Source organism: Streptomyces sp. NPDC004051, assembly GCF_053604275.1.
The window spans coordinates 57672-149965 of the sequence record NZ_JBSGHG010000014.1 but is presented as its reverse complement, the minus strand read 5'-3'; the positions used below and the strand labels follow the sequence as shown (position 1 = coordinate 149965).

At 71.3% G+C, this 92294-nt stretch carries 78 protein-coding genes, 2 tRNA genes, 1 pseudogene and 1 riboswitch (1 of these 82 only partly in view); of the genes and pseudogenes, 51 read left to right on the top strand and 30 right to left on the bottom strand.

The window, feature by feature from the left end; genetic code table 11:
* The first annotated feature begins 221 nt into the window (after positions 1 to 221).
* Genes galT through galK form a run of 3 tightly spaced genes read left to right on the top strand, consistent with a single transcriptional unit; the run spans position 222 to position 3472 of the window.
* Positions 222 to 1286 carry a galactose-1-phosphate uridylyltransferase gene (galT, locus tag ACWEQO_RS17615; protein ID WP_452984006.1) on the top strand — a complete coding sequence of 355 codons (1065 nt, stop codon included), beginning with the start codon at positions 222 to 224 and terminating at the stop codon, positions 1284 to 1286.
* Positions 1283 to 2254, top strand: a complete 972-nt coding sequence (gene galE / locus ACWEQO_RS17610; RefSeq protein WP_452984004.1) for a UDP-glucose 4-epimerase GalE — start codon at positions 1283 to 1285, stop codon at positions 2252 to 2254. The genes galT and galE overlap by 4 nt, the downstream gene beginning before the upstream one ends.
* 39 nt (positions 2255 to 2293) lie before the next feature.
* Positions 2294 to 3472, top strand: coding sequence for a galactokinase (galK, locus tag ACWEQO_RS17605; protein WP_452984002.1), 1179 nt, complete (start codon positions 2294 to 2296; stop codon positions 3470 to 3472).
* Positions 3473 to 3553: 81 nt separating this feature from the next.
* On the opposite strand, the gene ACWEQO_RS17600 is transcribed toward galK, so the two are convergent.
* A complete protein-coding gene (locus ACWEQO_RS17600) occupies positions 3554 to 4072 on the bottom strand; it encodes a GNAT family N-acetyltransferase (RefSeq protein ID WP_452984000.1) in 519 nt (172 codons plus the stop codon).
* 308 nt (positions 4073 to 4380) lie between these two features.
* On the opposite strand from ACWEQO_RS17600, the gene ACWEQO_RS17595 reads away from it, so the two are divergent.
* Positions 4381 to 5160, top strand: a complete 780-nt coding sequence (locus ACWEQO_RS17595; RefSeq protein WP_361454882.1) for a response regulator transcription factor — start codon at positions 4381 to 4383, stop codon at positions 5158 to 5160.
* Here the strand turns inward: ACWEQO_RS17595 and ACWEQO_RS17590 are convergent.
* Positions 5119 to 5616, bottom strand: a complete 498-nt coding sequence (locus tag ACWEQO_RS17590) for a MarR family winged helix-turn-helix transcriptional regulator (protein WP_361454885.1) — start codon at positions 5614 to 5616, stop codon at positions 5119 to 5121. The two genes, ACWEQO_RS17595 and ACWEQO_RS17590, sit on opposite strands and share 42 nt — an antisense overlap.
* Before the next feature lie 113 nt (positions 5617 to 5729).
* Here ACWEQO_RS17590 and ACWEQO_RS17585 point away from each other — a divergent pair, with 113 nt between their 5' ends.
* Positions 5730 to 6551, top strand: a complete 822-nt coding sequence (locus ACWEQO_RS17585; RefSeq protein WP_452983997.1) for a trans-aconitate 2-methyltransferase — start codon at positions 5730 to 5732, stop codon at positions 6549 to 6551.
* Positions 6552 to 6575: 24 nt separating this feature from the next.
* Positions 6576 to 6674, top strand: a pseudogene (locus tag ACWEQO_RS17580) (glyoxalase); the annotation flags it as partial.
* Between the two features lie 88 nt (positions 6675 to 6762).
* On the opposite strand, the gene ACWEQO_RS17575 reads toward ACWEQO_RS17580, so the two are convergent.
* Positions 6763 to 7452, bottom strand: coding sequence for a TetR/AcrR family transcriptional regulator (locus ACWEQO_RS17575; protein ID WP_361454891.1), 690 nt, complete (start codon positions 7450 to 7452; stop codon positions 6763 to 6765).
* Complete coding sequence (locus ACWEQO_RS17570) at positions 7449 to 8498, bottom strand: acyl-CoA desaturase (RefSeq protein ID WP_361454894.1); 1050 nt, start codon at positions 8496 to 8498, stop codon at positions 7449 to 7451. The genes ACWEQO_RS17575 and ACWEQO_RS17570 overlap by 4 nt, the downstream gene beginning before the upstream one ends.
* Positions 8499 to 8787: 289 nt before the next feature.
* Between ACWEQO_RS17570 and ppc the strand changes: the two genes are divergently transcribed.
* Entirely contained in the window at positions 8788 to 11529 is a 2742-nt protein-coding gene (gene ppc, locus ACWEQO_RS17565; protein WP_452983995.1) for a phosphoenolpyruvate carboxylase, read from the top strand.
* A gap of 90 nt (positions 11530 to 11619) precedes the next feature.
* On the opposite strand, the gene ACWEQO_RS17560 is transcribed toward ppc, so the two are convergent.
* The 7 genes from ACWEQO_RS17560 to ACWEQO_RS17530 all read right to left on the bottom strand — a co-directional run bounded on the left by ACWEQO_RS17560 (position 11620) and on the right by ACWEQO_RS17530 (position 17468).
* Positions 11620 to 12162 carry a hypothetical protein gene (locus ACWEQO_RS17560; RefSeq protein ID WP_452983993.1) on the bottom strand — a complete coding sequence of 181 codons (543 nt, stop codon included), beginning with the start codon at positions 12160 to 12162 and terminating at the stop codon, positions 11620 to 11622.
* Positions 12163 to 12230: 68 nt separating this feature from the next.
* The gene (gene pth / locus ACWEQO_RS17555; RefSeq protein WP_361454903.1) at positions 12231 to 12830 is read right to left on the bottom strand and encodes an aminoacyl-tRNA hydrolase; all 600 of its coding nucleotides are present in this window, start codon (positions 12828 to 12830) and stop codon (positions 12231 to 12233) included.
* 173 nt (positions 12831 to 13003) lie between these two features.
* A complete protein-coding gene (locus ACWEQO_RS17550; protein WP_361454906.1) occupies positions 13004 to 13585 on the bottom strand; it encodes a 50S ribosomal protein L25/general stress protein Ctc in 582 nt (193 codons plus the stop codon).
* Between the two features lie 210 nt (positions 13586 to 13795).
* A complete protein-coding gene (locus ACWEQO_RS17545; protein ID WP_361454909.1) occupies positions 13796 to 14776 on the bottom strand; it encodes a ribose-phosphate diphosphokinase in 981 nt (326 codons plus the stop codon).
* Between the two features lie 172 nt (positions 14777 to 14948).
* Complete coding sequence (gene glmU, locus ACWEQO_RS17540) at positions 14949 to 16394, bottom strand: bifunctional UDP-N-acetylglucosamine diphosphorylase/glucosamine-1-phosphate N-acetyltransferase GlmU (protein WP_452983991.1); 1446 nt, start codon at positions 16392 to 16394, stop codon at positions 14949 to 14951.
* A 124-nt stretch (positions 16395 to 16518) separates the two neighbouring features.
* Positions 16519 to 16589: transfer RNA gene (locus ACWEQO_RS17535), tRNA-Gln, on the bottom strand.
* Between the two features lie 6 nt (positions 16590 to 16595).
* The gene (locus ACWEQO_RS17530; RefSeq protein WP_452983989.1) at positions 16596 to 17468 is read right to left on the bottom strand and encodes a hypothetical protein; all 873 of its coding nucleotides are present in this window, start codon (positions 17466 to 17468) and stop codon (positions 16596 to 16598) included.
* Between the two features lie 168 nt (positions 17469 to 17636).
* Here ACWEQO_RS17530 and ACWEQO_RS17525 point away from each other — a divergent pair, with 168 nt between their 5' ends.
* Entirely contained in the window at positions 17637 to 18956 is a 1320-nt protein-coding gene (locus ACWEQO_RS17525; RefSeq protein ID WP_452983987.1) for a sensor histidine kinase, read from the top strand.
* A gap of 53 nt (positions 18957 to 19009) precedes the next feature.
* Here the strand turns inward: ACWEQO_RS17525 and ACWEQO_RS17520 are convergent, their stop codons facing one another.
* Positions 19010 to 19543, bottom strand: a complete 534-nt coding sequence (locus ACWEQO_RS17520) for an SUKH-3 domain-containing protein (RefSeq protein WP_452983985.1) — start codon at positions 19541 to 19543, stop codon at positions 19010 to 19012.
* 109 nt (positions 19544 to 19652) lie between these two features.
* Positions 19653 to 20183, bottom strand: coding sequence for a YwqJ-related putative deaminase (locus ACWEQO_RS17515; RefSeq protein WP_361454924.1), 531 nt, complete (start codon positions 20181 to 20183; stop codon positions 19653 to 19655).
* A 353-nt stretch (positions 20184 to 20536) separates the two neighbouring features.
* Between ACWEQO_RS17515 and ACWEQO_RS17510 the strand changes: the two genes are divergently transcribed.
* Complete coding sequence (locus ACWEQO_RS17510; RefSeq protein ID WP_452983983.1) at positions 20537 to 21556, top strand: SMI1/KNR4 family protein; 1020 nt, start codon at positions 20537 to 20539, stop codon at positions 21554 to 21556.
* 9 nt (positions 21557 to 21565) lie between these two features.
* A complete protein-coding gene (locus ACWEQO_RS17505; protein ID WP_452983981.1) occupies positions 21566 to 24001 on the top strand; it encodes an SUKH-4 family immunity protein in 2436 nt (811 codons plus the stop codon).
* A 151-nt stretch (positions 24002 to 24152) separates the two neighbouring features.
* On the opposite strand, the gene ACWEQO_RS17500 is transcribed toward ACWEQO_RS17505, so the two are convergent.
* Positions 24153 to 24659 carry a GNAT family N-acetyltransferase gene (locus ACWEQO_RS17500; RefSeq protein WP_452983979.1) on the bottom strand — a complete coding sequence of 169 codons (507 nt, stop codon included), beginning with the start codon at positions 24657 to 24659 and terminating at the stop codon, positions 24153 to 24155.
* Between the two features lie 428 nt (positions 24660 to 25087).
* Here ACWEQO_RS17500 and ACWEQO_RS17495 point away from each other — a divergent pair, with 428 nt between their 5' ends.
* From ACWEQO_RS17495 to mfd, 3 genes are all read left to right on the top strand, one after another.
* Positions 25088 to 25876, top strand: coding sequence for an ABC transporter ATP-binding protein (locus tag ACWEQO_RS17495; protein WP_361454936.1), 789 nt, complete (start codon positions 25088 to 25090; stop codon positions 25874 to 25876).
* Positions 25873 to 28452: an ABC transporter permease gene (locus ACWEQO_RS17490; RefSeq protein WP_452983977.1), complete on the top strand. Its 2580-nt coding sequence runs from the start codon at positions 25873 to 25875 to the stop codon at positions 28450 to 28452. The genes ACWEQO_RS17495 and ACWEQO_RS17490 overlap by 4 nt, the downstream gene beginning before the upstream one ends.
* A 398-nt stretch (positions 28453 to 28850) precedes the next feature.
* A complete protein-coding gene (mfd, locus tag ACWEQO_RS17485; RefSeq protein WP_452983975.1) occupies positions 28851 to 32384 on the top strand; it encodes a transcription-repair coupling factor in 3534 nt (1177 codons plus the stop codon).
* A gap of 95 nt (positions 32385 to 32479) precedes the next feature.
* Here the strand turns inward: mfd and ACWEQO_RS17480 are convergent, their stop codons facing one another.
* The gene (locus ACWEQO_RS17480) at positions 32480 to 32665 is read right to left on the bottom strand and encodes an antitoxin (RefSeq protein WP_361454945.1); all 186 of its coding nucleotides are present in this window, start codon (positions 32663 to 32665) and stop codon (positions 32480 to 32482) included.
* Positions 32666 to 32897: 232 nt separating this feature from the next.
* Here ACWEQO_RS17480 and ACWEQO_RS17475 point away from each other — a divergent pair, with 232 nt between their 5' ends.
* From ACWEQO_RS17475 to ACWEQO_RS17455, 5 genes are all read left to right on the top strand, one after another.
* Entirely contained in the window at positions 32898 to 33674 is a 777-nt protein-coding gene (locus ACWEQO_RS17475; RefSeq protein ID WP_452984016.1) for an HNH endonuclease family protein, read from the top strand.
* A 164-nt stretch (positions 33675 to 33838) separates the two neighbouring features.
* Positions 33839 to 34534 (top strand): hypothetical protein, encoded by a 696-nt coding sequence (locus tag ACWEQO_RS17470; protein WP_452983972.1) that lies wholly within the window; start codon positions 33839 to 33841, stop codon positions 34532 to 34534.
* 38 nt (positions 34535 to 34572) lie between these two features.
* On the top strand, positions 34573 to 36069 hold the full coding sequence (locus tag ACWEQO_RS17465) for a protein kinase domain-containing protein (protein WP_452984014.1): 1497 nt from the start codon (positions 34573 to 34575) through the stop codon (positions 36067 to 36069).
* Positions 36070 to 36761: 692 nt separating this feature from the next.
* Positions 36762 to 42947, top strand: a complete 6186-nt coding sequence (locus tag ACWEQO_RS17460) for a DNRLRE domain-containing protein (protein ID WP_452983970.1) — start codon at positions 36762 to 36764, stop codon at positions 42945 to 42947.
* A gap of 912 nt (positions 42948 to 43859) precedes the next feature.
* A complete protein-coding gene (locus ACWEQO_RS17455) occupies positions 43860 to 44246 on the top strand; it encodes a hypothetical protein (RefSeq protein WP_452983967.1) in 387 nt (128 codons plus the stop codon).
* A 179-nt stretch (positions 44247 to 44425) separates the two neighbouring features.
* Here the strand turns inward: ACWEQO_RS17455 and ACWEQO_RS17450 are convergent, their stop codons facing one another.
* On the bottom strand, positions 44426 to 44632 hold the full coding sequence (locus tag ACWEQO_RS17450; RefSeq protein WP_452983964.1) for a DUF397 domain-containing protein: 207 nt from the start codon (positions 44630 to 44632) through the stop codon (positions 44426 to 44428).
* An 8-nt stretch (positions 44633 to 44640) separates the two neighbouring features.
* The gene (locus ACWEQO_RS17445; protein WP_452983961.1) at positions 44641 to 45477 is read right to left on the bottom strand and encodes a helix-turn-helix domain-containing protein; all 837 of its coding nucleotides are present in this window, start codon (positions 45475 to 45477) and stop codon (positions 44641 to 44643) included.
* Between the two features lie 230 nt (positions 45478 to 45707).
* Between ACWEQO_RS17445 and ACWEQO_RS17440 the strand changes: the two genes are divergently transcribed.
* From ACWEQO_RS17440 to ACWEQO_RS17395, 10 genes are all read left to right on the top strand, one after another.
* On the top strand, positions 45708 to 46127 hold the full coding sequence (locus ACWEQO_RS17440; RefSeq protein ID WP_361454966.1) for an ATP-binding protein: 420 nt from the start codon (positions 45708 to 45710) through the stop codon (positions 46125 to 46127).
* A 191-nt stretch (positions 46128 to 46318) separates the two neighbouring features.
* The gene (locus ACWEQO_RS17435) at positions 46319 to 46963 is read left to right on the top strand and encodes a SurA N-terminal domain-containing protein (protein WP_361454969.1); all 645 of its coding nucleotides are present in this window, start codon (positions 46319 to 46321) and stop codon (positions 46961 to 46963) included.
* Between the two features lie 84 nt (positions 46964 to 47047).
* The gene (locus ACWEQO_RS17430; protein WP_452983957.1) at positions 47048 to 48052 is read left to right on the top strand and encodes a nucleoside triphosphate pyrophosphohydrolase; all 1005 of its coding nucleotides are present in this window, start codon (positions 47048 to 47050) and stop codon (positions 48050 to 48052) included.
* A 62-nt stretch (positions 48053 to 48114) separates the two neighbouring features.
* The gene (locus tag ACWEQO_RS17425) at positions 48115 to 49395 is read left to right on the top strand and encodes a cytochrome P450 family protein (RefSeq protein ID WP_452983954.1); all 1281 of its coding nucleotides are present in this window, start codon (positions 48115 to 48117) and stop codon (positions 49393 to 49395) included.
* A gap of 335 nt (positions 49396 to 49730) precedes the next feature.
* Complete coding sequence (locus ACWEQO_RS17420) at positions 49731 to 50723, top strand: transglycosylase family protein (protein WP_452983951.1); 993 nt, start codon at positions 49731 to 49733, stop codon at positions 50721 to 50723.
* Between the two features lie 205 nt (positions 50724 to 50928).
* A riboswitch (cyclic di-AMP (ydaO/yuaA leader) is annotated at positions 50929 to 51096 on the top strand.
* Between the two features lie 3 nt (positions 51097 to 51099).
* Positions 51100 to 51897 carry a transglycosylase family protein gene (locus ACWEQO_RS17415; protein WP_452983948.1) on the top strand — a complete coding sequence of 266 codons (798 nt, stop codon included), beginning with the start codon at positions 51100 to 51102 and terminating at the stop codon, positions 51895 to 51897.
* 363 nt (positions 51898 to 52260) lie between these two features.
* Entirely contained in the window at positions 52261 to 53544 is a 1284-nt protein-coding gene (gene eno / locus ACWEQO_RS17410) for a phosphopyruvate hydratase (RefSeq protein ID WP_361454984.1), read from the top strand.
* Between the two features lie 98 nt (positions 53545 to 53642).
* A complete protein-coding gene (locus ACWEQO_RS17405) occupies positions 53643 to 54119 on the top strand; it encodes an FtsB family cell division protein (RefSeq protein ID WP_361454987.1) in 477 nt (158 codons plus the stop codon).
* 128 nt (positions 54120 to 54247) lie between these two features.
* Positions 54248 to 54799 (top strand): DUF501 domain-containing protein, encoded by a 552-nt coding sequence (locus ACWEQO_RS17400; protein ID WP_361454990.1) that lies wholly within the window; start codon positions 54248 to 54250, stop codon positions 54797 to 54799.
* Positions 54796 to 55749, top strand: a complete 954-nt coding sequence (locus ACWEQO_RS17395) for a Ppx/GppA phosphatase family protein (protein ID WP_452983943.1) — start codon at positions 54796 to 54798, stop codon at positions 55747 to 55749. Before ACWEQO_RS17400 ends, ACWEQO_RS17395 begins: the two co-directional genes overlap by 4 nt.
* A 19-nt stretch (positions 55750 to 55768) precedes the next feature.
* Here the strand turns inward: ACWEQO_RS17395 and ACWEQO_RS17390 are convergent, their stop codons facing one another.
* Both ACWEQO_RS17390 and ACWEQO_RS17385 read right to left on the bottom strand, forming a co-directional pair.
* The gene (locus ACWEQO_RS17390) at positions 55769 to 56038 is read right to left on the bottom strand and encodes a type II toxin-antitoxin system RelE family toxin (protein WP_452983940.1); all 270 of its coding nucleotides are present in this window, start codon (positions 56036 to 56038) and stop codon (positions 55769 to 55771) included.
* A complete protein-coding gene (locus tag ACWEQO_RS17385) occupies positions 56035 to 56307 on the bottom strand; it encodes a type II toxin-antitoxin system Phd/YefM family antitoxin (protein ID WP_361454999.1) in 273 nt (90 codons plus the stop codon). Before ACWEQO_RS17385 ends, ACWEQO_RS17390 begins: the two co-directional genes overlap by 4 nt.
* 523 nt (positions 56308 to 56830) lie before the next feature.
* On the opposite strand from ACWEQO_RS17385, the gene ACWEQO_RS17380 reads away from it, so the two are divergent.
* Both ACWEQO_RS17380 and ACWEQO_RS17375 read left to right on the top strand, forming a co-directional pair.
* Entirely contained in the window at positions 56831 to 58243 is a 1413-nt protein-coding gene (locus tag ACWEQO_RS17380; protein WP_361455002.1) for an NAD(P)/FAD-dependent oxidoreductase, read from the top strand.
* A 232-nt stretch (positions 58244 to 58475) separates the two neighbouring features.
* Positions 58476 to 59774 (top strand): class I SAM-dependent methyltransferase, encoded by a 1299-nt coding sequence (locus tag ACWEQO_RS17375; protein WP_452983936.1) that lies wholly within the window; start codon positions 58476 to 58478, stop codon positions 59772 to 59774.
* 122 nt (positions 59775 to 59896) lie between these two features.
* Here ACWEQO_RS17375 and ACWEQO_RS17370 read toward each other — a convergent pair whose 3' ends face one another.
* Together ACWEQO_RS17370 and ACWEQO_RS17365 are read right to left on the bottom strand one after the other, a co-directional pair.
* Positions 59897 to 62425, bottom strand: coding sequence for an ABC transporter permease (locus tag ACWEQO_RS17370; RefSeq protein WP_361455008.1), 2529 nt, complete (start codon positions 62423 to 62425; stop codon positions 59897 to 59899).
* Positions 62426 to 62522: 97 nt separating this feature from the next.
* Entirely contained in the window at positions 62523 to 63362 is an 840-nt protein-coding gene (locus ACWEQO_RS17365; protein WP_452983932.1) for an ABC transporter ATP-binding protein, read from the bottom strand.
* Between the two features lie 470 nt (positions 63363 to 63832).
* Here ACWEQO_RS17365 and ACWEQO_RS17360 point away from each other — a divergent pair.
* Positions 63833 to 63917 (top strand) — tRNA-Leu (locus ACWEQO_RS17360).
* A gap of 282 nt (positions 63918 to 64199) precedes the next feature.
* Positions 64200 to 64526 (top strand): divalent-cation tolerance protein CutA, encoded by a 327-nt coding sequence (cutA, locus tag ACWEQO_RS17355; protein ID WP_452983929.1) that lies wholly within the window; start codon positions 64200 to 64202, stop codon positions 64524 to 64526.
* Here the strand turns inward: cutA and ACWEQO_RS17350 are convergent.
* On the bottom strand, positions 64523 to 65824 hold the full coding sequence (locus ACWEQO_RS17350; protein WP_452983926.1) for a helix-turn-helix domain-containing protein: 1302 nt from the start codon (positions 65822 to 65824) through the stop codon (positions 64523 to 64525). The two genes, cutA and ACWEQO_RS17350, sit on opposite strands and share 4 nt — an antisense overlap.
* Before the next feature lie 171 nt (positions 65825 to 65995).
* On the opposite strand from ACWEQO_RS17350, the gene ACWEQO_RS17345 reads away from it, so the two are divergent.
* From ACWEQO_RS17345 to ACWEQO_RS17310, 8 genes are all read left to right on the top strand, one after another.
* Complete coding sequence (locus ACWEQO_RS17345; protein ID WP_452983923.1) at positions 65996 to 66634, top strand: hypothetical protein; 639 nt, start codon at positions 65996 to 65998, stop codon at positions 66632 to 66634.
* Positions 66635 to 66787: 153 nt separating this feature from the next.
* Positions 66788 to 68008, top strand: coding sequence for a phosphotransferase (locus tag ACWEQO_RS17340; RefSeq protein WP_452983920.1), 1221 nt, complete (start codon positions 66788 to 66790; stop codon positions 68006 to 68008).
* Positions 68005 to 68931, top strand: a complete 927-nt coding sequence (locus ACWEQO_RS17335; protein ID WP_452983917.1) for a lactate/malate family dehydrogenase — start codon at positions 68005 to 68007, stop codon at positions 68929 to 68931. The genes ACWEQO_RS17340 and ACWEQO_RS17335 overlap by 4 nt, the downstream gene beginning before the upstream one ends.
* The gene (locus ACWEQO_RS17330; RefSeq protein ID WP_452983914.1) at positions 68928 to 70058 is read left to right on the top strand and encodes a hypothetical protein; all 1131 of its coding nucleotides are present in this window, start codon (positions 68928 to 68930) and stop codon (positions 70056 to 70058) included. The genes ACWEQO_RS17335 and ACWEQO_RS17330 overlap by 4 nt, the downstream gene beginning before the upstream one ends.
* 22 nt (positions 70059 to 70080) lie before the next feature.
* Positions 70081 to 71205: a radical SAM protein gene (locus ACWEQO_RS17325; protein ID WP_452983911.1), complete on the top strand. Its 1125-nt coding sequence runs from the start codon at positions 70081 to 70083 to the stop codon at positions 71203 to 71205.
* Positions 71202 to 71402: a hypothetical protein gene (locus tag ACWEQO_RS17320; protein ID WP_452983908.1), complete on the top strand. Its 201-nt coding sequence runs from the start codon at positions 71202 to 71204 to the stop codon at positions 71400 to 71402. The genes ACWEQO_RS17325 and ACWEQO_RS17320 overlap by 4 nt, the downstream gene beginning before the upstream one ends.
* 122 nt (positions 71403 to 71524) lie before the next feature.
* Positions 71525 to 72361: a GNAT family N-acetyltransferase gene (locus ACWEQO_RS17315; RefSeq protein ID WP_452983905.1), complete on the top strand. Its 837-nt coding sequence runs from the start codon at positions 71525 to 71527 to the stop codon at positions 72359 to 72361.
* 87 nt (positions 72362 to 72448) lie between these two features.
* Positions 72449 to 72910 carry a hypothetical protein gene (locus ACWEQO_RS17310; protein WP_361455031.1) on the top strand — a complete coding sequence of 154 codons (462 nt, stop codon included), beginning with the start codon at positions 72449 to 72451 and terminating at the stop codon, positions 72908 to 72910.
* Here ACWEQO_RS17310 and ACWEQO_RS17305 read toward each other — a convergent pair.
* Entirely contained in the window at positions 72812 to 73309 is a 498-nt protein-coding gene (locus ACWEQO_RS17305) for a MarR family winged helix-turn-helix transcriptional regulator (RefSeq protein WP_452984012.1), read from the bottom strand. The two genes, ACWEQO_RS17310 and ACWEQO_RS17305, sit on opposite strands and share 99 nt — an antisense overlap.
* A gap of 207 nt (positions 73310 to 73516) precedes the next feature.
* Between ACWEQO_RS17305 and ACWEQO_RS17300 the strand changes: the two genes are divergently transcribed.
* The 3 genes from ACWEQO_RS17300 to ACWEQO_RS17290 all read left to right on the top strand — a co-directional run bounded on the left by ACWEQO_RS17300 (position 73517) and on the right by ACWEQO_RS17290 (position 76420).
* Complete coding sequence (locus ACWEQO_RS17300) at positions 73517 to 74731, top strand: FAD-dependent monooxygenase (protein WP_361455037.1); 1215 nt, start codon at positions 73517 to 73519, stop codon at positions 74729 to 74731.
* A gap of 337 nt (positions 74732 to 75068) precedes the next feature.
* The gene (locus ACWEQO_RS17295) at positions 75069 to 75380 is read left to right on the top strand and encodes a hypothetical protein (RefSeq protein WP_361455040.1); all 312 of its coding nucleotides are present in this window, start codon (positions 75069 to 75071) and stop codon (positions 75378 to 75380) included.
* A 134-nt stretch (positions 75381 to 75514) separates the two neighbouring features.
* On the top strand, positions 75515 to 76420 hold the full coding sequence (locus tag ACWEQO_RS17290; RefSeq protein WP_452983901.1) for a Bax inhibitor-1/YccA family protein: 906 nt from the start codon (positions 75515 to 75517) through the stop codon (positions 76418 to 76420).
* Between the two features lie 89 nt (positions 76421 to 76509).
* Here the strand turns inward: ACWEQO_RS17290 and ACWEQO_RS17285 are convergent, their stop codons facing one another.
* Positions 76510 to 76740 (bottom strand): DUF4287 domain-containing protein, encoded by a 231-nt coding sequence (locus tag ACWEQO_RS17285; RefSeq protein WP_452983898.1) that lies wholly within the window; start codon positions 76738 to 76740, stop codon positions 76510 to 76512.
* Between the two features lie 100 nt (positions 76741 to 76840).
* Between ACWEQO_RS17285 and ACWEQO_RS17280 the strand changes: the two genes are divergently transcribed.
* On the top strand, positions 76841 to 77152 hold the full coding sequence (locus ACWEQO_RS17280; protein ID WP_361455049.1) for a hypothetical protein: 312 nt from the start codon (positions 76841 to 76843) through the stop codon (positions 77150 to 77152).
* Between the two features lie 58 nt (positions 77153 to 77210).
* Here the strand turns inward: ACWEQO_RS17280 and ACWEQO_RS17275 are convergent, their stop codons facing one another.
* From ACWEQO_RS17275 to ACWEQO_RS17260, 4 genes are all read right to left on the bottom strand, one after another.
* The gene (locus tag ACWEQO_RS17275; RefSeq protein WP_452983895.1) at positions 77211 to 78047 is read right to left on the bottom strand and encodes a hypothetical protein; all 837 of its coding nucleotides are present in this window, start codon (positions 78045 to 78047) and stop codon (positions 77211 to 77213) included.
* Between the two features lie 317 nt (positions 78048 to 78364).
* Positions 78365 to 79585, bottom strand: a complete 1221-nt coding sequence (locus ACWEQO_RS17270; RefSeq protein WP_361455055.1) for an acetyl-CoA C-acetyltransferase — start codon at positions 79583 to 79585, stop codon at positions 78365 to 78367.
* Positions 79586 to 79654: 69 nt separating this feature from the next.
* A complete protein-coding gene (locus tag ACWEQO_RS17265) occupies positions 79655 to 80818 on the bottom strand; it encodes an acyltransferase family protein (protein ID WP_452983891.1) in 1164 nt (387 codons plus the stop codon).
* A 150-nt stretch (positions 80819 to 80968) separates the two neighbouring features.
* Positions 80969 to 81997, bottom strand: coding sequence for an SGNH/GDSL hydrolase family protein (locus ACWEQO_RS17260; protein ID WP_361455061.1), 1029 nt, complete (start codon positions 81995 to 81997; stop codon positions 80969 to 80971).
* Positions 81998 to 82174: 177 nt separating this feature from the next.
* On the opposite strand from ACWEQO_RS17260, the gene ACWEQO_RS17255 reads away from it, so the two are divergent.
* Positions 82175 to 83563, top strand: coding sequence for a cystathionine beta-synthase (locus ACWEQO_RS17255; RefSeq protein WP_361455064.1), 1389 nt, complete (start codon positions 82175 to 82177; stop codon positions 83561 to 83563).
* Positions 83564 to 83885: 322 nt separating this feature from the next.
* On the opposite strand, the gene ACWEQO_RS17250 is transcribed toward ACWEQO_RS17255, so the two are convergent.
* Entirely contained in the window at positions 83886 to 84323 is a 438-nt protein-coding gene (locus tag ACWEQO_RS17250) for a hypothetical protein (protein WP_361455067.1), read from the bottom strand.
* 257 nt (positions 84324 to 84580) lie between these two features.
* Between ACWEQO_RS17250 and ACWEQO_RS17245 the strand changes: the two genes are divergently transcribed.
* Both ACWEQO_RS17245 and ACWEQO_RS17240 read left to right on the top strand, forming a co-directional pair.
* The gene (locus ACWEQO_RS17245) at positions 84581 to 85423 is read left to right on the top strand and encodes a MurR/RpiR family transcriptional regulator (RefSeq protein ID WP_361455070.1); all 843 of its coding nucleotides are present in this window, start codon (positions 84581 to 84583) and stop codon (positions 85421 to 85423) included.
* Positions 85424 to 85556: 133 nt separating this feature from the next.
* Positions 85557 to 86138, top strand: a complete 582-nt coding sequence (locus ACWEQO_RS17240; protein WP_361455073.1) for a hypothetical protein — start codon at positions 85557 to 85559, stop codon at positions 86136 to 86138.
* 57 nt (positions 86139 to 86195) lie between these two features.
* On the opposite strand, the gene ACWEQO_RS17235 is transcribed toward ACWEQO_RS17240, so the two are convergent.
* The gene (locus ACWEQO_RS17235) at positions 86196 to 87671 is read right to left on the bottom strand and encodes a diaminopimelate decarboxylase (RefSeq protein ID WP_452983885.1); all 1476 of its coding nucleotides are present in this window, start codon (positions 87669 to 87671) and stop codon (positions 86196 to 86198) included.
* A gap of 126 nt (positions 87672 to 87797) precedes the next feature.
* Here ACWEQO_RS17235 and hutU point away from each other — a divergent pair, with 126 nt between their 5' ends.
* From hutU to hutI, 4 genes are all read left to right on the top strand, one after another.
* Entirely contained in the window at positions 87798 to 89549 is a 1752-nt protein-coding gene (hutU, locus tag ACWEQO_RS17230; protein WP_452983882.1) for a urocanate hydratase, read from the top strand.
* Between the two features lie 68 nt (positions 89550 to 89617).
* On the top strand, positions 89618 to 90820 hold the full coding sequence (locus ACWEQO_RS17225; RefSeq protein ID WP_452984010.1) for an allantoate amidohydrolase: 1203 nt from the start codon (positions 89618 to 89620) through the stop codon (positions 90818 to 90820).
* Positions 90817 to 92178: a formimidoylglutamate deiminase gene (locus ACWEQO_RS17220; protein WP_452983879.1), complete on the top strand. Its 1362-nt coding sequence runs from the start codon at positions 90817 to 90819 to the stop codon at positions 92176 to 92178. The genes ACWEQO_RS17225 and ACWEQO_RS17220 overlap by 4 nt, the downstream gene beginning before the upstream one ends.
* Positions 92179 to 92282: 104 nt before the next feature.
* A protein-coding gene (gene hutI, locus ACWEQO_RS17215) for an imidazolonepropionase (RefSeq protein WP_452983876.1) crosses the window boundary here: on the top strand, positions 92283 to 92294 show its 5' portion. It continues 1158 nt past the right edge of the window; 12 of the gene's 1170 nt are visible here — the first part of the coding sequence; its start codon is at positions 92283 to 92285; its stop codon lies off the right edge, out of view.

Sequence of the window (92294 nt, the reverse complement as noted above, 5' to 3'; positions counted from 1 at the left end):
GGGGTGTCCGCGGCACCGCGGACACCCCCACCTCTGCTCCCTGCTCCTGTCCCTCCCGCAGGACGCCCGCGAGGGCGGCGTTGACGATTGTGGTGTGTTGTGTTTTTGTGTGTTGAGTTCTGTTGGAAGGGCGTGGGAACAGTGCTGTGCAGCAACAGTGCTGCGCAGAAACAGTGCTGTGCGGAAGCAGTGCGGTGAACGGCTCGAATGGAGCGTCCGGAGTGAAGAAGACCTCGACCCGGCTGGCCGACGGTCGCGAACTCATCTACTACGACCTGCGTGACGACACCGTGCGCGACGCGGCCGACCGCCGCCCCCTGGCCGCCACCGTCACGACGTCCGAGATCCGCCACGACCCGCTGCTCGGCGACCGGGTCGCCGTCGCCTCCCACCGTCAGGGCCGCACCTACCACCCCCCGGCCGACGAGTGCCCCCTGTGCCCCTCCGAGGGCGACCGGCTCAGCGAGGTCCCGGACTCCTCGTACGACGTCGTGGTCTTCGAGAACCGCTTCCCCTCACTGGCCGGTGACTCCGGCCGCTGCGAGGTCGTCTGCTTCACCTCCGACCACCACGCCTCCTTCGCCGACCTGAGCGAGCGGCAGGCCCGGCTGGTCCTGGACGCCTGGACGGACAGGACGTCGGAGCTGTCCCATCTGCCCTCCGTCGAGCAGGTGTTCTGCTTCGAGAACCGGGGCGCCGAGATCGGCGTCACCCTCCAGCACCCGCACGGGCAGATCTACGCCTACCCGTTCACCACCCCCCGCACCGCCCTGATGCTGCGCCGAGCGGCCCTGCACAAGGAGGCGACCGGAGGGGGAAACCTGTTCGACGCCGTCCTGGCGGAGGAACGCGCGGGCGAGCGGGTCGTCCTGGAGGGGGAACACTGGGCCGCCTTCGTGCCGTACGCGGCGCACTGGCCCTACGAGGTCCACCTGTACCCGAAGCGCAGGGTGCCCGACCTGCTCGGACTCGACGAGGCGGCACGCGCGGAGTTCCCCCGGCTCTACCTGGAACTGCTGCGGCGGTTCGACCGGATCTTCGACGGGGAGGGCGAGTCCCCGACGCCGTACATCGCGGCCTGGCACCAGGCCCCGTTCGGCACACTGGCGGAGTTCGACGGGGTCACCCGGGACGACTTCGCGCTCCACCTCGAGCTTTTCACCATTCGACGCACCTCCGGCAAGCTGAAGTTCCTCGCGGGTTCCGAGTCCGGTATGAACGTGTTCATCAACGACGTGCCGCCGGAACGGGCGGCCGAGCGACTGCGGGAGGTAGCGAGTCCATGAGCGGGAAATACCTGGTCACCGGTGGCGCGGGCTATGTCGGAAGTGTCGTGGCCCAGCATCTGCTGGAGGCCGGCCACGAGGTCGTCGTCCTCGACGACCTCTCCACCGGAGTGCGCGAGGCCGTCCCGGCCGGTGCGTCCTTCATCGAGGGCGACATCCGCGGTGCCGCCACCTGGCTGGACGCCTCCTTCGACGGCGTCCTGCACTTCGCGGCGTTCTCCCAGGTCGGCGAGTCGGTCGTGCGGCCCGAGAAGTACTGGGAGAACAACGTCGGCGGCACCATGGCGCTGCTGGACGCGATGCGTTCGGCGGGCGTGCGCCGGCTGGTCTTCTCCTCCACCGCGGCGACCTACGGAGAGCCCGACCAGGTCCCGATCCCCGAATCCGCCCCGACCCGGCCCACCAACCCCTACGGGGCATCCAAGCTCGCCGTCGACCACATGATCACCGGTGAGGCGGCGGCGCACGGCCTGGGCGCGGTCTCGCTGCGCTACTTCAACGTGGCCGGCGCCTACGGCCACTTCGGCGAGCGGCACGACCCCGAGTCCCACCTGATCCCGCTCGTCCTCCAGGTCGCCCAGGGCCGGCGCGAGGCGATCAACGTCTACGGCGACGACTACCCGACGCCGGACGGCACCTGCGTCCGCGACTACATCCACGTCGCCGACCTGGCCGAGGCGCACCTGCTGGCGCTGGAGGCGGCGGCCCCGGGCGAGCACCTGATCTGCAACCTCGGCAACGGCAACGGCTTCTCCGTCCGCGAGGTCGTCGAGACGGTCCGTCAGGTCACGGGCCATCCGATCCCCGAGGTCGTGGCCCCCCGCCGGGGCGGCGACCCGGCGGTCCTGGTGGCCTCGGCCGCCACGGCCCGCGAGAGACTGGGCTGGAAGCCGTCCCACGCCGACCTCACGGGCATCGTCGCGGACGCGTGGGAGTTCGCGCAGCGGCACACCGAGCCGGGCGTTTAGCAGTACGCGACGAACGTGACGAAGGGTCAGGGGCAGGGCATGAGCGAGTCCAACGTCGGCGAGGCGGCCGCGGAGACGGTCGGCGAGCGGTTCCGGGAACTGTACGGAGCCGCACCGCACGGCGTCTGGGCGGCGCCGGGCCGGGTCAACCTCATCGGCGAGCACACCGACTACAACGACGGCTTCGTCATGCCGTTCGCCCTGCCGCACACCGCGGTCGCGGCGGTCTCCCGGCGCGACGACGGCGTCCTGCGCCTGCACTCCGCGGACGTGGACGCGCCCGTCGTGGAACTGACGGTGGACTCCCTCACCCCCGGCACGGACAAGAACTGGACCGCCTACCCGGCGGGCGTCGTGTGGGCCCTGCGCGAGGCCGGCCACCCGGTGACCGGCGCGGACGTCCACCTCGCCTCCACGGTCCCGGCCGGCGCCGGCCTGTCCTCCTCGGCGGCCCTGGAGGTCGTCGTCGCCCTGGCCCTGAACGACCTGTACGAACTGGGCCTGCGCGGCTGGCAGTCGGCCCGCCTGTGCCAGCGCGCGGAGAACGTCTACGTCGGCGCCCCCGTCGGCATCATGGACCAGACGGCGTCCGCCTGCTGCGAGAGCGGCCACGCCCTGTTCCTCGACACCCGCGACCTCTCCCAGCGGCAGATCCCCTTCGACCTGGCCGCCGAGGGCATGTGCCTGCTGGTGGTCGACACCCAGGTCAAGCACAGCCACAGCGAGGGCGAGTACGGCAGGCGCCGGGCCGGCTGCGAGAAGGGCGCCGCCCTGCTGGGCGTCGACGCCCTGCGCGACGTGGCCCACGCGGACCTGGACGAGGCCCTGGACCGGCTGGGCGACGAGGAGGAGGTCCGCCGCCTGGTCCGCCACGTGGTGACCGAGAACGAGCGGGTGGAACGGGTGATCGCCCTGCTGGAGTCGGGCGACACCCGCGCCATCGGGCCGGTCCTCACCGCCGGCCACGCCTCCCTCCGGGACGACTTCCGCGTCTCCTGCCCCGAACTCGACCTGGTCGTCGACACGGCCCTCGCCTCCGGCGCCCTCGGCGCCCGCATGACCGGCGGCGGCTTCGGCGGCTCCGCCATCGTCCTGACCGAGGCGACGGAGGCGGCGGCCCTCACCGAGGCGATACGGAAGACCTCCACGACGGCCGGCTTCCAGACCCCCCGCGTCTTCGAGGCGGTCCCTTCGGCGGGGGCGCGACGGCTCCACTGAGCACCGGACGCACCGTCCCGCGCGCCGCGGCAAGCGCTCGGGCGCCGCACGGCGTGCTGCGGCGGCAGGGCGGTGCCGCCTTCAGCCGGGTCGGCCGGTCCGGCCGGTCCGGCCGGTCCGGCGGGTCCGGTGGCTCCCGGCAGCCGGCTCCAGGTGCTTGGTCAGGGTGTACTCCGTGATGCCCGGGGGGTAGTCGGGGATCGTGCAGACCACCTCGTAGCCGTGGCGCCGGTAGAAGTCCGGGGCCTGGAAGTCCCAGGTCTCCACGCGGGAGGAGCGGCAGCCGCGCCGGTCGGCGGCGATGCGTTCGGCCGTGGAGAGGAGGAGGGAGCCGAGGCCCGCTCCCCGGTGGCGTTCGTCGACCCAGAGGTGGGTCACGTGCAGCCAGGTCGCCCAGGTGTGGCCGACCAGCCCGCCCGCCAGAACGCCGGCCGGGTCCGAGGCCCACACATGCAAAGGGGACTCGCGTTCGTCGGGGGTTCCGCGCAGGGCGCGCAGCACCGGTGAGGCGGCCGTGTCGGTCTCCCGCAGCCGCCTGCGGAGCAGATCACGTCGGGCTCTGTCGACTTCTGCCTCGAGACGAAACATGCGGCTCACCATAAACGCGCAAGGACGCCAGTTCTGCAAACAACCTTCCGCCGGCCGCCCCCGCCCTTACTCTGATGAACAGCGCCGGTGGGGGCCGGCGCCGTTCAGGGGGCGAGACACTCGGGTACGGAGCCCGGGGCGGGCGGCGAGGGCGCACGGCGGCGGCCGGGCGGTGCCGAGCGGTCCGCTCCGGGCCCGGCCGCGGCCGGACCGGTGAGTCCGGGACCGGGCTCCGGGTCCGAGCCCGCGCCGGAACGGGTGTCGTCCTTTGACTTCGGGGTAGTCCCCAGCTCTGCAGAGAGCTCGGGGAAGGGGGTTTCGTGCAACGTGTCCGAGTCCTGGTCGTCGACGACCACCGCATCTTCGCCGAGTCGCTCGCCGCGGCCCTGGCCGCGGAGCCCGACGTCGAGGTGTCCGCGGCGGGCAGCGGCCCGGCCGCGCTGCGCTGCCTGGAGCGCGCCGCCGGCGAGGGGCGGCGGTTCGACGTGCTCCTCGTCGACGCCGACCTGGGCGGCGCGATGACGGGCGGCCGGTCCGCCGTACCGGTGCAGGCGGCCGGCGAGGACGGCCTCGTCGACGGCATGTCCCTGGTCACCGGGGTGCGTTCGGTCCACCCGAAGGTCCGGATCGTGGTGCTCGCCGAGAAGGACGACCCGCGCCGTGCCGCGCTCGCGCTGCAGGCCGGCGCCGGCGGCTGGGTGGCCAAGGACTGCTCGCTGAGCCGGCTGCTCACCGTCATCCGGGGCGTGCTGCGCGACGAGACGCACCTGCCGCCCGCCCTGCTCACCGGCGTGCTGCGCGAACTGACCGCCGCGCGCAGGCACCGCACGGAGAGCGAACGGCTCGTGGAGGCCCTGACCCCGCGGGAGCGGGAGGTGCTGCGGTGCATGGTCGCGGGCCTGGGGCGCAAGGCCGTCGCCGAGCGCCTGTACCTGTCCCCGCACACCGTCCGTACGCACATGCAGAACGTGCTCGGCAAGCTGGGCGTGCACTCCACGCTCGCCGCCGTCGCCCTCGCCCGGCGGGCGGGCGTGGGCCCCGCCGACCTCGGGCCGGCCTCAGCCCGGGACGTTGTCGAACGGGGCGGTCAGCCGGCGTAGCAGGCCCGCCAGTTCGCCGCGCTGGGTGCGGGAGAGCTCGGCGAGGATCGCCCGCTCCTGCGCCAGCAGCCCGGCCAGTGCCTGGTCGGCGCGGTCGCGGCCCTCGTCCGTGAGGCGGACCAGGACGCCGCGCCGGTCGTTGGGGTCGGGCAGCCGGGCGACCAGGCCCTTCTTGGTCAGGCGGTCGATGCGGTTGGTCATCGTGCCCGAGGTGACCAGCGTCTGGGTGAGCAGCTGTCCCGGCGAGAGCTGGTAGGGGGTGCCCGCGCGGCGCAGCGCGGTCAGCACGTCGAACTCCCAGGGCTCCAGGCCGTGCTCGGCGAACGCGAGCCTGCGCGCCCGGTCCAGGTGCCGGGCGAGCCTGCTCACCCGGCTGAGGACCTCGAGCGGTTCCACGTCGAGGTCCGGACGCTCCCGGCGCCATGCTGCGACCAGCCGATCGACCTCGTCATCCATGGCGATCAGTGTAGTGGTTGTGTCGATGTGAAGTCTCTTGAGGTCAAGTTTCTCGACAGCGAGGTAATGTGGGTGGAGCGCCCGCCACCCGTCGGCCGGCTCCAGGAGGTTCCATGCCCGCGGTCACCGATCCCGACTGGGACCCCGACCAGTATCTGCGCCACGCGGGCCCGCGCACCCGGCCCTTCCTCGACCTCCTCGCCCGCGTCCCCGAACTTCCCGGCGATCCGCCCCGCATCGCCGACCTCGGCTGCGGCCCCGGGAACGTCACCGCCCTGCTCGCCGACCGCTGGCCGGCCGCCCGCATCACCGGCTACGACAACTCGCCCGAGATGCTCGACCGGGCCCGTGCCGACCACCGGGGCCCGACCCCGGGCGGCGGCCGGCTGGACTTCGCCCACGCCGACCTCCGCACCTGGGCACCCGACCGGCCGTACGACCTGATTGTCAGCAACGCCGCCCTGCAGTGGATCCCCGGACACGCGGACCGGTTCGCCGACTGGATCGCCTCGCTCGCCCCCGGCGGCACCCTCGCCTTCCAGGTGCCCGGCAACTTCGACGCCCCCAGCCACACCCTCCTGCGCGACCTCGCCCGCTCCCCGCACCGGCGGGCCCGCCTCTCCGGCGCCCTGCGCCACGCCGACGCCGTCCTCACCCCCGCCGCCTACCTGGACCGCCTCACCGACGCCGGCTGCACGGCCGACGTGTGGGAGACGACGTACCTCCACCTGCTGCACGGGCCGGACCCCGTCCTGGACTGGGTCAGGGGCACCGGCCTGCGCCCCGTCCTCACCGCCCTCGCCGACGATCCCGAGGCCCGGGACGCCTTCGTCGAGGAGTACCGCGCCGCCCTGCGCACCGCCTACCCCGCGGGCCCGCACGGCACCCCGTTCCCCTTCCGCCGCGTCTTCGCGGTCGCCGTCAAGGAGGCGTGAAGGACGCTCACCGCCGTCGACCATGTGCGGCCGGCCGCACCGCCCGGCTCCGAGGACCGCCTCCGCGCGTACCGCGCCGACGTCCTCGGCAGGACCGAGGTGCCGAAGCCGCCTGCTCTGGCCGGCGGACCGGATCCTCCGGCCGGGAGGCGGCCTCGCCGATCGTCATTTCGGTCATGGGCCCGGGGCGCCACGTGTCCGGGCCGGGGACTCAGTTCTTGCGGTGCCCGATCAGCCGCGGCTTCGGCTCCAGGCCGTCCAGGCCGTGCCAGGCCAGGTTCACCAGGTGCGCGGCCACCTCCGCCTTCTTCGGCTTGCGCACGTCCAGCCACCACTGACCGGTCAGCGCGACCATCCCCACCAGCGCCTGCGCGTACAGCGGAGCCAGCTTGGGATCGAAGCCGCGGCTCTTGAACTCGCGGCCCAGGATGTCCTCCACCTGGGTGGCGATGTCCGAGATGAGGGAGGCGAAGGACCCCGTCGACTGCGGGATCGGGGAGTCGCGGACCAGGATGCGGAAACCGTCCGTGTACTCCTCGATGTAGTCCAGCAGCGCGAACGCCGCCTGCTCGCACAGCTCCCGCGGATGCCCCGCGGTCAGCGAACCCGTCACCATGTCCAGCAGGCGCCGCATCTCGCGGTCCACCACCACCGCGTACAGCCCCTCCTTGCCGCCGAAGTGCTCGTACACCACCGGCTTGGAGACCCCGGCCTTCGCCGCGATCTCCTCCACCGACGTGGCCTCGAACCCCTTCGCGGCGAACAACGTGCGGCCGATCTCCAGCAACTGCTGACGGCGCTCCGCACCGGTCATCCGGGTACGGCGCGTCCGCCGCGGCTTGTCGTTGCCCGAAATGCTGCTGGAGGTGTTGCTGGAGTCGGTGGCCACAGCGACCATCATGCCGCCTCAGCCGTCTCCCGCCCGCGCCGGGAGCCGTCCTCCCCGGTATTACTGCGGTTACGGCGCGAATCGATACGCGAGCGTGACGGCCACCGCACGTCGTACGCCCAGCCCCACCGCTCGAACCAGCGGATCAGCCGGGCCGAGGAGTCCAGCTGCCCCCGCTCCACCCCGTGCCGCGCGGACGTCGGATCGGCGTGGTGCAGGTTGTGCCAGGACTCACCGCAGGACAGGACCGCCAGCCACCACACGTTGCCCGAACGGTCCCGCGACCTGAAGGGCCGCTTGCCCACCGCGTGACAGATCGAGTTGATCGACCACGTCACATGGTGCAACAAAGCCACCCGAACGAGTGACCCCCAGAAGAAGCCGGTGAACGCGCCCCACCACGACATCGTCACCAGACCACCGATCAGCGCCGGCAGCGCCAACGACACCGCCGTCCACAGAATGAACTGACGGGAGACCGCACGCAGCGTCGGATCCTTGATCAGATCCGGTGCGTACTTCTCCTGCGGGGTCTGCTCCTCGTCGAACATCCAGCCGAGATGCGCCCACCACAGCCCCTTCAGCAACGCCGGCACCGACTCCCCGTACCGCCACGGCGAATGCGGGTCGCCCTCCGCGTCCGAGAACCTGTGGTGCTTGCGGTGGTCCGCCACCCAGCGCACCAGCGGCCCCTCCACCGCCATCGAACCCGCCACCGCCAGCGCGATCCTCAACGGCCGCTTCGCCTTGAACGAACCATGCGTGAAGTGACGGTGGAAACCGATGGTGATGCCGTGGCAGCCGAGGAAGTAGAAGAACACCAGCAGCCCGAGATCCAGCCAGCTCACCCCCCAGCCCCACGCCAGCGGCACCGCGGCCAGCAGTGCCAGGAACGGCACGACGATGAAGAGCAGCAGAGTGATCTGCTCGATGGAACGCTTGCGCTCGCCGCCCAGCGTGGCGGACGGGACGGCGGCGGCATCGGCGCCGGCATCGGAGCGGGAGTCGGGCGCGGGCCTCCGGGAGGCTTCGCCGATGACATCCGGGCCTGAAGTCATGCGTGTCCCCTGTGAGGAGTGAGGGTCGAGGGTGACGCCGGGCAGCGGAACCGCGCGACACTTCCTACGGCCCCGTAACCTACGGCAACGTAAGTATGACAGTGCGTGGCCCGGCGGCACGAGCCCACGAGCCTGCGCGTCCCCGCCGACACCTATCCTGGAAGCCGGTCGGACAGCGCGGTCCGCTCTGATTCCTTCCCGGACGCACGGCCCGTATGCGGCACCAGCCGCCCGAGACGCCGTCCGGGTCCCCTCCAGACCAGCTTCCACACTGCAAGGAGCCGCACCTGTGAGCAGTGCCGACGACCAGACCGTCTCCACGGCGACCACGAGCAGCGAACTGCGGGCCGACATCCGCCGATTGGGTGACCTCCTCGGAGAGACCCTCGTCCGCCAGGACGGCCCCGAACTCCTCGACCTCGTCGAAAAGGTCCGCCGCCTCACCCGCGAGGACGGCGAGGCCGCAGCCGAACTGCTGGGCGGCACCGAACTCGAAACCGCCGCCAAGCTGGTCCGCGCCTTCTCCACCTACTTCCACCTGGCCAACGTCACCGAACAGGTCCACCGCGGCCGCGAACTGCGCGCCCGGCGCGCCACCGAGGGCGGACTGCTCGCCCGCACCGCCGACCGCCTCAAGGACGCCGACCCCGAACACCTGCGGGAAACCGTGCGGCACCTCAACGTCCGCCCCGTCTTCACCGCCCACCCCACCGAGGCCGCACGCCGCTCCGTCCTCAACAAGCTGCGCCGCATCGCCGCCCTCCTCGACACCCCCGTCATCCCCTCCGACCGGCGCCGCCTCGACATCCGCCTCGCCGAGAACATCGACCTCGTCTGGCAGACCGACGAACTGCGCGTGGTCCGCCCCGAACCCGCCGACGAGGCCCGCAACGCCATCTACTACCTCGACGAACTCCACGCCGGCGCCGTCGGCGACGTCCTCGAGGACCTCACCGCGGAACTCGAACGCGTCGGCGTCAAGCTCCCCGACGACACCCGCCCCCTCACCTTCGGCACCTGGATCGGCGGCGACCGCGACGGCAACCCCAACGTCACCCCCCAGGTGACCTGGGACGTCCTCATCCTCCAGCACGAACACGGCATCAACGACGCCCTGGAGATGATCGACGAACTCCGCGGATTCCTCTCCAACTCCATCCGCTACGCCGGAGCCACCGAGGAACTGCTGGCCTCCCTGCAGGCCGACCTCGACAACCTCCCCGAGATCAGCCCCCGCTACAAGCGCCTCAACGCCGAGGAGCCCTACCGGCTCAAGGCCACCTGCATCCGGCAGAAGCTCGAGAACACCAAGCAGCGCCTCGCCAAGGACACCCCGCACCAGCCCGGCCACGACTACCTCGGCACCGGCGAACTCCTCACCGACCTGCGTATCATCCAGGCCTCACTGCGCGAACACCGCGGCGGCCTCTTCGCCGACGGCCGGCTCGCCCGCACCATCCGCACCCTCGCCGCCTTCGGCCTCCAGCTCGCCACCATGGACGTACGCGAACACGCCGACGCCCACCACCATGCCCTCGGCCAGCTGTTCGACCGGCTCGGCGAGGAATCCTGGCGCTACGCCGACATGCCCCGCGACTACCGCACCAAGCTCCTCGCCAAGGAACTGCGCTCGCGCCGCCCCCTCGCCCCCGTCCCCGCACCCGTCGACGCGGCCGGCGAGAAGACCCTCGGCGTCTTCCAGACCGTCAAGCGGGCCCTGGAGATCTTCGGCCCCGAGGTCATCGAGTCCTACGTCATCTCCATGTGCCAGGGCGCCGACGACGTCTTCGCCGCCACCGTCCTCGCCCGCGAGGCCGGACTCATCGACCTGCACGCCGGCTGGGCGAAGATCGGCATCGTCCCGCTCCTCGAGACCACCGACGAACTGAAGGCCGCCGACACCATCCTCGAGGACATGCTCGCCGACCCGTCCTACCGGCGCCTGGTCGCGCTCAGGGACGACGTCCAGGAGGTCATGCTCGGCTACTCCGACTCCTCCAAGTTCGGCGGCATCACCACCAGCCAGTGGGAGATCCACCGCGCCCAGCGCCGGCTGCGCGACGTCGCCCACCGCTACGGCGTCCGGCTGCGCCTCTTCCACGGCCGCGGCGGCACCGTCGGCCGCGGCGGCGGCCCCACCCACGACGCCATCCTCGCCCAGCCCTGGGGCACCCTCGAGGGCGAGATCAAGGTCACCGAACAGGGCGAGGTCATCTCCGACAAGTACCTCATCCCCGCCCTCGCCAGGGAGAACCTGGAACTGACCGTCGCCGCCACCCTCCAGGCGTCCGCCCTGCACACCGCGCCCCGCCAGTCCGACGACGCGCTCGCCCGCTGGGACGCCGCCATGGACGTCGTCAGCGACGCCGCCCACGCCGCCTACCGCCGGCTCGTCGAGGACCCCGACCTGCCGGCCTACTTCTTCGCCTCCACACCGGTGGACCAGCTCGCCGACCTGCACCTGGGATCGCGTCCCTCCCGCCGCCCCGACTCGGGCGCCGGACTGGACGGACTGCGCGCCATCCCCTGGGTGTTCGGCTGGACCCAGTCCCGGCAGATCGTCCCCGGCTGGTACGGCGTCGGCTCCGGCCTCAAGGCCCTGCGGGAGGCGGGCCTGGACACCGTGCTCGACGAGATGCACGAACAGTGGCACTTCTTCCGCAACTTCATCTCCAACGTCGAGATGACCCTCGCCAAGACCGACCTGCGCATCGCCCGGCACTACGTCGACACCCTCGTCCCCGACCACCTCAAGCACGTCTTCGACGCCATCCGCGCCGAACACGAACTCACCGTCGCCGAGGTGCTCCGCGTCACCGGCGAGAGCGAGCTCCTGGACGCCGAACCGGTGCTCAAGCAGACCTTCGCCATCCGCGACGCCTACCTCGACCCCATCTCCTACCTCCAGGTGGCCCTGCTCAAGCGCCAGCGCGACGCCGCCACCGCAGGCACGGAGCCCGACCCCCTGCTCGCCCGGGCCCTCCTGCTCACCGTCAACGGAGTCGCCGCCGGCCTGCGCAACACCGGCTGACCCCCACGGCACACGACGGTGCCCCCGAGCCGGTGTGCGGCCCGGGGGCACCGTCGTCCGCCGTACACCGGCCAGCGCACCGGCCCGCCCTCACCTCGCCAGGAACGCCGCCGTCACCAGCGCCACGCCCGACAACCCCATCACCCACGCCGCCCGCGTCCGCAGCAACCCGCCCGCCACCACCAGCGACGCCAGCATCAGCGCCCCGCCCAGCGGAACCCACGCGTAGAGCACCCCCGCCGGACCCGAACGCACCACCTCGGTCCCGCCCGGCTTCACCAGCACCGGGTACGTCCGCCCCTCCGCCACCGCCACCGTCTCCTCCAGCACGACCTCGGCCCGCGGCTGCGACCCCGGCGACAACGGCGTGTAGGCGCCCTTGCAGGTCCCCGCACCGCACGACGTCACGGCGACCGTGCCCCGCTCCCGGCCCTTCGTCAGCATCACGTACTGCGCCGTACCCCACGACGCCCACACACCCGCGATCAGGATCAGCACGGTGACCATGCCCATCGCCGCGATCCGGAACAGCCGCAGCACGGCGGAGGAACGCCGGGAGACGCCCCGGCGGGAGGAGCCCCGGCGGGAGGAGCGCCGGGAAGAACTCCGGGAGGCGGAGACGGCAGAAGGCATGGCCGAGATCCTTGGCCATGCCTGTACGGTCGGTCAACCTCAGCCGGGTGCGAGGCACCGGATCCGGCTCACGAGTTGTACGTGCCCTGCGCCCGCTCCAGCCCCTCGATCACCAGGCACTCCACCGCGTCCGCCGCCCGGTCCACGAAGTAGTCCAGCTCCTTGCGCTCCGCCGACGAGAAGTCCCGCAGCACGTAGTCCGCCACCTGCATCCGCCCCGGCGGACGCCCGATCCCGAACCGCGCCCGGTGGTACTCCCGCCCGAACGCCTTCGTCATCGACTTCAACCCGTTGTGACCGTTGTCCCCGCCACCCAGCTTCAGCCGCAGCGTCCCGTAGTCGATGTCCAGCTCGTCGTGGACCGCCACCACATGGGACACCGGCACCTTGTAGAACTCCCGCAGCGCGTTCACCGGACCGCCCGACAGGTTCATGAACGACATCGGCTTCACCACGATCACCCGCCGGCTCGCCGGACCCGGCGGCCCGATCCGCCCCTCCACCACCTGCGCCTGGGCCTTCCCGGCCCGCTTGAACCGGCCCCCGACCCGCTCCGCCAGCAGGTCCGCCACCATGAACCCCACGTTGTGCCGGTTCATCGCGTACTCCGGCCCCGGATTGCCCAGCCCCGCGACCAGCCAGGGTGCCGCCGCGTCCTCGGTCGTCACGTCCGTGTCTCCCTCATTCACGTACTCACGCGTTCACGCATCCGTGGATCCGCGTCCCGAATGCGCGTCGGCCGCTGCCCCGCACGGGAACAGCGGCCGACGCGCATCGAAGAATACGAAGCCTCCGCGGGCGCCGAGGCCCACGAGGACCGATCAGACCTCCGAGGACCGGATCAGGCCTCGGCGGCCTCCTCGTCCTCCGAGACCTCCTCGGCCTGCGCGGCGAGCACCTGCAGCACGACGGTGTCCTCCTCGACCGCCAGCTTCACGCCCTCCGGCAGCACCAGGTCCTTGGCGAGGACCGCGGCACCGGCCGCCAGGCCCTGAACCGAGGCGGTCAGGCCGTCCGGGATGTTCGTCGCCTCCGCCTCGACCGGCAGCGCGGAAAGGACGTGCTCCAGCAGGTTGCCGCCCGGGGCCAGCTCGCCCTCGGCGTGCACGGGGATCTCGACGGTGACCCGCTCGCCCCGCTTCACCTTCAGCAGGTCCACGTGCACCAGGTCACCGCGCAGCGGGTCACGCTGCACCGCCTTCGGGATCGCCAGCTGGCTGCCCTCACCGTCGATGACCAGATCGATCAGCACGTTCGGCGTACGCAGCGCCAGCAGCAGCTCGTGGCCCGGGAACGTCAGGTGCAGCGGCTCGAGACCGTGCTCGTACACCACGCCCGGGACCTTGTTGTCACGACGGACACGACGCGCGGCACCCTTGCCGAACTCGGTACGGGTCTCGGCGTGCAGCTTCACATCGGCCATGCTCATCACTCCTCGAAGTCAGTTGCGAACGTGGTCACCCGGCCACGAACGGCCTGCTACGAAGAGCACGTCGATTACGGACCGCCGTACCCCGCTCCTCACGAAGCGGTACGGCCTCCCTCGCCGAGCAACTGCAGCAGTCTACTCGGACAGGGAGGCCGTACCCAAAACGATCACCCGGACCGTCATCGGGACCGGGCCGCAGAACCCTTACTGCTCGTCGAACAGGCTCGTCACCGAACCGTCCTCGAACACCTCGCGCACCGCACGCGCGATCGTCGGCGCGATCGACAGCACCTTGATCTTGTCCAGGTCGGCACCCAGCTCGTGCGGAGTCGGCAGCGTGTCCGTGAACACGAACTCGCTCACCCGCGAGTTCTTCAGCCGGTCCGCCGCCGGACCCGACAGCACACCGTGCGTCGCCGTCACGATGACGTCCTCCGCACCGTGCGCGAACAACGCGTCCGCCGCCGCACAGATCGTGCCACCGGTGTCGATCATGTCGTCCACCAGGACGCACACGCGGCCCTTCACCTCACCGACCACCTCGTGGACCGTGACCTGGTTCGCCACGTCCTTGTCCCGCCGCTTGTGCACGATCGCCAGCGGCGCGCCCAGCCGGTCGCACCAGCGGTCCGCCACCCGCACCCGGCCCGCGTCCGGCGAGACCACGGTCAGCTTCTCCCGGTCCACCTTCGCGCCCACGTAGTCCGCGAGCAGCGGCAGCGCGAAGAGGTGGTCGACGGGACCGTCGAAGAAGCCCTGGATCTGGTCCGTGTGCAGATCCACCGTCAGCACCCGGGTCGCGCCCGCCGTCTTCATCATGTCCGCGATCAGGCGCGCCGAGATCGGTTCACGGCCGCGGTGCTTCTTGTCCTGCCGCGCGTAACCGTAGAACGGCACGATGACCGTGATGGACCTCGCCGACGCGCGCTTCAACGCGTCGATCATGATCAACTGCTCCATGATCCACTTGTTGATGGGCGCCGTGTGGCTCTGGATCAGGAAGCAGTCGGCGCCACGGGCCGACTCCTCGTACCGCACATAGATCTCGCCATTGGCGAAGTCGAAGGCCTTCGTCGGGACAACCTCGACCCCCAGCTGGCGGGCGACGTCCTCGGCAAGCTCGGGGTGGGCGCGGCCGGAGAAGAACATCATCTTCTTCTGGCCGGTCGTCTTGATCCCGGTCACAGCACTTTCTCCTCAGAGGTTTCGCAGGTATCGCGGGGCCTCGCGGATGGCGAGGGGGTAAGCGGCTCGTTGGCGAGCGGTCTCTCGGTCCGTACGCGAGAAGCCGTCTCGGCAGATGGGGTGCAGATGTGCATTTATCACGGTACGCCGAATCGGGCGCGCCGCTCCTCGGTCACCCCTCCTCGGCCGCCCCTCCCGAAGCCGCCTCCGCCGCCTTCGCGGAAGCGCTCCCCGGACGCTTGCGAGCCACCCAGCCCTCGATGTTCCGCTGCTGGCCACGGGCCACGGCCAGTGAACCGGGCGGCACATCCTTCGTGATCACGGAGCCGGCGGCCGTGTAGGCGCCGTCCCCGACAGTGACAGGTGCCACAAACATGTTGTCCGACCCCGTCTTGCAGTGCGAGCCGACCGTCGTGTGATGTTTGTCCTGTCCGTCGTAGTTCACGAACACGCTCGCCGCACCGATGTTCGAGAAGTCGCCGATCGTGGCGTCCCCCACGTACGACAGATGCGGAACCTTCGTCCCCTCACCGATCGACGCGTTCTTCGTCTCCACGTACGTGCCGATCTTGCCCTTGCGCCCGAGCCGCGTCCCCGGACGCAGGTACGCGTACGGCCCGACGGTCGCCTCCGGCCCGACCTCGGCACCCGCCGACACGGTGTTGTCCACCCGCGCGCCGGCTCCCACCCGGGTGTCCGTCAACCGCGTGTTCGGACCCACCTCGCAGCCCTCGGCGAGATGCGTCGCACCCTGCAACTGCGTCCCCGGATGCACGAGCACGTCCTGCTCGAACGTCACCGTCACGTCCACCCACGTCGTCGCCGGATCGACCACCGTCACCCCGGCCAGCATGGCCTCCGTCAGCAACCGGTCGTTGAGGATCCGCCGCGCCTCGGCGAGCTGCACCCGGTTGTTGATCCCCGCGATCTCCCGGTGATCACCCGCCACCGACGCACCCACCCGGTGCCCGGCCTCCCGCAGGATGCCCAGCACATCGGTCAGGTACTCCTCACCCTGGCTGTTGTCCGTCCGCACCTTCCCCAGCGCCTCGGCCAGCAGCCGCCCGTCGAACGCGAACACCCCGGAGTTGATCTCCCGGATCGCCCGCTGCGCGTCGGAGGCGTCCTTGTGCTCCACGATCGCCGTCACGGTCCCGGTGTCGTCCCGCACGATCCGGCCGTACCCGGTCGCGTCCGGCACCTCGGCCGTCAGCACGGTCACCGCGTTGCCGTCGGCGGAGTGCGTGGCCGACAGCTGCCGCAGCGTCTCGCCCGTCAGCAGCGGGGTGTCGCCGCAGACGACCACCACGGTCCCCTCCACCGAACCGCCCAGCTCCTCCAGCCCCATCCGCACGGCGTGCCCGGTGCCGTTCTGCTCGGCCTGGACGGCGGTGCGGACGGCGGGGGAGACCTCGGCGAGGTGCGCGGTCACTTGCTCGCGGGCGTGGCCCACGACGACGACCAGGGCCTCCGGCTCCAGCTCGCCGGCGGCGGCGAGCACGTGGCCCACCAGGGAACGGCCGCAGATGTCGTGCAGGACCTTCGGGGTGGCCGACTTCATACGGGTGCCCTCACCCGCTGCGAGAACGACGACGGCTGCCGGGCGGTTGGCGCTCACAAGGATGCCCTTCGGCTGTAAGGGGGCGGGGGTGACAACCGCAGGATACCGGGGCGTTTGTGGGGGCACATGAGTGCGGGTCCTGACCGTAATGTCACCGGTCAGGACCCGAACTCGGCCATTGCTCCCGGGGGAGGACTCGAACCCCCATGATCAGAGCCAAAATCTGACGTCTTGCCCTTAGACGACCCGGGATTACCGCTATGTCCGATTTGTTGGATCGGCTGCGGAGGCAGCACCTACTATGCCGTACCAGGCGCCTTCCACGCGACGATACAAGTCGGCCCCTCCGAGAACGCGGATGACCAGGCAGCCTTTGTAGGTATCTGCGGTGTTCTTCCGATTCGTCTTCGGGTTGTGTCGCTTGATGGTCGCTTTCTGGAAGTCGGCAGCGTCCACGCCTGCGAGGTCGGCCCAGAACTCTTCCGCCCTTGCCGTGTCCGCCGACTCGTGGATGCTCACCCGGAAGCGCAGGCGCTCGCGCTCCACACCCAGTACGTCGAGCCAGCGCAGGTAGAAGCGGATGACGTTCGGGTCACTGTTGACGAACTGCAGTCTCTCGCAGCGCCGGTACGGCTTGTCCTTGGTTCCCTCTGCCCAGTAAAGGGCGACGCCGGCCAGGAGTACCTCCCGGTCGCTCAGGTCGCCGATCTCTGCCATGGCTGTGGCTTTGGTCTGCTGCCGTTGCTCCTCGCGCACCCGCAGTCTCGCCTCCCAGCCCCGCCGTGCGATCGCCGCCGCCTCCGCGGAACTCCGCTTGCGCTCCGGTTTCGGCAGGTCCCTGACCCACAGCGAGATCGAACCCTTGGAACAGCCCAGCTCCACCTGGATCTGGTCGTACGTCCAGCCCTGGAGCCGGAGCTCCCTCGCCTTCTCCCTCAGGCCGTCCTTCGCGTTCGGGCGCTTCGTCCACTCCGGGGCCGGCTCGCCCTTCAGGAGGCGGTTGAGGATGTCGTTGTTGTCGACGTGGAGCCGGTCGCGGATCTGGCGTCGGCTCAGTCCCGCCCGCCGCAGCGCCACCGCCCGCTCCCGCAGGCCCTCGAAGTCGGCGTACTTGCCGGGTGCGTGTCTCATGCGGACACCGTCCGGGCGGAATGCGGGCTTCCGGGGTCGAACGGTGTGCGGTTCAGCAGTTCGAGTGATTTCGGCTCCTGTCGCACCCGAACGGTCACGGATCGTGATGGAGTTCGGTCGGGGAAACTGCCCGGAAAGCCGGCACCGCGCGCCCGTAGGCTGGAGGGCATGACCACGACGGGGGAAGACCACGGGGCGGCCGGCGGAGGGCCGTGGTGGTGGGACAGGCGGCGGAGTGCCGCGCTGGATGTGAGCCTTGCGGCGGTGTCCGCGCTGGAGTGCGGGCTGGAGGGGATCCCGTTCGCGCGGGACGCGGGGATCCCGGTGGCCCTGGGGGTGCTCTTCGGGCTGCTGGTGGGTTCCGTGCTGGTGGTGCGGCGGCACTGGCCGATCGCCGTGGTGCTGGTGGTGATCGCCGTCACGCCGGCCCAGATGGGCTTTTTGATGGGGCTGGTCGGCCTGTACACGCTGGCCGCGTCGGAGCTGCCGCGCCGGATCATCGGGTCGCTGGCGGGGATGTCGCTGGTGGGGACGCTCATCGTGACGTTCGTGCGGGTGCGGCAGGACATGGCGCGCGGAGAGCTGACCCTGGGGGACTGGTTCGTTCCGTTCGCGTCGATCACGACGTCGCTGGGGCTGACCGCGCCGCCGGTGCTGCTGGGGCTGTATGTGGGGGCGCGGCGGCGGTTGATGGAGAGCCTGCGGGAGCGGGCGGACAGTCTGGAGCGGGAGCTCCAGTTGTTGGCGGAGCGGGCCGAGGAGCGGGCCGAGTGGGCGCGTAACGAGGAGCGGACGCGGATCGCGCGGGAGATGCATGACGTGGTCGCGCACCGGGTGAGTCTGATGGTGGTGCATGCGGCGGCGTTGCAGGCGGTGGCGCGGAAGGATCCGGAGAAGGCGGTGAAGAACGCCGCGCTGGTGGGGGACATGGGCCGGCAGGCGTTGACGGAGTTGCGGGAGATGCTCGGGGTGCTGCGGTCCGGCGGGGGCGGCGGGGTCCGGGGTGCGGGGGACGCGGTGCCGTTGGTGGCGGTGGGTGTGGCGGCGGCCGCGGCCGCGTCGCGGGCGGTGGACGAGGCTCGGGGTGCGGGGGGTGAGGGGCCGAGGCTGACGGAGATCGGTGAGTTGGTGGAGCAGTCGGCGGCCGCGGGGGTGGTGGTGGATCTGTCGGTGGAGGGTGAGGGCCGGTCGTATGCGGGGGAGGTGGAGTCGACGGCGTACCGGGTGGTGCAGGAGGCGTTGACGAACGTCCACAAGCATGCGCCGGGGGCGAAGACGTATGTGCGGCTCGCGCACCGGGTGTCGGAGATCGCGATGCAGGTGGAGAACGAGCCGCCGCCGGAGGCGGGGGCGTCGGCGCGGTTGCCGTCGGGTGGGAACGGTCTGGTGGGGATGAAGGAGCGGGTGTCGGCGCTGGGCGGGGTGTTCGTGTCGGGGCCGACGGATGCGGGGGGTTTCCGGGTGTCGGCGGTGATTCCGGCGTCGTAGCCGGGAGTGGGGGCGGGCCCGTGGGCCCGGGGGTGCGGGTCCGGGGGGTGTGGTCAGCCGGCGGTGAGGCGGGCGGGCTGGGCGCCGGTGACGAGGGCGGTGAGGGCCTGGTCGATGTGGTGGCCGAGGTACCAGTCGCCGGTGTGGTCGAGGGCGTAGACGCGGCCCTGGGTGTCGATGGCGATGAGGGTGTGGGTGTCGGTTTCGGCGCCGACGGGGCAGACGTCGGTGTCGAGGGCGCGGCCGAGGTCGCCGAGGGTGCGGGCCATGTGGAGGCCGTGCAGGGGGTCGAGGTGGAGGGTGGCGGGGGCGAGTTGACGGCCGGTGCCGGTGGGGGCGATGTGGAGGCCGCCGAATTCGGCCCAGGCTTCGACGGCGGAGGGGAAGACGGTGTGCCGGTGTCCGGCGGGCGAGGTGTGGTCGCGCAGGGTGTCGGCCCAGATTTCGGCTTGGCTGATGTCCCAGCGGCCCGGTTTCCAGCCGGCGGTGCGCAGGGTGGCGTCGACGGGGGCGGGGAAGCGGGGTGGGGTTCCCCCGGGTTCGGGTGGGGCCGGGTGGTTGGGGGCGGGGGTGCGGTCGGTGTGCATCTGCCGTTCGTCCGTCGTCGGGGTGGTGGTGGCCGGTCGGTACCGGGGTGGTGGGGAAATGGGGGGAGTGGGGGAGTGGGGAAGGTGGGGGCGCGGGGGTTGTCCGGGGTTATCCGGGGTCGACGACGCGGACGCCGAAGTGGGCGGTGAGGGCGGCGCAGGCACGGCAGGGGGCGGCGAAGCTTCCGTGGAGCGGGTCGCCGTCCTCGCGGATGTGACGGGCGGTGAGTTTGCCCTGTTTGAGCGCTTTGCGCGCTTCTCCGTTGGTCATGGGCTTGCGTGCGGCGCGCTTGCTGCGGGCGTTGTCGGCGGCGGTGATGTGCCGGGAGATGAGGATGGTTTCGGCGCAACGGCCGGTGAAGCGGTCGCGTTGGCCGCTGGTGAGGGTGTCGAGGAAGTCCTGGACGAGGGGGTGCAGCTCGGGGGGTGCGTCGCCGCGGGCGGCGGTGCCGGTGAGGGTGGTGCCGCGGATGGAGAGGGCGGCGGCGATGGTGGGCAGGATGCCGTCGCGGCGGTGGTGGAGGAGGGGGGTGTGGGTGGCGTCGGCGGCGCTCCAGCCGACGCGGGGGTCGCCGGTACGGGGGTCGCCGGGTCGACCCGTGTGGGCCCCCTGGTGGGTCCCTGTGTGCGTCATATTCATGATCGTCTTTTCCTCCCGCGCATCCCCCGGAAGGTCACAGAGTGCCAAATGGCGCGGCTGATGGGGAAGCTGGGGCGAGGTGACACGCCCGGGCCGGGGCTGACTGTCACGGGAGGGTGACGGTTGGTCACGGAGGTGGAGGGGTGTGCGGCCGGTGCCCGGTGACCGGTGCCGTCGTACCGCATAGGCTGTCGGCACCGCGATTCTTGCGGTGATCCGTGCGCGGGGCGCGCGGGGCGCCGGTGGGGATGCGGCGGTAAGCAGTCGAAACAGACGTGACAGTCGAATACGTTCCGTAACGGTCCGAGGGCGGCCGGTGTGGGGCGTACAGAGTGCCGCAGGGGGCAACCGCCATGACGACAGGTCGGCTCGGGCTGGGGGCACCTCCCGGCCGCCAGGTTGGGGGAAAAACCGTGCCGCCGAATGCGGCCTATGCCGGGCAGGTCGTGCACTTCCCGGATCCGGTGCGGGCGGCCCGTCACCCGAGAGGGGTAAGGGTGGACGAGCGTGGTTACCCCGATTTCTCGCCGTACGCGCGCGCGGCCGCGGAGATCGCGGAGCCGCCGGAGGGTTTCGGTGTCGACGAGCTGCGGCTGACGGACTACGTGTCGGCGAACGCGGCGCTGGCGGCGACCGGTCATGAGCTGTGGGACACGGTGCCGGCGGTGGCGACGCCGCACGGCTGGACGTGGCATCACGCGGTGGGGTCGCGGCGGCTGGAGCTGGTGCCGGTCGAGGTGAAGGCGTTGCTGCGGCACCACGGTGGTGTGGTGACGTCGGGTGTGGACCAGGGCAAGCGGGGGACGCGGCCGTTGCAGGAGACGCGGCCGGCGCACTTCGGGCTGCCGAAGTCGGGGCTCGCGGTGACCGAGGCGCAGGTGCTGGAGGTCGAGGAGGACCTCGGGTACCGGCTGCCGGGCGCGTACCGGTCGTTCCTGAAGGTGGCGGGTGGTTGCGCCCCGGTGGGGACGGCGCTGGACGCGGAGCTGGGGCTGCTGGTCGACCAGCCGTTCTTCACGGTGCGGGACGAGGCCGCGGTCAACGACCTGGTGTACGTCAACAAGTGTCTGCGTGATCACCTCACCAAGGACTACCTGGGGGTCGCTTTCGTCCAGGGCGGTCTGCTGGCGGTGAAGGTGAAGGGCGACCGGGTGGGTTCGGTGTGGTTCTGCGCGTACGACGACGCGCGGGACGTGGATCCGTCGTGGACGCCGGCGGAGCGGGTGGAGCGGCTGCTGCTGCCGTGCGGGGACGACTTCGACGCGTTTCTGGCACGGTTGGCGGGGTCGCCGCCCGAGTTGGAGACGGTGGCGAATCTGATGGTGGACGGCGGCTTCGCGCAGGTCGTTCCGGTTTCCTCCGCGGGGGAGTGAGGTCTGGCGATGGTGACGTTCGCGCAGGCGCAGGAGCGTGCGGAAGAGTGGGTCAACGGGGATGTGCCGTCGTACCAGCACCGTGAGGTGCGGGTACGGGAGTTCGACCTCGGGTTCGTGGTGTGGGCGGAGGACCGTGCGGACGGGCCGCGTTCGGACGGCGGCGCGCAGCGGCTGGTGATCGCCCGGGACAGTGGTGAGGCGACGTTGTGGCCCGCGCTGGCGGTGGGCGAGGTGATCCGCCGGTACGAGGAGGAGTACGGCGGCCGTGCGGAGGCGGTGCCGGAGCCGGCGCCCGCGGCGCGGGTGGATCTGAACCAGACGTCGTTCCTGTTGAGTCCGCCGGAGTGGTTGCAGGAGGCCGCGGACCGGCTGGGGATCCCGGACCGCCGGGGGGAGACGTCGGGCGGTGCGGCGGGGGCGGCCGGTACCGGCGGTACTGCCGAGACCGCCGGTGGTGCTGCCGCGGCGGCGGGTCCGGGGGCCGGTTCTTCCGGTGCCGTCTGGCCTGCTGCCGGGTCCGCTTCCGGCGCGTCGGGTGAGGCGGCCGGGGCGACGCCGTGGGCCGGTACGGACACGAACGCCGATGCCGGCGAGGACCGTTCCGTGCCGCTGCCGGAGACCGTGTTCGCTCCGCCGCTGAGCCGGTCCGACGAGGACACGCCGCCGCCTGCGGTGGCGCCGGAGGCGCAGACGGCGCTGATGTCGGGCGGCAGCCAGTTGCCGCCGACGGCGGTGGGCCCGGCGCTCCGGGCCCCGGGTGCACAGGTTCCGCCGGGTGCGCCGGCGCCGGGCGCCGGGGACATCGCCGATGCCGCGACCAGCAAGGCGCCGCCGGCGCGCCGTGGTTCGGGCCCGACGACGCCGCCTCCGCCGGGCGCCCCGGGTACGCCGGGCGCGCGGGCGGGGGCCACGCCTCCGCCGCCGTCGGCGCCCCCGTCGGGTCCCGGCGCGCCGGGTGGTCAGGCGGGCGCGTACGTACCGACGCAGGTGATGCCGTCGCTGGGGTCCAACGGGCTCGGCGGCTTCGAGGGCCCGGAGGGTGCGAAGGGCGCCCCGGCCGGTACCCCGACGCCGCCGCCCGGTACTCCGCTGCCGCCCGGGGCGCCGCCCGCGTCCGGTGGTACGCCGCCCGGTGGGGCGCGTCACACCGCGACGGTGTTCGCCGATCCCGGGCGGCCGGGGTCCGGCGGGGGCGCGCCGCCGCCTCCCGGCCCGCCCGGCGCCCCCGGCGTGCCGCAGCCTCCGGGTCCTCCGGGTGCCCCGGGTGCTCCGGGTGCTCCGGGTGGGCGTGGTCCCGTGCACCACGCCGAGACCGTGCTGGGCGGTCCCACGGTCAGCCGCCCCGGCGCCCCTCCGCCGCCGCCCGGTGTCCCCGGGACGCCGCCGCCTCCCGCGCCCCCCGGCGTTCCCGGCGGTGTGCCCGGCGCGGTGCCTCCGGCGTACGGCTATCCGCCGCAGCCCGTCGGACAGCCGACGGTCGGCCCCGGCTATCAGGCGGTGCTGCGCTACCGCGCGCAGGACGGTTCCGAGCAGCAGCTGATCCGGCGTTCGGCGCCGGGCACGCCGCACCCGGAGTGGCAGATCTTCCACGAGCTGCGTGCGATGAACGTGCCGCCGAATCAAGTGCTGGAGCTGCACACGGAGTTGGAGTCGTGTGAGCTGCCGGGTGCGTACTGCGCCCGGATGATCCGGGAGCAGTGGCCGCAGGCGCGGATCACGAACATCGCCCCGTACGGCACGGATCACGCGAGCCGGCAGCAGGGTGTGCAGCAACTGCTGGAGCATCAGGGCGAGTTGCATCAGGTGGCGGACGGTCCCGCCCGGCCGGCGCCGGTGCGTGCGCCGTTGCCGCCGGTTCCGCCCGCGCCGCCGGTTTCGCCGGAGGTCATCGGGCAGGAACTGGCGGGGGCGTTCGGGCCGGGCGTGTTCCGGTTCGAGCAGGCCGCGGTCTCCCGGCAGGGCGTGCCGCCGGTGGTGGCGCACACGCTGGTGATGGCCGGACTGCCGCTGGACATGGGCCCGTTCTTCTGGGCGCAGGCCCAGCCGGGCCGCCCGGTGCCCACGCTGGCGGAGCTGGCCGTGGAGCGGGGTGTGCAGCCGGCCTCGGACGCGGGCTCGTATCTGGTGATGGGCAGCGACTTCGGCAAGGCGATCTGTGTGCAGTACGGCACGGCGAACATCGTCGCGGTGCCGGTGGAGCCGGGGCCGGGCGGTGCGCCCGTGCCGCCGCAGTTCGTGAACACGGGTCTGCCGGAGTTCGCGCGCTGCCTGGCGTTGCTGGGGCGGATGTGGCGGCTGCGGTACGGGCTGAACCAGGAGCAGGCGGGCCGTTGGACCGTCGACTTCCAGATGCAGCTGGCGGCGCTGGACCCGGCGGCCCTCGGTTCGCCGGACAGCTGGTGGTCGGTCCTGCTGGAGCAGATGTGGGACGGACTGCTGTGACCTCTCGCCGCTGAGGGCGGCGAACAGGCGGGAGCCGGGCCCGGTCGGATGCGCCGACCGGGCCCGGCTCCCTGTGTGTCCGCCTGTCCGCCTGTCCGCCCGTCCGCCTGTCAGTCCGTTCATCCCGATCATGCGGTGTCCTCGAGGCGTCTCAGGGCGCGTCCCGGTCTCCGAGGTCCCGGCGGACGTAACTCACCCCGGGGCGGCCGTCGACGGTGATGTCCCGCACGCGCGTGAAGCCGTTGCGGGTGAGGACGGTCATCGACGCGGGATTGTCCGACGTGGTGACCGCGGTGAGCGTCGTGAGGCCGTACGACCGCGCCGCCAGACGGCAGACCCGGGCCACCGCCGCCGTCGCCACGCCGCGGCCCGCCGCGCGTTCCCCCACGCGGTAGCCGAGTTCGGCCGAGCCGTCGGCGACGTCGATCAGGTTCACCCGGCCGACGACCCTCCCGTCCTCCTCCAGGAGGACGTGGAAGTGGCAGGCGCCCGCCTCCTGTTCGGCCAGGAGCGAGGTGTGTCGGGCGGCGAAGCCGGACGGGGTGAAGTACGCGTCCCCCCGGTCCGGTATCGAGCGGGCGAAGTAGGCGCGGTTGTCGCGCTCGAAGGCCAGCAGTGCGGGCGCGTGCTCCGCGCGGAGGCGTTCCAGGGTCGGCATGCCGGAACGGTACGCGGGCGCCGCGACCGGGGCACCGGAGTTTTCGCGGCTTGACCCTGACGCGGCGGAAGGGTGGAGGCTGAGTGGGCCGTCGGGAGGAGGCAACCCTGAGAAGCACTCCGCCTGTCGGGGGAGAGCCCTTAGGGGTACCTCCGTACTACGGCTCGGGGAGGGTTCGTCCCGGCGGATGACGAGGCGGGGCGGGGGCAGTCCTTAACCTGGCTTTACGCCGCTGGGGGGTGGCGGAGCACACCGCCGGGGGTGGGGTTTTCCTCAGGAGAAGACTGCGCCGGGCACCAGGGCGCACGATCCTCCCCGCCGCCAGACTGAACCACGTCGAACGAACACGCACGCAGCGGCCGTCGGGCACGACGGCGGTCGCGCCGTGCACCGCTGTCCCAACTGCTGACCGACATAGGAGAATTACCGTGACATCGGCTGTGACCATTCCCAGGCACGGGGGTACTGGAGGGCGTACGGCCGTTGCCGCGCGGGCGCGGCAGGTCGTGAAAGCGTACGGGGCCGGTGAGACCCGCGTCGTCGCGCTCGACCACGTCGACGTGGACATCGCCCGCGGCCAGTTCACCGCGATCATGGGCCCCTCGGGGTCCGGCAAGTCCACGCTGATGCACTGCCTGGCCGGGCTCGACACCGTGACCAGCGGGCAGATCCACCTGGACGAGACCGAGATCACCGGCCTGAAGGACAAGAAGCTCACGCAGCTGCGCCGGGACCGGATCGGGTTCATCTTCCAGGCGTTCAACCTGCTGCCGACGCTGAACGCGCTCGAGAACATCACGCTGCCCATGGACATCGCCGGCCGCAAGCCCGACCAGGAGTGGCTGGACCGGGTGGTGGAGACCGTGGGGCTCGCCGGGCGGCTGAAGCACCGGCCCACCCAGCTGTCCGGTGGTCAGCAGCAGCGCGTCGCCGTGGCGCGGGCGCTGGCGGCCCGGCCCGAGATCATCTTCGGTGACGAGCCGACCGGAAACCTCGACTCGCGGGCCGGCGCCGAGGTCCTCGGCTTCCTGCGCCGCTCGGTCGACGACCTGGGCCAGACCATCGTGATGGTCACCCACGACCCGGTCGCCGCCTCCTACGCGGACCGCGTGCTGTACCTGGCCGACGGCCGGATCGTCGACGAGATGCTCCAGCCGACGGCCGAGCAGGTCCTGGACCGGATGAAGGACTTCGACGCCCGGGGGCGTACGTCATGACCGTGCTGAAGACCTCGATGCGCAACTTCCTCGCGCACAAGGGGCGGATGGCGCTGTCGGCGGTCGCCGTCCTGCTGTCGGTGGCCTTCGTCTGCGGGACCCTCGTCTTCACGGACACGATGTCCACGACGTTCGACAAACTGTTCGCGGCCACGGCCTCGGACGTCACGGTCAGCGCCAAGGACGCCTCCGACGACGGCGAGACGACCTCCGACAACGGCAAGCCGCCGGTCATCCCGGCCTCCGTGCTCGCCGAGGTGCGGAAGGTGGACGGGGTGGAGTCGGCCGAGGGGGCGCTGCACTCCACCTCGCTGACCGTCGTCGACGGCGACAAGGAGAGCCTCTCGCCCACCAGCGGCGGCCCGACCATCGTCGGCAACTGGACCGCCAACGACGCCCGCACCATGAAGATCACCTCCGGTGCGGCGCCCGAGGGCCCCGACCAGATCCTGGTCGACGCCGACACCGCCGACAAGCACGGCCTGGAGCTCGGTGACGAGATCGGCGTGATCAGCGTGGTCGGCACGCACACCGCGAAGATCTCCGGCATCGCCGACTTCACCGTCACCAACCCCGGTGCCGCGATCTTCTTCCTGGACACGAAGACCGCCCAGCAGGCCCTGCTCGGCGAGAGCGACGTCTTCACCAACGTCAACGCCACGGCCGCCGACGGCGTCAGCCACGCGCAGCTGAAGAAGAACGTCGCCGCCGCGCTGGGCGGCGACTACAAGGTGCTGACCGCCAAGGAGAGCGCGGAGGCGGGCCAGAAGGACGTCGAGGGCTTCATGAGCGTCCTGAAGTACGCGATGCTCGGCTTCGCCGGGATCGCCTTCCTCGTCGGCATCTTCCTGATCATCAACACCTTCTCCATGCTGGTCGCCCAGCGCACCCGGGAGATCGGCCTGATGCGGGCCATCGGCTCCTCCCGCAAGCAGGTCAACCGCTCGGTGCTGGTCGAGGCGCTGCTCCTCGGCGTCGTCGGTTCGCTGCTCGGTGTGGGCGCGGGCGTCGGCCTCGCCGTGGGGCTGATGAAGCTCATGGGCATGGCGGGCATGGAGCTGTCCACGGACGACCTCACCGTCGCCTGGACGACTCCGGCGATCGGACTGCTCCTCGGTGTCGTCGTCACCGTCCTGGCCGCCTATCTGCCGGCCCGGCGGGCCGGCAAGATCTCCCCGATGGCCGCACTGCGTGACGCGGGTGCTCCCGCGGACGCCAGGGCCGGCCGGATCCGGGGCGGGATCGGCACGCTGCTGACCGCGGTCGGCGCGTTCGCCCTGTACCTCGCGGCGGCCGCGGAGAAGGCCGCGGAGGGCTCGATGTGGCTGGGCCTCGGCGTGGTGCTGTCGCTGATCGGCTTCGTCCTCATCGGTCCGCTGCTCGCCGGCGGTGTGGTCCGTGTCCTCGGCGTCGTCGTGCTGCGGGTCTTCGGCCCCGTGGGGCGGATGGCCGAGCGCAACGCCCTGCGCAACCCGCGCCGCACCGGTGCCACGGGCGCCGCGCTGATGATCGGGCTGGCCCTGGTGGCGTGCCTGTCGGTGGTGGGCGCCTCCATGGTGGCCTCGGCCACCGACGAGCTGGACAAGAGCGTCGGCACGGACTTCATCATCCAGTCCGACAGCGGCCAGCTGATCACCCCGCAGGCCGTGGCGGCCGTGAAGAACGCTTCGCAGGTGGAGCGGGTCACCGAGTACAAGTGGACCGAGGCCGACTTCACCACGCCCGACGGCAAGACGCTCAAGAACACGGCGATCACGGCGGCCGACCCGACGTACGCCACCGACCTGCGGGTCGAGACGGTCGAGGGGAAGCTCGAGGACGCCTACCGGCCCGACTCGATGTCCGTCCACGAGAAGTTCGCCGAGGACCACGGCATCGGCCTCGGATCGAAGATCGACGTCGCGTTCAAGGACGGGGAGACCGCCGGCCTGACCGTCCGGGCGATCACCAGCAGTGACGCCGTGGTCGACGCGGGCGCGATGTACACGTCGATCGACACCATGGCCACGTACGTCCCGGCCGACAGGATGCCGCTGGACATGCTGCTCTTCGTCTCGGCGAAGGACGGCCGGCAGGATGCCGCGTACACGGCGCTGAAGGACTCGCTGCACGACTACCCGCAGTACACCGTGCGCGACCAGACCGACTACAAGGAAGCGCTCAAGGACCAGATCGGCCAGCTGCTGAACATGATCTACGGTCTGCTGGCCCTGGCGATCGTCGTCGCGATCCTCGGCGTGGTCAACACCCTGGCCCTGTCGGTGGTCGAGCGGACGAGGGAGATCGGCCTGATGCGGGCCATCGGCCTCTCGCGCCGCCAGCTGCGCCGCATGATCCGCCTGGAGTCGGTCGTCATCGCCCTCTTCGGCGCCCTGCTGGGCCTGGGGCTGGGCATGGGCTGGGGCGCCACCGCCCAGCAACTCCTCGCGCTGGAGGGGCTGAAGGTCCTCGAGATCCCGTGGCCGACGATCATCGGTGTGTTCATCGGCTCGGCGTTCGTGGGTCTGTTCGCGGCCCTGGTCCCGGCGTTCCGGGCGGGCCGGATGAACGTCCTGAACGCGATCGCCACCGAGTAGTCACCGCCCGCCCACCGCGCACGGGGGCAGCGGGGGAGCGCCCGGTGCCGGGAAGTCCTGAGGGGCTTTTCGGCACCGGGCCCGTCGGCGTCCTGAGTCGTGGCAGGCCGGGCGGCTCGGGCGGCGGACCGGCCCCCGGGCCGCGGGCCCCGGACGTTGTCCACGGGTTTCGGCCGTCTTGTCCAGGGGCTTCGGCTGTACTGTCCGCGGGCTTTGGCCGTCTCGTCTACGGGTTTCGGCCGTCTCACCCACAGACTTCGGCCGTGTCGTCCACAGGCTTCGGACGTCGTCCACAGGCTTCCGGCGTCCGAGGGCGCGGCGTCGTACGCTTGGACACCCCCGGCCCGCGGCGCGTGTCGGGCCTGTCGTGATGCACACCCCGGATGGAAGCGCCTCGAATGAGCCTGCACGGTCTGCTGGACGCCCTCGTCAAGGACACCGCCCTCGCGGAAGCGATCTCGGCGGCCGCCGACGGCAACCGGATGCACGTCGACCTGGTCGGCCCCCCGGCCGCCCGCCCCTTCGCGGTCGCGGCCCTGGCCCGGGAGACCGGCCGCACCGTGCTGGCCGTGACGGCGACCGGCCGCGAGGCGGAGGACCTGGCGGCGGCCCTGAGCTCGCTCCTCCCGCCGGAGGGGGTCGTGGAGTACCCGTCCTGGGAGACGCTGCCGCACGAGCGGCTCAGCCCCCGCAGCGACACCGTCGGACGCCGCCTGGCGGTCCTGCGCCGGCTGGCCCACCCCCGGTCGGACGACCCCGAGACCGGCCCCGTCTCCGTCGTCGTCGCGCCCGTGCGTTCCGTGCTCCAGCCGCAGGTCAAAGGCCTGGGCGAGCTGGAGCCCGTCGCCCTGCGGACGGGGCAGACCGCCGACCTGAACGAGACCGTCGAGGCGCTCGCCGCCGCCGCGTACGCGCGCGTGGAGCTGGTCGAGAAGCGCGGCGAGTTCGCGGTGCGCGGCGGCATCCTCGACGTGTTCCCGCCCACCGAGGAACACCCCCTGCGCGTCGAGTTCTGGGGCGACGACGTCGAGGAGATCCGCTACTTCAAGGTCGCCGACCAGCGTTCCCTGGAGATCGCCGACCACGGCCTGTGGGCCCCGCCCTGCCGGGAGCTGCTGCTCACCGACGAGGTACGGGAGCGCGCACGGGTCCTCGCCGAACAGCACCCCGAGCTGGGCGAGCTGCTCGGCAGGATCGCCGAGGGGATCGCGGTCGAGGGCATGGAGTCCCTGGCCCCCGTCCTCGTCGACGACATGGAGCTGCTGCTGGACGTGCTGCCCGAGGGCGCCATGGCCGTCGTCTGCGACCCGGAACGGGTGCGCACGCGGGCCGCCGACCTGGTGGCGACCTCGCAGGAGTTCCTGCAGGCGTCCTGGGCGGCCACCGCCGGAGGCGGGGAGGCCCCCATCGACGTCGGCGCGGCCTCCCTGTGGTCCATCGCGGACGTCCGCGACCGGGCGCGCGAGCTGGACATGATGTGGTGGTCGGTGTCGCCGTTCGCCGCCGACGAACAGCTGGACAACGACACCCTCAAGCTCGGCATGCACGCCCCCGAGACCTACCGCGGGGACACCGCGCGGGCACTCGCCGACACCAAGGGCTGGCTCGCCGACGGCTGGCGCACGGTGTTCGTCACCGAGGGCCACGGCTCGGCCTCCCGCACGGTGGAGGTGCTGGGCGGCGAGGGCATCGCGGCCCGGCTGGAGGCGGACCTCGGCACGATCGCCCCGTCCGTGGTGCACGTCGCCTGCGGCGGTGTCGACCACGGCTTCGTCGACCCGGCGCTCAAGCTCGCCGTGCTCACCGAGACCGACCTGACCGGCCAGAAGGCGTCCGGCCGTGAGGGCGCCCGGATGCCGGCCCGGCGCCGCAAGACCATCGACCCGCTGACCCTGGAGCCGGGCGACCACATCGTCCACGAGCAGCACGGCGTGGGCCGCTACATCGAGATGGTGCAGCGCACCGTGCAGGGCGCGACCCGCGAGTACCTGGTGGTGGAGTACGCCCCCGCCAAGCGCGGCCAGCCCGGCGACCGCCTCTACATCCCCACCGACCAGCTGGAGCAGATCACCAAGTACGTCGGCGGCGAGGCGCCCACCCTGCACCGGCTCGGCGGCGCCGACTGGACCAAGACGAAGGCGCGGGCGAAGAAGGCCGTCAAGGAGATCGCCGCCGACCTGATCAAGCTGTACAGCGCGCGCATGGCGGCCCCCGGGCACCCCTTCGGCGCCGACACCCCCTGGCAGCGGGAGCTGGAGGACGCCTTCCCGTACGCGGAGACGCCCGACCAGCTCACCACGATCGCCGAGGTCAAGGAGGACATGGAGAAGTCGGTCCCCATGGACCGCCTGATCTGCGGCGACGTCGGTTACGGCAAGACCGAGATCGCGGTCCGGGCAGCCTTCAAGGCCGTCCAGGACGGCAAGCAGGTCGCCGTCCTGGTCCCCACCACGCTGCTGGTGCAGCAGCACTTCGGGACGTTCGGCGACCGGTACGCGCAGTTCCCGGTGAACGTGCGGGCACTGTCCCGGTTCCAGACCGACACCGAGGCGAAGGCCGTGCTGGAGGGACTGAGGGACGGCTCGGTCGACGTCGTCATCGGCACCCACCGGCTGTTCTCCTCCGAGACCAAGTTCAAGGACCTGGGCCTGGTCATCGTCGACGAGGAGCAGCGCTTCGGCGTCGAGCACAAGGAGCAGCTGAAGAAGCTGCGCGCCAACGTCGACGTGCTGACCATGTCCGCCACCCCCATCCCGCGCACCCTGGAGATGGCGGTCACCGGCATCCGCGAGATGTCGACGATCACCACGCCGCCGGAGGAGCGCCACCCGGTGCTCACCTTCGTCGGCCCCTACGAGGAGAAGCAGATCGGCGCGGCCGTCCGCCGTGAACTGCTGCGCGAGGGGCAGGTCTTCTACATCCACAACCGGGTGGAGTCGATCGACCGCGCGGCGGCCCGGCTGCGGGACATCGTGCCCGAGGCGCGGATCGCGACCGCGCACGGGCAGATGTCGGAGTCGGCGCTGGAGCAGGTCGTCGTCGACTTCTGGGAGAAGAAGTACGACGTGCTGGTGTCGACGACGATCGTCGAGTCCGGCATCGACATCTCCAACGCCAACACCCTGATCGTGGAGCGCGGCGACAACTTCGGCCTCAGCCAGCTGCACCAGCTGCGCGGCCGCGTCGGCCGGGGCAGGGAGCGCGGATACGCGTACTTCCTGTACCCGCCGGAGAAGCCGCTGACGGAGACCGCGCACGAGCGGCTCGCGACGATCGCCCAGCACACCGAGATGGGCGCGGGCATGTACGTGGCGATGAAGGACCTGGAGATCCGCGGCGCCGGAAACCTGCTCGGCGGGGAGCAGTCCGGCCACATCGCGGGCGTCGGCTTCGACCTGTACATCCGGATGGTCGGCGAGGCCGTCGCGGACTACCGGCGCCAGCTGGAGACCGGCGAGATCCAGGAGGAGCCGCCGCTCGAGGTCAAGATCGAGCTGCCCGTCGACGCGCACGTCCCGCACGACTACGCGCCCGGCGAGCGGCTGCGCCTCCAGGCGTACCGGGCGATCGCCTCCGCCAACTCGGAGGAGGACGTCAAGGCGGTGCGCGAGGAACTCGTCGACCGCTACGGAAAGTTGCCGGAGCCGGTGGAGAACCTGCTGCTGGTGGCGGGCCTGCGCATGCTGGCGCGCGCGTGCGGCGTCGGGGAGATCGTCCTGCAGGGCAACACCATCCGGTTCGCCCCGGTGGAGTTGCGCGAGTCCCAGGAGCTGCGCCTCAAGCGGCTCTACCCCGGCACGGTCCTCAAGCCGGCCGTCCACCAGGCGCTGGTGCCCCGGCCGAAGACGGCGAAGGTGGGCGGGAAGCCGCTGGTCGGGCGGGAGTTGCTGGCGTGGGTCGGGGAGTTCCTGACGTCGGTCCTGGGGTCGTGACCCGGGGCCCCGCCGACCGGACCGGACGCGCGGGGCACGAGCGAAGCCGCCCACGGCAGGGGATTCCGTGGGCGGCTCCCGGTCCGGACCCGCGCCTACGGCTGATCGGGGCGGTCGCGCTTCATGCCGAGCCGCTCCTCGGCCTGCCGCTGCCCGGCGTCGATCTGGTCCTCGTACTTTCCGCCGGTCCGCTCGTTGAGCTTCTTCTCAGCGGCGTCGGAGGCCTTCGCGGCCTTCTCCTGTGCCGACTTGTTGCTCTTGAACCTGTCGAAGATGCCCATCCGGAGCTCCTTCCGAGGGTGACTCAGCACCGACCTTACGCGCGACGTGCGAGTAATGCCCCTTTTGGGGCGATCTGGTCTGGACCTCTCTGGCTACGGTGGACCGGACGCGATACCGCTCCTCCGCGAGCGGGTAAGAAGAACGTGCAGCACGGAACAGCAAGGGAGGGGTGCCGTGACGCGGTACTCGACGTGGGACGGGGCGCGACGTGCGGGGCGGGCCGACGGACGAATACGCCGCGGCGGCGGGCCGGGGCTCTCACGCCGTACGGGGACCGCGGTGTCGGCGCTGGCCGCCGTGGCGCTCCTCGCCGGCTGCGAGGGCGTGGCGGACACCGGTTCCCCCGCCGGGGAGAGCCCGGCGGCAGTGGACGGACGCGCCGTCAGCCCCCTGGACAACCCGGACGGCACCGCGCCGGGCCTCGCACCGCTGACCGGGGAGGCGGACCGGGCGGCGGCCGTCGACCTCATCGAGAAGGTGACCACCAAGGGCCGCGGACCGAAGACGGGTTACGACCGCGACGAGTTCGGCTACGCCTGGAAGGACACCGCCGACGGCGTCCCCCTCGCGCGCAACGGCTGCGACACCCGGAACGACCTCCTCCAGCGCGACGGGCAGGAGGTGCGCTTCCGCTCCGGTTCCAACTGCGTGGTGGTGGCCATGACCCTGGCCGACCCGTACACCGGCAAGACCATCGAGTGGCGCAAGGAGAACGCGTCCGAGGTCCAGATAGACCACGTGGTCCCGCTCTCCTACAGCTGGCAGATGGGCGCCTCCCGCTGGTCGAAGGAGAAACGGGAGCAGCTGGCGAACGACACCCTCAACCTCATCCCGGTCGAGGGCCGCGCCAACTCGGCCAAGAGCGACTCCGGACCCGCCGCCTGGGTGCCGCCGAACAAGGAGATCCGCTGCTCGTACGCGGTCCGCTTCGCGCAGGTCGCCGTCAAGTACGAGATGCCGGTGACCACGGCCGACAAGCGCATGATGCTGGAGCAGTGCGGCGGCTGACCGCCGCCGCGTGAAGGGCCGCGAAGGGATCGGGACGACAACGGTTCGGTACAACCCGGACCAGTTGTCCCCGGGGGCCTATACGCTCGGACTTCCACCCGAGTTCCGCCCTCCCGTGCGGACTCACCACCCGCCCCATCGGCCACACCGGTTCAGGAGCAGTCATGTACGGCCACGGCGTGGCACCGCCCACCCGCAGCACGGCGACGGTCATCACCCTGCGCGTGCTGTTCGTCGCCGCCGGTTTCCTGTCCTGCGGGCTGCTGGCCTGCGCGCCGCTGTTCCGGGTCGCGCTCCTGCGGGGGCGCGCCGCCGACTGGGTGGCGGCCTGGGCGAGCCTGCCCGTGTCCATCTCCCTGCTGATGGTGATCGGTTCGCTGCCGGAGACGGACACCCGTACCGACGTCGCCCTGGCCGGGCTCCTGCTCCTCGGCACCGGCGCTGCCGCGTACTACCTGACCGTGGACATCCGCTTCCACCACGAGCTGCGCCAGTACGGGGTGCACGGCCCGCCGTCGCCCCACGCCACGACGATGCACGCGTCGGGCCCCGGCGCCCCCTCCCCGTACGGCTATCCGCAGCCCGCGTCGCCGTACGCGCCCCCACCCGTACCGCAGCCCCGGGCGCAGATGCCAGGGACACCCGGGCCGTCCGCACCGCACCCCACGCCCGGACCGCACCGTTCCACGCCGTCCGCCCCCGTGCCCCCCGTGCCCCCGGTGCCGCAGCAGCCTCCCGGGCAGCCGGCCCGTATCGACCAGGTGCGCGCCGAACTCGACGAGCTCAGCGACTACTTGCGCAGGAGCGACGGGCACGAGGGCGGCGGCCACGGCCACGGCCACGGCCACGGTGGACGGTGAGTGTGACGGCGAGCCGGGTCATCGCCGGCCGCTACGAGCTGTCCACGCTCATCGGGCAGGGCGGCATGGGCCAGGTCTGGACGGCCTACGACAAGCGGCTGGACCGGCGGGTGGCGGTGAAACTGCTGCGCCCGGACAAGGTGGCCGGACAGGAGGCCGACGAACTGCGCCGCCGTTTCGTGCGCGAGTGCCGGGTGACCGCCCAGGTCGACCACCCGGGCCTGGTCACCGTGCACGACGCGGGCAGCGCGGGCGAGGAACTGTTCCTCGTCATGCAGTACGTCGACGGCGCCGACCTCGGCGACCACCTCGCCGAGCACAACCCGTACCCGTGGCAGTGGGCGGTGGCGGTGGCCGCGCAGCTGTGTGCCGCGCTGAGCGCGGTGCACGCCGTGCCGATCGTCCACCGCGACCTCAAGCCGCGCAACGTGATGGTCAAGCAGGACGGCACGGTCACCGTGCTCGACCTGGGGGTCGCCTCCGTGATGGACAGCGACACCACCCGCCTGACCCACACCGGCTCGCCCATCGGCTCACCCGCCTACATGGCCCCCGAGCAGGCGATGGGCGGAGCGGTCGGCCCGTACACGGACCTGTACGCACTCGGTGTGCTGCTGCACGAACTGCTCAGCGGTGACGTGCCCTTCGCGGGCTCGACCGCGCTCGGCGTGCTGCACCGGCACCTCTACGAGGCGCCGCGGCCGGTGCGCCAGATCCGCCAGGAGGTCCCCGAGGCCCTGGAGGCGCTGGTGCTGCGCCTGCTCGCCAAGGACCCGCAGCACCGCCCTGCCTCCGCCCAGGAGGTCTACGAGCACCTGACGCTGCTGCTGCCGTCGCGGGGCACGCCCACCGGGGCTCCCCTCGACCCCACACGCCCCTTCCTGCGCCCGCACGCCCCCTGGCCGGACCTCGCGCGCACGCCCGCGCCCCAGCCCGCCCCCGCCGTACCGCCCGCACCCGTCGCGGAGAAGGCCGACGTCGCCGCCGCCGTGGACGAGGTCAAGCGGCTGCTCGGCGAGGGCCGGATCACCCAGGCCGTGGACATCCTCGGCAGGATCCTGCCGATCGCCGCGGAACAGCACGGCGAGCGCTCCCCGGTCGTGCGCACCCTGCGCAAGCAGTACGCGGCCACCCTCCTGGACGACGGCCAGTACCGGCGTGCGCTGCCCGAACTGCGCCGCCTCGCCTCCGAACGCGCCGCCGAGGCGGGACAGGCCGACCCGGAGTCCCTGCGCCACCGCTACGAGGCCGCCCAGTGCCTGGAGCAGCTCGGCGACCCGGTGGCGGCGCTCGCCGAGTACCGGGCACTGCTGCCGTACTACGAGAACCGGTACGTGGCCGCGGGCGACCCGCAGCTCGCCCATGACGTCCGCCGCCGCATCGGCCACCTCCTGCTCGCCCTCGGCGACCGCCCCGCCGCGCACGAGACCCTGGCCCGGCTGCTGCACGACGTGGAGCGCGCCCAGGGCCCCGGCCACCCGCTCGCCACCGACATCCGCCGGACGCTGGGCTGGCTGGGGCAGATGCGCGGCTGACCTGATCGCACCGGAGACAAGACACCCGGCCCCAGCTCGCTTGAGGCACTGGCGACGCCCCGGCCCAGCAGGCCACGGACGGCACCGGCGGCATCTGTGCCCGCAGGTCAGCGGCTGTTTCTGCGGCGGGCCGGACGGAATCCTCCCCTTGGCTGTTCCCGGTAGAAGGACGGAGCCGGCGGCCATGCCTGCACCGCTTCCGGGACCCACCACCGGCAGAAGCCCACGAGCCGTCACGTCCACACCACACCAGGCGAAGCGGCTGCCCCGAGACGCCTCGAAGAACCTGAGAAGGACTCGGTCGCACGCGGGGGCGGGTGGCGTGGAGCACATACCGCATGGCTGAAATGCGCCCTGAGTGATTTGTCGGGTTTCGCGAAGTCTCATTCGAGCAGCGAAAGGCCGAATAGCCCCTGTTTCAGCGACGATAGTCGATTTTTACCCCGCGAATGAGCGAAGGGCGCACTGTGGCGAATGGCGAATTGGGGGAACAGTCGGTCAGTCCTGGGGGTCGAGCGGGTTCCGGTCATTCTCGGTGGAGGGGCGTGACAGTCCATGGACCCCATGTGAAGATCCTTTGCTGATACAGAGAGTAATCACCCCAGCGAGGATTGCACATGTCATCTCTCATCCACAGATACGGACGACACAGATCCGCTGACCCCGAGTTGCCGTTTCGGCCACTACCGGCCATGAGGCGCCTGCGCCCCGTGGCCCTGGCCTTGACCCTGCTGATGGCGGTCGAGGCCGCCGTAGTGAGCTCCACGGGCGAAGCCGTTGCACTGACACGTGAAACCGCGGGTGCGAAGGCTCCCGGCAAGCCCAAGAACCTGGGCCCCGCGACCGCCGCCTCGGAAGCGGCCGCGCGGATCAAGGCAAGGATCCAGAAGCGCAGGATCGAGGTCACCGACGCCCGTACGGAGACCTCGACGATCTATGTGAATCCCGATGGCACGGTCACGGAGGAGGCGTATGCCGGGCCGGTCCGTTTCAAGGGTGACGACGGTACGTGGCACGACGTCGATGCTTCGCTGATCCAGGTCGAGGACGGGTCGATCCAGGCGAAGGGGCACCCTCACGGGCTGACCCTCGGAGGCAGGAAGGCCGCCCCGAAGGGCTTGAAGGCGGCGGGAGAGAAGAGTGCGTCGGCGCCGACGCCGCTGGTGAGCATGGAGGACCGTGCGGGCCGGCAGATGCAGCTCGGCTGGTACGGTGCTCTGCCCACGCCCACGATCGAGGGCGCCGAAGACACGGTTGCCCGGTACAAGGACGTGCTGCCGGCGACCGACCTGCTCATCGAGTCCACGCGGACCGGCTACGAGCAGTTCCTGGAACTGAAGAACCGTTCCGCCGTCGATGCCAACGGTCAGGTCGCCTACAGCCTGAAGGCCAAGGGGCTGACTGCGAAGGCGCACGCGGACGGGTCGGTCACCTTCACCGACGCCAAAGGCAAGACCGCCGGGGTCCTGCCGTCGCCGGTGATGTGGGACGCCCGTACCGACAAGAACTCCGGTGAGCACACGCACACCGCGAAGGTCGGGGTGAAGGTCGCGCAGGACGGTGACGCGATCACCATCACGCTGACGCCGGACGCCGAGTTCCTGGCCGACGAGGAGACCCGGTTCCCGGTCACCATCGACCCGACCGTCAACGTCGGTGCCAGCTTCGACACGTTCGTCCAGGAGGGCTACGGCACCGACCAGTCCACCGCCACCGAGCTGAAGATCGGCAACAACGGGTCCGGGCAGAGGGCCCGTTCCTTCCTGTCGTTCCCGATGAAGAACATCACCGGGAAGCAGATCAACGCGGCGAAGCTGAACCTGTACGCGTTCCACTCCTGGTCGTGCACGGCCAAGGGCTGGGACCTGTACAGCACGGGGGCGGCCTCGACGAGCACCCGCTGGACCAGCCAGCCCAGCTGGGGTGCGGCACACGCCACCAGTACCCAGACCAAGGGGTATTCCAGCTCCTGCAACGACGGCTGGGTCAACATCGACGCGACCTCGCTGGTGAAGTCGTGGGCGTCCAACGGAAACGGCACCAATCACCTGGGGCTGCGGGCTTCCGACGAGTCCGACCCGCAGGGCTGGAAGCGGTTCAACTCCGGCAACGCGGCGTCCAAGACCCCCTATCTGTCGGTGACCTACAACTCCATCCCCGCCGTTCCGACCCTGATATCCCCGGCGGCCGCGGCCGCCACCAACGTCACCACGCCGACCCTGTCGGCCAAGGCGCTGGACGGGGACGGCTCGCAGGTCAAGTTCGACTTCGAGGTCTGGACGCCCAACGGCACCTCCGCGCTGCGTTCCGGCGCCAGCGGCTATGTGGCCTCCGGCGCACAAGCGTCCTGGAAGCCCTCGGCGCTGCCGGCGGGCGGTTACAAGTGGCGTGCGCGTGCCTCGGACGGTTCGGCGACCAGTTCCTGGTCCGCCTTCCGCACGCTCACGGTCGACACCACGGCTCCGGCGACGACGAAGGTGTCCTCCACCGACTTCCCGGCCGGCCAGTGGTCCGGGACACCGGACGACAACGGTGACTTCACCGGCACCTTCACCTTCACCCCGCCGGCCAGCGACGTGAAGGAGGTCCAGTGGAACCTGGACGGAGGTGCCTGGCAGTCGGCGGCCACCACCGGTGCGGCCGTCTCCCGCAAGCCGGTCTTCCGCGCGGGCAAGCACACCCTGACCGTGCGCACCAAGGACGCGGCCGGCAACGTCTCGGCCACCACCGGCCACACCTTCTACGCCGGTTCCGGCGCGGCTCTGCTCACCCCCGGTGACGGGGACCGTACCGCTCGCCGCGCCGAGCTGACCGGTCAGGGCAAGACGGGCGACACCGGGGTGCGCTACCAGTACCGCCGCGGTGAGACGGACACCTGGAAGGACATCCCCGCCAAGGACACGCGCCGCAAGGCCGACGGCTCGACCCTGTCCGCCTGGCCGGCGAAGGTCACCGGCGGCGAGGCCGAGGTGCTGACCTGGAACGTCACCGACACCTTCGGCGAAGACGGCCCGGTGGACGTCCGTGCGGTGTTCACCGACGGAAGCACCAGCGACGCGTCCCCGGCCAGCACGATCACGGTGGACCGCAATGCCGGCGAGGCACCCAGCGAGGAGGTCGGCCCGGGCAGCGTGAACACGCTCACCGGTGATTTCGGTCTGTCGGCCACCGATGCCTCCGGGTTCGACCTGACCGCCACACGTTCCTTCTCCTCCCGCCGCCCGGCGAACGGGTCCCAGCAGGAGGGGCAGGTCGCCATCTTCGGTCCCCAGTGGACCGCGGGCACCCTGGCCGAACTCTCCGAGAGCGACTGGGCCTACGTACGCTCGACCTCGTCGACGTCGGTGGCCGTCGTGGACGTGGACGGCGAGGAGATCGGCTTCACCGCGGTCAAGGGCGGTGGCTGGAAGCCGGAAACCGGCGCCGAGGACCTGACCCTGACCGGCACGCTGACGGGCTCCTTCACGCTGAAGGACACGGAGGGCACCACCTCGGTGTTCGCCAAGGTGGACGCGGCGGCCACCACCTGGCAGCTGTCGAGGACCTTCCTGCCCACGGAAAACTCCACGACGACGGTGATCTCGGAGAAGGTCACGGCGGGCGGCAAGACCCTGGCCCGTCCGAAGTACGTGATCGCGCCCTCGTCGGCGGCCTCCGCCGCCACCTGCGCGAGCACGCCGTCGACCAAGGGCTGCAGGATCCTGGAGTACCAGTACGCCACCACGACCACGGCGAGCGGCAGCACGCTCGGTGACGTGGCCGGGCAGGTCACACGGATCCGCCTGTGGACCACTGCCCCGGGTGCGTCGACCTCCACCGCCACGGTCGTCTCCCAATACACCTACGACGGCCAGGGCCGCCTGCGCGAGCAGTGGGACCCGCGCATCTCCCCGGCGCTGAAGACCACCTACACCTACGACAGCGCCGGCCGCGTGGTCACCCTGACCCCACCGGGCGAGCTGCCGTGGACGTTCACGTACGGCAGGGCCGGCTCCGGCACGGTGGCCGGTGACGGCATGCTGCTGGCGGTCTCCCGACCGACGCTGAAGGCCGGCAGCAAGGACGAGCAGGACGGCGGCAAGGCCACCACCTCCATCGTCTACGACGTTCCGCTCGCCGGCGCCAAGGCCCCGAACCAGGTTTCGCTCGCCGAGACCGCGAAGTGGAGCCAGACGGACGCCCCGACGGACGCCACCGCGATCTTCCCCGCCGACCAGGTGCCCGCCTCCCACACCGGTGGCGACCTGGGCGCAGCCGACTACGACAAAGCCACCGTCACCTACACCGACGCCTCCGGCCGCGAGGTCAACACCGGTCTGCCCGGCCGGCACCTGACGGCCAAGCAGTACGACCGGTTCGGCAACGTCATCTTCGAGTTGACGGCCACCAACCTGGAACTCGCCCTGGGCAACGAGGACTATCAGGTCAACACCCAGAGCGAACTCGGTATCCTCGCCGACTCCCCGGCCGAACGCGCCCGCAAGCTCGGCACTGTCTCGGTGTACTCGGACGACGGCAAGCGCATGCTGGAGCAGTCAGGGCCGCTGCACCTGGTCACGCTGACCAAGGCTCTCCGGGGTGACGAGGACAGCCCCGACCTCCCGGCCGACGCCCTGGTCGCCGCACGTGAGCACACCGTCAACCGCTACGACGAGGGCCGACCCACCGACGGCAGCGCCACCGTCTCCGACCAGGCCACCACCACCCTGGTCGGCGCGGCGATCGACGGCTATCCCACCGATGGCGACGTACGTACCTCCACGACCGCCTACGACTGGGTCAAGGGCCTGCCCACCAGCGAGGTCACCGACCCCGGCGGGCTCAAGCTGACCAGGACCACCGACTACGACGCCCAGGGGAGGGTCGTCAAGACCACCCTCCCCAAGTCCAACGGCTCGGACGCGGGCGCCACCGTCACCCGCTACTGGTCCGCCATCGGCACCGGCACCTGTGAGGGACGGCCGGAATGGGCCGACCTGGTCTGCTCCACCGGCCCGGCCGGAAAAATCGCCGGAGGTGGCTCGAACCCGGACGAACTGCCGGTCAGAACCACCGAATATGACCGCTGGGGCAACGAGGCCAAGGTCATCGAGACCGCCAACGGCGTCACCCGCACCACGGAGAACACCTACGACGCAGCCGGACGTCTGACGCAGACCAAGGTGACCGGCGGCATCGGCACCGCGGTGCCGGCCCAGACCACCACCTACGACCCGGGCAACGGCTCCGTGGCGACCACTGCCAACGGCACCGCCACCATCCGCCGCACCACCGACCAGCTCGGCCGGGAGATCACCTACGACGACGGCACCGGCGACGTCACCCGCACCCAGTACGACAACCGCAACCGCAGGATCAGGGTCACCGACTCGGCCCCGTCCACGGTCACCTACGACTACGACAACCCCGCCGGACTGCCCACCAGGATCCATGACTCCGTCATGGGCACGATCGGCGACGTGACCGGCTTCTACGACTCCGACGGCCGCCTCTACAAGCAGAAGTTGCCGTGGAACATGGACGTCGAGTTCAACCTCGACCCCACCGGCGAGGAGACTTCCCGCTACTGGCACTGGGAGTCCGGCTGGACGGTCCAGGGCGAGTCCACGACCCGGTCCATCCACGACCAGATCGTCACCCGCACCACCTACACCGGTGGCGGCGCCTACCAGGAGTACACCTATGACGCGGCAGGCCGCCTGACCCGGGTGGACGACTCCCAGTCCGGCGTCACCACCCACCGCGCCTACACCTTCGACAACAACACCAACCGCACCTCGCTGACCACCACGATCGACGACGTCGACGGTGGTGAACCCCTCACCGACACCGTCAACTCCACCTACGACAGCGCCGACCGGCTGATCTCCACCGGTACCGTCTACGACGCCTTCGGCCGCACCACCGCACAGGCCGGCGGCGCCAAGAACGCCTACTACGCGAACGACCTCGTCCGCCAGATCACCGCCGACTCCAAGCGCACGACCTGGAGCCTGGACGCGGCCGGACGCCTGGCCTCCTGGGCGACCGAGGAACAAGCCGAGGACGGCACCTGGGGCATGGCCGCCACCAGGACCAACCACTACGGTGGCGACGGCGACAGCCCGGACTGGACCGCGGAAGGCAATGGCGCCATCAGCCGCAGCCTCGAAGACCTCTCCGGCAACCTGATCGCCACCACCAGCGCAACCGGCGACGTCACCCTGCAACTTTCCAACCTGCACGGCGACATCGGCACCCAGATCCCGCTCGTCGACGACACCACGCCGATCGTCAACACCCACGACGAGTACGGAAACCTGCTGCCCGGCACCGACCCTGCACGCTACGGCTGGCTCGGCGGTAAGCAACGCTCCAGTGAAACCCCCAACGGCATCACCCTCATGGGCGTCCGCCTCTACGACCCGACCAGCGGACGCTTCCTCTCCGTCGACCCGATTGCGGGAGGCAACGCCAACGCTTACGACTACGTCTACGCCGACCCGCTGAACAAATACGACCTCGACGGACGTTGGTGTCTGCTGGGCAGGCGTAAGGGCGGCGGCTGCCGTGGCGGAAGAACCTGGAAGAAGCACGGCAGTGCCGCCATCGGCGTAGGGGTGGCTGCGGGCTGCAGCTTCTTCACCGGATTCGTCGCGACCGTAGGATGCGTAGCCGCAGGCTCTGCTATTGCGGCATCCGTCAACTATCGACTCAACACTCCTCGGCGCAAGCGTACCCGGGGCGGTTACTACGCGGCATCATGGCAGGCTGGGGCTTGGGCGGCCGGAGGCGGTATCGCTGGGCGAACCGCGCACTGGGTCAGAAGAATCCGACACGTCCGCAGCAGTGGGAGAATGGACCGCTCAGTCAGCCACTGGAGGAGAATCTCACGCTGACAGCGCGGGTGGTCGAATCTTGGTGAGCCACTTGTCGCGGCTCGCAGAAGGCCCTCAGCGGGAACGGCGCCGACGAGTTCGACGAGGTCGGTGTGGAGTCCGCGGCAGGTGGGGACTCACCCAAGAAGATCGATAGCAGGCAGGGTGCGGGGCTTCACTGAAGCCCCGCACCCGTGGAGAGATGACGGTGGATTCGATGAAAAACCTGGGAATCGCACTAGTGATCACGGGGATAGCCGTAGCCGGTATTGCTCGCCTTATGGAATCAAGATTCCAGCGGGAGTCCGAGGTGACAGTAGGAGTGGCGCTCAAATTTGCGGTGACTTACGCCGCGTGCACGATCTCGGTCGTGGTCGGCTTGGTAATCGCTGGGTGACCGGGGCGAGTTGCTTTGTCGGCCGGTTCGGTTGGATCCGAGGAATGATGGTCCGGCCTCGGTTTCGTGAGTCCTGGAAGCCAGGCTTATGTCCTGGCCCGGAGAGGAGTCGCGAGGAGTGTCGGCACCCCCTCGGGCCCGGTACCGACTGCTCCACCGCGCCGGCCTGCGGACGGCTCGGCTGGCGTGGCCTCCGTTCGAGGTCGATCCGCACCGGCTGGAGCAGGCGGTGAGCGCTGTACGCCTGCTCCTTCCGTGCTGTCCCCATTACGGCTTTGGTGGCGACGGCCGACGGTTCGGTATGTAAAGGAAAGGGCAGGTTGGCATAAAGCGCGACCGAAGAGCATTCAAACGGTGGGATTTTGTGTTACATGTGAGGCGGTATTTGGCTTCCGTGCCATTGGTCGTGGCGCACGGCTCGGCTGGATATCAAGATAAATTCAGTGTCCCTGTATATAGGGTTTTCTGGGAGCGTATCGATGTATCGACGTCATCGTGACGAGCTTCACGCCCCTCTGGCGCCAGCCACTTCGAATGTGATTGCAATCACAGCTCGAGAATTAGTCGCCCTCGTTGGAGTTTTTGAACATTCCCATGCTCAGATTTCCGAATTGAGCGACGCGAGTGGAGAGACGATCGCCAATGCCAGCGGGTTGACTCTGGTGCCGTCGCTTTATGCGAGAGTCGGGCTGGCGTCGATCCGAGGTGTTCGTGATATCCCCTTGCTTGTCGATGAGATTGGCCTGCTTGAGGCTGCGGTGATCAACCTGGAGTCGTACGAGGGGAATGAGGTCGTACTGGTAGTCGGCTATGAGCTGTTGGATAACTTTGCGAACCGTGAGAGGAATGCTTGTCCTCTGTGCCGCAAACATGGAGTCTTGGCCTTCGCCGATGAGGCCGGGGATACGACTCAGGTTCCTTGAGGGGTTTCGGGGCGGGCGCGGGGTCCTGGGCGCACCAAGCGGACCTCGTCGCCGTCTTCGGCCGTGCCCGCGCTCTCTCCGTCCTCTGGCTCCGGGAATCGGTCCGCGACTGCGACCCACGGCGTGTGGCGCAACCTGTTGAATAGGTTCATGGGGCCGGCGCGCTCGTCCCTGACTGGTCAGTTGTCGAGTCCGGCCCTCGTCGAACGGCCCTCACTCTTGAGGGCTTCGACGAAGGTGCTGAAGGCGTCGGCCGGGAAGGCGAGGGTGGCCCCGGACGGGGCCTTTGAGTCGCGGACGGCTATGTGGGTGGGGGAGTTCGCTATCTCGACACACTCGTTGCCGTCACCCGGGCCCGAGTAGGACGACTTCCGCCAGGTGTCCATGGGGTTCCTCACAACTCCTTCGCCAGCCTGTGGACGAATTCACGCGACTGTTCGGGTTCGAGTGACGCGGCCTCCACCTTACGGAAACTCGTTCGGTAGGTGTTGAGCTGAGCCTCGGAATCGATGAAGGCCGAGCCGTGCAGCGCGTCGCGGACCACGGTGTCGAGCTTGAGCAGGGGGCCGCCCACGTACGTCATCGTGCTTGAGGCGCTGGCGAAGCCGTCCAGGTCGAAGGGGATGACGCGCACGGTGATGTGGTCCGCTTCGGAGAGTTCGAGGAGCCGGGTGAGCTGGGCCCTTGAGGTGGCACGGTCGCTGACTCTGATCCGGAGTGCCGCCTCATGGATCACCGCTTCGTACGGGATGGTGAACTCCTGGCGCTCCCTCCGGTGCTGGATGCGCAACTCGACTTCCTCGGGGGTCAGTTCCGGCAGTCTGGACGAGAAGACGGCACGCGCGTAGTCCTCCGTCTGCAGCAGGCCCGGTACGTACAGGACCGCCACATGGCGCAGGAACCGCGCGTGGTGCTCCAGTTCGGACAAGTCCAGGAATGGCGTGGGGAGGCGGCCCCGGTACTCCTCCCACCAGCCGCGCGTCCGATCGGTGGCCATCGTCGCCAGGGCGTCGATGAACTCCTTGTCGGTGCAGGCGTAGTGGGAGGCGAGGCGACGGAGGCGCTGCTCGCTCACGCCTGCGAGCGCGGACTCGATGTGGGTGATCTGGGCGGGGCTCACGCCGAGCAGCCCGGCTGCCTGGCGGGAGTTGAGGCCCGCGGTCTCACGGAGTCTGCGCAGTTCGGTTGCCAGTCGCATCTGGCGTGCCGTTGGTTCGCGCCTCTTCACCATGGTCCGGCTCCCTGACGTGCTTGTGGACGCGACTCGTTCGGCGTCAGATTACGCGACCGGCTTGCCGCGTCCCTAAATTTAGATCTACCGTCAGTGACGCGATGCACACGCTGCGGCATTCCGGGGCTCCGGAAGTGCACCGCTCCGTCCTGCCATGACGGCTGCGGCGATGCCACCGCCCGCACACCGCTGCAGAGCACGACCCCTCACCCGACGACAGGAGCTGACCCATGTCCGGAACCGGCACCACGGCCGACCCCTGGGAGTACTGCCTCTACATCCCCAACGATCCCCGCGCCGTCACGATCAGCCGCCGGACCCTCCGGCTGATCCTCACCATGCACGGCCTGATCCGTCTCGTCGACACCGCCGAACTGCTCGCCGCCGAGCTGGTCTCCAACGCCGTGCGGCACACCAAGGGACCCGCCGCCCTGCGGGTGCGGTGGGCGGCGGGGGTGTTGCGGATCGGGGCGTGGGACGCGGACCCCGCGCCGCCGGAGCCGCCGGTGCCGTTGGAACGGGTCGTGGACCTGGAGGAGGGGCGCGGGCTGGCGTTGGTCAAGGCCTACGCCGATCTGTGGGGATGGCAGCCGCTGGCGAGGGAGGGCAACCGGGGCAAGGTCGTCTGGTGCGAGCTGGCCGCCGCCTGACCGGTGGGGCGGTGCGTCACCGGCAGCGCCGCCACGGATCGCGGGCCGCCTCGCCCGGCGAGCGGGGCGGCGGTGCTCGAAGTCGCGGTGAATCGTTGGTCGAATGGGTTGGCCAGAGCCCGGCCGCTGCCTACTATCGATCACCGCAGGACTTTGTGCACCGCCGCACAAGCTCTCCTCAGGAGGTTTCCTTGCATCGCCGTCGTCGCACCGCGCTCCTCCTCACCGCCGCCCTCACGATGGCGGCCCCCCTGCTCACGGCCTGCGGGAACGACGCGCATCCCGGCGCGGCGGCCGTCGTGGGCGGACAGCGGATCACGGTGTCGCAGCTGGAGGACCGGGTCGGAGAGATCCGCGCGGCCCAGCAGGAGGCGGTGCCGGAGGCCCAGTACGAGCAGGCCGTCGCCCGCACCGGCAGCCTCACCCGCGACACCCTGCACAGCATGGTCCTGGACCGTGTGCTGGAGCGTGCCGCGCGCGACGCCGGGGTGAGCGTCACCCCCAAGGAGGTCCAGGGGATGCGGGCCGGCCTGGAGCAGCAGGCCGGCGGAGCCGAGGCGCTGGAGGCGGCCTGGCTGCAGCAGTACGGCATCCCGCCGCGGCGCCTCGACGACAACCTCCGCCTCCAGGTCCAGGCGCAGAAGCTCGCCCGGCAGCTCGGCACCGACACCAGCCGGCCCGAGTTCTGGCAGGCCCTGTCCGAGGCGAGCAGGAAGCTCGACGTCGACCTCAACCCGCGCTACGGCACCTGGGACGACGAGAAGAGCAGCCGCGTCGACGCCAGGACCCCGTGGGTCCGGGACGTCACGGTGGACGGAAGCCAGCCGATCGCCTGAGGCGGCAGGCCTACTGTCACACCGCGCCGGTTCCCCTGTGGACAACTTTCTGGGGCCGGCGAGGCCGTGGGTTAGTTTCGGACCGTGAACGCAACCAGTCCCGCAGCCCCCTCCGCCGCGCCGCCCGGCCGCGTCGTCCTGCTCACCACCAGCCACCGCGTCGCGCCCGGCCTGCTGTCCTGGCCCGCCTGGCAGGCCCTGCACGCGGCCGACCGGGTGCTGTGCGCGGACGGCGCCCATCCTCAGCTGCCGTACCTGCGGGAGGCGGGCATAGCCGTCGAGGAAGCGGCACCGGCCGCCCAGGACCTGGTCGAGGCCTGCGCCGGCGGGCGGACCGTGGTCGTCGTGGCGACGGGCGAGGGCGAGCCCGCTCTGACCGACGGCCTGGCCCGCCTCGCGGGCACCGGCCGCGTCCGGATGCCGGAGCTGGAGCTGCTGCCCGCCTCCTACGACCTGCCGGGCGCCCGCCTGCTCGACCTCGTCCAGGTCATGGACCGCATCCGCGCCGAGTGCCCCTGGTCGTCACTGCAGACCCACAAGGGCCTGGCCAAGTACGGCATCGAGGAGGCGTACGAACTCGTCGAGGCGATCGAGGAGGGCGACCGGGACGAACTGCGCGAGGAACTGGGCGACGTCCTCCTCCAGGTCGTCTTCCACGCCCGGATCGCCGAGGAGCATCCGGAGGAGCCCTTCTCCGTCGACGACGTGGCCGGCGGCATCGTCGCCAAGCTCATCCACCGCCACCCCCATGTCTTCGGCGACGAGACGGCGACCACCCCCGAGGAGGTCAAGGCGCACTGGCTGCGCACCAAGGCCGTCGAGAAGCAGCGCACCTCGGTCACCGAGGGCATCCCCATGGGCCAGCCCGGCCTGGCCCTCGCCGCCAAACTGGCCTCCCGCGTCCGCACCGCGGGCCTGGACGTTTCCCTGCCCCGGGTCGAGGGCATCGGCTACGACCTGCTCGCCCTGGCGGTACGGGCCGAGGCGGAGGGCGTCGACCCGGAGGCGGCCCTGCGCGCGGCGGCCCGCGCGTACCGGGACGCGATACGGGCCGCGGAAGGGACCGGCGGGGAAGCAACGGGGGAGTAGGGGAGTAACCGGAGGAGCAAGGGGAGGGCCTTCGGGGAGAAGGGGGCGGATACCGTCGGGGTGTGACCGACCAGCACCAGCCCCAGCCCGAGAGCACCGCCCCCGAACTCTTCACCTGGGAGTTCGCGAGCAACCCGTACCCCGCCTACGCCTGGCTGCGCGAGCACGCGCCCGTGCACCGGACGCGGCTGCCCAGCGGGGTGGAGGCCTGGCTGGTCACCCGGTACGCCGACGCCCGGCAGACCCTTGCCGACCCCCGTCTCTCCAAGAACCCGGCGCACCACGACGAGCCCGCCCACGCCAAGGGGAAGACCGGCATTCCCGGTGAGCGCAAGGCCGAGCTGATGACGCACCTGCTCAACATCGACCCGCCGGACCACACCCGGCTGCGCAGACTGGTCAGCAAGGCGTTCACACCGCGCCGCGTCGCCGAGTTCGAGTCCCGGGTGCAGGAGCTCACCGACGGGCTCATCGACCGGTTCGCGGAGCGCGGCTCCGCCGACCTCATCCACGAGTTCGCCTTCCCGCTCCCCATCTACGCCATCTGCGACCTGCTCGGCGTCCCCCGGGAGGACCAGGACGACTTCCGGGACTGGGCGGGCATGATGATTCGGCATCAGGGCGGACCCCGGGGAGGGGTCGCCCGGTCGGTGAAGAAGATGCGCGGCTACCTCGCCGACCTCATCCACCGCAAGCGCGAGGCACTGCCCGCCGAACCCGCCCCCGGCGAGGACCTCATCTCCGGCCTGATCCGCGCCTCCGACCACGGTGAGCACCTCACCGAGAACGAGGCCGCCGCCATGGCGTTCATCCTGCTGTTCGCCGGTTTCGAGACCACCGTCAACCTCATCGGCAACGGCACCTACGCCCTGCTCACCCACCCCGAGCAGCGCGAGCGCCTGCAAGCCTCGCTCGCCGCCGGGGAGCGCGGGCTGCTGGAGACCGGCGTGGAGGAACTCCTGCGCTACGACGGGCCCGTGGAGCTGGCCACCTGGCGGTTCGCCACCGAGGCGCTCACCCTCGGCGGGCAGCACATCGCGGCCGGGGACCCGGTCCTCGTCGTCCTGGCCGCCGCGGACCGCGACCCGGAGCGGTTCGCCGATCCCGACGTGCTCGACCTCGCCCGGCGGGACAACCAGCACCTGGGGTACGGCCACGGCATCCACTACTGCCTGGGCGCCCCGCTGGCCCGGCTGGAGGGCCAGACCGCGCTCGCCACGCTGCTGACCCGACTGCCGGACCTCAGGCTCGCGTCGGATCCGGCCGAACTGCGCTGGCGCGGCGGGCTCATCATGCGCGGACTGCGGACCCTGCCGGTGGAATTCAGCCCATGGCCGAAGTGACTTACTGAACGGTCACCGGATGTCTGCCGTAGCAACCCGCCGGACGGACCCGTGAAGGCCACCGGGTTGCCGCAGAAGTGGCTTTTGCGCATCCTCCGTACGCCTCTGAAGTGACGGTCGGGACCCCTTCGGGCACGGTCCGTCGCACCGTCGTCGGGGCAGTGCGGACATGACGTTCGGTCAGCTCTGTGATCTTCATGTGATCTGCGCGGCATGAACTTGTGACAAGCGATTGTCTGCGGCTACGTTCACCCATCAAGCACGGCGCCTCGGTTGCACAGCTGCGCAGTTCGACTCGCCGTGCGGGTAACTGTTGTCCTGCGAAAGGTCTCCGCATGCTCTCCGGGAACGGTCGTCACCGTCGCCCCCGCCAGGCTCCGGCTTTTGTCGTCGCTGCCGGAGTGACCGGCTCAGCCATCGCGATTCCGCTCCTCGGGGCCAGTGGCGCCAGCGCGGCCGAGGGTGTGACCTGGGACCGGGTCGCGGAGTGCGAGTCCGGCGGCTCGTGGAGTCAGAACTCCGGCAACGGCTACTACGGCGGCCTGCAGTTGACCCAGGCGGACTGGGAGAAGTACGGCGGCCTCGACTACGCGTCCAGCGCCGACCAGGCCAGCCGCGGCCAGCAGATAGCCGTGGCCGAGAAGATCCTCGCCGACCAGGGGGTCGGCGCGTGGCAGGCCTGCGGCCTGCTGTCGGGCCTGGGTGGCGACCTGGGCAAGGCCGGCGCCGACACCGGCGCGGGCGGCGGCTCGTCGTACGACTCGTCCGGTACCGGAAGCTCCGCCACCCCGGCGCCCTCGCAGTCCGCCGGTGCTTCTTCGGGCAACAAGGGCAACGGCGGCGACAAGGGCATCGAGGTCGGTAAGGGCCAGAAGGCGGACGAAGCGCCCGAGTCCGACGGTTCGGGCATCGAGCCCGGCGCCTCCCCCTCCGCTTCCGCTTCCCCCTCCGCCAAGGGGGGCGATTCGGGCAAGTCGGGACAGAAGGCGGGCTCTTCGGATGCGTCCGCGAGTGAGGCCCCCACCGGCCGCCACCGTGGCGCCAGTGCCGAGGAAGAGGTGCGTGAGGACCGTGAGTCCGGAAGCTCCGGCCGGCACGCCTCGCGCGGCGGCCTCGGCCTCTCGCGCGGCCTCGACGTCTCCTCCCCGGCCGACAGGGCCCCCGAGGGCACCGGAATCGGTCCCTCGATCGCCGTCGACTCCCTTGCGCTCGGCGGCGGGTGGCTCGCCCAGTACGGCGGGGGCGGCGCGGGGGCGGATGAGGCGGCGCCCAACCTCATCCTTCCCGGTCAGAGCCTTGCGTTCGGATTCGGATCGGACGAAGGCTGACATTCGAAGAGGCGTGTCGATGGCGGCAGTTGAGGTCGGGTTTCGCGCTGAATGTCCGTTATAAAGGCGATGAGAGATAGGTCTCAGAAGCCCTGATCGTCTTTGATTATCCGCCGTGCGCGTGTCTACCGTCAGGACCGCTCGCCACCGCGGGCCCCGGCTGCCGCCACGCCGAATCCTGCCAGTGGCAGCACGGGAACACTCGTCGCGTCATGCGCCGTAGGCAGGAGCGGGGGAACCAAGGTAGGTGCCGCATCCGGTGATTGACGCCGGATCGGCTAGGGGTGAAGCCGTGTCCCGTGAGGGACGCGGCCGGGCAACTCAACCGGCCCGAACCCGACAGCTCACCTCGTAGGCGTCGGTGAGGGGATCTTCCATGCTGTTTTCCGGCAAGGGCAAGCACCGTCGTCCGTCCAAGGCCACCCGGGTCATCGCCGTCGCAGGCGTCACCGGTGCCGCCGTCGCCGCCCCGCTGATGGCGGCCGGCAACGCTTCCGCCGCCACCGCCTCCGAGTGGGACACCGTCGCCCAGTGCGAGTCCGGTGGCAACTGGTCCATCAACACCGGCAACGGCTACTACGGCGGCCTGCAGTTCTCCGCTTCCACCTGGGCCGGCTACGGCGGCACGCAGTACGCCGCCACCGCCGACCGGGCCAGCAAGGCCCAGCAGATCGAGATAGCCGAGAAGGTCCTCGCGGGCCAGGGCAAGGGCGCCTGGCCGGTCTGCGGCAAGGGCCTGTCCAACGCCGCCTACGCCGGCGGCGGCTCCGGCAACCAGAGCGCCGGGAACCAGAACAGCGGTTCCTCGCAGAGCACCCAGCAGCAGAACACCCAGAAGCAGAACACCCAGAAGCAGAGCACCCAGGAACAGAGCACCCGGAAGCAGAGCGCCCAGAAGCAGAGCACCGGCTCCGCCCCCGAGCGCTCCACCGAGCAGAAGGCCTCCCGCTCCGACGAGCGTCCGGCCGCCGCGAAGAAGACCGTCACCACCCCGACCGGCGAGAAGGTCGAGAAGGGCGACGGCGAGTACAAGGTGGTCAAGGGCGACACCCTCAGCTCGATCGCCGCGGAGCACGACGTCAAGGGCGGCTGGAACAAGCTGTTCGAGCTGAACGACGACATCGTCGAGGACGCCGACCTCATCTACCCGGGTCAGCAGCTGCACCTGAAGTAAGGTGCGGCCGCAGGTCCAGGGGGCTCCGTCCCCACGGAGCCCCTCCCCTCCCCGTCCCCACGGGGTCTCCCCCGCCCCGGTGCGTGTTCCCCGTACGCGCCGGGGCGGGGCTTTTCCGTACGCGGCGGGTCCTCGCCGGCGTCCGGTGTCCGGTGTTCGGCGTCTGGTGTCCGGTGCCGGCCGACGGGCACGAGGGGGTTCCGGTTTCCGGGCCCGTCTTTGTTCCGTTCGGAAACAATTTACTCTCGGTTCCGTCCGAGAGGCGGCCGACCGGATGGCCGATCGCCCGGAGCCGGATAGGCTCGGTCCCGCAGGGTCCCCGTGGCCCGGCTGATCCACGTCACATCCATGAAGGAGATGCTCGTGCCGTCCATCGACGTCGTCGTAGCCCGGGAAATCCTGGACTCCCGAGGCAACCCCACCGTCGAGGTCGAGGTCGGCCTCGACGACGGCAGCACGGGTCGTGCCGCCGTTCCGTCCGGTGCCTCCACCGGCGCCTTCGAGGCCATCGAACTCCGTGACGGCGACCCCGACCGTTACCAGGGCAAGGGAGTCGAGAAGGCCGTCCTGGCCGTCATCGAGCAGATCGGCCCGGAGCTGGTCGGCTACGACGCCACCGAGCAGCGCCTGATCGACCAGGCGATGTTCGACCTGGACGCCACCGACAACAAGGGCTCCCTCGGCGCCAACGCCATCCTCGGCGTCTCCCTGGCCGTCGCCCACGCCGCCTCCGAGGCCAGCGACCTGCCCCTCTTCCGCTACCTGGGCGGACCCAACGCGCACCTGCTGCCGGTGCCGATGATGAACATCCTCAACGGCGGCTCGCACGCGGACTCCAATGTGGACATCCAGGAGTTCATGATCGCCCCGATCGGCGCGGAGTCCTTCTCCGAGGCCCTGCGCTGGGGCACCGAGGTCTACCACACCCTGAAGAAGGTGCTGAAGAGCCGCGGCCTGTCCACCGGCCTCGGCGACGAGGGCGGCTTCGCCCCGAACCTCGGCTCCAACCGCGAGGCCCTCGACCTCATCCTCGAGGCCATCAAGGAAGCCGGTTACGCCCCGGGCGAGCAGATCGCCCTCGCGCTCGACGTGGCCGCCTCCGAGTTCTACAAGGACGGCTCGTACGTCTTCGAGGGCAAGGAGCGCTCCGCCGCCGAGATGACGGAGTACTACGCCGAGCTGGTCGAGGCGTACCCGCTGGTCTCCATCGAGGACCCGCTGTTCGAGGACGACTGGGACGGCTGGAAGGCCCTCACCGACAAGCTCGGCGACAAGGTCCAGATCGTCGGCGACGACCTGTTCGTCACCAACCCGGAGCGCCTGGCCCGCGGCATCGAGGAGGGCTCGGCCAACGCCCTGCTGGTGAAGGTGAACCAGATCGGTTCGCTGACCGAGACCCTGGACGCCGTCGAGCTGGCCCAGCGCAACGGCTTCAAGTGCATGATGTCGCACCGTTCCGGCGAGACCGAGGACGTCACCATCGCCGACCTGGCCGTCGCCACCAACTGCGGCCAGATCAAGACCGGCGCCCCGGCCCGCTCCGAGCGCGTGGCCAAGTACAACCAGCTGCTGCGCATCGAGGAGATCCTCGACGACGCCGCGGTGTACGCGGGCCGCAGCGCCTTCCCGCGGTTCCGCAACGCCTGACGACGCGGCTCCGCCAGTCGTCCGTACGTCCCCGGACACGGTCCCGTACCGTGTCCGGGGACGTACGCGCGTATGAAATGTGAACGGGAGACGGGGACATGGCCGTGAAGGACCGGGACCGCTTCTCCACCGCGACCAGGATCCGGCTGATCGGTGAGCAGACCGCGGCCCGGGTCTACCGTTCGCAGACCAGACGCCAGGCCCGCCGTTCCCGGCTGACCGGCCGGGCCGCGCTGCTCGCCCTGGTGGTCTGCTCGCTGATCGTGGCGCTCGCCTACCCCATGCGGCAGTACGTGTCCCAGCGCGCCGAGATCGCCGACCTCCAGCAGGAGCAGGAGGAGGCCCGTCAGCGGGTCGAGGAGCTGCGCGACCTCAAGGCGCGCTGGCAGGACGACGCCTACGCCGAGCAGCGGGCCCGCGAGCGGCTGCACTACGTCAAGCCCGGCGAGACCGGCTACATCGTGATCGACCCGGGCGCGGCCGAGAAGTCGCGCACCGACCTCGGAGCGGCCGACCGCCCCTGGTACGCGAACGTCTGGGACGGGGTCGACAGGTCCGACGCCGCCGCGCGGTGAGCCCCGGGTTTAGCCTTACTACCCTCAGCCGTCGTTCCGGGCCACCGCCTTCCGGAGCCCCTCCCAGAGCGCCTTCCGGAGTCCGGAAGAGCCGCACGCCCCGTACAGAGACCCGCAGGAAGACACGTATGGACACCCCTCCGCCCACGACCCCGCGCACCGAGCCGACCGACGCGGACGTCGAGGCCTTCAAACAGCAGCTCGGGCGGCCCCCGCGCGGGCTGCGCGCCATCGCGCACCGCTGTCCCTGCGGACAGCCCGACGTCGTCGAGACCGCGCCGAGGCTGCCCGACGGCACCCCCTTCCCGACGCTGTACTACCTGACGTGCCCGAAGGCGAACTCCGCGATCGGCACGCTGGAGGCGAACGGCGTGATGAAGGAGATGACGGAGCGGCTGGCGGCGGACCCGGAGCTGGCGGCCGCCTACCGCGCGGCGCACGAGGACTACATCCGGCGCCGTGACGAGATCGAGGAGCTGAAGAACTTCCCGAGCGCCGGCGGGATGCCGGACCGGGTGAAGTGCCTGCACGTCCTGGTCGCCCACTCGCTGGCCGCCGGCCCCGGCGTCAACCCGCTGGGCGACGAGGCGCTCGCGATGCTGCCCCCGTGGTGGCGCAAGGGCCCGTGCGTGACCCTGCCCGGCGAGGAGCCGGCCGCTCCGCAGGAGGACGGCCGATGACCCGGGTCGCCGCCGTCGACTGCGGCACGAACTCCATCCGGCTCCTGGTGGCCGACGCCGACCCGCGGACGGGTGAACTCGTCGACCTGGACCGGCGCATGACGATCGTCCGGCTCGGCCAGGACGTCGACCGCACGGGCCGGCTCGCCCCCGAGGCGCTGGAGCGGACGTTCGCCGCCTGCCGCGCGTACGCGGAGGCCGTCGAGGAGCACGGCGCGCAGCGCCTGCGCTTCGTCGCCACCTCCGCCTCCCGCGACGCCGAGAACCGGGACGAGTTCGTGCGCGGGGTGCTGGACATCCTCGGCGTGGAGCCCGAGGTCATCACCGGCGACCAGGAGGCCGAGTTCTCCTTCACCGGCGCCACCAAGGAACTGACGGGGCGGGCGGACCTGCGCCGCCCGTTCCTGGTCGTGGACATCGGCGGCGGCTCCACCGAGTTCGTCGTCGGCGACGACCGCGTGCGCGGGGCCCGCTCCGTGGACGTGGGCTGTGTGCGGATGACCGAGCGGCACCTGGTGCGGGACGGGGCGGTGGCGGACCCGCCGACCGAGCGGCAGATCGCGGCGATGCGCGCCGACATCGAGGCCGCCCTCGACCGGGCCGAGGAGACGGTCCCGCTGCGCGAGGCGCGCACCCTGGTGGGCCTGGCCGGCTCGGTCACGACGGTCTCGGCGATCGCCCAGGACCTTCCCGCGTACGACTCGGCGGCCATCCACCACTCCCGGGTCTCCCGGGAGCGCGTCCGCGAGATCACCGAGTGGCTGCTGCGCGCCACCCACGCCGAACGCGCGGCGGTCCCGTCCATGCACCCCGGCCGTGTCGACGTGATCGGCGCGGGCGCCCTCGTCCTCCTCTCGATCATGGAACGGATCGACGCGAAGGAGGTCGTGGTCAGCGAACACGACATCCTGGACGGCATCGCGTGGTCCTTGGCGATCGACGAGGGATGAGACGAGGAGAGACGGGACGCTACAGGTTGCGGTAGACGTCCCGTCGGTTGCCCACCTTGACGACGAGGACGACGAGTTCACCGTCGTTGATCTGGTAGGCGACCCGGTAGCTGCCGACCCGCAGCCGGTAGAGCCCTGAGGGGCCGGTGAGCTTCTTGACGTCGGCGTCCTCGCGGTACGGATCATCACCGAGCGCGGTCAGCGCGGTCAGGATGCGCATGGCATCAATTCGGCTGATGGACCGGAGCTGCCGCTGTGCTGCCGTGGTGAACCTGAACGCGTACTTCACGCCGCGCCTTCACCGCGCTCGTCGAACAGATCCGCCAGCAGCTCGGCCATCGAAACGGTGGGCCCGCCGTCGGCCAGGACTGCTTCCGCCTCGCGAGCCAGCATCACGTCGGCGGCCTCCTCCAGTGCCTCGAAGTCGGTGATCGGAACGACCGCGGCCACTGGGGCGCCGTTGCGTGTGATGACGGTCGGAGTTCCTTCCTCGGCCCGGTTGATGTGTTCCGCCAGGTGTGCGCGCGCTTCCCTGACGGTCACGGTGTTGTCGGTCATGGATCGAGTGTACTCACTTTCGTGTACACGTCGCCAGGCGTGGGAGTCGCGTTCGCGGGACATCCTCGACGGCGTCGTGTGGTCCGTCGCCGTCGGTGAGTGGGACTCTGCCGAGCAGGGCGGACACCGTTTGAGCGGTGGACGGAAGGGCCGATGGGCCCCTTCCGGCGGGTGTCGACGGGAAAGTTCGTGAAGTTCTTCACAAGGAATCGGCCCCCGCAAGTCGAGGAAGGGGGCCCGGTTGACCCTTTCGGGCGGCCAAACCCCCTTTGAACACGTTCAGAAGGGGTGGGTGGGCGCCCTCGGGTCGGGTGCCGTGGAAGCCCTGTCCGTGGTCCCGCGACACCCGAAAATTCGAAGAGGTGCAGCTCACGAGGTATTGACAACGGATCCGGCCGGGCACTCGTTCCCGTTGCCCGGCATGGGCTTGATCACAAAAGCCGGGAAGTGTAACACAGGCGCTGACCGAGCTTGTGAAGGGGCGCACGAACCCACCCCTGAGGGCGGGGGGATACTCGATGGCATGAGCACCACGGAGCGTCCCAGGATCCTCGTAGTAGGCGGTGGGTACGTAGGCCTGTACGCAGCTCGGCGCATCCAGAAGAAGATGCGTTACGGCGAGGCGACCGTCACCGTCGTCGACCCGCGGTCGTACATGACCTACCAGCCCTTCCTGCCCGAAGCCGCCGCCGGCAACATCTCCCCGCGGCACGTCGTCGTCCCCCTGCGACGCGTGCTCCCCAAGGCGGAGGTCCTCACCGGCCGGGTCACCACCATCGACCAGGACCGCAAGGTCGCCACGGTCGCGCCGCTGGTCGGCGAGGCCTACGAACTGCCCTTCGACTACCTGGTGATCGCGCTCGGCGCGGTCTCCCGCACCTTCCCGATCCCCGGCCTCGCCGAGCAGGGCATCGGCATGAAGGGCATCGAGGAGGCCATCGGCCTGCGCAACCACGTCCTCGAGCAGCTCGACAAGGCCGACTCCACCACGGACGAGGAGATCCGCCGCAAGGCACTCACCTTCGTCTTCGTCGGCGGCGGCTTCGCGGGCGCGGAGACCATCGGCGAGGTCGAGGACCTGGCCCGGGACGCGGCCAAGTACTACAAGAACGTGTCCCGTGAGGACATGCGCTTCATCCTCGTCGACGCCGCCGACAAGATCCTCCCCGAGGTGGGTCCGAAGCTCGGCCAGTACGGCAAGGAGCACCTCGAGAGCCGCGGCGTCGAGGTCTACCTCTCCACCTCCATGGACTCCTGCGTCGACGGCCACGTCGTGCTGAAGAACGGCCTCGAGGTCGACTCCAACACCATCGTGTGGACCGCGGGCGTCAAGCCCAACCCGGCCCTGGCCCGCTTCGGCCTGCCGCTCGGCCCGCGCGGCCACGTGGACACCCAGCCGACCCTCCAGGTCACCGGCAGCGACTACGTCTGGGCCGCGGGCGACAACGCCCAGGTGCCGGACCTCGTGGGCCGCAAGGCCGGCAACGAGAACGCCTGGTGCCCGCCGAACGCCCAGCACGCGCTGCGCCAGGCCAAGGTGCTCGGCGACAACGTGGTCTCCGCCATGCGGGGCTTCCCGCAGAAGGAGTACAGCCACGCCAACAAGGGCGCGGTGGCGGGCCTCGGCCTGCACAAGGGCGTCGCGATGATCGTCATGGGCAAGATGAAGATCAAGCTCAAGGGCCGTCTCGCCTGGTACATGCACCGGAGCTACCACGGCATGGCGATGCCGACGTGGAACCGCAAGATCCGGGTCTTCGCCGACTGGACGCTCGCCATGTTCCTCAAGCGCGAGGTCGTCTCGCTGGGCGCGATCCAGTCCCCGCGCGAGGAGTTCTACGAGGCCGCGAAGCCGGCCCCGGTACCCGCGGCCGCCGAGCCGGTGAAGACCGAGAAGGCTGCCAAGGCCGACAAGGCCGAGGCCAAGGCTTCCTGACCCACCGGCCTCCGGTCCCGGACCCGTCCGGTCCCAGGCCCGTCGGTCACCCGAAGGGGTCGCCCGCCATCCGTGGTGCGGGCGGCCCCTTCGGTGCTTTTGCCTGCTTCTGACGCGCGCCGGGTACTGTCCGGCGGCCGCAGGTGTTTACGTGGTGAGGACATTCCGGGATCGCCTTCCCCGAGCGCTCGGCCTCGATCGAGCAGGGGACGCACTAGCGGAGGTGTACACCATGAGAGACGCCGCTCCGCGGCTGAAGGGCCTCGTCGAACAGTTGCTGGGCACACCCGTCCCCCTGCGCATCCGCGCCTGGGACGGATCCCAGGCCGGCCCCCCGGGCGCACCGACCCTCGTCGTACGCAACCGCCGGGCCGTGCGCCACCTGCTGTGGAAACCGGGCGAACTCGGCCTCGCCCGCGCCTGGGTGACCGGTGACCTCGGTGTCGAGGGCGACCTCTACACCGCCCTCGACCTGCTCTCCGGCCTCCTCTGGGAGCGCGCCGAGGACGCCCCCGCCCCGGACCGGTCGCTGCGCGACCCCGAGGTCCGCTCCGCCGTCCGCGGCCTCCTCGCGATGGCGGGCCCGCCGCTGCCGCCCGGCCCGCCCCCGGAGGAGGCCCGCGGGCCCCGCCGCGGCCTGCACACCAAGCGCAGCGACCGACGCGCCATCAGCCACCACTACGACGTCGGCAACGACTTCTACGGGATCGTCCTCGGCCCGTCCATGGTGTACTCCTGCGCCTACTGGCCGGCCCCGCCCCCGCGGGGCACCCTCGAGGAGGCCCAGCGCGACAAGCTGGAACTCGTCTGCCGCAAGCTCGACCTGACGCCGGGCCGGCGCCTGCTGGACGTCGGCTGCGGCTGGGGCTCCATGGCGATCCACGCCGCCCGCGAGCACGGTGTGAGCGTCGTCGGCATCACCCTCTCCCAGGAGCAGGCCGCCCACGCCCGTAAACGCGTCGCCGACGAAGGGCTCACCGACCGCGTCGAGATCCGGGTCCAGGACTACCGCGACGTCCCGGACGGCCCCTACGACGCGATCTCCTCGATCGGCATGGCCGAACACGTCGGCGCCCAGCGGTACCTGGAGTACGCCACGGCCCTGCACCGCCTCCTGAAGCCCGGCGGACGGCTGCTGAACCACCAGATCGCGCGCCGCCCGCAGCGGGACGAATCGGCGTACCGCCTGAACCCGTTCATGGACGCCTACGTCTTCCCCGACGGTGAACTCGCCCCCGTGGGCACCACGGTGTCCCTGCTGGAGCGGGCCGGCTTCGAGGCGCGCGACGTCGAGTCGATCCGCGAGCACTACGCCCTCACCCTGCGCCGCTGGGTGGCCAACCTGGAGGCGGGGTGGGACCGGGCGGTCGAGCTCGCCGGCCCGGGACGCGCCCGCGTCTGGCTGCTGTACATGGCCGCCTCCGCGCTCGCCTTCGAACACGGCCGCCTCGGTGTCAACCAGGTGCTGGCCGTGAGGACCCCCGCCTCCGGCGCCTCCGGCCTCCCCCTGCGCGCCCGCACCTGGAACTGACCGGACCGCCCCTGGCCCCGACGCGAAGGAGCGGGCCCCGTCGCGGTGACCGGTCGTCGGTCACCGTGACGGGGCCCGCCCGCGCGTGCTGTCCGGCCGCGCGTGCCGCGCGTGCCGCGCGGCTACTCGGTCTTGATCGCCTGCAGCATGTTCAGCCGTGCCGCCCGCCGGGCCGGCCACAGCGCCGCCAGTACGCCCACGACACCGGCCAGCAGCAGGAAGACCGCCAACCGGCCCCAGGGCAGCACCAGTTCGTACGTCGACATCTTGGTGCCCAGGAGCTGACCGGCCGCCCAGCCGAAGAACACGCCCAGCCCGATGCCGAGCACCCCGCCGAACAGGGAGATCACCAGGGACTCCAGGCGGACCATCCGCTTGACGCCCCCGCGGTCCAGGCCGACCGCGCGGAGCATGCCGATCTCCTGGGACCGCTCGAACACCGACATGGCCAGGGTGTTGATGACCCCGATCACCGCGACGAGCACGGCCATGGCCAGCAGTCCGTAGACCATGTTCAGCACCAGCGTGAACATCTGCGCCAACTCGTCGGAGAGGTCCTGCTTGCCCTGGATCTTGATCGCGGGGTTGGTGCCGAGGGCCTTCGCCAGGTTCTCCTTCGCCGTGTCGGAGGCGCCGTCGGAGGTCTTCACCAGGACCAGCATGTCGTTCGGGTCCGGCTGGTGCGGGGCGAGCGTCGCGGTGTCGAGCATGATGCCGCGGAACATCTCGTTGCCCTCGTAGACACCGGCGACCGTCAGCTTCTGCTTCTTGCCGTCCTCGTAGGCGACGGTGAGGCCGGAACCGGCCTTCCAGCCGCGGCGCTCGGCCGTTTCGTGGTCGACGACGATCCGGGTGCCGCCCACCTCGAAGGAGCCCTCCCGGACCGGGAACCGGGTCAGCTCGCCGATCGCGGCGCCGTCGACACCGGTCAGGTACTCGGTCTTCCCGTCGATGCGGGCCGCCGCGTTGCGCATGGGGCTGGTGGCGGTGACGCCGTCGGCCTCCCGCAGCGTGCTCCCCACGTCCGGCGTCAGCCCGTGGCCGTTCGCCATGGACACCACGTAGTCGGCCTTGATCGAGGAGGCCGCCATCTTGTCGATGGACTTCTGCAGGCTGCCCGCCACCACCGTCATACCGGTGATCAGGGTGAGCCCGATCATCAGCGCGGACGCGGTCGCGGCGGTGCGGCGCGGATTGCGCACCGAGTTCTGCCGGGCCAGCTTCCCGGCCACCCCGAAGACGCGGAGCACCGGAGCCGCGGCGGCGATCAGCGGACGGGACAGCAGGGGCGTCAGGACGAACACGCCGATGATCAGCAGCACCGCGCCGAGCCCCATGGGGGCCTGGCCGTCCGAGGCGTCCATCGTCGTGGCCACGAGGACCACCGCGATGCCGGCCCCCGCGAAGAGCGCGCCGAGCGTGTTGCGCAGCACCAGCGACTTGGCCGTCGCCTGGGCGTGCACCGAGCTCATCGCCGCCACCGGCGGGATCTTCGCGGCCCGGCGACCGGGCAGCCAGGCGGCGAGCATGGTGATCAGGACGCCGACCGCGAACGCGGTGCCGACGGTGCCCGGCGTGACCACCAGGGGGCCGTCGGGCATGGTCGCGCCCAGCGAGCCCACCAGGGAACGCAGTCCGGCGCCGATGCCGACACCGGTGAGCAGCCCGACCACGGCGGCGACCGCGCCCACCAGGAACGCCTCGATCAGCACCGACCGCGTGACCTGCCGGCGGGAGGCGCCGACCGCGCGCATCAGCGCCAGTTCCCTGGTGCGCTGGGCGACCAGCATGGTGAAGGTGTTGGCGATGATGAACGTGCCGACGAACAGCGCGATGCCGGCGAACACCAGCAGGCCCTGCTTCAGCCCGCTCATCGACGAGGCGATCATCTCCGCCTGCGCGTCGGCGAGTTCTCCGCCGGTCCTGGTGCTGACGGCGCCGGCGGGCAGCGCCTTCTCCAGCTGCGACTGCAGAGTGGCCTCGGAGACGCCGTCCTTCGCCTTGACGGCGATCTCGTCGAACGTGCCCGCCTTGCCGAACAGCTTCTGCGCGGTCGCGGTGTCGAACAGGGTGAGGCTCCCGCCGGCCGCGACGTTGCCGTCGTCCGTGGTGAAGACACCGGTGACGACCGGCTCCAGCACGGGGCCGTCGACCGACATCCGTACGGTGTCACCGACCCGGTAACCGGTGCGCTTCGCGGTCTCGGAGTCGATGAGGATCTCGTCGGCGCCCTCGGGCGCGCGTCCCTCGGTCAGCGGGTAGCGGGGGTCGTCGTCGCCCCAGTAGTTGCCGCCCTGCGACTGGAAGCCGTCGCCGACCAGCTTGCCGTCCTTGTCGGCGAGGGCGGTGAACCCCTGGACGATCCCGATGGCCCGCGCGGCGCCGGGCACCCCGGCGCTGTCGTCGACCATGGCCGGGGTCAGCTCGTGATACCCGCCGATCCGGTCGCCCTCGGGCTCCTTCCACTCGGGGGTGACGGCGACGTCGATGTGGTCGAAGCCCTTGGCGGACTGCTTCTGGAGAGCGTCGGAGACGGTGTTGGTGAAGACCAGGGTCCCCGACACGAAGGCCACGCCGAGCATCACGGCGAGCACGGTCATCAGGAGCCGGGCCTTGTGCGCGAGCACATTGCGCAAGGCGGTACGGAACATGGGTGTCTTCTCGAGTTCAGAGGTACGAGGGCGGGGCGGGGCGCCGACCGGTGACGGGGCTTCGATCAGCTTCATCAGCGCTGTCGATGAGACTGATTCAGCTGGTGCGGCCCTTGGCGTCGAACTTCTTCATGCGGTCGAGCACCGAGTCGGCCGTCGGCCCGTGCATCTCGTCCACGATCCTGCCGTCCGCGAGGAACACCACCCGGTCCGCGTAGGCCGCGGCGACCGGGTCGTGGGTCACCATGACCACCGTCTGCCCCAGCTCGCGCACGGAGTTGCGCAGGAAGCCGAGCACCTCGGCGCCGGAACGGGAGTCGAGGTTTCCGGTGGGTTCGTCGCCGAAGATGATGTCGGGCCGGGAGGCCAACGCCCTTGCCACGGCGACCCGTTGCTGCTGACCGCCGGACAGCTGCGCGGGCCGGTGGCTCAGCCGGTCGGACAGGCCGACCATCCGGATCACCGTGTCCAGCCACTCCTTGTCCGGCTTGCGCCCCGCGATGTCCATCGGAAGGGTGATGTTCTCCAGGGCCGTGAGGGTCGGCAGCAGGTTGAACGCCTGGAAGATGAAGCCGATCTTGTCCCGGCGCAGCTTGGTCAGCTGCTTGTCCTTCAGGGAGCCCAGCTCGGTGTCGCCGATGCGCACGGAACCGGACGAGAACGTGTCGAGACCGGCGACGCAGTGCATCAGCGTGGACTTGCCGGACCCCGACGGGCCCATGATCGCGGTGAACTCCGCCTGCCGGAAGCCGACGGAGACCTGGTCGAGGGCGACCACCTGGGTCTCGCCCTGGCCGTAGATCTTCGACAGGTCCGTGGCGCGCGCGGCCACGGCGGTGGCCCGGTCGGCTGAGGGTCCCCCCGGACGGAGTTCGGGGGAAGGTGCGGTGGTCACGGGATGGGCACTCCTGTCGGGACGGCTGCTGCGCGACGACATCTTTCGCGACGACGCGCGGTGCGACGACGTGCGGTGCGACGGCGCGTGGTGCGACGGCGCGTGGTGCGACGGCGCGTGGCTCGGGAACGGGGACGTGGTCCATCGTTTCGCGTTCTCACTGCCGTGTAGTCAGCCGCTGCTCCGGTTGTGGGGGGCGACTCGGGGCTGACCGCCGGGGCGGCGGTCATACCTGGGGATGACGGCCGCCCCGGCCCCCGGGAGGAGACGACCCGAGCGGTGGACATCGTCAGAACGGGTGGAGCGCCCTTGTTCATACGGTGAAATTCCGTCATTCCGCATGCGCGGCCGGCCCTCGCCCGCAAGGCTGGTGGCAAGTGCTGATGGCGTTTTCCATGGCCTGATGCACCCTCAGGCGCCAATAAAATAAGACAACATGGGGCTACCGCCCTGCTGTGGGAGAGAGGGGTCCCGATAGGCTCGGCGGGTGCCCGACGCGGAGCCCATGGCCTGCCCGGATGGTGGAATGCAGACACGGCGAGCTTAAACCTCGCTGCCCCGGCGAGGGGCGTGCCGGTTCAAGTCCGGCTCCGGGCACTTTCCGGTTCAGCGGCGCTGACCAGCGGAAACGACTGGTTGGCGCCGTACCTCTTGCGTGTCGTGGGAACACATCGTCCCCAGCGTGCCCGTACGGCATCTGCGCACCCGCGGGAGAACAAAGAGGGCGAGGCGCGCACCGATACGGGCGCGACGGGAATCCGCTGTGCTCCTACTGCTTCACCGCGCAGTCGGCCAAGTGGGGTTCTGCCGTGAAGCACACGCGACTGCAAGACGCCTTGCCTGTGGCTGGCAGGGGTGCGGGCCGTTAGTCTCCCGGCCATGAGCGACTACGTGCAGGTCTCGACTGCTACGCCCACCCGCGAGCAAGCCGTCGGCCTGGCCCAAGGGGCGGTCAAGGCTCGGCTTGCCGCGGGCTCGCAGATCATCGGCCCCGTCACGTCGGTGTTCTGGCACCTTGGGGAGTTCGGCGAGGGTGAGGAGTGGCGGCTGCTCCTCACGACGACGAGCGAGCGGTACCAGGAGCTGGAGCGGTACCTCCTCGAGGCGCACCCATGGGACAACCCGGAGCTGATCGCCACGCCGATCACGGGGGCGGCCCGCTGCCTGGAGTGGATCAAGGGCAGCGTGGACCCCGCGTCGTCCTAGACGGTGGCGCTCTCCAGCAGGTGGCGGACGGCCGGCACGTCCCGGTGCCGACCCAGCTGCGCCAGTACCGGGGTGAGCCGCCGACGGGGGCGTACGGATGCCACGCCGCTGGACAGCTCCAGCGCTCGGCCGGTCACTGCGGCAGCCTCCTCGATCTCCCCGGCCGTGAGGTAGGCATCCGCGAGCCATGAGAGGTAGAGCGCCTTGTCCCGGGCGTGGGCGTCGTCGTACCGCCCCAGGGCCTTCGTGAGGACGGGGACGGCTCGGAGGGGGCGGCGTAGCTCTGTCCAGCAGCGGCCGGTCATGATGTCCAGCTCTGTCCGGTCGACCCAGGCGGCCCAGTCCGGCTGTTCTTCGCCGTGCTGCTGCTCGTCCAGGGCGGTGTGGGCGGCGGCGAGGGCTCGTTCCGTGTCGGCTGGCCGGTTGGCGACGGCGCATGCCCAGGCCATCCGCTCGTAGAGGAGGGCCCGGACGGTGGCGGGTGCGTTGTCGGTGAGGGAGGCGCAGCTGTGGGCGGCCATCGCGGCGGCTTGGTCGCGGTCGGCGGTCTGGTAGGCGAGGAACGCGAAGCCGTTGCCGAGGAGATCACCGTCGCCGGCCTCGCGGGCTGCCGCCACGCTCTCCTCGTACAGGCTGCCGGCCTCGGCCGGGCGGCCTCCGTCGAAGGCAGCCCACCCGGCTTGCTGGGCTTGTTCGGCGAGGAGGGAGAGGAGGCTGCGGCGGGTGTCGGGGGTGGTGCTGGCGGTGCGGAGCCGACCCTTGGTGTGCTGGTATTCGCTGAGGTAGACGCGGTAGGTGTCGCCTCCGCCGAGGATGTTGTCGAGGCGGCGGAGGCGGGCGGTGCGGGCGCGGAGCTGGGCGACGTCTCCGGGGCCGATGTGGTTGGGGGGCGAGGGCTGGTGGAGGGCGGGCAGGGCGGCGGCCAGGCCGGTGGAGGCGGCGGCCAGGACGGTTCGGCGGCGCATGGGGGGTCCGATCTCTCTGCTGTGCGTGTGTGCAGGAGAATCGCCTGTTTCCCAAGGGCGGGGAGCCAGGCCGACCATGTGCCCCGGGACGCGTAGGGCGTCCGCGATCTGCACGACCTTGTCGAAGGTGGTGATCCGGCCGTTCCCCCGGGCGAGGCTGCCCACCCGTTCCGGCTTGATGTCGCACTCGGCGGCGATCCGCGAGTAGCTGATCCCGGCCCGTTCGCGGGCGAGCCGGAACACCGTTCCGAAGTCATGAGCAGCCAGGGAGCGTTGCGTCTCCTCGTCGTCGAGGAGCCCGGGGGGCAGTGCGGTTGGCGGTTGGTAGATCATGCGGCACTTCCTGCTCGCCTGAGTCTGCGGGACGACTGTCTGAGGTGTGTACCCATCATGGGGATACCCCGCTGCGGGATGCGCGACATCCGCCGGAAAACCACCCTTGCGCGAAAAGCCCCGGGGCCGTGGTGTCGGCCTCCGGGGCGACGACTGCCAAGGAGTCGCCATATGGATGAGCGTACCCAACCCGCAGTAAATCAAGAGGTGTTGGAGAGACTAGCGCAGGCGGATACCGGGCTGCCCGCGCGCCGGGAGCTGGAGACGGACGAGGTACCCAGCAACGACATCCGGACCGTGGAGGGGGCGGCCCTGGTGACCCGAGCGGAGCGGGACCTCGCCGTCTCCCATTGGCTCCTGTCCGCTGCGGAGAACCGCGACCTGGCCCGCGCGCAGTGGAGGGAGCGCGACAGGATCGCCCTCCTGGCCTGCGGCGGCATCCTCTCCGCGATCCGTCTCCCGGCCCGCCTGGTGTGGTGCGCGGCCGGGTCGGAGGAACTGAAGGAGGTGGACGTCTACCTCCGCCAGGCCATCGATGGCCCGGTGTTCATGAGCCTCCACACCCTCCGGTACTACGCCCTGGTCCCGGGGCGTGCCCTCGGGCAGTTCCCGGCCCGGGACTTCCCCGGGGCGGCATGCATCGGCCGGGATCACTACCTGGGTGTGCCGGACGTCGGTTGCACTATCCCGCGCGGACGCTCGTACTGGTGCGTCCCCATGGACTCTCCCGGTGAGCTCTGCCCCGTGGAGGCCGTGGAGGCGATGGCCCGCAGGGGTCGGGCGCGCGATCGCCAGAGAGCGTGCCGGTGACCCCCGTCCTGGCCCCGTAGCCGCCCTTGACTCCCCGTCGGCGCGAGACCTGACCGCGCCGACGGGGCTCCACCTCCGGCCGTCCGCCACCCCCGTCGGGCGGCCGGAGTCGCGCTTTCACGGACAACGAGCAGCCCATAGGGAGGCGTTTTCGTGACCACCGGCGTCTATGCCGCTCCCGCTCAGCACAGCCTCACCCGGCCCACCGTGGCCGAAGTGTTCCTCCACGCCGCCGCCCGGATCCACCAGGCCGCCGCTGACCTCTGGCCCGGCGAGCCCGTTCTCCTGGACCGGCACGTCCCCAGCGTCACCGGCTACGTCCACCGCGTCCGCGTCGGCGACCGCACCGTGTACGCCAAGACGTCCATCCTGGGGGTCTCCCTCGTCTCCCTGCTGCGCGGCACCCGGGGCCCCTGGCCCGCCGTGTGCCAGGCACAGCAGGAGTACGCGCAGCGGCCGGACGCCCTCCTAGCAGGGGAGGCCACGCAGCTGCGGGTCCTCGCCGGCCTGGACGGTCCGCGGGTGTGCAAGGTCGTCGGTATCCGGGACGGGGTCATCTTCACCGAGGCCGTTCCGGGGCCCACCCTTGGGGAACTCCTCCTCGCGCGGCCCGGTGAGGCTCGCGAGCTGCTGGAGCGCCCGCTCGCGGAGCTGCGCCCGCTGTACCGGCCGGGCGCCGCCCGCCGCCTGGGTGCGGCCGGGGTCATCGGGGAGCGCAGCATCGACGGCACGTTCCTCCGCAAGTTCACCGGCCCAGAAGGCGCTGCATACGTCGACCAGCTCGGCGCCGAACGCTGCCCGGGGCAGCGCGAGGAGATCGCGGAGATGGTGCGTGCCAGCGTGCGGCGGCTCCAGGGATTGCGGGCGATGCTGCCCTCGGTCATGGGCACGACCCTCGCGTACGGCGACCTGAAACCCGAGCACATCGCGTTCCCCGACGGCCCGGACGGGCGGCCGGTGTTCCTCGACCCGGGCATGGTGCGGGCGAGCCCGATGGCCGACATGGCGAAGCTGCTGAGCCGCACCGTCCTGGTCCTCATCGCGCGCCGGCCGAATCCGGAGACCGCCGGCCTGGTCGTCGACGGCCTCGCCCTCGTCGCCCGGTCCCGCGCGGGGGGCATGTCGGTGAGAGAGCGGCGGGCATGGCTGTGGCACCTGCTGGTTCTGTGGCTGATGGACACGCTCAACATCCTCACGACGTACCTGTCCGCGCCGGCCGCGCTGCCGCTTCCCGGTCTCGGCCTGGCCCTCGTCGAGCGGGCAGTCCCGGTGTGCCGTCTCGTCGACGCGGTGAGCGCCGACCTCCTCGACCCCCTTCTCTGCCGGGGCAGGGGAGAGCGGACCCTCGACAGGATCGTCGAGGTAGTCGCATGACGGCCGCGGCGCCGACGGTCGGCGTCATCGGTACCGGCGCGGTCGGCCAAGCTGTCGGCGGTGCCCTGGTGGCCTCCGGGCTGTGCGACAGCGTCCTCGTCGCCTCCCGCACGGCCGGGCAGGCCGAGGCCCTGGCGGACGACCTCGACGACATGCGGGCCGCGCTCGGCTCCCCGGTGCGGCCCTTTGAGGCCACCGTCGCCGAGCTGCGCGTGTGCGCCGCCGTGGTGGTCACCGCCCGGGCTCAGTTCACGAACGCCCGCACCACCGACGTCCGGATGGGCGGGGCGCAGGCCAACGCGCCCGTCATCCGGTCCCTCGCCGGGCAGCTCGCCGGATACGGGGGGACGGTCCTGGTGGTGACCAATCCGGTCGACCTGATGACCCGGTTGTTCGCCGAGGAGTCCGGCTGTCAGCGGGTGTTCGGGATCGGCTCCGGCCTGGACTCCGCCCGCTACCGGCTCGCCCTCGCCCGGCTCCTGGCGGTGCCGGCGGATGCGGTGTCCGGGCACGTCATCGGCGAGCACGGGGAGGCCGCCGTCGTGTGCGCCTCGTCGACCACCGTCAACGGGCAGCCCGTGCCTGTCCCCCTTCAACAGGTCCGCGACGAGCTGACCGCGCGCCCCGGCCGGATCAATGCCGGGATCGGCCGCACCCGGTGCGGTCCCGCAGGTGCGGTGATGTCCGCGCTGCGCCTGGCCTGCGGTGTCGAGGACGGAACGACCGAGCTGTGCGCTTCACACAGGGGCGGTTGGGCCGGAATTCCAGTGCGCTTCACCCAGGGCCGGCCCCTACCTTTCCTGCCTCCGCTGGACGCTGCCGAGGCCCGGCAGTGGGAGGCCACCCATGCCAAGCTGCGCGCCGCTTATCCGGCGGTGCGTGGCATCCCGTTGCAACCACTTTCTGGAAGGAATGGATCATGACTGCTCACGCCGTACGCCTGGAGAGCGTCGGCGCGTCCGTGACCGTCGTCTCGCCCGAGCGGGCCGTCACCGACTGGTCGGCCCGGTACTTCGGCCCGTGGTGGAAGGCGGCCGAGGTGCCCGCGGAGGGTGTCTGTGCCGGGTCCCTGGTCACCACGACCGTGGATGACAGCCAGTACGACAGCGCGGCGTTCGCGGTGACGCAGGCCCCTCACACGAGCACCGTCTACGCGCGGGCTCAGCTCCTCGTCGCCCGGGATGTGTCCGCGGGTGTCATCCGGGCCGTCGGGCCGGAGCAGGGTCTTGCCTACCGGTCCGAGCCGGGCACGGGACGGCTGGACGTCATCGGTCGCGACGCTGAGGGCGTCGCGACGGCGACCGCGCGCCTGGCCCGCGAGATGATGCGCGGTCAGCTGCTGCGGGACGGGTGGGCGGTGCTGCACGCCTCGGCGGTCGTCGCCGAGGGTGGGCGTACGGTCCTGACGTTCGGCAGTAAGGGCGCGGGCAAGACGACCACGGCCCTCGCCCTGGCCTCCGGGCGCGGGCTCGGGCTGCTCGCGAACGACCGCGTGTTCGTCCGGCCCAACGACCGCGGCGGGGTGGATGTGCTGCCGTGGCCGGCGGCCGCCGCGGTCGGTCTCGGGCTGCTGGAGGCGCTCGGCTGGTTCGAGATTGCCCGCGGGCGGCTGGAAGGCGGTGACGCGCTCCACCCGACACAGGATGAGCGGGTCACTCAGGCGCTCCTCGCCGGGGACCGCACGCCGTTGTGGGAGAACGGCAAAGAGTTGAAAACGCAGGTGTGTCCGGGCCAGTTCACGAGCTGGTTCGGGGTGCCCCTGGCGACCGAGGGCGAGGCCGCGGCGTTGCTGTTCCCGCGCGTCGAGGCGGGCGCGGCCCCGGCCGAGGAGGAGACCGGCCGCACCCTGGGCGCGGCGGACTTCATGAGCGGGGCCACCGAGGACCGGTACCCGGACGTGCTCGGTCTGGTGGGCGTCGACGGGGGTGGTACCGAGGCGGCGCGTCGGGAGGTCGCCCGACGGCTGGCCGCCCTGCCTCACCACGGCGTGGTCCTCGGCCACGACCTCGGCGCGAATGCCGATCTCCTGGCCAAGACGCTCGGGCTCTGACTCGCTGAAGAGGAGTTCTCTCGTGCATTCCCTGATCGCCAGTCCTTTCCTGGAACAACACGTCCTCGTGCGGCCGGGCCACCGTGGCGGTGCCCTCCTGCCGCCGTCCCGGTATGAGGAGCTTCGCGCCCTGGACCCTGTCGCGTCGGCTCCGGGCTGGCTGGTGGAAGCCGCCCGGGAGCAGTGGGAGGACCTGGACGTGGCTGGCCGTCCGGCGGGTGACGTCCTGCTGGTCCGGGAGCCGTCCGCTTGGGGCTACGGCAAGGCCTCTTGGGAGGTCAACCTCGGCTGTAACTACGACTGCAAGCACTGCTACCTGGGGCTCAAGATGCAGTCCGGGATGCCGTGGGAGGACAAGCGGCGCTGCCTGGACATCATGGCCGAGGCCGGCGTGCTGTTCCTCCAGGTCACTGGTGGTGAGCCGACCATCGACCGGGATTTCATGCGCTCCTACCGGCACGCGTTCGAGCTGGGCATGATGATCACGGTCTCCACGAACGGGTCGCTGCTGTGGCGGGAGAACCTGCTGAGGCTCTTCCGGGAGTGCCCGCCGTACCGCGTCACTGTGTCCATGTACGGCGCGACCAAGGCCAGTTACGACGAGCTGACGCAGCGGGCCGGCGCGTGGGACCAGTTCGTGCAGGGCATGAACGCCGCCCGCCACGCGCGGCTGCCGCTGCGCATGAGCATTGTCGTCACCGAGGACAACGGCCATGAGGAACAGGCCATGGTCGACCTGTGCGAGTCGTGGGGCGTCGAGTACGAGGTCTTCACCAACATGACGCCCACGATCTACGGAGGCGGCGAGGTCCTGACCGCGCAGTCCAAGGAGCACCTGCGCGTGCGGAAACAGTTCACGGGCTGCAACGCCGGACACACCTTCTTCCACATGGACCCGCACGGGCTGGTGTCCATCTGCAAGATCGGCCGCGACGACCAGATCAGTCTGGTCCACGAGGGGATCGACGGCCTCTCCCGGCTCGGCGCCATCGCCGACCGCCTGATGCTTCGCACTGGAGGCTGCTCGGGATGCAGCCTGGCCGGTTCCTGCCGCGTGTGCAGGCCCCTGGCCAAGCACTACCAGGAGGCGAAGGCCCCGCTGGCGGCGTATTGCCAGCACGGAGATAGAAAGCAGGGTGAACGATGACCGCTGTAGCAGTCGAGATCGCGCCGAGGCGCCCGTTGCCGAGTGACGGCCCGCCCCAGACCGGCCAGCCGTACCTGACACGGCCCGTCCTGGCACCGGTGGAGCCGGTGACCCGGATCACCGCGGTGGACGACCTGGACACCGTGATGGACAGCGCGAAGTGCTCGTGCGCCGCCGGCGACGACAACCCGCACTAGCCTGACCTGGTCCGGTCGTGAATGAGCAGGCCCCGGCGTCTTCGGCGTCGGGGCCTGCGGCGTGTGCGCGTCGTGGGTAGCGTGCGGCCATGGATTTCCGCTGGGACTGGATTGAACCTGCGATGCCTGTGCCGTACGTGCCGACCCTCGGCCCCGTCCACCCGGACAGCGCGCTCCCTGACCTCTTCCGCGCGGTGCTGGAGGTCGCCGGTACGGGTGATTTCCTGCCGTACGACAAGGATCGCCGCTGGTCGTTCAGGAAGGAGGAGCGCATCCTGGTCGACGCCGTTGAGCAGGGCCCGGACCGTGTCCTCGTCCCCACGTTGGTGGAGCGCGGCGTCGGCATGGTCAAGGTCCACGTATACGGGGCGGCCCCCGGGAGTCTGTCCGTGGGCGCGGACCTGGCTCAGAAGCTTGCGGCCGCGCACGGCGCCGGGAAGGCCCGGATCGTGTGGTCCCTCGGCACGGATCAGCCGGAGACGTACGCCCGGGGCGGGACCCGCGTCCAGCTCAAGGAGTTCACCCGGCCGGGAGCGGGGCCGGACGCGCCGGTCCAGGAGTACGCGCACCTGCCCGAGGGGGCGGGATTCGCCGCGTTCGCGGAGGAGATGGCCGCGGACGGCTTCCGGTTCCTGTACGGGCACATGCAGGCCGGGACGGCGGGGCCCGTCCTCACCGTGCTTCGTGACGGCCGGGTGGCCGGCGCGATCGGCCCCATGGAGACGATGCTCGACGGCGTCGGGCGGGTGCGGCTGCTGCCGCAGTACTTCGGTGTGCTGCCGGAGCACCGCGGGCGCGGCTACGGGCGGGCCCTGTGGCGCGCGGCGATGCGGTGGGGGCACGAGCGCGGCGCGGCGTACCAGCTCCTCCAGACCGAGGTGGGGGGTGCATCGGACCGGTTGTGTGCGGCGGAGGGCCTGACGTCCCTCGGGTACGTGCAGCAGCGGGACTGCGCCTGACGAGGTGTAGGGAAGGGCCCTGCCCCCAGGGGAAGAATGTCGGGCCCGCCGCGCGATTGTTCTGCGCTCAATGTTTTTGTCGCTCTTATGAGTGACCAGGACGTACGGGGCGCGCTGGGGCGGTCACTATGGGGGCGCACGGCTTTCCAGACCTCGCGTTTCGGCCATTGCGCGGAACGCGGTCGTGGCTCCCGGCTGCTCCTCACCCGGGCCCTGTGGCGCGGGGCCGAACCCGTCTGGGAGGAACAGGCCCGCGCCGCCGGGCTCATCGTGGAGCACGTCGACGAGCGGCCCGACGAGCCCGAGATGTGGGGGCGGCTCTACCGGCAGTGGATCAGCCACGCCGACGAGCTACGGCGCGACCTCGGCGACGTCCAGGCGGAGCGCATGCTCGGCGAGGCCCACCGGATACTGCCCGCGCCCCGGCCGCCGCGCGGTCCTTCCCACTGTTCAGCCCTCGCCGTCCTCGTCGAACCGTGTCAGCCGGGCCGTTACGTCGTCGACGAGCCGGGCGAGGAGCCGGGCGAGGTCGTCCCGGTCCTGTGGTGACCAGTCGGTGAGTGCTTCGGCGAACCAGGCCAACAGGGAGGTCACGTACCGGTTGGCTCCCTCCGCACCTGCCTCGGTCGGTTCGATGAGGCTCGCTCGGCGGTCGTGCGGGTCGGCGACACGTCGTACGAGGCCGCGTTTCTCCAGGGCCTGGACCTGGCGGGTGACGTGCGGGCCCACGACCTGCATGCGGTCGGCGATCTCGCCGATCCGCAGTGGCCTGTCGGCTGTGCGGAGGGAGAGCAGCACGCCCATGGCGGGGCGGTCGAGGGCGAGGCCGGCCGCCTCGGTGGCGTGCTCGATGAGCCGACCCCTGGTGACAGCGGCGCTGAACTGGATGATCCGGGGCAGCACGGCGAGCAGGTCGGTGGGCGGAGGATTCTCCGACACGGGCGACACGGGCGACACAGGGGACTCGGGCGACTCGTGGGTCACGGCACCTCCATTTACATACCTGAGTTAGGTATCTATATTGCAAGGGGGGGTGGTCGACGCCATCGAGGCGCCGCATGACCTCCTTAAGGATACCTAAGTAAGGTATGCGTCTTTGTGCACGCGGCGCGTACCCCTTCGTGCCGGGCATGTCCCGGAGGAAAGGTGAGAGCCATGGACCAGGCGTCCCGACCCGTCCGTCGCGTACTGATCTCCGGAGCGAGCATCGCGGGCCCCGCCCTCGCGTACTGGCTCGACCGGTACGGCTTCGAGGTGACCGTCGTCGAGAAGGCCCCCGCCGTGCGAGGGGGCGGGTACGCGATCGACATACGCGGCACGGCCCGCGAAGTCGTCGACCGGATGGGCATGCTGCCGCGCCTTCGTGAGGCGCACGTGCACAGCCAGCGGATCACCTTCGTGGACCCGGTCGGCGAGACGATCGGCTCGCTGCGGCCCGAGCAGGCGACCGGCGGAGAGGCGGGATTCGACCTCGAAGTCCGGCGCGGCGACCTGGCCGACACGCTCTGCGCGCCGTTACCGGCGCGGATCGAGTTCCTCTTCGACGACTCGATCGCCGCGCTGGACGACGATGGAGAAGCCGTGCACGTCGTCTTCGACAGCGGAACTCGCCGCACCTTCGACCTGGTGATCGGTGCGGACGGACTGCACTCGAACACGCGCCGCCTGGTCTTCGGCCCTGAAGAGCCCTTCCACCACTATCTCGGCCATATCTTCGCCGGCTTCACGCTGCCGAACGAGTTCGGACTGGCACACGAGGCGGCCATCTGGAACGTGCCGGGACGAGGCGCGGTCCTCTACGCCCACGAGCCGTCCGAGCGTGTGCACGGCTTCCTCACCTTCACCCGCGAGGTCCCGCCCTTCGACGCCTTCCGTGATCCGCAGGCCCAGCGTGACCTGGTCGCGGCGCACTTCCCCGAGCGGGTCTGGCACCTGCCGCGCCTGGTGGAGGCGATGCGGGAGGCCGACGACCTCTTCTTCGACGTCGTGAGCCAGATCCACATGCCTACGTGGTCCCGCGGTCGCGTCGCGCTGGCGGGCGACGCCGCGCACGCGACCTCGTTCCTCTCCGGTCAGGGATCGAGCGTCTCGCTGGTCGGTGCGTACGTCCTGGCGGGCGAATTGGCCACGCACGCGGATCACGGGGATGCTTTCGCCGCCTACGAGCGCCGGATGCGGCCTTTCGCGGAACGCAACCAGGCACTGGCCACCGAGGGCGGCACCGTGGTGACGCCGACGACCCAGGAGCAGCTCGACGCCCGCAACGCCGTGGTGCGTGACCCGCAGGCGGGGAGGGTGACGGTGAGCGCCGAAGAAGGGCGTGCGGCGCACTCGGGGCTGGTGCTGCCCGACTATGCGGTGACCGTCTGAGGACGGTGTCCCGCCGGGCGGTGCAGCAGCGATCCCCCTCTCGTGGCCCGTGGGCGCCACGTCGCTGAACAGTGGGGGGCATCATCAGGCGCTGCCGCGCCACTGCGCCGCTCTACGGGGCGAGGGGACGTTCGCGGCCTCTCCGTCGACACGGAACTCGTTGCTCTCGCGGCTGCCGGGGCCGACGACGACCGGGCCGACTGGACGGGGTCCCGTACCAGGGCCGGGTCGTCCGCAGGGGTATGTGCTCGGGTACGGCTGCGTACTCGGGCATGAGTACGACGACTCATCGGAAACGGGTCAGGGGATGTGATGATCCGGGTGTCCGGGGCGGTTCGTGCCTCGGGGCCTTTCCTCCGTTCGGAGTACCGCGGCCTTCCAGTACACCGGCCTCGCCGTCGACACCGACGGCGGACTCCGGGGGTGGGGCTCCGGGCTGGTGCTGGGCGACCACGGCAAGGGCCGGGCCGACGGGACGCCCGTGCGCATCACCGCTCCCGGGCCGGTCCTCGAGGTCCCCGGCCGGCACGTGATCGTCGAGGCGGCCTCCGAGGAGACCGAGGACGGTGCGGGGGCGGCCGACCGGGGGTGGTCTCCGGCCGGTTCCGGACAGGTCCCAGGTCGGTCATGGTTCGAGCCCGTGCGGTGAGGGGAATCACGTGGCCGCGTAGCGTGTTGTGCAGCATGACGAGGGAAAGATCCTCCCGAGGCAGGGGGGTCTTTCCTTTGCCTACCCATTACTGTTGAGCCCAAGGCCACGCCGTGTGGCCATGGAGGAGTGCAATGAGGAGCAGAAACCCGGTCTTCTCGCGACGGGGGTTCAGCCGCGACAACGGCTACGCGGGCTTCAACACCGCGCCGCAGGCCGGGGGTCCCGCTGTCGCCACGCAGGGCAACCCGTACGCGCAGCCCACCGGCAACCCGTACGCGCAGAACCCCTACGCGCAGAACCCTTACGGACAGCAGGATCTGCAGCACGGTGCGCCGCAGGCGCCGGCCACGACCGGCCGGATGACCATCGACGACGTCATCATGCGCACGGCGAGCACGCTCGGCCTGCTCATCGTCGCCGCGGCCCTCTCCTGGGCCCTGCTGCCCGTCGACGAGGCCAACATCAGCCGGTCCTACGGCATCGGCATCGGCGCGGCGCTGCTCGGCATGGTCCTGGCGCTCGTGCAGTCGTTCAAGCGCAAGGCCTCGCCCGCGCTGATCCTGACGTACGCCGCCGTCGAGGGCGTCTTCCTCGGCGTCATCTCCAACATCGTCGACACCCACGTCGCCAACGGTGCGGCCATGCAGGCCGTGCTCGGCACCATGGCGGTCTTCGCCGCCGTGCTGGTGGCGTACAAGGCGGGCTGGATCCGCGTCAACCGCCGTTTCTACGGCTTCGTGATGGCGGCCGCGCTCGGCTTCATCCTGCTGATGGGCGTGAACCTGCTGTTCGCGGTGTTCGGCGGCGGTGACGGCCTCGGCTTCCGCAGCGGTCCGCTCGGCATCGTCTTCGGCATCGTCGGCATCATCCTCGGTGCCTGCTTCCTCGCCCTGGACTTCAAGCAGGTCGAGGACGGGCTCGCCTACGGCGCCCCGCGCGAGGAGGCCTGGTTCGCGGCCTTCGGCCTCACGCTGACGCTGGTGTGGATCTACCTCGAGTTCCTGCGGCTCATCGCGATCTTCAACAGCAGCGACTGACGCCACGCCACGCCGGTGGCACGTGCGGGCGAAGGGCCCCGGGGTCTCCCCGGGGCCCTTCGCCGTGGTGCGGACGGGCGGACGGACACCTAGAGCAGCTCGCGCGCCGCCCTTCTCCGGTCGTACTCGTGGACGATCGCCTTGGCGTGGCCGTACGCCAGGTCGTGTTCGTGGCGGAGCCAGCTGACCTTCTCCTCGAAGCGGAGGAGGGAGGGGCCTTCCTCGACGGTGCGCAGCCAGTCGGAGATCTCACGACCGGTGCAGCGCGGGATGCGGGCGAGCAGGTTGCGATGGGTCTCCTCGGAGAAGACTTGGGACATCGGCGCCTCCAGCGCAGGAATGTGAGCCGGTCCTTCAGGTCACCGTGCCCGAGTGTTCGTCCGTTGGCAACAGCCCTGCCACGCCGCGTACGCTCACCGCGTGCTTGATACGACGCCCCTCACCCGTGCCGTGGACCACTTCGCCGACCGTCTGCGGGCCGCGCCGCAGAGCCGGCTGCAGCGGGGAGCCGCTGCCGAGGCACTCGCTCTGGCCAGGGAGCTGGCGCGGTGGACCCAGCGCGTCGAGGAGCCGGGCACCGAGCCCCGCGAGATGCCCGACGCGGGCATGTTCGCCGCCGCCGACCAGCTCTCCGTCGCCGGCCACGACCTGGCCCTCGTGCTGGAGAACGAGGAGGAGGTCGAGGAGGCGGTACTGCTCGTGGAGGAGGCGCAGAAACGCGCCGGGGTGTAGACGCCCGCGGGGGCGGCGCCCCGGGCCGGCTTTGGGCCGACCCCGGCTCGGCCCCGGGTCACAGGGACGCGATGACGCGGTCCGCCAGGATGTAGACGTTCTCCTCGCCGCAGGCGAAGGTCAGGGTGTACGCGCCCGAGATGCCGGAGCCGCCGAGCAGGAACGGGGTCTTGCCCTCGCGCAGCGCCGCGGCCAGGCGCTCCGCGGTCTCGCGGTGGCCCGGTGTCATGCACAGCGTCGTGCCGTCGGCGAAGACGTAGACGTCCAGCGTGCCCAGCGGGCCGGGACGGACGTCGGTCAGCTCCACCTCGGAGGCGGCCAGCTCCTCCAGCGTGGCCACGGTGCGCTCGTCGTCGGCGACGGCCGGGGCCGGATGGGGCACGAAGTCCGGGTGCGAGGGGTGCCGCCGGCGGGCCGCGGCCAGCTCGGGGGAGTCCGCGGAGCCGCCGCCCTGGGCGAAGTCCTTGGCGTCCGTGACGTCCTTACGGTCCTTGGGCGTGTACGTGTCGGCGTCGGCGCCCGGTTCGGTCACCGGCTCCAGACCGACGAGATCGGTCTGCCGCGGAAGGAACAGCTCGCTGTCGGCCAGCCCCAGCAGGGTCGGCGCGTCGGAGATGTCACGGGCTTCCTGGGCGGCCCAGAACGCCCGCGCCTCGGCGAGCTCCCGTTCCCGCTCCTCCGCGAGTGCCTCGGCCACGGCCGCGCGTATCTCCTCGGCGTGGGCCGAGCGGGCGGCGGGCAGCAGCGCGCTCAGGGCGGCGGCGTTGTTCCTGGCCAGCTCGGTGTGCAGAGCCGCGACCTGTCGGCGCAGCACCCAGATGCTGCGCAGGACGGCGACGCCCACGGCGCCGGTGGCGGCCGTGGTGACCAACAGGGCGATCGGCATGGCGCTCACTGACGTACTCCCGGTTCACAGTCGACCCCGACTTCCTACATCAGCTTGAAGGGTGGACTAACCATCTGTCAGTGCGTAACGTCACGAAACGGACAGAGTGTGGTTTCCAGACCGGGTGGGGTCAGGGCTCTGACCTGCGTGAACCTCCTCGGCGAGGGAGATAGGTCACATCCTGGGGGAGATTGGATCACGGAACGGCCCGGAACCCCGGTGGTGCGGGGGTTCCGGGCCGTCGTCTCACCGACCGTGCCGCTCCGGCTACCGTGCGGCTCGCCGTGAAGGGCGGCCGGGGCGGCCGGGGCGGTCGGTCGGGCCGATCAGCTGAGGCGCTCGATGACCATGGCCATGCCCTGGCCGCCGCCGACGCACATCGTCTCCAGGCCGAACTGCTTGTCGTGGAACTGCAGGGAGTTGATGAGCGTGGCGGTGAGGCGGGCGCCGGTCATGCCGAAGGGGTGACCGACGGCGATGGCGCCGCCGTTGACGTTCAGCTTCTCCAGCGGGATGCCGAGCTCACGGTAGGAGGGGATCACCTGGGCGGCGAACGCCTCATTGATCTCGACCAGGTCGATGTCGTCGATGGTGAGACCGGCGCGGGACAGGGCCTGCCTGCTCGCCTCGACCGGGCCGAGGCCCATGATCTCGGGGGAGAGGCCGGAGACGCCGGTGGAGACGATCCGGGCGAGCGGGGTCAGGCCGAGCTCCCGGGCCTTGGTGTCGCTCATGACGACGAGGGCGGCGGCGCCGTCGTTGAGCGGGCAGCAGTTGCCGGCGGTGACCAGGCCGTCGGGACGGAAGACGGGCTTGAGGCCGGAGACGCCCTCCAGGGTGACCCCGGCGCGCGGGCCGTCGTCCTTGGTGACGACCGTGCCGTCGGGCAGCGTCACCGGGGTGATCTCGCGCTCCCAGAAGCCGTTCTTGATGGCCTCCTCGGCGAGGTTCTGCGAGCGGACGCCGAACTCGTCCATGTCCTGGCGGGTGACGCCCTTGGCGCGCGCCAGGTTCTCGGCGGTCTGGCCCATCGCGATGTAGGCGTCCGGGACGAGACCGTCCTCGCGCGGGTCGTGCCAGGTGGTGCCCTCCTGCTCCGCGACGGCGGCGGTACGGGCCTCGGCCTCGGCGAAGAACGGGTTGCGGGTGTCGGGCAGGCTGTCGGAGTTGCCCTTGGCGAACCGGGAGACCGTCTCGACGCCGGCCGAGATGAAGACGTCGCCCTCCCCGGCCTTGATGGCGTGCAGCGCCATGCGGGAGGTCTGCAGGGACGACGAGCAGTAGCGGGTGACGGTGCAGCCGGGGAGGTGGTCCATCCCCATCTGCACGGCGACGATGCGGCCGAGGTTGTTGCCCTGCTCGCCGCCGGGCAGACCGCAGCCGAGCATCAGGTCGTCGATGTCCTTCGGGTCCAGCTCGGGGACCTTGGCGAGGGCGGCCTGGATGATCGAGGCGGTCAGGTCGTCCGGGCGTACGTCCTTCAGGGAGCCCTTGAAGGCGCGGCCGATGGGGGAGCGGGCGGCTGAGACGATCACGGCTTCGGGCATCACGGCTCCTGACGGAAGGGGCGGGGCTGCTTGGGAAGTTACCCGGACGTAAGCCGTCGGTCACGGCCATCAGCGTGTGATACGGACCTCTTCTCTAAGCGCCTGCTTAGAGTGTATGGCGGCCGGGTCGGACGGGGGCGTCTCCGCGGGCGCCGGGGGTGCCGGGGGTGCCGGGGGTGCTGCGGGCGCCGCGGGTGCCGTCGCGGGCGCCGGGGTCAGCAGCCAGCCCACCGGCGGCCGGGTCAGCGGCTGGACGAGCCTGCGGACGAACGGCGAGGCGAGGACCACGGTGAGCAGCACTCCGAAGGCGACGAGCGCGGCCAGCTCCGGCGGGGTGTCCGCCCGGGCGATCAGGCCCTTCTCCCGCAGCGGCAGGATGACCAGCGGATGCAGCAGGTAGACGGTGAACCCGCCCGCCCCGAGCGCGGAGACCAGCGGCACCCGCCGCCTGGGCGTCAACCGCAGCATGCAGAGCACCAGCGCCGCCGCCGAGGCCAGTACGGCCAGCCGGATCAGCCAGGCGCCCTCCAGGCCGAGCGGGGTGTCGGCCCGGTAGGCGTGGCGCATGGAGAGCCAGTACCCCGGGATGTCCCGGTGCCACAGCGCTGCCACGGTGAGCGAGCCGAGGACTCCGGCCACGGCGACCGGCAGGCTCCACCGGCTCTCGAACCACTCCCGGAGCATGCCCTGGCCCAGCCGCCAGCCGAAGTAGAACAGCGGCAGGTACACCAGCGTCCGGCTGGCCGAGAACTGGAGCCCGAACTCCTCCACGTACCCGAGTCCGAGCGCCACGGCCGTGGTGACCAGCAGCGGATGGCGCAACTGGACCACCAATGGCAGCAGCAGCCGCCAGCAGAACAGCGACATCAGGAACCACAGCGTCCACGGCAGCTGGGCGATGTGCAGATCCAGGGGACCGCCGAGCGCCTTCGTCTCCAGCGAGAACAGCAGGCTGAAGATCAGGGCAGGCAGCACGATGCTCCCCAGCAGGGTGCGCAGGTGGCGCGGGCCGAGCGGCCCCGCACTGCTGAAGACCCCGGCCAGCACGACGAAGGCCGGGACCCGGAAGGCCCAGGCCGCGACGTGGAAGGCGTGCAGCGAGTCGTGCCGGTCCATGATGCTGCCCACGGTGTGCAGGACCACGATCAGTGTGGCGGACACGAACCGGGCGTTGTCCCACCAGGGAGTACGGGTCCGGCTCTGACCGGTGGATCCCGGAAGCGGCTTTTCCATCGCGGGGGCGTGCTCCTGACAGCGGTGCGGCAGTGGAGACACACCATCGCGAAAGGTGAGGGAGATCCGGTGACGCGCCGCCTCTCGAACGGTGAACGGTGCGTGTACGAAAGGCGGCCCGCGTGAAGGGGGCAGGGGCGGGACCCGGCTTCACACACCGGACGGGCTGGCGGGGGACGGTTCCGTCGCGCCGACCCGGCGCCGCCGCCTGCGCTTGAGCAGGGCCCAGGGACCCCGGGAACCGGTCGGCGTCACCGCCGCGACCTCGGTGCCCGCCTCGGACGCGGCCTCCGCCGCGGCCCGGGCGACCGGCAGGAAGCCCTCGCGGCGGGAGGCGTCGGGGCGCTCCTGGTCCGCCGGCCACAGGCCGAGGACCGCGCAGACCGTCGGGAGGACCGCCATCGCCGCCGTGGCGTACCCCTCCGCCGAGGGGTGGTAGTTGTCGGGGCCGAACAGCTCGCGGGGGTTCGCCGCGAACTCGGGGCCCAGCAGATCCCCCAGGGACACCGTGCGCCCGCCCTGTTCGACCGTGCCGATCGTCTGGGCCGCCGCCAGCTGCCGGGAGGCCCGCCGGGCCAGCCAGCGCAGGGGCTGCCACACCGGCTCGATCGTGCCCAGGTCCGGACAGGTGCCGACGACCACCTCCGCTCCGGCCGTCCGCAGCCGGCGCACCGCCGAGGCCAGGTGACGGACGGAGAGGGAGGGCGACAGGCGGTGCGTGACGTCGTTCGCCCCGATCATGATCACGCAGATGTCGGGCGCCCGGGCCGGATCGGCCAGGGCCTGCCTCACCTGCCGGTCCAGGTCGTCGGAGCGGGCCCCGGGCACCGCCACCGTGCTCAGCCCCACGGGCCGTTCCGCGAGCGCCGCGAGGCCCGAGGCCAGCAGCGCGCCCGGGGTCTGCCCGGCCCGGTGCACCCCCTGGCCGGCGGCCGTGGAGTCGCCCAGCATCGTCAGCCGCAGCGCCGGTTCACCGGGCACCGTGTAGGCGGCGCCGTACAGGCCGTCCGCGTTCGGTACGTGAGGAGTCACGCCGTTGCCCACCCGCCACCGCGCCAGCCGGGCCTCGGCCAGCAGCAGCCCGACGGCGGCCGCGCCGGCCAGCCCGACGCCCCCGCCGCCGTACGCCGCGCCCGCCGCGATCCGCCGGGCCGCTCTCGCCCTCGACATGCGTGTCATGTCTCGCCGCCACCTCCTCGAACCCGTACACCCAGTGCTTGCCCCGTACGGACCGTGTTCCAATCTCGACGGTGGGTGAACGATCCGGCCGGGTCGTGGCGGACGGTGAATCGGGGGGCAGGCTCTAGGCTGGCAGCACCACGCCAACCACACCTTTTGCAGTATCCGGAGACAACGGTGCAATTCCACGACTCGATGATCAGCCTCGTCGGCGACACCCCGCTCGTGAGGCTCAACAACGTCACCAAGGGCATCGGGGCGACCGTCCTGGCCAAGGTGGAGTACTTCAACCCCGGCGGATCGGTGAAGGACCGCATCGCCCTGCGCATGATCGAGGCGGCGGAGAAGAGCGGGGAGCTGCAGCCGGGCGGCACCATCGTCGAGCCGACCAGTGGCAACACCGGGGTCGGTCTTGCCATCGTGGCCCAGCAGAAGGGCTACAAGTGCATCTTCGTCTGCCCCGACAAGGTCTCCCTGGACAAGATCAACGTGCTGCGGGCGTACGGGGCGGAGGTGGTCGTCTGCCCGACCGCCGTCGACCCCGAGCACCCCGACTCCTACTACAACGTCTCCGACCGGCTGGTCCGTGAGACGCCCGGGGCCTGGAAGCCGGACCAGTACTCCAACCCCAACAACCCGCTCAGCCACTACGAGTCCACCGGCCCGGAGCTGTGGGAGCAGACCGAGGGGAAGATCACCCACTTCGTGGCCGGAGTCGGCACCGGCGGCACCATCTCCGGGACCGGGCGCTACCTGAAGGAGGCCAGCGACGGCCGCGTCAAGGTCATCGGCGCCGACCCCGAGGGCTCCGTCTACTCGGGCGGCTCCGGGCGGCCGTACCTGGTGGAGGGCGTGGGCGAGGACTTCTGGCCCACCGCCTACGACCGCACCGTCGCGGACGAGATCGTCCCGGTGTCCGACAAGGACTCCTTCCAGATGACCCGGCGCCTGGCCAAGGAGGAGGGCCTGCTCGTCGGCGGCTCGTGCGGCATGGCCGTCGTGGCGGCGCTGCGGGTGGCCGAGCGGCTCGGTGAGGACGACGTCGTGGTGGTGCTGCTCCCGGACAGCGGGCGCGGCTACCTCAGCAAGATCTTCAACGACGAGTGGATGGCCGACTACGGCTTCCTCGAGGACGCCGGCCCGAGCGCCCGCGTCGGTGCCGTCCTCGACCACAAGGAGCACGGGCACATCCCGTCCCTCGTGCACATGCACCCCGAGGAGACGGTCGGGCAGGCCATCGAGGTGCTGCGCGAGTACGGCGTCTCGCAGATGCCGGTCGTCAAGCCGGGCGCCGGCCACCCGGACGTGATGGCCGCCGAGGTCGTCGGCTCGGTGGTGGAACGGGAGCTGCTGGACGCGCTGTTCAGCAAGCACGCCTCGCTCGAGGACCCGCTGGAGAAGCACATGTCCGCCCCGCTGCCGCAGGTCGGCTCCGGTGAGCCCGTCGCGGACCTGATGGCCGTGCTGGGCGAGGCGGACGCGGCGATCGTCCTGGTCGAGGGCAAGCCGACCGGTGTGGTCAGCCGCCAGGACCTGCTGTCCTTCCTCGCCAAGGGAGGCAACTGACAGCCGGGAACGGACAGTCGGGAACCGGCGGCCGGGAACCGGTGGCCGGGCCGGTGGCGGGTCCGTGGCGGCGACTTCGCGGAAGTGGTACGCGGGCGTCATGTGCGCGCAGCACGCGCTTGACACCGGTCCGGCAGGGTGAGGGGTGTCGGCGTCGAGGACTTCCGGAGCGGCTCCCGGACCTCCACGGACGCCAGGACGCGCGGCCCGGCCGCCCCGCGTCCCCGCGCGGGGACCGCCGTCGTCCCGCCCCCCGGTGACGGGGGTGCGGTGGTCCCCGCGTCCAGCCTTCCGCGGTCGCCCTCGGCGGCCGTCCGGCTGCTCACTCCTCCCAGGCGCCGTCCGGCTCCTGCCGCCGGCGGTGGCCGCCGAACAGGCCGGGGTTGACGCGTGCGGCCTGGACGACGTTCACGCCGACGATCCCCAGCCAGGCGACCACCAGACCGGGCAGATGGCCCACACCCCCGCCGATCGCGGACAGCGGCACCGCCAGGACCAGGGAGACGATCCCGAAGCCGAAGCGCTCGCCCCAGCTGTCGGTGGCCTTCGGCGCCCGGGAGTCCCGGGCCACCGTCATCTGCTGTTCGGCGAGCTGCCGGCGCACCCGGCGCTCCACCGCGCCGTCGATGCGCTGGTCGACCTTCTCCAGGAAGGAGTCGACCAGCGCGGACTCGTACTCGTCGCCCAGTTCCCTGCGGGCCTGCAGGGTGGCGTCGAGTTCCTTCTTCAGCTCGGCGTCCCGCGTGTCCATTCCGCTCATACCGACCACGGTAGGCAGGCCGACGGCCCGTGGCACTGGGGACAGCCCCCTTGTCAACAGGGGGCCCGCCGGGGTCCGGCGGGCGCTCCGGGGCCCGTTCCCGGTCGTGCCCGCCCTCCGTTCGCCTGTATAACGGCATACAGGAACCGCGGTGTGTGAATAGGCAGGGGAGCCGGCCGGGCAACGGACCGCGAGCGACGGACCACGAGCAGCAGACCGAGGGAAGACCGGGGAACGGGTCGAGGGGGAGCCACGTCATGAGCGTCACCGAGGGCCCGGGCGCGCGCCTGCAGGCGCTCTTCGAGGGGCACCGGCTGACGCCCACGCAGCGGCGCATCGCGCACAGCATGGTGCGGCGCGCCGCCGAGGTCCCGTTCCTGTCCAGCGTGGAACTGGCCGAGCTGGCCGGGGTCAGCCAGCCCTCCGTGACCCGGTTCGCCGTCGCCCTGGGCTTCGACGGCTACCCCGCGCTGCGGCGGCATCTGCGCGAGGTCGCGCCCCCCGGGCCCACGCCGGAGACCGGCCCGTACAACGAGTACCAGCAGGCCGTCGAGGCCGAGATCGAGAACCTGCGGCACCTCGCGGAGGTGCTGGCCGATCCGGAGCCCGTACGGCGGGCGGGACGGATCCTCGCGGACAGCAGGCCGCTGCCCGTGCTCGGGCTGCGCGCGGCGGCGGCGCAGGCCCACGGCTTCGCCTACTTCGCCGCCAAGGTCCACCCCGACGTGCGGCTGCTCAACGAGGGCGGCACCATGCTGCACGACCGCATCGACGCCGCCGCCGGGGCCGGTGCCGGGGCCCTGCTGTGCTTCGCGCTGCCCCGGCACCCCCGCGAGGTCGTCGACGCCCTCACGCACGCCAGGGAGGCGGGGCTGACCGTCGTCACCGTCGCCGACTCCGCCTTCGCACCGGTCGCCAAGGTCTCCGACCTGCTGCTGCCCGCCGCCGTCGGCACCGGGCTCGCCTTCGACACGGCGTGCGCGCCGATGCTGCTGGGCCGGGTGCTGCTGGAGGCGATGTGCGACGGCCTGCCCGACGCGCAGGCCAGACTGGAGGATTTCGACACGAAGGCGGCGGCCCGCGGCCTGTTCGTGGACTGAGGGCGGGGAGGCCGGGCAGGACGGGGTGGTGTCTCGGACTTCTCCGTCTCAGACTTCTCTCACGTCGGTTCACTACCCTGCGTCCCGGGACCATGAGGACGCTCCACTGACGTGGGACGGGAGGCTGGACGTGATGCGCGGAGGACAGGGGCTGGCTCGGGTGGCCGTCGTCGTACGGGCCGGGGCCGCCCCGCTGTGGTGGCTGGGCGTGTTCGCGGCGGGCATCGGGGTGCTGGTGCCGGGGCTGACCGGCCGCCGGATCGGGGTGCTGGCGGGGGCCGCGCTGTTCCTGGTGGCCATGGCCGTGGTGGCGTACGCGCGGCGGGGACGGTACCGCGCGCTGGCCCGGCCGGCGGTCCGGGCGGGCAAGCACGATGTGCTCCAGGACCGTGCGGTCAGCGTGCGCAACTGGCGTCGCGGCCACCGCTGGTGGCTGCTGCTCGCCTTCCTCGCCGCCCTGGGCGGCTCGTTCGCGCTGCCCGCGGCGGGCGGTCTGCTGCTCGCCGGGTGCGGCGTCGGCCTGTGGTGGAAGGCGTCCTGGATCGGCCGCCTGGAGGAGGCCGACCAGAACCTGCTGTGGGTCCGCGTCGACTGGCTGCGCGCGGGCGCGGGCAGCCCGGCCGGCAAGGCGGTCGAGGCGTACCGCACCACCGGCATCGCGGCGGGCGACGCGATGCCGGGCGGGGCCCGCCGCCGCGCCCCGGCCCCGGCCTGACCCGGGCCGGGGGCCGGACGGACGGTCGGGTGGCCGGACGGTCGGGTGGCCGGGCGGTCAGGAGATCAGGGCGTCCGCGTGGGCGCCGCCCGATTCGGCCACGATCTCCTCGACGCTCTGGGCCGGGCGCACGAGTGCGAACGTGACCCGGCCAAAAGCGTCGGCGGTGAAGCCGTGGACGGCCGGGCGGGGGAGCGAGTTGTAGGCGTAGTGGTGGGCGAAGCCGTACGCGCCCGTGTCCAGCGCCGCCGCGTAGTCGCCCTGCTCCAGCAGGGGCAGCGCCTGCCCCCGGGCGAGCAGGTCGCCCGCGAAGCAGGCCGGTCCCGCCACGTCCTGCACCACCGCGGTGCCCTCCTTCGGCAGCCCCTCGGCGTCGTACGCGGCGATCCTGAGCGGCCACACGGCCGGCGCGTACACCGTCCGGGTCGCCACCTGCACGCCCGCGTGCGTCACCGCGACCGGGCGCCCGCCGGCGCTCTTGGCGTACTCCACCCGGGCGACGACCGTGCCGTGCTTGGCCAGCAGCGACCGTCCGAACTCGGTGACCAGCCCGTACCGCCCGTCGAACAGTCCGGGCACGGTCTCCTTCAGCAGCCGCGCGTACCGCGCGTACGTCGGGCTGGTCGCGTCGGAGGCGAAGTTCACCGGCAGGCCGCCGCCGATGTCGACGGTGTCGACCTGATGCCGCCCCGCGCGCCGGTTGATCTCCTCCGCCAGCGCGTACGTCTCCGCCACCCCCCTCGCCATCAGGGACAGCGCGATGCCCTGGGAGCCGGTGTGCGCGTGCAGCCGGGTCAGCCACGGCCGGTCCAGGTAGGCCCGCACGACCCACTCCCGCGCTCCCTCGTCGCGCAGCGCCACCCCGAACTTCGAGGTCGCCGTGGCGGTGGACAGCGCCTCGATGGTGCCACCGCCGACCTGCGGGTTCACCCGGACGCCGACGGGAGAGCGGGAGGAACCGGTCTGCGGCGCCGGGGCGCCGGCCGGCAGGGCGTCGATGCGCGCCAGCTCCTGCGGGTTGTCCACGTTGACGGCGATGCCAAGCGCCAGGGCCTCCCGCAGCTCGGCTGGCGTCTTGGCGGGCGAGTCCAGCACCGTCCGCTCCGGGGGCACTCCCGCCGCCCGCGCCAGTGCCAGCTCGCCGGGACTCGCCACCTCCGCCCCGATGCCCTCCGCGTGCAGCAGCCGCAGCACCGGCACCAGCGGGCTCGCCTTCACGGCGAAGGCGTGCAGCACGGGAGTGCCGGGCGGTGTCACCGCCGCGAAGGCCTCCCGCAGCTCGGCCGCCGACTCCCGGATGCCGGTGACGTCGAGCAGGGCCGCCAGGGGACGGCCGGGACCGAGCAGCCCCTGTTCCACCGCGGCCCGCACCGCCGCCTCCCGCCGGGCCGCCCGCCCGGCTCCCGCCCCGCCCTCGTCATGAGTCACCGCTTCCCTCGCCTCCTCGGCGTGCTCGGCCTTCTCGGCGTGCTCGGCCTTCTCGGCGTGCTCGGCCTTCTCGGCGTGCTCGGCCTTCTCCATGCCAGTGCCCATACGGTCCAGCCGAACACAGCCCGGCGGCCCGCGCCGACACACCGGCCGTATTGACTAGCCCTATTCAGGCTGCGAATGTGTGAATATCTGCAGTAAGGGCGGGAGCACGTCACCAGGAGGCGGACCATGCCGGGACCCCGAGTCGTCCGAGCGTCGCGCGGCACCGAACTGAGCACCCCGGGCTGGCCCCAGGAAGCCGCTCTGCGCATGCTGCAGAACAACCTCGACCCGGAGGTCGCCGAACACCCCGAGCGGCTCGTCGTCTACGGCGGCACCGGGAAGGCGGCCCGCGACTGGCGTTCCTTCGACGCCATGGTCCGCACCCTCAGGACCCTGAAGCAGGACGAGACGATGCTCGTCCAGTCCGGCCGTCCCGTCGGCGTCATGCAGACCCACGAATGGGCCCCGCGCGTCCTCATCGCCAACTCCCACCTCGTCGGCGACTGGGCCAACTGGGAGGAGTTCCGCCGCCTGGAGGCCCTCGGCCTGACCATGTACGGGCAGATGACCGCCGGCTCCTGGATCTACATCGGCACCCAGGGCATCCTCCAGGGCACCTACGAGACGTTCGCCGCCGTCGCCGCCAAGAAGTTCGACGGCACCCTCGCCGGGACCATCACCCTGACCGCCGGCCTCGGCGGCATGGGCGGCGCCCAGCCGCTCGCCGTCACCATGAACGACGGCGTCGCGATCTGCGTCGACTGCGACCCCCGGGCCATCGACCGCCGCATCGAGCACCGGTACCTGGACGTGCGGGCCGACTCCCTCGACCACGCCCTGCGGCTGGCCACCGAGGCCCGCGACGCCCGCCGACCGCTGTCGATCGGCGTCCTCGGCAACGCCGCCGAGGTACTCCCGCGGCTCCTCGCCCTGGGCGCCCCCGTCGACATCGTCACCGACCAGACCTCCGCCCACGACCCGCTGGCCTACCTGCCCGCCGGGGTCGCCTTCGAGGACATGGCCGACGCCGCCGCCAAGGACCCGGCCGGCTTCACCGCCCGCGCCCGCCGGTCCATGGCCCGGCACGTCGAGGCGATGGTCGGCTTCATGGACGCCGGGGCCGAGGTCTTCGACTACGGCAACTCCATCCGGGGCGAGGCCGAACTCGCCGGATACGACCGGGCCTTCGCCTTCCCCGGCTTCGTCCCCGCCTACATCCGCCCGCTGTTCTGCGAGGGCAGGGGCCCCTTCCGCTGGGCCGCCCTGTCCGGCGACCCCGCCGACATCGCGAAGACCGACCGGGCCGTCCTCGACCTGTTCCCGGAGAACGAGCCCCTGGCCCGCTGGATCCGACTGGCCGGTGAACGCGTCCGCTTCCAGGGCCTGCCCGCGCGCATCTGCTGGCTCGGATACGGCGAGCGGGACAAGGCCGGCGAGCGGTTCAACGACATGGTCGCGAGCGGTGAGCTGTCCGCCCCCGTGGTCATCGGCCGCGACCACCTCGACTGCGGCTCCGTCGCCTCCCCGTACCGCGAGACCGAGGCCATGCTCGACGGGTCCGACGCGATCGCCGACTGGCCCCTGCTCAACGCCATGGTGAACGTGGCGTCCGGGGCCTCCTGGGTCTCCGTCCACCACGGCGGCGGCGTCGGCATGGGCCGCTCCCTGCACGCCGGTCAGGTGACCGTCGCCGACGGCACCGGCCTGGCCGGCGAGAAGATCCGGCGCGTGCTGACCAACGACCCCGGAATGGGCGTCATCCGGCACGTGGACGCCGGGTACGACATCGCGGACTCGGTGGCGTCGGAGCGAGGGGTGCGCGTGCCGATGCGCGAAGGCAGCGAGAGCAGCGAAGGCCACGGGAGCCACGAGAGCCGTGAGGGCCACGAGAGCTGTGAGGGCAGCGAAGGCCGCGCGGACGGGGGCGAGCGCGCGTGACCCACGACGAGAGCGGGATCCACGGCACCGCACCGGCCCCACCGGCCGCACCCCCCGCCTTCCAGGCGATGTGGCGCGAACTGCTCCCCCTCGGCCGCCACCCCGGCACCGGCGGCTACCGGCGGTACGCCTGGACCGGCGCCGACGCCGAATGCCGGGCCTGGTTCGCCGCCCAGGCCGAACTGCGGGGGCTGCGCCACGAAGTGGACCGGAACGGGAACCAGTGGGCCTGGCTGGGCGACCCCGCCGCCGGGGACGCCGTCGTCACCGGGTCCCACCTGGACTCCGTGCCGGACGGCGGCGCCTTCGACGGGCCCCTGGGCGTCGTCTCCGCCTTCGCCGCCCTCGACGAACTGCGCCGCAGAAGAACGTCGTTCGGCCGCCCCCTCGGCATCGTCAACTTCGGCGACGAGGAGGGCGCCCGCTTCGGACTCGCCTGCGTCGGCTCGCGGCTCACCGCCGGACGGCTCACCCGCGCCCAGGCACACCGCCTCACCGACGGCGACGGGACCACCCTGCCCCGGGCGATGGAGGCCGCCGGGCACGACCCCGACGCCATCGGCCCCGACCCCGGACGGCTCGCCCGCATCGGCGCCTTCGTCGAACTGCACGTCGAACAGGGCCGGGCCCTCGACCTGTCCGGCGACCGGATCGGCATCGCCAGTGCCATCTGGCCGCACGGCCGCTGGCGGTTCGACTTCCGCGGCGAGGCCAACCACGCCGGAACCACCCGCCTCGCCGACCGCCGCGACCCCATGCTGCCGTACGCCGAGACCGTCCTCGCCGCCCGCCGCGAGGCCGAACTCGCCGGTGCCGTCGCCACCTTCGGCAAGATCGCCGTGGAACCGAACGGCGTCAACGCCGTCCCCTCCCTGGTGCGCGGCTGGCTCGACTCCCGCGCCGTCGACCAGCCGAGCCTGGACACCGTGGTCACCGCGGTGGAGAAGGCGGCCCGCGAGCACGCCGCCGCCCACGGCGTGGAGCTGGACGTGGTCCGCGAGTCCCGCACGCCCGTCGTCGAGTTCGACCACGCCCTGCGCGACGAACTCGCCCGCATCCTGGGCCGCGACCGCACGGCGCCCGTCCCCGTCCTCGGCACCGGCGCCGGACACGACGCCGGAATCCTCTCCGGAAGCATCCCGACCGCCATGCTGTTCGTGCGCAACCCCACGGGCGTCTCACACTCCCCGGCCGAACACGCCGACGAGGACGACTGCGTGGCCGGGGTGCTCGCCCTCGCCGACGTACTGGAAGGACTGGCCCGCACGTGACCACCGCACGGACGTACTGGCTCGAGCACGCCTGGCTCGGCACCTCCGCTCGAGCAGCGGGGATCCCCGTCGAACCGGGTGTCGCCGTCGAGGTCGCGGAGGGGCGCATCACCGACGTCCGCCCGGGGACACCCGCCCCGCCGCACGGCGCCGAGGTGCTGCGCGGCCTGACGCTCCCCGGCCTGGCCAACACCCACAGCCACGCCTTCCACCGCGCGCTGCGCGGCACCGTCCAGGTGGGCTCCGGGACCTTCTGGACCTGGCGCGAGGTCATGTACTCGGTCGCCGACCGGCTCACCCCCGAGAACTACCACCGGCTCGCCCGCGCCGTGTACGCCGAGATGGCCCTCGCCGGCATCACCGCCGTCGGCGAGTTCCACTACGTCCACCACGCGCCCGGCGGCGCCCGCTACGCCGACCCCAACGTCATGGGCGAGGCCCTCATCGAGGCCGCCGCCGAAGCCGGCATCCGCATCACCCTCCTCGACGCCGCCTATCTGTCCGCCGGCTTCGGCGAGCCGCCGGGAACCCACCAGCTCCGCTTCTCCGACGGCACCGCCGAGGCCTGGGCGGAACGCTGTTCACTTCTCGAGGAACGGGACCACGCGCGGATCGGTGCCGCCGTCCACTCCGTACGGGCCGTGCCCGCCGGGCAGCTGGCGACGGTGGCACGCTGGGCCGAGGAGCGGCGGGCCCCGCTGCACGTGCACCTGTCGGAGCAGATCGCCGAGAACAAGGCCTGTCTGGAGGCGCACGGCCGCACCCCGGCCCGCCTCCTCGCCGACCACGGCGTGCTCGGACCGCGCACCACCGGCATCCACAACACCCACCTCACCGACCAGGACGTGGCGCTGATCGGCGGCAGCGGAACCGGCACCTGCATGTGCCCCACCACCGAACGCGACCTCGCCGACGGCATCGGCCCCGCCGCCTCCCTCCAGCGCCGGGGCTCCCCGCTCTCCCTCGGCTCGGACAGCCACGCCGTCATCGACCTGCTGGAGGAGGCGCGCGCCCTGGAGCTCAACGAGCGACTGCGCACCCGCACCCGCGGCCACTGGACGGCGAACGCCCTGCTGCGGGCGGCCACCGCCGACGGCCACGCCGCACTCGGCTGGGAGCAGGCGGGCACCATCGAGCCCGGAGCGCTCGCCGACCTGACCACCCTCACGCTGGAGTCGGTCAGAACCGCGGGGCCACCGCCCCGACTCGGCGCCGAGACGGCCGTATTCGCCGCGACGGCGGCCGACGTACGGCACACGATCGTGGCAGGCCGGCACGTCGTACGCGACGGGGCGCACACCCTCGTCCCCGATGTGCCGCACGCCCTCGCGCAGGCGATCGAGGCCCTGAACGACTGAACCCCGAGCACCTGAACCCCGAGCGCCTGAACTCCGGGCGACCGGACAACGAGCGCCCGGACACGCCCCCCGGCCCCGCTCCCGCCGCCATCCACGAGGACGCCATGAGCAGCACC

Coding starts and splice junctions, on each gene's coding strand:
- ACWEQO_RS17530 (WP_452983989.1), bottom strand. CDS start 17,468: ATGAGACACGCACCCGGCAAGTACGCCGACTTCGAGGGCCTGCGGGAG.
- ACWEQO_RS17245 (WP_361455070.1), top strand. CDS start 84,581: ATGAGCGTCACCGAGGGCCCGGGCGCGCGCCTGCAGGCGCTCTTCGAG.
- ACWEQO_RS17375 (WP_452983936.1), top strand. CDS start 58,476: ATGAGAGACGCCGCTCCGCGGCTGAAGGGCCTCGTCGAACAGTTGCTG.
- ACWEQO_RS17335 (WP_452983917.1), top strand. CDS start 68,005: ATGACGGCCGCGGCGCCGACGGTCGGCGTCATCGGTACCGGCGCGGTC.
- ACWEQO_RS17500 (WP_452983979.1), bottom strand. CDS start 24,659: ATGCCGACCCTGGAACGCCTCCGCGCGGAGCACGCGCCCGCACTGCTG.
- ACWEQO_RS17370 (WP_361455008.1), bottom strand. CDS start 62,425: ATGTTCCGTACCGCCTTGCGCAATGTGCTCGCGCACAAGGCCCGGCTC.
- ACWEQO_RS17460 (WP_452983970.1), top strand. CDS start 36,762: ATGAGGCGCCTGCGCCCCGTGGCCCTGGCCTTGACCCTGCTGATGGCG.
- ACWEQO_RS17520 (WP_452983985.1), bottom strand. CDS start 19,543: ATGCACACCGACCGCACCCCCGCCCCCAACCACCCGGCCCCACCCGAA.
- ACWEQO_RS17420 (WP_452983951.1), top strand. CDS start 49,731: ATGCTCTCCGGGAACGGTCGTCACCGTCGCCCCCGCCAGGCTCCGGCT.
- ACWEQO_RS17510 (WP_452983983.1), top strand. CDS start 20,537: ATGACGACAGGTCGGCTCGGGCTGGGGGCACCTCCCGGCCGCCAGGTT.
- ACWEQO_RS17240 (WP_361455073.1), top strand. CDS start 85,557: ATGCGCGGAGGACAGGGGCTGGCTCGGGTGGCCGTCGTCGTACGGGCC.
- ACWEQO_RS17270 (WP_361455055.1), bottom strand. CDS start 79,585: ATGCCCGAAGCCGTGATCGTCTCAGCCGCCCGCTCCCCCATCGGCCGC.
- ACWEQO_RS17525 (WP_452983987.1), top strand. CDS start 17,637: ATGACCACGACGGGGGAAGACCACGGGGCGGCCGGCGGAGGGCCGTGG.
- ACWEQO_RS17285 (WP_452983898.1), bottom strand. CDS start 76,740: ATGTCCCAAGTCTTCTCCGAGGAGACCCATCGCAACCTGCTCGCCCGC.
- ACWEQO_RS17415 (WP_452983948.1), top strand. CDS start 51,100: ATGCTGTTTTCCGGCAAGGGCAAGCACCGTCGTCCGTCCAAGGCCACC.
- ACWEQO_RS17290 (WP_452983901.1), top strand. CDS start 75,515: ATGAGGAGCAGAAACCCGGTCTTCTCGCGACGGGGGTTCAGCCGCGAC.
- ACWEQO_RS17450 (WP_452983964.1), bottom strand. CDS start 44,632: ATGGACACCTGGCGGAAGTCGTCCTACTCGGGCCCGGGTGACGGCAAC.
- ACWEQO_RS17505 (WP_452983981.1), top strand. CDS start 21,566: ATGGTGACGTTCGCGCAGGCGCAGGAGCGTGCGGAAGAGTGGGTCAAC.
- ACWEQO_RS17445 (WP_452983961.1), bottom strand. CDS start 45,477: ATGGTGAAGAGGCGCGAACCAACGGCACGCCAGATGCGACTGGCAACC.
- ACWEQO_RS17515 (WP_361454924.1), bottom strand. CDS start 20,183: ATGAATATGACGCACACAGGGACCCACCAGGGGGCCCACACGGGTCGA.
- ACWEQO_RS17300 (WP_361455037.1), top strand. CDS start 73,517: ATGGACCAGGCGTCCCGACCCGTCCGTCGCGTACTGATCTCCGGAGCG.
- ACWEQO_RS17310 (WP_361455031.1), top strand. CDS start 72,449: ATGAGTGACCAGGACGTACGGGGCGCGCTGGGGCGGTCACTATGGGGG.
- galK (WP_452984002.1), top strand. CDS start 2,294: ATGAGCGAGTCCAACGTCGGCGAGGCGGCCGCGGAGACGGTCGGCGAG.
- ACWEQO_RS17330 (WP_452983914.1), top strand. CDS start 68,928: ATGACTGCTCACGCCGTACGCCTGGAGAGCGTCGGCGCGTCCGTGACC.
- ACWEQO_RS17575 (WP_361454891.1), bottom strand. CDS start 7,452: ATGATGGTCGCTGTGGCCACCGACTCCAGCAACACCTCCAGCAGCATT.
- ACWEQO_RS17345 (WP_452983923.1), top strand. CDS start 65,996: ATGGATGAGCGTACCCAACCCGCAGTAAATCAAGAGGTGTTGGAGAGA.
- ACWEQO_RS17365 (WP_452983932.1), bottom strand. CDS start 63,362: ATGTCGTCGCGCAGCAGCCGTCCCGACAGGAGTGCCCATCCCGTGACC.
- ACWEQO_RS17440 (WP_361454966.1), top strand. CDS start 45,708: ATGTCCGGAACCGGCACCACGGCCGACCCCTGGGAGTACTGCCTCTAC.
- ACWEQO_RS17480 (WP_361454945.1), bottom strand. CDS start 32,665: ATGGGCATCTTCGACAGGTTCAAGAGCAACAAGTCGGCACAGGAGAAG.
- ACWEQO_RS17395 (WP_452983943.1), top strand. CDS start 54,796: ATGACCCGGGTCGCCGCCGTCGACTGCGGCACGAACTCCATCCGGCTC.
- ACWEQO_RS17560 (WP_452983993.1), bottom strand. CDS start 12,162: ATGCCTTCTGCCGTCTCCGCCTCCCGGAGTTCTTCCCGGCGCTCCTCC.
- ACWEQO_RS17380 (WP_361455002.1), top strand. CDS start 56,831: ATGAGCACCACGGAGCGTCCCAGGATCCTCGTAGTAGGCGGTGGGTAC.
- ACWEQO_RS17320 (WP_452983908.1), top strand. CDS start 71,202: ATGACCGCTGTAGCAGTCGAGATCGCGCCGAGGCGCCCGTTGCCGAGT.
- ACWEQO_RS17600 (WP_452984000.1), bottom strand. CDS start 4,072: ATGGTGAGCCGCATGTTTCGTCTCGAGGCAGAAGTCGACAGAGCCCGA.
- ACWEQO_RS17385 (WP_361454999.1), bottom strand. CDS start 56,307: ATGACCGACAACACCGTGACCGTCAGGGAAGCGCGCGCACACCTGGCG.
- ACWEQO_RS17585 (WP_452983997.1), top strand. CDS start 5,730: ATGCCCGCGGTCACCGATCCCGACTGGGACCCCGACCAGTATCTGCGC.
- ACWEQO_RS17550 (WP_361454906.1), bottom strand. CDS start 13,585: ATGGCCGATGTGAAGCTGCACGCCGAGACCCGTACCGAGTTCGGCAAG.
- ACWEQO_RS17350 (WP_452983926.1), bottom strand. CDS start 65,824: ATGATCTACCAACCGCCAACCGCACTGCCCCCCGGGCTCCTCGACGAC.
- ACWEQO_RS17260 (WP_361455061.1), bottom strand. CDS start 81,997: ATGACACGCATGTCGAGGGCGAGAGCGGCCCGGCGGATCGCGGCGGGC.
- mfd (WP_452983975.1), top strand. CDS start 28,851: ATGAGCCTGCACGGTCTGCTGGACGCCCTCGTCAAGGACACCGCCCTC.
- ACWEQO_RS17400 (WP_361454990.1), top strand. CDS start 54,248: ATGGACACCCCTCCGCCCACGACCCCGCGCACCGAGCCGACCGACGCG.
- ACWEQO_RS17315 (WP_452983905.1), top strand. CDS start 71,525: ATGCCTGTGCCGTACGTGCCGACCCTCGGCCCCGTCCACCCGGACAGC.
- cutA (WP_452983929.1), top strand. CDS start 64,200: ATGAGCGACTACGTGCAGGTCTCGACTGCTACGCCCACCCGCGAGCAA.
- ACWEQO_RS17590 (WP_361454885.1), bottom strand. CDS start 5,616: ATGGATGACGAGGTCGATCGGCTGGTCGCAGCATGGCGCCGGGAGCGT.
- ACWEQO_RS17470 (WP_452983972.1), top strand. CDS start 33,839: ATGTACGGCCACGGCGTGGCACCGCCCACCCGCAGCACGGCGACGGTC.
- ACWEQO_RS17250 (WP_361455067.1), bottom strand. CDS start 84,323: ATGAGCGGAATGGACACGCGGGACGCCGAGCTGAAGAAGGAACTCGAC.
- ACWEQO_RS17235 (WP_452983885.1), bottom strand. CDS start 87,671: ATGGGCACTGGCATGGAGAAGGCCGAGCACGCCGAGAAGGCCGAGCAC.
- ACWEQO_RS17570 (WP_361454894.1), bottom strand. CDS start 8,498: ATGACTTCAGGCCCGGATGTCATCGGCGAAGCCTCCCGGAGGCCCGCG.
- galE (WP_452984004.1), top strand. CDS start 1,283: ATGAGCGGGAAATACCTGGTCACCGGTGGCGCGGGCTATGTCGGAAGT.
- ACWEQO_RS17265 (WP_452983891.1), bottom strand. CDS start 80,818: ATGGAAAAGCCGCTTCCGGGATCCACCGGTCAGAGCCGGACCCGTACT.
- ACWEQO_RS17225 (WP_452984010.1), top strand. CDS start 89,618: ATGTGGCGCGAACTGCTCCCCCTCGGCCGCCACCCCGGCACCGGCGGC.
- ACWEQO_RS17490 (WP_452983977.1), top strand. CDS start 25,873: ATGACCGTGCTGAAGACCTCGATGCGCAACTTCCTCGCGCACAAGGGG.
- hutU (WP_452983882.1), top strand. CDS start 87,798: ATGCCGGGACCCCGAGTCGTCCGAGCGTCGCGCGGCACCGAACTGAGC.
- ACWEQO_RS17405 (WP_361454987.1), top strand. CDS start 53,643: ATGGCCGTGAAGGACCGGGACCGCTTCTCCACCGCGACCAGGATCCGG.